This window comes from Azospirillum doebereinerae, assembly GCF_003989665.1.
Lineage (GTDB): Bacteria > Pseudomonadota > Alphaproteobacteria > Azospirillales > Azospirillaceae > Azospirillum > Azospirillum doebereinerae.
Genome location: NZ_RZIJ01000006.1, coordinates 113918 through 226527 on the forward strand (window position 1 = coordinate 113918; position 112610 = coordinate 226527).

Consider the following 112610-nt stretch of genomic DNA (forward strand, 5'->3'; position numbering starts at 1 on the left):
GACCGCTTCGTGGCCGATTTCCACGAGGGATGACGAATCTCCCTCTCCCGCCCCGGGAGAGGGAAGGGGCCCGCTGAAAGCGGGAAGGGTGAGGGGCTGTCGGGTGTGGTACGAATCCATGTTCCGATAGCCCCTCACCCTCCCCACGCCTATCGCCGTGGGTCCTCTCCCTCTCCCGGGGCGGGAGAGGGCTTTGCAAGCCGGTGCGCTCCATGACCGAAGTCCGTTTCTACCATCTGCAACGCCGCACGCTGGAGCAGGCGCTTCCCAAGATCCTCGAAAAGGTTCTGGAGCGGAACTGGCGCGCCGTGGTGCTGGCCGGCTCGGCGGAGCGGGTGGACGCGCTGAACCAGCATCTTTGGACCTACGACCCGAACTCCTTCCTGCCGCACGGCGCCGCGCGCGACGGGTTCGCCGACAAGCAGCCGGTCTGGCTGACCGCCGAGGACGAGAACCCCAACGGGGCCACCGTGCTGGTCACGGTCGACGGGTCGGTCAGCGACAAGATGGGCGGCTACGATCTGGTCTGCGACCTGTTCGACGGCAACGACGAGGAGGCGGTGTTCGCCGCGCGCGACCGCTGGAAGCTGTGCAAGGCCGCTGGCCACGCCCTGACATACTGGCAGCAGAACGAGCGGGGCGGCTGGGACAAGCGGGCCTGATTTCCGCAAGAGTAATTTCCGCGACCGATTGTCGGTCTCAGCGATAAAACGATTGCATTTGGGCTTTGTCCCGGCAAGGCTTGTGGTCTCGTCAGACGGTTCATGTCGAACGCGAAGGCCGCCTACCGATGATCCGAAGCCAGATCGACCCGTCGCTCGAACGCCGGATCAAGGACGCCGGCATTCTGATCGTGGACGACAACCTGTCCAACGTCGAACTGCTGCGCGAAATCCTGACCCACGACGGCTACACCCGCATCCGGGGGGAGACCGATCCGCGCAAGGTTCCGGCCCTCTGCGAGGCCGAGCCCTTCGACCTGCTGCTCATCGACATCCGCATGCCGCACATGAGCGGATTCGAGCTGATGGAGCGGCTGAAGCCGATCTTCGGCGCCGATTACGTGCCGATCCTGGTGCTGACCGCCCAGACCGACCAGGAAACCCGGCGCAAGTCGCTGGAACTCGGCGCCAACGACTTCCTGACCAAGCCCTTCATCGCCTGGGAACTGCTGCACCGAGTCCGCAACATGGTGGAGATCCGCACGCTCTACCGGATCGCCGCCGAGCAGAACCGCGACCTGGAGCGCCGCGTCGCCGAACGCACGGTCGAGTTGACCGGCGCGCTGCACGCCGCCCGGCAGGCCGACCGCGCCAAGCTGGACTTCCTGTCGGTGATGAGCCACGAGCTGCGCACGCCGCTGAACTCGATCATCGGCTTCGCCGACGTGCTGGGCAGCGAGGGGATGGGCAAGCTCGGCCACCCCGAATACATCGAATACGCCAAGCTGATCGAGGAAAGCGGCAAGGCGCTGCTGACCATGGTCAACAACATCCTCGACTACACGCGCGGTTCCACCGGGGCCATCGAGCTGCAGGAATCCGACGTCAACCTGCCGCAGCTGCTGTCGGGCTGCGTCGACATGCTGGCGCCCAAGGCCGACCCCAAGCGGCTGACGATGGCCGTGCGGCCCTGCGCTCCGTTCCGGGTGCGCGCCGACCAGCGGCGGCTGCGCGAGATGATCCTGAACGTGCTCGACAACGCGGTGAAGTTCACGCCGTCCGACGGCCATGTCCTGGCCTCGGTCGAGCGGCGTCCGGACGGCGTGGCCGTCGTCGTCCGCGACGACGGGCCGGGGATTCCGCCCGACATTCTGGGCCTGATCTTCAACCCTTTCGTCCAGGCCGAACGCACGCTGGTGCGCCAGCACGAGGGGATTGGGCTGGGTCTGCCGATCGTCCGCCGATTCGCCGAACTGCACGGCGGCAGCGTGGAACTGGACAGCGTGCCAGGGCAGGGGACCTCCGTGACGATCCTGCTGCCCAGCGAGCGCCTGTCGCCTTGTCTCTGATGATGTCCGAGGTTAGTGGAAGGTGAAGCTTTCCGGCGCGCCGCCGACGCGGGCGACCAAGCCGCCGCCGGACGGAACCGGGCGCCACTGGTCGCGCTGGGCGTCGACCGGCTCCGACACCACGATCAGCCCGTCGCCGCTGGCCCGCCAGTAAAGGCTGGGCGGCTTGTTGTCGGAGGCCCAGCGCACCGCCCACACCCGCTCGCCGTCGGTCCAGGTCGCGGTGAAGCGCAGCGGCGCGGTGACTCCGGTGGCCGCCATCTCGTCGCGGATCGCGTGCAGGACCTTGCGGAAGGCGCCGACCGAATCCTCCTCCAGCCCCTGGCCCAGCGCCGCGAGGAAGATCGCCTCGCTGTCGGTGGTGCCGGTCCGGGTGGCGTAGAGGTGGTCGGGGATCATCGCCTCGACCTTGCGGCGCAGCCGGGTCCAGTCGCCGATCTGGCCGTTGTGCATGAACAGGAAGCGCCCGGCCTTGAAGGGGTGGCAGTTGGCCCGGCTGACCGCCGTCCCGGTCGCCGCCCGCACATGGGCGAAGAACAGGTGCGAGCGGACATGGCTGCAGATCGATTGCAGGTTCTCGTCCGACCAAGCCGGGCGGATCTCGCAGTAGCGGCCGGGCTCGGTGCGCTCGCTGTACCAGCCGACGCCGAACCCGTCGCCGTTGGTCTCGGTCTTCGCCTCGGCCGCGTGCATGGACTGCTCGATCAGCGAGTGGCAGGGCGTGCAGACCAGGGTCTCCAGCAGCACCGGCTCACCGCAATAGGCAAGGAAACGACACATCGGCGGACACACCATGGGAAGCCGCGCAGGGGTGCGTCACTTTGACCAGATCGGCGCTGTGAAACAAGACACCCTCTTCACGGAACCGTCATACGACCCCGGACCTGTTGCCTTTCCGCCTGCTTTGATTGGTGATACCAGCAGTCGGTGTCACCACGCGACGATCGGCATCGCCGCGATTTTCAGCGGGCCGAGGTAAAGTGCGCGGTTCTGCACGGTCACCGGCGCGGTGATCACCGGTTCGCCGCCCGGCCCGCTCGGGCGCGCCAGCATGGTCAGCACGGTGCGGGCCAGCGCCGCCTCGTTCGGGCGCATCATCGGCTTGAGGACGTCCAGCACGGCGTTCGCCCCACGGATTTCCGCCGTCAACGCGGCCTGCGGCTGAAGCTGGCCGTCCAGCGCCAGCGTGCCGTTCATCGCGACCGCCAGCGGACCCCAGTCCAGCCCCAGTCGGTCCAACTCCACCGTGCCGCCGTCGCGGCTCCAGGCGGACAGGCTGGCCGGCTCGGGACGCGGCGGGCGGCCCAGCACGCGCGCCGTCAGCTCGGCCTTGGTCACCGAGCGGCCCAGCGACGGCGGCGCGCTTTCCGGCAGCGTCACCCCGTTGGCGGTCATCGACACGGTGAGGCCGGTGGCGGTGTGGTCGGCCGGCGGCGCGCTCGGCTGGGCCGCGCTGATCTCCAGCGCGGCGATGGGAACCGGAAATTCCGCCGCCTGCGCGACCAGATCGGTGAAGGACAGGCGCATCTGCTCGACGCTGCCCACCAGCGTCCACACCGCCTGCCCGGTCCCGCCGCCGCGCGCGGTCACGTCCAGCGGCGGCTGGCCGGCCTGGACCAGAGTCAGCCGCTGCTCGCCCGGCAGGCTCAGCGCCACATGGGTGACTTTCCACGGCGCCGCCTCGGCGACCAGCCGGGGGCCACGCCACTCGGCACCGCGCAGCGCCAGATGGGGCTGCTCCAGCACCGCACGCAGGATCAGGGGGAAGCCGCCAACCGTGAGCCCGCCATGCTCGACCAGCGCGCCGTTGGTCCGCTGCTCCTCGATCCAGGCGAGGACGCCGCGTTCGACGGCGCGGGCGGCCTGCCACCACCAGACGGCGTAGCCGGCGAGCGGCAGCGCCACGACCAGAACCAGAATCAGGCCGAACCGGCCGCGCAGCTTGGGGAATCGCATCGGTGGGATCGTCCGTTCCGTGTCGGTCCCGTTATAGCGACCGGGACGGAGCCATGCTAGGCTTCCCCCTTCCCGGCGCAGCCGTCGCGCCGGTCGCGCCATCCGGATCATGCCGCCCGATTCGCACAGCGACACGCACAGCGCCCTCCGTCCCGTCTGGTCGTCCGACATCGCCGTCACGCCGGGCGCCGATCTCTGGGTCTTCGGCTACGGCTCCCTGATGTGGAATCCGGGCTTCCCCTTCGTCGAGCGCCACGCGGCGACGCTGGGCGGCTACCACCGGCGCTTCTGCGTCGCCTCGCACCGCTACCGGGGCACGCCGGAACGGCCGGGGCTGGTGCTGGGCCTCGACCGGGGCGGCTCCTGCCGGGGCATCGTCTTCCGCGTCGCGGCGGACCACGTACCCGACGCGCTGGACTATCTCTGGGAACGGGAGATGGACAACCGGGTCTACCGCCCGAAGATCCTGCGCGTTCGCCTGCGCGACGGGTTGTCGGCGGAGGGCGCCGGAGCGGTGGACGCCTGCTGCTTCATCGTGGACCGCGAGAGCCGGCAGTATTGCGGCTGTCTGGACGACGGCGTCGTCGTCGAACGGATCGCCGGCTGCTGCGGCGCGCGCGGGCCGAACATCGAGTACCTCGCCAACACCGTCGAGCATCTCGACGAACTGGGCATCCGTGACGTCGCGCTGCACCGGCTCTATCAGGCCGTCCGCCGCCACGGCGGTTGACGGGGCGCGTCAGCCTTCGAGCAACGCGCGCTCGGCGGTCACGATGTCGATCAGCGCGTCCATCACCGCCCGCACCCGCGCCGACCGCCGCAAATCGGGGTGGACCAGCAGCCACAGCTCGCGCGGCTCCGGCTCGGTCGCGGTGGGGATCGTCACCAGGGCCGGGTCGGGGCGGCCGAGGAAATGCGGGATGGCGGCGATCCCCACCTCCGTCCGCGCGGCGGCGAGCAGACTCACCAGATCGTTGGCGCGGAAGGCGAAGGGCCGCCCGTCCATCAGGCCCCGCAGCCAGCGCTGCTGCGGGACATGGTCCATGCTCTCGTCGTAGCCGATGAACTCCCAGTCGGCCGGGGCGCGGCCCTCCAGATAGCCGGGCGTGGTGTAGAGGCCGTAGCCCATGGCGCCGAGCCGCCGGGCGATCAGCCCCTCGTCCTCCGGCCGGCTGAGGCGGACGGCGAGGTCGGCCTCGCGCCGGGTCAGGCTGACGGCGCGGGCGTCGCCCACCAGCTCCACCACCAGCCTGGGCATGCGCCGCCGCAGCCCCGCCAGACGCGGCGTCAGGAAATGGCTGGCGAAGGCCGGCGGGGCGGACAGGCGGACGAGGCCGGCGGGCTCGCCCGGCTGGCCCTGCGCGTGGCGCTCCACCGCCAGCACGGCGTCTTCCACCCGGCCCGCCAGCCCGGCGACGGCGTCGCCCTCCGCCGTCGGGGCGTAGCCGCGCGGCAGGCGGTCGAACAGCCGGACGCCCAGCGCGGCCTCCAGCGCCGCGACCCGGCGGGCCACCGTGCTGTGGTCGACACCGAGATCCCGTGCCGTCGCCGACAGGCTGCCGCTGCGGGCGAGCGCCAGGAACACGCGGAGGTCATCCCAGTTCATGCCACCCTCTGCGCAAAAATCCCCGGAACCTGGGCGATCATGCCGAATGTCCGGGCGCGAAGCCACGGGATACCGTCCGCTCCTCGCAACCGATGACGGAAAGGCCTTTCCATGATCCGCTCCATTCGCCTGCACCGGCCCGGCGGTCCCGACGCTCTGACGATCGACCGGATCGACTTGCCGCCGCCCGGCGCCGGGGAACTGCGCATCCGCCACGCGGCGGCGGGCGTCAACTATGTGGACGTCTACCACCGCACCGGGCTGTACCCGTTGCCGGCGCTTCCCGCCGTGCTCGGGGTGGAGGCGGCCGGCACCGTCGAGGCGGTCGGGCCGGGGGTGTCCGGCTTCGCCGTCGGCGACCGGGTCGCCTGGGCCGGGCTGCCGGCGGGCGGCTACGCCGAGGCGCGCCTGCTGCCGGCCGAGCGCGCGGTCCGCCTGCCCGATGGCGTGGAGCCGGTCGCGGCGGCCTCCCTGCTGCTGCGCGGCATCACCGCCCACATGCTGCTGACCCGCGTCCATCCGGTCGGGCCGGGCAGCGTCCTGCTGGTCCACTCGGCGGCGGGCGGGCTGGGTTTGGTCCTGACCCAATGGGCCAAGAGCCTGGGCGCCACCGTGATCGGCACGGTCGGCAGCCCCGACAAGGGGGCCATCGCCCGCGACCACGGGCTGGACCACGCCATCCTCTACCGCGACACCGACTTCGTCGCGGAGGTCCGCGCGCTGACTGGCGGGCGCGGGGTCGATTTCGCCGTGGATGGCATCGGCGGCAACACGCTCAAGCGGACGCTCGACGCCGTGCGCCCCTTCGGCACGGTCGCCAGCGTCGGGCAGGCCGCCGGACCGATCCCGGCGCTGGAGGTGACGGAGATCGGGCCGCGCCGCTCGCTCAGCCTGTCGCGGCCCAGCGTGTTCGGCTACATGGCCGATCCCGCCACCTACCGCGCGGCGGCGACCGAGGTGCTGGGCCGGGTGGCCGGCGGCCTGCGCGCCGGACCGGTGACGGTCCTGCCCCTGGAGCGCGCCGCCGAGGCCCACCGCACGCTGGAAGGGCGGGGATCCGGCGGCGTTCTGGTGCTGGTGCCGTAGGGCGGAAGCCGCCTATGCTGGGGGCATGCCGATCCTGCGCTTCGCCCCCGTCCTGATGGTCGTGGCCCTGGTCCTGGGCGTGATCGCCCCGGTCCGGGCGGCGGCCGTCCACCACGACCTCGACGTGACCCTCGATCCCGCCGCCGGGACTTTGGAGGTGTCGGACCGCCTGCGCCTGCCGCCCGGCGCGCGGGAGTTCCGGCTGGCCCCGGAACTGGCGGTGCGCGAGGCCAGCGTCGCCGGCCGTTCCTTGCCGGTGCGGCGCGACGGCGACCGCCTGCGGTTGACCGTGCCGGACGGAGCGGACGACGTGCTGATCCGCTACGGCGGCACCCTGCCGGCCTTCGCCGCGAGGACTGACCGCGCCGCCGGGGCCGAGGGCGCCTTCCTACCGGGGCTGTCGGGCTGGCTGCCCTCCACCGGCCTGGAGCCGCCGAGCTGGCGCCTGTCGGTGCGGGTGCCGGCGCCCTTCCTCGCCGTGGCGACCGGCCGGCTGGTGGAGGAGACTCGTGGGGCCGATTTCTACCGCGCCGTCTTCGAGGAGACCCGCAGCGTCGAGGAGCCCTCGCTGTTCGCCGGGGCCTGGACGGTCGCGGAGCGGATGCACGGCACGCTCCGCCTGCGCGTCTACGGCCATCCGGAGCACGCGCCGGTGGCCGAGGAGTATCTCGACCTGACCGCTCGGAGCATCGACGGCTACGCGGCGCGGATCGGTCCCTATCCCTTCGACGGGCTCTCCATCGTCTCGGTGCCGCCGCCGGTCGGGCTGGGCTTTCCGGGGCTGACGGCGCTGGGCCGCGCGGTGCTGCCGCTGCCCTTCGTGCGGAGCCAGTCGCTGACCCACGAGATCCTCCACAACTGGTGGGGCAACGGCGTCCGGGTGGGCGAGGGCGGCAACTGGTCGGAGGGGCTGACCAACTATCTGGCCGACCACGCCGCCGCCCAGGCGCGCGACCCCGCCGCCGGGCGGGCGATGCGGCTGGACTGGCTGCGCGACTACGCGGCGCTGCCGCCCGAGCGCGACAGCCGATTGACCGAGTTTCGCGTGAAGAGCCACGACGCCTCGCAGATCGTCGGCTACGGCAAGGTGGCGCTGCTGTTCCACATGCTGCGCGACGAGATCGGATCCGAGGCCTTCGACGGGGGCCTGCGCGGGTTCTGGGCGGGCCACGCCTTCCAGGACGCCGGCTGGAGCGACCTGCGCAAGGCCTTCGAGGGGGCCGCCAAGCGCGACCTCGAAGGCTTCTTCGCGCAATGGCTCGACCGGCGGGGGGCGCCGTCGCTCACCCTGGTCGGCGCGCGGATGGAGGGCGACTCCGTCGCGCTGACCCTGCGGCAGGAGGCCGATCCACCCTACGCCCTGTCGGTTCCGGTGGAAGTCGAGACCGCGAACGGCGTCGAGCGGCACCGCGTGCGGCTGGACGGCCGCGAGACCACCGCGACCCTACGCGTCGCCGCCCGCCCGCTGGCGGTGGCGGTCGATCCCGGCATGGATCTGTTCCGCCGGCTCGATCCCGGCGAGACGGCCACGATCCTGCGCGACGTGACCCTGCATCCGGGCACCGCCATGGTGCTCGCGGCGCCGGAGGGGGAGGCCAGGGCTGCGGCCCAGACGCTCGCCGCCCGCCTGCTGGACGGCAAGGCGGGGAAGGGGGTGGAGGGTCCGGGCGTTCCGCTGCTGCTGGTCGGCACCGACGAGGGGGTCGCGTCGGCGCTGGCCGCGCGTGGCCTGCCGCCGGTTCCAGCCTCGTTGACTGGCCGGGGAAGCGCGCGGGTGTGGACCATCCGCTCGCCGGAACGCGCCCCGGTGCTGGCCGTGTCCGGCGCGGACGCCGCCGCCTTGCAGGCCCTGCTGCGGCCCCTGCCGCATTACGGGCGGCAGAGCTGGCTGGTCTTCGACGGTGGCAAGGCGACGGACCGGGGCGTCTGGCCGGTGGGTGACAGCCCGCTGCGGCGCTTCGTGGAGAGCCCGTGACCCGCGCGGCGTCCCCTTTCGAGGCCGCGACACTTCGCCGCATCTTCGATAGGCTTGCTGCGCATACACATGATGGCACCATGAAACAATCACCGGCCCGGCGATCCCCATCAAGGGCTTAGGGCCGGATCAAGACAGCGGGAGAAGCGCCATGCCCTACAAACACATCCTGGTCCATCTGGATTCCAGCCCGCATGTCGGGACGCGGCTCGACGCCGCCGTCGCGCTGGCGACCAAGCACGGCGCCTTCCTGCGCGGCCTGTTCGCGCAAGGCGACCGCAACGCCACCAGCATCATCGCCCGCCGCCCCAGCGAGCATCTGACCGAAGCGGCGGCGGCCAGCGAGGCGCTGTTCAAGGAAAAGCTCGCCGCGTCGGGCCTGCAAGGCCAGTGGCACGGGCTGACCCACGGCGAGCACAACCACGTGATCCGCGAGGTCATCATCTGGTCGCGCTTCGCCGACCTCACGATTCTCGGCCAATACGACCGCGAGATCGGTTCGCTCGGCGCGCCGGAGGAACTGAACGAGCAGGTGGTGCTGAACTCCGGCCGCCCGGTTCTGGTGATCCCCTACGCCGGGACCTTCCCGGTGATCGGCAAGCGCGTCGCCGTCGCCTGGAACGCCGAGCGCGAGGCCGCCCGCGCCCTGTCCGACGCCCTACCGCTGCTGGAGGGGGCCGCCGAGGTGACGGTCATCACCGTGCTGACCCAGGCGGCGTCCAGTCAGGCCGAAACCCCGCGCGTCGGCGTGCTCGACCATCTGGCGCTGCACGGGATCAAGGCGGAGCAGACGCATTTCACCGTGACCGACATCGGCGCGATGGACGCGCTGTTGGCCCGCAGCATGGACACCGGCGCCGACCTGCTGGTGATGGGCGCGCACGGCCATTACGGCTTCCCGTTCCTGCACCGCGGCAGCGGGACGCGGCACGTGCTGCGGACCTGCCCGGTGCCGCTGCTGCTTTCGCATTGAGGTTTTCCCTCTCCCGCCCCGGGAGAGGGTGGCCCGCAGGGCCGGGTGAGGGGCTATCGGGTGTGGTACGAAATCCATGTCCCGATAGCCCCTCACCCTCCCCGCTTCGCGGGTCCCCTCCCTCTCCCGGGGCGGGAGAGGGCGTTTTACCCCGCGCCCAATCTGCGGCGGAGCAGGGACAGCGGTTGCGTGTCGTCCAGGCTGGGCTGGAAGGCGACGGTGATCTCCGTCAGGGCGTCGGCCCAGCTCTCGACGTTGGTGCCTTCCGGCGCCTCGACCGAGGTGAAGCCGGTCCGCATCAGGAACTGGTACTGGTCGGGAATCACATGGCCGACCGCGCGGATCTCGCCGGTGTAGCCATAGCGCTCCCGCAGCTCGCGCGCCGTGGAGAAACCGCGCCCGTCGCGGAACTTCGGGAACTCCACCGCGACCAGCGCGAAGCGGTCGAGGTCGGCCGCGACGGCGCCGGCCAGCGTGCCGCCCTTCAGACGCACGCCCAGCTTGGCGTTGCGGCCGTCGAAGCTGGCGCGCTCGGCCTGCCAGCGCTCGAAGCTGATGATGGCCGGGCGGTCGTTGGGCACCGGCTCCCCGTCGGGGATGAGGCTCCAGGAATCCTCGGCGACGCGGCCCTGCTCAATCAGCGGCATAGATTCTCTCCTTGAACGGGGCGTGGCCGACGCGCTTGAGGGTGTCGACGAAGCGTTCGTCCTCTCCGGTCCGGTTGGCCAGATAGACCTCGACGATGGCCTCGATGGCGTCCACCGCCTCGGTCTCGGTCACCGCCGGGCCGAGGATGTCGCCGATGGCGGTCGTCAGGGTCGGGTCGCCGCCCACCGTGATCTGGTAGAATTCGGTGCCCTTCTTGTCGACGCCCAGGATGCCGATGGCGGCGATGTGATGGTGGCCGCAGGCGTTGATGCAGCCGCTGATCTTGATGCCCAGCTCGCCGATGGTGCGCTGGCGGATCGGGTCGGCGAAGCGGGCCGAGATCGCCTGCGCCAGCGGGATGGAGCGGGCGTTGGCCAGCGCGCAATAATCCAGGCCGGGGCATGCGATGATGTCGCCGATCAGCCCGGCGTTGGCGGTGCCCAGCCCGGCGGCGTCGAGTTGCTGCCACAGGTCGTACAGCTCGTCCTGCTTGACGTGGGCCAGCACGATGTTCTGCACATGGCTGACGCGCAGCTCGCCGAAGCTGTGGCGCTCGGCCAGATCGGCGATCAGGTCCATCTGGTCGCAGGTGGCGTCGCCGGGGATGCCGCCGGGCGGCTTCAACGAGATGGTGGCGATGGCGTAGCCGGGAGCCCGGTGCTCCGCGACGTTCACCGCCACCCAGTTGGCGAAGGCCGGGTCGGTGGCCTTGGCGCGCTCCAGGATGTCGGAGCGTTCCGCCAGCTCCTCGAAGGGCGGCGGGGCGAAATGCTTGCGGATCTCGGCGACGATCTCCGGGGCCATGCGGTATTTCGGGCCGCGCAGCCGCTCGAACTCCTCCTCGACCTCCTGGCGGAACGTGTCGAGGCCCAACTCGTGGACCAGGATCTTGATGCGCGCCTTGTAGATGTTGTCGCGCCGGCCGTACTGGTTGTAGACGCGCAGGATCGCTTCGAGATAGGCGACGAAGTCCTCCTCGGCGACCCACTCGCGCACCAGCTTGCCGATGAAGGGCGAGCGCCCCAGACCGCCGCCGACGTAGAAGGTGAAGCCGGCCTCGCCCGCCTCGTTGCGCCGGGCCAGCAGGCCGACGTCGTGGACGCGCACGGCGGCGCGGTCGCTCGACGCGCCCGAGATGGCGATCTTGAACTTGCGCGGCAGATAGGTGAACTCGGGGTGCAGCGTCGTCCACTGCCGCAGGATCTCGGCGTAGACGCGGCCGTCCACGACCTCGTCCGCGGCGGCGCCGACGAACTGGTCGGTGGTGACGTTGCGCACGCAGTTGCCGCTGGTTTGCAGCGCGTGCATGTCCACGTCGGCCAGCTCGTTCAGGATCGCCGGGGTGTCCTCCAGCTTGATCCAGTTGTATTGCAGGTTCTGGCGCGTGGTGAAATGGCCGTAGCCCCGGTCGTATTTCCGCCCGATCTCCGACAGCTTGCGGAGCTGGACCGCGCTCATCACCCCGTAGGGCACGGCGATGCGCAGCATGTAGGCGTGGAGCTGGAGGTAGAGGCCGTTCATCAGCCGGATCGGCTTGAACTCCTCCTCCGTCAGCTCGCCGGCCAGACGGCGCTCGACCTGTTTGCGGAACTGCTCGACGCGTTCGCCGACGAAGCGGCGGTCGATCTCGTCGTAATGGTAGATCCCGGCGCGGGCGCCGGGCGCGATGTGGTTCATGTCACTGTTCCCAAGGCCGGGGGGACGGAAGGTCAGGCCGCGGCCTGCTTGCCGAGGTCGAGACGGACGGAGGGGCCGAGCGCGCGGATGCGCTCGCGCATCTTGACCGGAACGGGGACGCCGTTCTCCGTCTCGACGTCGAAGGCGTAGACGTCCACGCCGAACTGCTCGCCCTCGGCCTGCGCCTTGGCGGCGGCGAGCGCCGCGTCGGCGTCGGCGGCGGCGAACAGGGCGGCGTCGGCGAAGGCTTCGACCCACGCCGCGTCCGCGCCCAGGAACACCACGACGCCGTCGCGCAGGCGGTTGGCGGTGATGGCTTTCAACGATCCATCTTGCGACGGCATCTGGCTCTCCTCGCTGCTCTACTACATGGGCTGCCTGCGGTCAGGCGGCCCGCACTCATGCGGACAGGACGGCGTTCGGCGCGGGTGCCGCCACGCCTTGCTGGAACCGGGTGATCCAACCGCGCAGCCGCACCACCTCGCCGATGGCGACGATGGCTGGACGCCTGGGCTGTAGCCGGACGGCGTCCGCGCCGCAATGGGCAAGATTGGTCTCGATCACCGACTGGGCACTGGTCGAGGCGCTCGACACGATGGCGACCGGCGTCATCGGCGGCTTGCCGGCGGCGATCAGGCGGCGCGCGATCTCGTCCAGCGTGCCGAGCGCCATGTAGAACACCAGCGCGCCCGGCAAAGCCGCCAGCACCGTAAAATCCAGGTTGTCCGGCAGGGCGCCGGATTTGTCGTGGCCGGTGACGAAGGTGGCGGTGGTCGCCAGCCCGCGATGGGTCACCGGGATGCCGGCATAGGCCAGCCCGCCGATCCCCGCGGTGACGCCCGGCACGACGCGGAAGGCGATGCCGGCCTCGGCCAGCGCCAGGCACTCCTCGCCGCCGCGCCCGAAGACGAAGGGATCGCCGCCCTTCAGCCGCAACACCCGCAAGCCCTCCCGCGCCAGCTCCACCAGCCGCGCGTTGATGGCGCCCTGGGTGGGGGAGGGGCGGCCGGCCCGCTTGCCGAGGTCGATCATCCGCGCCGCCGGGTTGGCGAGGTCGAGGATGGCCCGGTCCACCAGCGCGTCGTGGACGATGGCGTCGGCCTCGCCCAGCGCCTTGGCGGCCAGCAGGGTCAGCAGGCCCGGATCGCCCGGACCGGCGCCGGCCAGCCAGACGGTTCCCGGATCGAAGCCGGGCAGGGCGGGGACGCGCGGCGGGGTCATGGCAGCCATCCTTCCCGTGTCACGAGGCTCTTGGTCGCCTTGGCGATGGCGGCCATCGAGGCGCCGTCCTTGCGCAGCTGGTCGCGCAGACCCGCGATCTGGCGCAGGCGGTCGCCCCAGATCTCCGGAAACAGCGTCTCCAGCCGTTGCCGCAGCAGGCTCGCCAGGGTCGGGCTGCGCCCGCCGGTGGACACCGTCAGCAAAAGGTCACCGCGCCGGACCACGGAGGGCGAATGGAAATCGCACAAGGGGATCACGTCCTCGACGTTCACCAGCACCCCACACGAGCGCGCCAGCTTGGCGAGAGTGGTTTCCACCGCCGGATCCAGCCCCATGACGAACAACACCCGGACGGCGTCGAGATCACGGTCGAAGGGCAGGGCACGGACCAGCCGCTCCCCGGCGAGCGCCGCGAACTCCGCGTCCGGCTCCGGCGAATAGACCACCGGATCGGCCCCGCCCTCGCGCAGCTGGGTCAGGCGGCGCACCGCCAGCGGGCCGTTTCCGGCCAGCGCAATGGGCACGCGCGCCGGATCGATCGCCAGCGGGATCACCGGCGGTCTCCAGCGCTGCGGGCGTGCGAAAACACACCGGAAATAGCGGGGAAAACGAGCATGGCGGTATTTAGCCGACAGGTCGGGCGACAATCAACACATTTCACACAAGGGGTAGAAACCTATTAAACAAGTAGATAATGTATTTGCGTTGCACCCAAGTCTGACGGGTGTTAATGTGCAAACAACGCAGCCAATTCTACTTAATGAGTAGACAAAAGCCATGTCGGACAGCACAGCAACAATGGATGCGGCGACGCGGGTCGAAGAGTTGACCGCCCTCCATGGAACGCTCGAAGGCGCGCCCTTGCTGGCGGCGGTCCACCGGGCGTTCGGCGGGCGCGTCGCGCTGGTGTCGTCCTTCGGCACCGAATCCGCCGTGCTGCTGGCGCTCGCGGCCGAGGCGACGCCGGATTTCCCCGTGATCTTTGTCAACACCGGCAAGCTGTTCGGCGAGACCCTGCGCTACCGCGACCAGCTTGTGACAACGCTGGGGCTGACCGACGTGCGCGAGGTCGGACCGACCGAGGACGACTTGGCGGCCGGTGATCCGAAGGGCATGCTGTTCACTCAAAATTACGATGCTTGCTGTCATCTTCGCAAGACGGTGCCGCTGGACCGCGCGCTGGTGGGCCTGGACGCCTGGGTGACCGGGCGCAAGCGCTTCCAGGCCGCGACCCGCGCCGCCCTGCCGCTGTTCGAGGCGGAGGGGGAGCGCATCAAGATCAACCCGCTGGCCGCCTGGGACAAGGACCGGCTGGAGACGGAGTTCACCCGGCGCGGCCTGCCGCGCCACCCGCTGGAGGCCGACGGGTATCTGTCCATCGGCTGTTTCACCTGCACCGAGCGCGTGGCGCCCGGCGCCGATCCGCGTTCCGGCCGTTGGGCCGGCAGCGCCAAAACCGAATGCGGCATACACATGACCACGATTGGAACCGCCCGATGAGCGCCGATCTCGACCAGCTTGAGAACCAGAGCATCTACATCCTGCGCGAAGCCTACAACCGCATCGACAAGCTGGCGCTGCTGTGGTCGATCGGCAAGGACAGCAACGCGCTGCTCTGGCTCTGCCGCAAGGCGTTCTTCGGCCGGATTCCCTTCCCCGTGGTGCAGCTCGACACCGCCATGGAGCTGCCGGAGGTCTACGCGTTCCGCGACCGCATCGCCAAGGAATGGGACCTGAACCTCGTCGTCGAGCAATGCCCGCCCGAAGAGGAGATGGACCAGACCCTGCCACCGCTCACCCGCGCCGCCGCGCGCAAGACGGAAGGGCTGAAGAACCTGCTGCGCAACGACGCCTACCAGGGCGTCATGGTCGGCATCCGCCGCGACGAGCAGGCGACTCGCGCCAAGGAGCGCGTCTTCTCCCCCCGCTCGCTGGAAGGCGACTGGGACGTGAAGGACCAGCCGGCGGAGTTCTGGGACCATTACAAGACCCGCTTCCCCGAGGGCGTCCACGTCCGCATCCACCCGCTGCTGGCCTGGACCGAGCTGGACATCTGGCGCTATTCGCAGCGCGAGGGGATTCCCATCGTCCCGCTGTACTTCGCGAAGGACGGCAAGCGCTATCGCTCGCTGGGCGAGAAGAACATCACCTTCCCGGTGGATTCGACCGCTTCGACCATCGACGAGATCATCGCCGAACTCCAGGTGACCCGCGTGCCGGAACGCGCCGGCCGGGCCATGGACAACGAATCCGAAGACAGCTTCGAGCGCCTGCGCAGCGTGGGGTACATGTAATGCCGCAATCTCAACTCCGCATCGTCATCGTCGGCCACGTCGACCACGGCAAGTCCACCCTGATCGGCCGTCTGCTGAACGACACCGGCAGCCTGCCCGACGGCAAGGTCGAGCAGGTCCAGGAGATGAGCCGCAAGCGCGGCATGCCCTTCGAATGGGCCTTCGTGATGGACGCGCTCCAGGCCGAGCGCGACCAGGGCATCACCATCGACACCACGCAGATCCACTTCAAGACCAAGCAGCGCCCCTACGTCATCATCGACGCGCCGGGCCACACCGAGTTCCTCAAGAACATGGTGACCGGCGCCTCCCAGGCCGACGCCGCGCTGCTGGTGATCGACGCCGGCGAGGGCGCGCTGGAGCAGTCGCGCCGCCACGCCTACCTGCTGCACCTGCTGGGGGTGCGTCAGGTCGCGGTGGTCATCAACAAGATGGACCGGGTCGAGTTCGCGCAGGCGCGCTACGAGACCGTCGCCCACGAGATCAAGGAGTATCTGGCGGAACTCGGCCTGTTCCCCAAGGCGGTGATCCCGGTCTCCGCGCGGAACGGCGACAACATCGTCACCCGCAACGAGGACCAGGGGGGCTGGTACCTCGGCCCCACGGTGATCGAGCAACTCGACGCCTTCCGGCCGCAGCAGACCTCGCCCGACCAGCCGCTGCGCTTTCCCCTCCAGGACGTCTACAAGCCCGACGACCGCCGCATCCTGGCCGGCCGGGTCGAGAGCGGGCGCCTGCGCGTCGGCGACACGCTGCGCTTTGCCCCCACCGGGGCCAGCGCCAGGATCGTCAGCATCGAGGCGTGGAATCACCCGGAGACCGTGCTGTCGGCCCAGGCCGGGCAGAGCATCGGCATCACGCTCGACAAGCGCATCTTCGCCGAGCGCGGCCACGTCGCCCATCATGAGGACGCCGCTCCGGTCCTGACCCACCGGCTGGGCGTCCGCTTGTTCTGGCTGGTGTCGGAGCCGATGCAGGTCGGCCGGACCTACACGCTGAAGATCGCGACGGCCGAGCACCGGGTGACGGTGGAGCAGGTCACGGCGGTCATCAACGTCGAGGATCTGACCAGCACCCCCGGCAAGGCGGTCCACCGCAACGAGGTCGCGGAGGTGACGCTGCGCTCGCGCTCGCCCATCGCGGTGGATCTGGCGGCGGAGCTGCCGCGCACCGGGCGCGGCGTGCTGCTCGACGGCAACGACGTGGTTGGCGGCTGCCTCGTGGTCGAGGCCGAGGATGCGGCGACGGCCAACCTCACCGAAGTCTCGCACACCGTCTCCGGCGAGGAGCGCGCGGCGGCCAACGGCCACAGGGGCGGCATCCTGTGGTTGACCGGCCTGTCGGGCGCCGGAAAGTCCACCCTGGCGATGGCGCTGGAACGCGCGCTGTTCGACCGTGGCTGGCAGACCTTCGTGCTGGACGGCGACAACGTCCGCAACGGTCTGAACGCGGGCCTGGGCTTCTCGCCCGACGACCGGGCGGAGAACATTCGCCGCGTCGCCGAGACGGCCAAGCTGTTCGCCGACGCCGGCATGGTGGTCATCGCCTCGCTGATCTCGCCGTTGCAGGCGGACCGGGAGCGGGCTCGGGTGATCGGCGGCGACCGCTTCCATGAGGTGCATGTGGCGGCCGACCTCGCGACCTGCGAGGAGCGTGATCCGAAGGGGCTCTATAAGAAGGCGCGAGCAGGGGAGATCGCCGAGTTCACCGGTGTTTCGGCGCCCTACGAGGCTCCGGAGCAGCCGGAACTGGTGATCGACACGTCGGTCCTCGGCCGCAGTGAGGCGCTGGCCCATCTGCTCGACTACGTGGACGAGACACTGGGCAAGGCCAGTTTAAAGAGCGGGCGGGAGCTGACCTACGTGATCTGAGGGTAAACAGGATGGTGGGGGCGGCCCCTCTTGCCCCCTCCCTAACCCTCCCCCGCTTCGCGGGAGAGGGGACTGCCGCCGGATTCTTGCAAGGATCCGGCCCCCTCTCCCGCCGAAGGCGGGGGAGGGATGGGGTGGGGGCAACCGCGGCTGACGCCTACGCCGCCACCGGTGGCTTCACGAAATGCTGGTGGCCGTGGTCGCATTGGCCGCGCGCGTGCTTGTCGTCGCAGCTTTCCGCCGAGGTCAGGCCGATCCAGCCGTGCAGCGTGGTCGGGTCGAAACCGGCCTCGCGGCGGTCGCCCGACTGGATCAGCGGCCGCCGGATCAGCTCGCGGTCGGCCAGCAGGAGGGCGAGCGCCCCGGCCTCGTCCAACTCGTCCGGCTTGACCGCGCCGGTCTTCACCGCCGCCGCCCGGCGGTTGAACCACTGCTCCACCTCCTTGTCGCCGAAGAAGGCGCGGAGATCCTCCGCCGTGAAGCTCGCGGTCGCCAGATCGCGCTCGATCAGGCTGTGGCCTGCCGCCGTCAGCTGCTGCTTCTGCTTGGCGTTCGCCGTGCAACCGGCCAACCCGTAGAAAATCACCTCGGCCATGGGATGCGCTCCGCGTCGTGAAACAGGACCAATTTCGTCCAATCCGACGACAGCGTGCCATCAAAAAAGGCGTGGCACAAGGCCACGCCCACATTTTTTATAAGGTTATTCGAGGCGCCTCGCGTGACCGTCTTACTTGGCGAGCCGCTTCAGCGCGTCCTCGACATACTGGTTGGTGTAGGTCTTGGACAGGTCGATGGTCGCCCCGGCGACAGCCGGATCGAAGGCCTTCAGCACCTTGAGAGCCGCTTCCGCGCCCTCCTGGGTAAAGCGGCCGTCCGGCGAGTAGGTCGGCTTGGAATGCTCGAACGCCTGGGCGTAGAGCGTCTTGTTGCCGAGGAAGAACTCCTCCGGCAGCACCTTCAGCACGTCCTCGGTCGACGCCTTGTTCAGCCACAGCATCGTCTTCACGAAGACGTCGGCCAGCGCCTGGGTGGTCTTCGGGTTGGCCTGGATGAAGGCCGGGGTGGTGTAGAGCACCGCCGCCGGGTAAGGCCCGCCGTAGACGTCCAGCGTGCCCTTCTCGGTCCGCGTGTCGGCCATGACGACGATGTCGCCTTCGGACTCCGCCTGGCTGATGACCGGGTCGAGGTTGACGATGGCGTCGATGTCGCCGCGCTTGATCGCTGCCACCGCGCTGGGGCCGCCGCCGACACCGATGATCGACACATCCTCCGGCTTCATGCCCTCCTTGGCCAGGACGTAGTTGATCATGAAGTTGGTCGAGGAGCCGGGGGCGGTGACGCCGACCTTCTTGCCCTTCAGATCCTTGAAGGACTTGATCTCGCCGGCCTTCTTGACCGACGCCAGCACGATGCCGGGGTAGCGGCCGAGCTGGGTCACCGCGACGATGGGCTGGTTCTTGGCCTGCATCTGCACCGTGTGGTCGAAGGCGCCGGTGACCACGTCGGCCGAGCCGCCGATCAGCGCCTGGAGGCTCTTGGCGCCGCCGCCGAAATCGTTGATCTCGACGTTGAGCCCGGCCTCCTTGAAGTAGCCGAGCCGTTCGGCCAGCGTCAGCGGCAGGTAGTACAGCAGCGGCTTGCCGCCGACCGCGATCTTCAGGTCCTTCTTCTCCACCGCCTGGGCGGCGGCCTGGGTGGCGGCGGTGCCGAGCGTCAGCGCGACCGCCGCGGCGGCGACCAGGGTCTTCATGCTCGTCTTCAAGCTCATGGGTCTAGTTCCCTCCCGGTGTGTCAGTGGGTCTGGGCCTCTTGCGGGCGCCAGTGCAGCAGGCGTTTCTCGATGACGGTGACGGCCGAATCGATGGCGACGACGAAGATGGTCAGCACCAGCATGCCGGAGAAGACTCCGACCGTGTCGAACACGCCCTCCGCCTGATGGATGCGGTAGCCGAGCCCGGCGGCCGATCCCAGATACTCGCCGACCACGGCGCCGACCATGGCGAAGCCCACGGCGGTGTGCAGCGACGAGAACACCCAGGACAGCGCCGATGGCAGGTAGACGTGGCGGAACAGGTCGCGCGAGTTCGCCCCCAGCATGCGGGCGTTGGCGAGCACGACCGGGCTGACCTCCTTGACGCCCTGGTAGACGTTGAAGAAGACGATGAAGAAGACCAGCGTGACGCCCAGCGCCACCTTGGACCAGATGCCCAGACCCAGCCACAGCGCGAAGATCGGCGCCAGCACCACGCGGGGCAGGGCGTTGGCCGCCTTGATGTAGGGGTCGAAGACGACCGAGACCAACGGCGCGCGGGCGAACCAGAAGCCGAAGGCGATGCCGGCCACCGTGCCGATGGCGAAGGCCAGCGCGGTCTCCAGCAGCGTGATGCCCAGATGGTACCAGATCGCCCCGGACGCGAAGTCGTTGAAGGTCCGCATCAGCACCGCCCCCGGCGTGCCGAAGAAGAAGGGGCTGAGCAGGTTGGTGGTCACGGTCAGGACATGCCAGAGCCCGAAGAAGGCGATCAGCACGACCACCTGCAACAGCAGGATGACGGGGCGGCTCGGCAGGCGTTTGGCGTGGGAACTCATGATGTCGTCACCGCAGCTTGGTCTGGGCGTAGCCCTTGAGCACTTCGTCGCGCAGCTGGTCCCAAATCTCCTTGTGGAGCGTCAGGAAGCGCGGGGTCATGCGGATTTCCGCCACGTCGCGCGGGCGGTCCAGGTCGATTTTGTACTCGCCGATCAGCCGCGATCCCGGCCCGGCCGACAGCACCAGCACCCGGTCGGACAGGGCGATGGCCTCCTCCAGGTCGTGGGTGATGAAGACCACCGACTTGCGGTCGGACGCCCACAGGTCGAGAAGCTCGTTCTCCATCATCTGCCGGGTCTGGATGTCGAGCGCCGAGAAGGGCTCGTCCATCAGCACGATCTTGGGATCGACGATCAGCGTCTGGGCCAGCGCCACCCGCTTGCGCATGCCGCCCGACAGCTGGTGCGGGTGGCGGTCGCCGAAGCCGTCCAGCCCGACCCGCGCCAGCCAGGGCCGCGCCTGGTCCAACGCCTCGCGCTTGGCCACGCCACGGAACTCCAGCCCGGCGGCGACGTTCTCCAGCGCCGATTTCCAGGGCATCAGAGCCTCGGCCTGGAACATGTAGCCGGCCTTCGGATTGATCCCGCTCACCGGCGTGCCGAAGGACAGCGCGCGCCCCGCGCTGGGGCGCAGCAGCCCGGCGGCGACGTTCAGCAGCGTGGACTTGCCGCTGCCGGTCGGGCCGACGATGGACACGAACTCGCCGTCCGCCACCCTGAAGCTGGCGTCCTGAACCGCTGTGTAACCGCTTGACCGGCCGTCGGGGGATGGAAAGGTGCAGGTCACGCCCTCCAGGGAGAGGGCGGGCGCCGTCGCGGCGACCTCGGCCATGTGCGTGTCGTCCTTGTTCTTTTCCGTTTTCGGCCCGCCATACTGGAGGAACGGAAGCTTAGGGGCAAGATCGTCTGGTCTACGCACAATCCGCAATGGACGGGCCGCAATGGACGGGCCGCAATGGACGGGCCGCAACGGATGGTGGCGCTCCGGCGGGGAAGGGCCGGTGTCAAAGAAGGGACCGCGCCCGATATCATTTGCCGTACGGCGCATCGCTCCCGCATCAATGGCATAGGCCGAAAGCCAGCATCCTCTCCCCTGTTGCGGAACCCGCCATGCCCCCGATGCCGAAACGCCTGATGGCCGCGCTCGCCGCCGCCGCCGCCCTGTTCGCCGCGTGGTTCGGCTTCGCCGCCTGGAGCGACTACGCCGAGCGGCGCGACGAGCAGACCGCGACCTACAGCGCGTTGATCGATCTGGCCGGGCGCGGCGAGATCGCCTCGATCACGCTGGGTGCCGGGATGGGGCACGCGACCGCCGCCGACGGCACGCGCTACAGCGTGGTGATGCCGGTCACCGACGACCTGCTGAAGGAGCTTCGGAACCGCAAGGTCGCGATCACCTTCGACGACGGTCCCGGCGGGCTGGTGCCGCAGACCATGGGCGCGCTGGAGGCGGCGGCTCCTTTCCTCATCCTGGGGCTGCTGGTCGGCGGGATGGCGCTGGGCGGTGGGCAGTTCTTCGGCATGGGCCGCGCCACCCGCATCCGCCCGCAGGACACCAAGACCGCCTTCGCCGACGTGGCCGGGGTGGACGAGGCCAAGGAGGAGCTGCGCGAGACGGTAGAGTTCCTGAAGGATCCGCGCCGCTTCGCCATGGCCGGCGCGCGGGTGCCCAAGGGCATCCTGCTGGTCGGCCCGCCCGGCACCGGCAAGACCATGCTGGCCAAGGCGGCGGCGGGCGAGGCCGGGGTTCCCTTCTTCGCGGCGTCGGGGTCGGACTTCGTCGAGATGTTCGTGGGGCTGGGCGCCGCCCGTGTCCGCAACCTGTTCAAGACCGCCCGCGCCAACGCCCCCTGCCTGCTGTTCATCGACGAGATCGACGCGCTGGCCGGCAAGCGCGGCGAGTCCAACTCCCATTCCGAGCGCGAGCAGACGCTGAACCAGCTGCTGGTCGAGATGGACGGCATCGTCGGCACCGGCGACGTGGTGGTGATCGCCGCAACCAACCGGTCGGAGATGCTGGATCCCGCCATCCTCCGCCCCGGCCGCTTCGACCGCCACATCCACGTCAACCTGCCCGACATCGCCGGGCGCGAGGCGATCCTCGGCGCCCACACCGGCCGGCTGACCCTGGCGCCCGACGTCTGCCCCCGCACGGTGGCGCGCGGCGTGCCGGGCTTCTCCGGCGCCGAACTCGCCAACCTGACCAACGAAGCGGCGCTGTCCGCCGCGCGCCAGGGCCGCATCACCATCACCATGGCCGATTTCGAGGCCGCCAAGGACCGCGTCCTGATGGGCACCGAGCGGCGCAGCCTCGCGCTCTCCGCCCAGGAGCGCCGCCTGACCGCCGTCCACGAGGCCGGCCACGCCCTGGTCTCGCTGCGCTTTCCGGAGGCCGACCCGATCCACAAGGCGACGATCATCCCGCGCGGCCGCGCGCTGGGCATGGTGGTGCGGCTGCCCGAAGGAGACCGGGTGTCGGTGTCGCGCGCCAAGCTGCTGACCGACATCGCCGTCGCCATGGCCGGACGCGCCGCCGAGGAGATCGTCTTCGGTCCCGATCTGGTGACCACCGGCGCCGAGGCCGATTTCCGCGCCGCGACCGACCTCGCCCGCCGCATGGTGGCCTCCTGGGGGATGAGCGAGGCCATCGGCTTCGTCGCCCACGCCGGCAACGACCCGGCGGCGGTACGTTCGGAGCGGACCGCGTGGCGCATCGACGAGGAGATCCGCCGCATCACCGACGAGGGCATGGAACAGGCCCGCCGCATGCTGCGCGCCGACCGCGCCGCGCTGGACCGCATCGCCCAGGCCCTGCTGGAGCGCGAGACCCTGACCGGGGCCGACATCGCCGAACTGGCCGCAGTCGAGGAGCGCCAGACCGAAGCGGCGTGAGTGGTTCCACACCCGGTGTTGCTGGATTAGGAAGGGAAGGGCGCAACGCTGACCGGCGTTGCGCCCTTCCTATTTCCTACATTATAAATGGGATTACAAAATATTTCACAGGACCCACATCCGAGGGAGTTCGTCATGACCGTCACCACCGCTCAACCGCCAACGGACGGGGGCGAGGCGCTTGCCCGTTCGCTGGCGGTCAACCTGCGTCGCTTCCGTATGGGCCAAGGGCTGTCGGTGGAGCGCCTCGCCGCGCTGTCCGGAATCGACCGCAGCGACCTCGACGCCATCGAGCAGGGCGGCGGCGTGCCGACCATTCCCTTGTTGTGGAAGGTGTCCCACGCTCTGGAGGTGCCCTTTTCCAGCCTGTTCAGCGCCGGACATTCCAGCGGGATCACTGTGCTGCGCCGCGCCGATTCGAAGCTTCTGACCGCCCAGGACGGCCAGTTCACCTCCCGCGCGCTGTTCCCCTTCGAAGGCGAACGGCGGGTGGAGTTTTACGAACTGCGCCTCGCCCCCGGAACGCTGGAGCTGACGGACGCTCATGCGCCAGGAACGACCGAGAACATCGCGGTGGCCGCGGGATCGGTCGAAATCCTCACCGGAGACGGCGATCACCGTCTGGAGGAGGGCGATTCCATTCTGTTCGAGGCCGACGTGCCGCACGGCTACCGCAACGCCGGGACGGAAACCGCCGTGCTCTACCTCGTCATGAGCTACGCGGAACCCCTTTTTGCATAAAGGTTCTTCGGTCGGCCGGCGTCGAGCCTCATTGCGGGAATTCCGCATACCGGGCTACACTGAATAGATAAAAGGCAATCAATTGCGAGAGGGCAGCATGACGGCAATCGTCGCCCGCCGGACGGCGCTGTCGGTGGCGTTGTCGCTCGTCCTGCTGCCGTTTCTGTCCGCCTTTCCGGCCACTGCGGCCACGACCGTGAAGGTAGGCGCCTATGAATTCCCCCCCTACGTCACCGAAGGCGGCGCCGGCGTCACCCAGGGGCTGCTCGACTTGTTGAACGCGGCGCAGAACGATCTGCGCTTCGAGTTGGTCCTGACCTCGCCGCAGCGGCGTTACGAGGACCTGGAGCAGGGCCGCTTCGACGCCATCGCCTTCGAAAGCGTGGCGTGGGGCTGGAAGGAGCGCCCGGTGGACGCGACCCGCGTCTTCCTGCAGGACGCCGAGGTGTTCGTCGCCAAGGCCGGTCCCGGTGTCGACCAGTCGATCTTCGACAGCCTGGACGGCAAGACGATCCTGGGGCGGCTCGGCTACCATTACGCCTTCGCCGGTTACAACTCCGATCCGAAGACGTTGGAATCGGTTTACCGCACGCGGGTGACGGTCACGCATGAGGGCAACGTGCGCAACGTCATTGCCGGACGGGCGACCTTCGCCATCGTCACGCGGTCCTTCCTGAACCAATTCCTGAAGGGTGAGCCGGACCTCGCCAAGCGCATCCTGGTGTCCGGCCGCACCGACCAGATCTACCAGCACACCATCCTGGTCCGCCGGGGCGGCCCGGTGACGGCGGCGGCGCTGGACGCGCTGCTCGACCGGCTGGAGGCCGACGGGCGCCTGGGCGCCCTGTGGGCGCGGAGCGGGATCGCGCCATGAGCGGTCGCCGCTCCACCGCCTCCATCTGGCGCGGCGGATCCCTGCTGGCCCGCGTTGGTGCTGTGATCCTCGTCACCACCACGGCGGTCGGGCTGGTCGCCGTCGGAGTGTCGGAACGCATCGTCGAGGGGCAGCGCCATCAGGAGTTGCTGCGCCGGGCCGAGCTGGTGGCCGCGACCCAGGCCGACGCGCTCAGCGGACCGGTGTGGGAACTGGACGACCGCGCCGCTCAGGGCATGATCGACGCGTTGCTGGCCCGTGATCCGGCGATCCGTTCCATCACCGTGCACGAGGCCAGCCGCGACACGCCGCTGGCGCGAGCCGAGGCTGGCGGCACGGACGATCAGGCGGAGCGGGTGACCGTCGAGCGCCCCATCGTTCTCCAGGGCCGCAACGGCGGCCGGACGGAAACCGTCGGGCGGCTGAGCATCGTCTACTCGACCGCCGAGGTGGTGCAGGCGACCATGGACGCGCTGTTTCCGGTGGTCGGGATGCTGCTGCTGTCGCTGCTGGGATCCATCGTCCTGCTGGGCGTCCAGATGAACCGGATCGTCCTGAGTCCGCTGCGCCGGCTGACGCAGCTCTCCCGCGCCATGGCGCGCGGCGATTACGGCGCCCGCATGGACACCGACCGCGCCGACGAGATCGGCGTGCTGGCCGACAGCTTCAACCGCATGGCCGAAACCGTGCAGGAGCACACCACGACCCTGGAAACCCGCGTGCAGGAGCGGACGGAGGCGCTGGCCGCCACCAACCGCGCCATCATGGACAGCATCAACTACGCCCAATTGATCCAATCCTCGATCCTGCCGGCCGCCGACACGCTGAACGCCGGGCTGACCGAGCATTTTGTCCTGTGGCGTCCGCGCGACGTGGTCAGTGGCGATTTCTACCTGTGCCGCGAGGTGGTGGACGGCTTCGTCATCGCCGTCGCCGACTGCACCGGCCACGGCGTGCCGGGCGCCTTCATGACGATGACCGCCAGCGCCATGCTGAACAACGCGCTGGACCAGATGGGCGCGCGGGATCCGGCGGCGATCCTGTCGGCGGTCGACCGCAAGGTGCGCGCCGCCCTGCACCAGGACGGCGCGGCGCGGACCCTGGCCGAGCAGTTCGACAACGGCCTCGACCTCGCGCTCTGCCACGTCGTTCCGGCGGAGGGACGGATGGTCTACGCCGGCGCCCGCATCCCCCTGCTGGTGGTCACCGCCGAGGGCGTGACCGAACTGCGCGGCGACCGCGCCAGCCTGGGCTACCGACGCGAGCCGGGCGCGCCGGAGCCGGCCTTCACGAACCACGGCGTTCCGCTGCGTCCTGGCCAGACCTTCTGCCTGGGAACCGACGGCATGACCGATCAGAACGGTGGGGAGCGCGGTCGCAGCTTCGGCAAGAAGCGCTTGCGCGACGCGTTTCTGCGCGGGGAGGGTCAACCGCTCGACCGTCTTCGCGCCGCCCTGGAGCAGGACCTCGACCAGTATCAGGCGGGGCGCGAGCAACGCGACGACATCACGCTGTTCGGATTCCGCGTGCGTCTGGCGCGGACCCTCCAACAGCCGGTGCCCGGCGGTGCCCGGCACGCCGCGTGACAAACTTTTTATGTTGTCACTGGACTGTTGTTCAGGCACGACACGAAATGCGACGTTTTGTATCGACCTTTCGAGGCGGCGCGTTTATTTTCCAGGGACGCATTCTTGGGTATGTTTCACCCGGTTCGGTGGTGGAGGGAGCGGCAGAGCATGGCGGCACCGGCGATCGTTGTTGTCGAGGACGAGAATTCCTTGCGATCCGACATGGTCGAGTATCTGAGGAATTGCGGTTTTGAGGCCATGGGGGCCCGTACAGGCGCCGAACTCGACGAGCTTCTCACCAACCGGCCGGCGTCCGTCATCATCCTGGACGTCAACCTGCCCGACGAGGACGGCTTCAAGATCGCGGCACGGCTGCGCGACACGCATGGCGTTGGCATCATCATGGTGACGGCGCGCTCGTCCTCGGTGGACCGGATCGTTGGGCTGGAGATCGGTGCCGACGCCTATCTGATCAAGCCGGTGGAACTGCGTGAACTGGAAGCCCAGGTCAAATCCCTGCTGCGCCGCCTGAGCGAGCGCGCCGCCGAAGCGCCGTCGGCCCTGGCACCGTCCTCCGAGCTGTCGGGCGGGGAGAGCAACGACGAAGGCCGCTGGACGCTCGATTCCACCGAGTGGGCGCTGACCAGCCCCACGGGAGTCCGGATCGGTTTGACCAGCATGGAAATGAAGCTGACCGGCCTGCTGGCCGGGCAGGCCCGCAAACCGGCCACGCGCGATCAAATCTCCCAGGCGCTCTACAGCCGGCGCTGGAATCCGGAGGACCGCTCCATCGACACGGTGGTTGGCCGCCTGCGCCACAAGGTCGAGGCGTCCATCGGCGCCGCCGCGCCGCTGAAGTCGGTCCATGGCGTCGGCTATGTCTTTTCCGCCCCGATCCGTGTGCTGGGCGGTCAAGTGGGCTGAGTCCGCTCACCGCCGCGCGGCTCGTCCGGCGGGGTGACGCGGGGGAACAGCAGGGTGAAGGCCGTGCCGCGATCCACCGCGCTGTCCACGGCGATGCTTCCCTTCAACGCGCCCACCACCAGATTGTGGACGATGTGCAGGCCGAGCCCGCTGCCGCCCTGGCCCCGGCGCGTCGTGAAGAATGGTTCGAAGACCCGCGCGCGGTGTTCCTCCGTCATGCCCCGGCCGTTGTCGGCGAAGGTCAGGCGGACCGTGTCGGCGTCGGGCGTCTCGACCAGAATCGTCATGCTGCCCGGCTGCCCCTCGGTGAAGGCGTGGGTCAGCGCGTTCATCACCAGATTCGCCAGGATCTGCGACAGCACGCCGGGATGGCTGTCCAGTTCGAGGTCGGCCGGGCAGGACACCGACACGCCATGCCCGACCGGGCGCAACTTCGGCTGGAGGCTGACCAGCGTTTCCTGGATGTAGGCGCCGAGGTTGACCCGCCGCCGCTCCGCGCTGGCCCGGTCCACGGCGACCTGCTTGAAGCCGGCGATCAACTGCGCGGCGCGCTGGCAGTTGTCCAGGATCAGCCCGGTCGTGTCGCTTGCCGTGGCGAGGTAGCGCGCGAAGTCGCCCCGGCTGAGGCCGCCGCCCTCGTTTGCCCGCTTCAGCCGGTCGGTCGCATCGGACAGATGCGAGGCGCAGGACACCGCGATGCCGACCGGTGTGTTGATTTCATGCGCCACCCCGGCGACCAGCGCGCCCAACGACGCCAGCTTTTCCGCCTGGAGCATGGCCTCCTGCGCCTCGCGCAGACGGGCCAAGGCGATCTCGGCCTCCTGACGGCGGCGTTCCAGCTCCTGGTTGACGGCGCCGAGCTGCGCCTGGAGTCGGTCGCTGACCCGCACCAGCCGGCGCTGCTCGCGCGTGCTGCGCTGGAACGCCTCGATCACCGCCTCGAAATCGGCCGCGCACTCCGGCGCGACCGCGTTCAGCCTCTCCCCCAGCGAGCGGGCCTGCTCAATGGCCTGTTCCTCGGCGGCGAAGAGGTTGAAGTTCATTCGATGCCGCCCGCCGGAACGTTTCGCAGAGAAAAGGCGACGTGGCGCAGATCCTCGGAGAAATCCTCGCCCAGCTCGCGCATCGACTCGTCATTCTCCTCGTGGCACCAGTTGATGGTCACCGGCCGCCCGGCCTTGGCCGCAGCCTCCAGCATCTGGAACAGGTTCATCAGCGCCTTGGCGCTGGAGCTGTTGAAGTACAGAAGCTCCATGTCGAAGGTGATCGGGTCGTCGCCGGGCTCGGCCAGCCAAGCGCGCAGCGCGGTGAAGACCGGGCCGAAGAACGCCGCCACGTCGTCGGGGTAGGATTCGCCGGTCAGGCGCAGATGCCCGGCCGCGAAGTCGAAGGCGACGCCCGGCGTGCGTCCGGTGGCGGGGATGTTCAGGGAGTCCATGGGTGTTCGCTGTTTCCGGCTGCGGTCGTCAGATGCGGACCTTGAGGCAGAAGAAGCTCCGCTCGTCGTCCATGGGATCGAAATCGTAGTCGATGGGTTCGCTGGCACGCCGGGCGATCTCGATCAGGCCGATGGTGGCGCCCCGGCTGCCGTCCTCGGGCTCCTCGCGCAGCTGCTCGCGGTAATAGGTCTTGATGCCGTCGCGGTCCAGGCTGCGGAGATGGTCGAGCCGGTCGCGCAGGCGCGGCACGTCGGCGTTGAGCACCGTGTTGCCGCAGACGATGAAGACCTTGCCCCGCTCCATGCCGATGGTGACCATGCCGGCGCTCAACTCCACCGCGCGGGTGGTGGCGCCGGTGACCTTTTCGGCGGAGTAGCGGATGATGTTCTGCATCTGCTCGACGAACACCGAGAAGACCCGGCGGACGGTCGGCGCGTCGGTGTCCTCCAGCGTCATCTTCTCCCGTAGGGCCTCGCCCAGCGAATAGAGAATCCCCTCGGACAAATAGCCGCTGAACGAGAAGACGATTCCCTTGCCGTCGAGGTCGCGTTTGATGGCGGCGTATTGCTGGGCAAGCATGGACGGTCGCTTTCCGGGGCGGACACGAGGGCGGGCTCAGGGGCGGGCGCGGCTCCGGCTCCGGCATGCGTCGCGCCTGCCCGGAATTATCTCACCATAGCCGGGAAAGGGCCATACCCCATTGCTCCCCAGGACGCTCCGGGCCGGGTCCTCCCGGTCCCGGTGGCAGGGTCACAGCGGCAGGACGACGCGGAAGGTCGATCCTTGACCCACCACGCTGTCCACCGCCACGGCCCCACCGTGCAGCAGGACGATCTGCTGGACGGTGTGCAGCCCGATGCCGGTGCCGGGCACGCCGTCGGCGCCCGATCCGCGGAAGAAGCGGTCGAACAGACGGGGGATTTCCACCTCCGGAACGCCGCGCCCCTGGTCGGTCACCTCGATGATCGCCATCGGGCCATCGGCGATGGCGCGCAGCCGGATCGGGCAGTCGGGGGGCGAGTATTTCACCGCGTTGTTGAGGAGGTTGGCGAGGACCAGCCCGACCAGATGCGCGTCCAACTCCGCTCGGCGCGGCGCCTCGTCCAACTCGAGTCGGAATTCGCGGCCCGGATAGGCGACGCGGAACGGCGCGGTGGCGTCGCGGATCAGGCCCGGCAGGTCAACCAAGGCGCGTTCCAGCACCAGGGCGTTGCTTTCCAGCCGCTCGTCGGTCAGATGCGCGTCGATCAGCCCGGTCAGGCGCAGCACGCTGCCGCGAATGACCGACAGCCGCTCCAGCATCTCCGGCTCGACCTCCTCGGCCCGCATGGCGAGCAGTTGGGCGGCGCTGTCGATGATCGCCAGCGGCGTGCGGAACTCGTGGCTGACCATGCCGAGGAACTGGCGTTGGTTGTTGCGGGCGGACAGCTCGCGCTCCAGGGCGCGTTCCACCCGGTCCTTGGCGAGGATCAGCGCGCGCTGGTTGGCGGCGAGTTCGGTCGTCCTCTCCTCCACCCGCTGCTCCAGGGAGCGGTTCAGCGTGATCAGTTCCTCGTACAGGCAGACGTTGTCGAAACCGATGGCGACGCGGTTGCAGAACAGCTCCAGCAGCCGATGCTCGTCGGGGGTGTAGGGCTCCGTCCGCTCCAGTGTCAGCACCGTCACGCCGTGCTCGCGCGTGCGGAAGACCAGCACGCAGAAGCCGTCGTCGTAGAGGTTGCGCTGGAAGCGGAACCCATCCTCCACCGCCTCGGCCAGCGCCGGGGGCAGGGCCTCGGCCACCGGAAGGCCGATCTTCGGGGCGTGGCGGCCGAGCGCGGCCACCAACGCGGTCTGCGCCCGCCCGTCGCCGCGTTCCATCCGGCGGCAGGCCAGGATCGCCGGGTCGCTGCCGGCGTCGACGACACGGGACAACTGCTCCACCAGCCGTTCGACGAAGGCCCGCATCGACCGAGTCTCGAACAGGGAGGCCGAGGCGCTGAGGATGCGCTCCAGCCCCTGGCGGTTCCGCTCGATGGTGACGATGTCGCGCCACGCCCGCAGGGCGCTGACCAGCGTGGTGAACAGGCGCTGGGCGGTCAGCTCGCTCTTGGCCTTGTAGTCGTTGATGTCGTAGCCGACGATGACGTCGCGTTCCGGCGCCTGTCCCGGCTGGCCGGTGCGCAGGATGATCCGCATGCGCCGGTTGCCCAGCTCGTCGCGGATGTGGCGGACCAGGCGCAGCCCGGCGTCCTCCGTCTCCATCACCACGTCGAGCAGCGCCACCGGCAGGTCCGGCCGTTCGGCCAGCACGGCCTTCGCCTCGGCCGCCGACAGGGCGCCGACCACCTCGAAGGGGCGCCCGTCGAAATCGAAGTCGCGCAGCAGCACCGCCGTCATGGCGTGGACCTGCGGGTCGTCGTCCACCACCAGGATCGGCCAGGGCTCGCCGCTTGGCCGGCTCGGCCGCGCCGTCACCGGATCGTCGCTTTCCGGCCCGAACAGAGGTTCGTCGTCCCACCCAGTCATGACCCGTCCCCGTTGCCGACCCCGATGCCCACCTCAGGCGTCCGCGACAGGCTGCGGACGCAAGCAGCGAATGGAAGCACCCTCCAACGATGGTTCCAAGCCCGATCAGACAATCAACGGTGGGTTCGTTGCAATTTGTTGAAAATCACTGAAGCTCGTTTCTCAATTGCCGCTCATCCTGGCCATCGAAACCTGTCTTCGCGCCGCCACCCGCCGTATAGTACGAAAGGAAACGGTGGATGGTGGAGTCCGTGATGAGCGCGAACGATTCGCAGGATTTTTCTCGTTCACACCGCTTTGTCTTGGGACGCTGACGCCATGCCTTCGGCCATCGACGTGTTTGGCGGCGCTGTGCTTGTCCTTGGGCTGACGGCGTTGGGGCTGTCGGTGATCTTCGAGGCGACGCGGCTCAGCGCCACCGCCGGCCGGCAGGCGTTGGTGCGCCGCCGCATCCAGGACCGCGAGCGCGAAAAGATCGATCAGAAGCGCAGCCTCGACGAGGCGCTGACGGAAGAGGCGGCCAGGCAGGCGACGCTGGACGGGTTGCTGACCGAGCGCTCGCGCGTGCTGGCGGCGACCAACTCCCTGAAGATGTCCAAGATCGAGATGGTCCACGAGGTGGGCGACCCGGTGCCCGGCGCCGTGCTGTATCAGGCCGAACTGCGCACCGGCGGCGACTCCGTCCGTCCGGAGCAGCGCCGAATCGTCTTCGCCCGCGAGATCTGGGAGCGTGGCAACATCGCCCATGTCTGGGCCGAAACCCCGGAGGCGGCGATGGCCGCCATCCAGCGCGCCTTCAACGCGAAGTCGGGGATCGTCGCCACGCGGCTCCAGCGGGCGGCCTCGGCGTCCCGTCCGGCCGAGCAAGCCGATGGGGCGCCCCCGCCCAAGCGCACGCCCGACCGGCCGCCCCTGCGCGTGGCCGGCTCGTCGAGGGCGGCATGACCGCGCTTTTCCTGTACGGGGCCGTCTTGTTGATGGTGGCCAGCGTGATCGTCAACCGCGTCGGTCAGCGCCGGATGGCCAAGGCCCGCAAGACGCTGACGACGGAGGAGACCGCGCTCCGCGATCTCGACAGCGGCATCATCGAGAGCGCCCGCGCCGTGAATCAATCGAGACAGCGGACGGTGGAACTCGACGATCAGATTCAGGACATGCGGCTGGCGGTCGAGCATTTGACGGAGAAGCTCGATCAGGCGCGCGCCGCGCCGATGGAGCGGTATTTCATCTTCGACCGTCTCGACGCCCGTCCCGGCACCATCTGGTCGTTGGACGTCCGGCGCGCGCAGGATGCGCCGAACGAACCGCGCCTTGCCGCCGCTTGGCCGGTGCCGCGCACCTATCTGATGGTGGCGTCCAACCCGCGCGAGGCGATGGACCGTGCTGCCCAGCGCTTTCCCCGCAACCAGGGCTTCGAGGTCGGCAGCGCCGCGTCCTGCCACCTGTTCAAGAGCCGACGCGACGATGGGGAGGGCGGGGCCGGGGTTTTCAAGAGGGGTGGCGGGGCGGCGTAGCGGCGGGTTGCCCCCTCCCTGACCCTCCCCCGCTTCGCGGGAGAGGGAACTCCGCTGATCGCCCGCAAAAGTACGGCCCCCTCTCCCGCGAAGCGGGGGAGGGATGGGGAGGGGGCAAGCGCGCCCTTACAGCGTGATGAGCGCCAGCAGCACGAGGACGGCGCCGACGGCGACCGAACTGAGCTTCACGAACTTCGTGAAGGCGATCCAGTTCTGCATGTGGGTGCGGACCAGCTCGTCGCTGACCGGGTTGGAACCAACAGCCGCCATCTCAAGAACCCTCCTTTTGTTTGTTCGTCTCTCCCTCGATTGTGCCGAGGGATTTGGGAAGCGCAACAGAAACCGGCAAGCTCCCGCCGTCAAAACGGCGGATTGATCACCGACTCCAACACCGTGGCCCCGCTTTCGATCCGCACCACGTCGCCGTCGACGCGGGCGCGTCCCTCGGCGATCAGGCGGACGGCGTGGGGGTACAGGGCGTGTTCCGACTCCAGGACCCGGTCGCCCAGCGCGTGCGCGTCGTCGCTGGGCAGCACCGGAACGGCGGCCTGGGCGACGATCGGCCCGTCGTCCATTTCCGGACGGACGAAATGCACGGTGCAGCCGTGGAACCGCACGCCGGTCGCCAGCGCCCGCGCGTGCGTGTCCAGACCCTTGAAGGAGGGCAGCAGCGACGGGTGGATGTTGATCAGCTTGTCCCGCCAGCTTTCCACGAAGCCTTCGGAGAGGATCCGCATGAAGCCGGCGAGGCAGACCAGCTCGACGCCGGCCCCACGCAGGGCGGCGTCCATCGCCGCCTCGAAGCCCGGCTTGTCGCCGGGGTGGTCGCGGTGGCTGACGACGGCGGTCGGGAGGCCGGCTTGAGCCGCGCGCTCCAGACCGAAGGCGTCGGCCTTGTTCGACAGGACCAGCGCGATCTCCGCCGGGAAGTCCGGGGCGGCGCAGGCGTCGATCAACGCCTGCAAATTGCTGCCCCGGCCTGAGATCAGAACACCGAGCTTGAGCTTCCCAGAGGTCACGGAGCCGCCCACGCCGCGTCCATGCCGGTGACGGTGACGCGGGCGTCGCCGTCCTTCAGCGCGGTGACGGTGCCGACGGTGTAGACCGTCTCGCCGCCTTCGGTGAGGATGTCGATGGCTTGGCTCGCCTTGTCGGCCGGAACCACGACGGCCATGCCGAGGCCGACGTTGAAGGTGCGGGCCATCTCGTAGGGCGCGATGCCGCCGGTCTTCATCAGCCAGCCGAACACCGGGGGCAGGGACCAGGAGGAGGCATCCAGCGTCACGCCCAGCCCGTCGGGCAGGACGCGCGGGATGTTCTCGATCAGGCCGCCGCCGGTGATGTGGGCCATCGCCCGCACCGTGCCGGCGCGCACGGCCTTCAGCGTGCTCTTCACATAGATGCGCGTCGGGGTCAGCAGCGCCTCGCCCAGCGTCTTGGAGGAGTCCCACGGGCAGGCGGCGTCGTAGCCGAGGCCGGATTTCTCCACCAGCTTGCGGACCAGCGAATAGCCGTTGGAATGCACGCCGGTCGAGGCCAGCCCCAGCACCACGTCGCCCGCCTGCACGGTCGAGCCGGTCAGCGCGTGCTCGCGCTCGACGGCGCCGACCGAGAAGCCGGCGAGGTCGTAGTCGCCTTCGGAATACATGCCCGGCATCTCGGCGGTCTCGCCGCCGACCAGCGCGCAGCCGGCTTGGCGGCAGCCTTCGGCGATGCCCGACACGATGGCGCGGCCGGCGGCCACGTCGAGCTTGCCGGTGGCGTAGTAATCCAGGAAGAGAAGCGGTTCCGCCCCTTGAACGACGAGATCGTTGACGCACATCGCCACAAGGTCGATGCCGACCGTGTCGTGACGGTTCGCCAGGATCGCGACCTTCAGCTTGGTGCCGACGCCGTCGGTGGTGGCGACCAGCAGCGGATCCTGGTAGCCGGCGGCGCGCAGGTCGAACAGGGCGCCGAAGCCGCCCAGGCCGGCGTCGGAGCCGGAACGCGCGGTGGATCGGGCAAGGGGCTTGATCGCTTCGACAAGCGCGTTGCCCGCGTCGATGTCCACACCGGCCTGCTTGTAGGCGTCGGACATGTTATAGGACTGGGTGCTGATGGTATCCTCGCTTGGGCTGAGCTATATACCGGGCCTTGGGATCGGGCCGAACATACTCGAATCGGAAGGCTTTGCAATGCTCCACCGCCGCCGCGCGCCGCTGTTCGCGGGTCTCGCCGCCTTGTCCGTCGCTTGCGTCCTGTCGGGAGGGCCGGTCTGGGCGCAGGCGTCGGGCGCGTCCGCCCTGCCGTCCACGGCGCCGACCGCGAACACCGCCGCCGACGCCTTCGCCGTTTCGGGCGTCAAGGTGGACATCAACGCGGCCAACGCGAACACCGCCCGCGACCAGGCGATCCGCGAGGCCCAGGCCAAGGCCTGGAGCGAGCTCTACCGGCGTCTCGTGCCCGGCGGTGGCAACCCGCCCCGCATGTCGGAGAACGACATCGCCCGGCTGGTCCAGGGCTTCGAGATCGACGAGGAGAAGGTGTCGGCCACCCGTTACGTCGGCTCGATCACCGTGCGCTTCCGTCCCAACGCCGTGCGTGACGCCATCGGCGGCACCGGCAGCGCCCAATACGTGGAGCCGCCGGCCAAGCCCTTCGTCGTGCTGCCGCTGACCGTCACCGACGGGCGCACCCTGCTGTGGGAGGACCGCACCCCCTGGCGCGCCGCGTGGGAGGAGCGCCCCGCCACCTCCTCGCTGGTGCCGCTGGTGGTGCCGGACGGCGAGTTGACCGACGCCCAGGCCATCGGCACGGAGGAGGCGGTCGCCGGCAACGCCGATGCGCTCGCCCGCATCGCCCAGCGCTACAACGCCGGCGGCGTCATCGTTGCGCGGACCGACCTGCCGGCCGGCGGACCCGATGCGGCGCGCGGCCTGACGGTGGACGTCACCCGCTACGGGCTCGACGGCTCGCGCGACACCCAGACGGTCAACGTCAAGGCCGACGCCGCCGACCGCCCCACCGACGTGCTGAACCGCGCGGTGACCGCCGTCGGCGCCCAGCTGGACGAATCGTGGCGCCGCAGCAACGTGACGGCGACCGGGCCGGAGCAGACCACGCTGGTCCGCGTGCCGCTGTCGGCCGTCGCCGACTGGGTGGAGACCCGCAAGCGCCTGACCGGCATCGGCGCGGTGACCCGCAGCGATCTGGTGTCGATGAGCCGGGCCGAGGCTTTGGTCAACCTGACCCATCGCGGCGCCCCCGACCAGTTGGCCCAAGTGTTGAGCAAGCGCGACCTCGGCCTGACCCGCGCCGCGCCGCCCATCGTGCCGGCCAATGTCGGCGCGCCGGTCCCGGTGCAGAGCGCCGAATGGCAGCTGACGCTGCTGCCGCATGGCGGGGGCGCCGCCGTGGCCGCGCCGACCAACCCCGGCGCCGTCCCGCTGGCGCCCAGTTCGCCGATGGGGGCGGCCCCCGCCTCCAGCGGCTTGGGCGCGCCGCCGCGCAATCTGGGAACGCTGCCGGTGAGATCCGCCCCGTGAGCATTCCCAACATCATCACCTTCCTGCGCATCCTGGCGGTTCCGCTGGCGATGTACATGATCCTGACGGGCAACATGGCCTGGGCTTTCGGCCTGTTCGTCGCCGCCGGCCTGTCCGACGCGCTGGACGGCGCCGTCGCCCGCATGTGCCGAGCGCGCACCGTTCTGGGCGGCTACCTCGATCCGCTGGCCGACAAGGCGCTGATCGTCGGCGTCTATCTGGCGTTGGGCTACGTCGCGCAGATCCCGCTGTGGCTGGTTATGCTGGTCGTCTTCCGCGACGTGATGATCATCGCCGGGGTCATCCTGCTGCTGACGCTGAAGGAGACGCTGGTCATGCAGCCGCTCTACCTCAGCAAGGTGAACACGGTAGTGCAGATCGCGCTGGCCGCCGCCGTGCTGGCGCCGCCCGCGCTGGGGCTGCCGGACTTCCATCTGTTCGGGCTGGAGCTGGTGGAAGCGCTGGTCTACGCCTGCGCGGCGACCACGGTGGCCTCGGGCCTGCTCTACGCCCGACGCGCGTCGCTGCTGTTCCACCGCTACGGCGGTGTGAGGTGAATGACGTGACGACCTCGCGCCAGCAGCTCCGCTTCTGGCTGATCGGGCTGGGCTTCCTGGTCGTCGCGCTGTGGCTGCTCTCCAGCATCCTGCTGCCCTTCGTCGCCGGCATGGCCATCGCCTATCTGCTCGATCCCATGGTGGACCGTCTGGAGAGGCTGCGGCTGCCGCGCTGGGCCGGCACGACGCTGGTGCTGCTGTTCTTCCTGCTGATGCTGGTGCTGTTCGTCCTGCTGCTGGTGCCGCTGGTCCAGGGGCAGGTGACGCATCTGGTGGAGGTGCTGCCGCAATACGCCACCATCGTGCGGGAACGCACGCTGCCGGCGCTCGACCGGCTGCTGCACCGCCTGCCGCCCGCCGACGTGGAACGGCTGCGCGCCGCCGCCGGCAACTACGCGGGCGACATGGCCGGCTGGATCGCCACGCTGGTCACCCGCATCCTGTCGAGCGGGATGGCCATCTTCGACGTGCTGACCCTGGTGTTCATCACCCCCATCGTCGCCTTCTACCTGATGCGCGACTGGGACGTGATGGTCGCCAAGGTCGATTCCTGGCTGCCCCGCCGCAACATCGCGACCATCCGCGAGCAGGCGCGCGAGGTCGACGCCACCCTGTCCGGCTTCGTGCGCGGGCAGGCGACGGTCTGCGTCGTGCTGGGGCTGTTCTACGCGCTGGCCCTGTCGGCGGCGGGGTTGGATTTCGGTCTGGTCATCGGTCTGGTCTCCGGACTGCTGTCCTTCGTGCCCTATGTCGGGACGCTGTTTGGATTCGTCGCCAGCACCGGGTTGGCCCTGTTGCAGTTCGACGAGTTCTGGCGAGTCGGTCTCGTCGTCGGCATCTTCCTGTTCGGGCAGGCGGTCGAAGGCAACGTCCTGACGCCCAAGCTGGTTGGCGACAAGGTGGGGCTGCACGCGGTCTGGGTGATGTTCGCCCTGCTGGCGGGCGGCAGCCTGTTCGGTTTCGTCGGTGTGCTGCTGGCCGTTCCGGTGGCTGCGGTGATCGGCGTGTTGACCCGCTTCGCGTTGGGCCGGTATCTCTCAAGCGGCTACTACCAGGGCCAGACGCCGGAACCTTGACCCGAGAGTCCGTCCGCATGAGTTTGCCGGCACAGCTTCCGCTCGACCTCGGGCACCGGACGGCGATGGGCTGCGAGGATTTCCTCGTGGCGCCCAGCAACGCCGACGCGGTGGCGTGGCTCGACCGCTGGCCGTCCTGGCCGGCGCCGGCCCTGACCGTCTACGGCCCCGCCGGCTGCGGCAAGAGCCACCTCGGCCATGTCTGGCGGGCGCGCAGCCAGGCCCCCATCGCCAACGGCGCGACGCTGGACGCCGTCGACCTGCCGGAGCTTCTCGCCATCGCCAACGCCGTGGTGGTCGAGGACGCCGACAAGGTCGCCGGCAAGCCGGCGCGCGAGGAGGCGCTGTTCCACCTCTACAACCTCGCCCGCGAGCAGGGCGGCCATCTGCTGCTGCTGTCGCGCAAGGCGCCGTCGCGCTGGCGGGCGAAGCTGGCCGACCTGCGCTCCCGCATCAAGGGCGCGCCGGCCGTGGAGGTCCACGCCCCCGACGACGCGCTGCTCGCCGCCGTGCTGGTGAAGCTGTTCGCCGACCGGCAACTGCGGCCGGGGCTGGAGGTGATCAGCTACCTGCTGACGCGGATGGAGCGCTCGCTGGACGCGGCGCGCAGCGTGGTGGCGGCGCTGGACCACGCCTCGCTGGCGGCGCACCGCCGGGTGACGGTCCCGCTCGCCCGCGAGGTGCTGGCCGGGTTTGAACGCCATAAGGAGGAAGAGCATGGATCTGGGAATCGCCGGCCGCCGCGCGCTCGTCTGCGCGGCTAGCAAGGGGTTGGGCAAGGCCTGCGCGCTGGCGCTGGCGAAGGAGGGCGTCCACGTCACCCTGACCGCCCGCAGCGCCGACGCGCTGGAGGCCGCCGCCGCCGAAATTCGCGCGGCCACCGGCGTCACCGTGACCACCGCCGTCGGCGACATCGCGACGGAGGAGGGCAGGGCCGCCGCGCTGGCCGCCTGCCCGGAGCCCGACATCCTGGTCAACAACGCGGGCGGCCCGCCGCCGGGCGACTTCCGCGACTGGGAGCGCGAGGACTGGATCCGCGCGCTCGACGCCAACATGCTGGCGCCGATCGCCCTGATCAAGGCGACGGTGGACGGCATGATCGGCCGCCGCTTCGGCCGCATCGTCAACATCACCTCGGGCGCGGTGAAGGCGCCGATCCCGATCCTCGGCCTGTCCAACGGCGCGCGCGCCGGGCTGACCGGTTTCGTCGCCGGGCTGTCGCGCCAGACGGTGAAGCACAACGTCACCATCAACAACCTGCTGCCCGGTCCCTTCGAGACCGACCGCCTGCGCAAGACCATGGAGGGCGGCGCCAAGGCGTCGGGCCGCAGCGTGGACGAGGAGATGGCCCTGCGCCGCCAGGGCAACCCGGCCGGGCGCTTCGGCGATCCCGACGAGTTCGGCGCGGCCTGCGCCTTCCTGTGCTCGGCCAGTGCCGGCTTCATGACCGGACAGAACGTGCTGCTCGACGGCGGGGCCTATTCGGGCACGCTGTAGCTCAGCAGCGTTTGCCCCCTCCCTAACCCTCCCCCGCGTTGCGGGAGAGGGAACTCCGCCGAACGCCGACAAGCATCCTGCCCCCTCTCCCGCGCCAGCGGGGGAGGGATGGGGAGGGGAAAGCGGGCCGGGACTTCCCCAACCCTGCCTGATCTCGGCAAGCGGGCCGGGTGCGTCCCAAGTTTATCCCCCCAATTCGTGACAAAAACCGCCCATCTTCCCGAACGGGAAGGGCGCTCTTGCCGTCCGGCCCGCATCCCGGTCCTTTCGATCGGACCACGGCAACAGGAAGCACGAGCATGCAGAGTGCGGCGACCCCGGCGGTCTACACCGACCTCGGCCGCGTCATGGAGAGCATCACGCGGCGGTTTCTCGACGTTCTGCGGATGGAACTGGCGCGCATCGGCGTGACCGATCTCAGCCCGACCCAGGCATTGATGCTGCTCCACATCGGCGGCGAGGAGCTGTCGGTCCGCGATCTTCTGGAGCGCGGCTACTACCTCGGCTCCAACGCCTCCTACAACCTCAAGCATCTGGTCGAGGCCGGCTACGTCGACCGCGCCGCGTCGCAGCGCGACCGCCGGGCGGCCCGCCTGCGCCTGTCCGAACGCGGTCTGGCGACCTGCGAGGGGCTGCGGCGCCTGGAGGCCGTGCGTGCCGACAGCCTGCTGCGCTCGGAAGCCGACGGGGCCGATTTCGAAACCACCTACCGGACGCTGCGGCGGCTGGAACGCGCCTGGACCGACCTGATCCGCTACGACGACGCGCCGAAGCCGTCCTGACGGGTCCACCCCCCTTCCCGATCCCGTCCCTTGGCCCGACTCCTTTCCTCATTCGAAACGAACCAGAGTCCGTCTCATTTCCGTCCTAAAACAGAACAAACGCGCTCATAGAGGGAACATATTAGGAACTTAATCATTGCTGTTCGCTGTCCGTTCTGATACCAAACAGGAACACCACGCGAACATTGGAGGTTGCCATGACGGTTCTGGCTTTCGTGCGTGAATGCGTGACGCTCGCGGTTCTGCTGGCAACGCTCTACGGCTGGACCATGGTCGGCCCCCTCCTGGCCGGTTGAGGGCAGGGGGGCCTCCCTCATCCGAAAGGAGTCGCCGAAAGGGTGATGTTGCGTCGGTATGATATCCGAAATCCCAACCCACCCCGGCGGCGGCATCGCTTACATCGGGTAGACACAGGACCGGTTCCCCACGCTTGAACAAGCGTTTGAGGGAGCCGGTGCCGGAACGCCGACAAGCGTGGGGACTGGGACGGATGCGGAATTTCTTTCGGAAACGGCGGACGGCCGCAGCGACGGATGAGCGGGTGCCGGCGACGGGCACGGCCAACGGCGGAGTCGGCATAACGGGCGGCGGTGCCGGATTGGGGAGCGGTCTGGGCGGTGGCTTGGGCAACGCTCCGGGAATCGGCGCTCCCCAGGGCTTCTCCCGTCCAGCCGGTCCCGCCCATCTCCGGCCCATTGACGGGATGCGCGGCGCCGACGCCATGCGCGGCCCGGCGCCGCCCCGGCAGCCGGACATCCTGGGCCAGGACGCGACGGGCGACCATCGCGGCCGCATGTTCCCGTCGCCCGGCAACCCCACCGACGCCAACGCCGACATGGAACTGCCGCGCTTTACCATGAGCGTCAATGGCGGCTTCCGTGGCGGCATGGGCGTGAACGCGCCGGCCATGCTGAAGGGGCTGACGCCGGAGCTGAACGGCCTGCTGCGCGAGGCGTTCACCCCGACCCGCCCCAAGCAGCAGTTGAACGGCCTCTTCATCGGCCGCAGCGACACGCTGCGCCGCATCATCTCGGCCATCGAGGAGGAACGGGCGCACGTCATCCTGTACGGCGACCGTGGGCGCGGCAAGACCTCCGTCGCCAACGGCATCGAGAAGATCGCCGCCCAGGCCGGCTACCTGTCGCTGAAGCTGACCTGCAGCGCCGAGCTGAGCTTCGAGGACATCTTCCGGCACTTCCTGAAGAAGATCCCCTCGACCTACTACCGCTCCGGCGCGGACAACCCCTTTGCGGCGCGGCGCAACTTCAACAGCTTCAACGAGCTTCTGCCGGACGGAACCTTCAGCGTCACCGAGCTGAACGAGGTGCTCTCGGGCATCCACGCCACCCATGTGCTGCTGATCCTCGACGAGTACGACCGCGTCACCGACGAGGATTTCCGCAACAAGCTGGCGGAGCTGTTCAAGAACCTGACCGACAGCTCGATCCCGGTGACCCTGCTGGTGGTCGGCGTCGCCGAGAACCTCGATCAGCTGCTCGGCAAGCACCCGTCGATCCAGCGCTCGCTGGTGCCGGTGCATCTGCCGCTGATGACCGACCAAGAGATTGGCCGGCTGATCCAGGCCGGCGCCCAGAACGCCAACATCAGCTTCGCCCCCGACGTGGTGCAGCGGGTGGCCGAGTTCGTGCGCGGGCTGCCTTACTACGCCCAGCTTCTGGGATTGCACGCCGCGCGCAGCGCGGTCAGCCGGGGCAACACCGTGGTGGAGCGGCCGGACCTCGCCTACGCCGTGGCCCGCTGCCTCCAGGAGGCCGAACGCGGGATCGTCGACAGCTACGCCCGCGCGCTGGCCGCCGAACGCCGGGGCGAGCTGGAGGACGCGCTGCTCGCCGCCGCGCTGTGCCCGGCCGACGCCTACGGCGCCTTCGACCCGGCCGATCTGGCGGGGGAGGGCGGCACGCCGCCGAACCAGGAGACGCTGGAACTACTCAAGCGCCTGACCCGTGAGGACCACGGCGCGGTGCTGGCGCCGGTCGTCGAGCCGGGTCGCGAGCGCTATCGCTTCCGCAACCAGATGATGCGCCAGTATGTGCTGATGCGTCAGGCGAACGAGCGCGGCCAGATCTGATCCATCCCGGATCCGGCCGAACCTGCAAGGCCCTTCCCCGACATCGGGGGAGGGCCTTTTCTTATGCGCGGGTCCGTCATTGCGAATCGAGCGCCATGGCCGCCGCGACCGCCCCGGCAACGACGCCGCACAGCGCCGCGACGATGGCGAGGCTGCGCAGGTATTGCCGGAACTCCCCCTGCTTCCAGGCGCTGCGCGCCAGCAGCAGGAGATACGCGACAATGGCCGCTCCGGTGATCTGCCAACCCGTCATACTGTCCCCATCCGATTCGAGGACGCAGCACCGCATGGACGCTGCGATTCGTCAAGACCCCGCTGCGACCGTTCCAGCCCGCCCTAAGCCGAAAGGCTATGTCCGGAGGTATGGGAAAAGAACGGCGCGATGGACGGAAAGTCACATTTCTTGCAATTCAGAGCGACATTTTCGCCATCCTTCTCACCCAATACGGGCCATATTCTGCAAATAAGTAGTGGTTAACATATCAATTAAACTTTTATATAGAGTAAGCAGATGGTGGTTAATGGGAATGGATAGACCTCCACCAAGGAGCGGCTTTGCGCATATGTCCAATGCGTTCTTCTCTTAACTCCGGAGAGTGGTAACGTTGGACGCGACACGGGGGTAAGCTCATCCTAAATATCGGTAGCCCGATGACTTCGAAGGGGCGGTTCCGGACAAGGTTGGATAGCCGGACGCCCACAAGATCAGGGCCCTTTTGGTCCAAACGTGTCGTGAAGATTGATCCAAAATCGCGGGAGCTGACCATGGACACAGTGCGTGCTTTTCTGATCGACTCCAACAAGCTGTTCCGCGAGGGATTGAAGCGGTTGCTCGACGACTCGCCGTTTCAGATCGTGGCGGAGGCCGGCAATCTGCGCGAGGCGCTCAACACGGTCGAGAACGGCACGCGCCCGCAACTCGTCCTTCTCGACCTTCAAAACGGGGGTGATGAAGAGGCCGAGGGCATGCGCCGCCTGCGCGGCATGCTTCCGGACACCCGCATGGTCATCCTGACCAGCGACCTCTGCACCCGCCGTCTGGCCAATGCGTTGGAGGCTGGGGCCGACGGCTATCTGATGAAGGATCTGTCGTCCGACGCGCTGGCCCAGTCGCTGAAGCTGGTGATGATGGGCGAGAAGGTGTTCCCGACCCATCTGGCGGCCTTGCTGATCTCCGGCCGCGTCAACGGCAACGGCACCGAGATGCCGGTGTCGCGCAAAGGGTTGTCGCAGCGCGAGGTGCAGATCCTGCGCTGCCTCCTGAACGGCGACAGCAACAAGATGATCGCCAATCACCTCAGCATCACCGAAGCGACGGTGAAGGTCCACCTCAAGAGCCTTTTGCGCAAGATCAACGCCTCCAACCGCACCCAGGCGGCGATCTGGGCACTGAACAACGGCATCGGCGGCGAATTGGCGGGGGCCGGTACGGTGGCTGCGGCAGCGGCGGTCGCGCACCAGTAAACGCTCCGCTTCTAAGGCGGCCTTACGAAAAAAGCCCCTCTTCCTCACGGACGAGGGGCTTTTCGCGTGCCCGTCTTTTTCTGCTGGCCTGTTTACGCACGCGAGTTTCCGCTCAAGAGGCCATGAACACGCCGACGCCCCCGGATATGGTGTCCGGGGACGTCGGGGAACTTGGCTGACCCTTGCTGGAGACGGGGAGCCCGAGCCCCGCCTTTCCTACGCTCCCGCCGCGCGCTGCTGAGGGGCGGGGTGCATGTGCGGCGGCACGACTCCGTCGCGCGCCGGCTGAAGGGCGCCCTGCTGGCGGGCGGCGAAGACACCCGCCTCTGTGCGGTTGCGGAAGTGCAGCTTGGACAGAACGCTGCGCACCATCGACTTGATGACCGCCTCGGACAGGTCCAGCGCGTTGGCGATGGTCCGGTTGTTCAGTCCCTCGCCCAGCAGGCGCAGGGTCTCGAACTCCGGATCCGACAGGCGGGGAAGCAGGCTGAGGCGGATCTCGTCGACGCCCAGCCGCGACAGGAACTGCTTGGGCATCAGGCAATGGCCCTCCAGCCCCAGGTCCAGCAACTCGTTGATGCGATCGACGTTGAGATCCTCGAACACCCAGGCGTCGGCGAAAGCAAGGATATGAGCGGCGTCCAGCAGCTCGCGCGACGATAGAACCACCACGATCCGCGACCGCCGGGACAGGCGCAGATAGACCATCGGCTCGTTCTCGCGCAGCGCCGTGAACTGTTGCAGACCGATCAGGATGGCGTCCGGGGTGAGGGCGCTCTGCGTCAGGTCGGTCACGTCGTGCAGCACCGTCACCCGATGCCGCCCGCCGCGGTCGAGTGCCTGCACCACGGTTTCGGTCAGGGCGTTGTTGTCGAGAATCAGGCAGACATGCATGGGAGTCACCGCGTTGCGGGTCTGGTGTGATGCTTTCTCGTGGGCGTACTCATGATGTGTGTGCATGGGTCAGCTCTGTCTGGAGGAGGCATCCACGGCCGCCCCGAACCGGGCAATGCCGCCTGTGCTTGGTTGAATGGAGAACCGGTCGGACCAGGGCCGGTCGGCTCAAGGCACGTGCAATCGAAAATCGCTGTCTCGAAAATCTTTGATCGAATATTCCGAGCATCTCTGTAAAACTGGAAAGAAACTTGACAACGTTGGAATAATTTTAGAAATTTGACAGGCGGTTCGTAAATCAAACGATAGATTATCAACCGAGATCGTCAAGCGCACCCTTGAAGGTGCTTTCTTGTTTCCGGACGGTAACACCTCTGGAATGTTGTGTGCTGAACGGGTCACAGCCGAATGCGCGTTGGTACAGGGATCCTTCCGGGCCATTCGATCGGCTCATCCTCACCCTCCGCGCACCCGATTCGGGGTTAGTGTATGTCATGCCTCACGAACGGCACTCACTCGCAAATGTTCCAAGTGAAGCCGGAGCGCGAATGGAGGCGCGTTCTCTCTTTTCGAGTGATTCTGTTGCGCCGTCCCTGTAACGAATCGGCGCTTTCCTCACGCATCTATGACTTTCGGCGTGGTCGATGCTTGGGATGCCTCTGACGAAGGGGGCTGCAACGACCCAGTTCGGCGGCGAATGACCTATGGCCCTTGTCGATATACAGCCACCCTTCCGATCGTGGTATCTATCATCCAAGCCAGTTACGGCGGGATAGTTGATCCGGGTGCCGCGGGGGTGCCAGGGCACACGACGCGAAGTCCGAACAGGGCCGGCGAATGAAGGTGACGGGGACCATGAAAATTCTGATCGGTGACGACCATCTGCTGTTCCGTGAAGGCCTGCGGCGGTTGCTCGAACAGTTGCAGGGCGACTCCACCTTCATCGAAGCGGGAACCTTCAACGAGGTTCTCGACCAGTGCCGCACGGGCGAGACCTACGACATCGTCCTGATGGACCTGCACATGCCGAACTGGCCGGGCTTCGACGGCCTGCGCGAGATCCAGGCGTTGCAGCCGGGTGTTCCCATCGTCGTCATCTCCGCCTCCGAAGCGCTGGGCGACATCCGTGGCGCGCTCGACCACGGCGCCACTGGCTACATCCCGAAATCCAGCAGCGTCAAGGTCATGATGGGCGCGCTGAACCTCGTCTTCTCCGGTGGGATCTACGTGCCGCCGGGCGCCCTGACCGCCAGCATGGACGCCGCGCCGCGCCGCCGCTCGCCGCTGGACGTCACCGACCGCAACAGCGGTTACGGCCTGACCCAGCGTCAGCGCGAAGTCCTGGAATGCCTGCGCCTGGGCAAGTCCAACAAACAGATCGCCTATGAGTTGGGCTTGTCGGAAGGCACGGTCAAGATCCACGTCACCGCGATCTTCAAGTCGCTGGGCGTCAAGAACCGCACCCAGGCGGTCATCGCCGCCGCCGCCATGTCGGCCTGATCGCCCGTCCGATCCGGCAGTCGATGTTTCGCTGAAAGGCCGTGGGGACATGTTCCCCACGGCCTTTTGCGTGACACTGGCGCCGTCTCTATGGTGTTCCGCGTGGCTTGCGCACTTGACCGGACGTGGTAGCCGATGCTATCCGGCCCTGTGATGGTGCGGAACTGCCCCTCCGACCAACCGGGGGGAGCCGTTCCGCCTGACCCGACCGACCCGCGCCGCCGTTGGGGCCGCGCGCACAAGGACCGCACAGCCGCGCCATGAGCGATATTTTCCGCGAAGTCGACGAGGATCTGCGCCGGGACCGCGCGGAGCATGTGTTCAAGACCTATGGCGCCTATATGATCGCCGCCGCCGTGGTGCTGGTCGCCGGCACCGGCGGTTACACGGCGTGGCGCAGCTGGCAGCAGAGCAAGCAGCAGCAGACCACCTTCGCGCTCGTCACCGCCATCGCGCAGACCGCGCAAGGGCCGGAAAAGGGCGTCGAGGCGCTGGCCGCCTACGCCGGTACGGCCGACGCCCGCATGGCGGCGCTGGCCCAGTTCAACGCCGCGGCCCTGCTGTTGCGCCAGAACAAGCCGGACGAGGCGGCGACCGTCTATGACGGCATCGCCGGCAACGGGGCCGTCGATCCGGTCTATCGCGATCTCGCCACCCTGCTGGGGGCGATGCAGCGCGTGGAGAGCGGCGACCCGGCCCAGTTGACCGCGAAGCTGCAGCCCTTGACCGCCGAGACCAGCCCCTGGCGCTTCACCGCCCGCGAGTTGACCGCCCTCCTGGCCGCCCGCGCCGGTGACAAGGACAAGGCGCGCGGCCTGTTCCAGCAATTGGCCGACGATCAGCAGGCGCCCGGCGGCGTCCGGTCGCGCGCCGCCGACCTCGCTTCCCTTTACGGCAAGACCTGACGAATGACCACGGCCCGCTCCACCCGCCGTTCGGCGCTCCTGTCCGCATCGATGCTCGCCGTCTTCCTGGGCGGCTGCGACACCGTCGGCGACTGGTTCGGCAAGACGTCCGACCCGCCGCTGCCGGGCCAGCGCGTGTCCATCCTGACCCGCGAGCGCAAGGTGGAACCGGACGTCCGTCTGGCCGACACCGCGGTCACCGTGCCGCCGCCGGTCGCCAACGCCGCCTGGGCACAGGCGGGCGGGCAGCCGGACCATTCGATGGGTCACTTGGCCCTGTCGGCCAACCCGGCCGAGGCGTGGCGTGGCGACGTCGGCACCGGGGGAAGCAGCTCGCGCGCTCTGCTGGGCGTGCCGGTGATCGCGGACGGCCGCATCTTCGCGATGGACGCCGACGCCCATGTCGCGGCGCTCGACGAGAAGACCGGCCGGTCGCTGTGGCGCATCGACACCAAGCCCGAGCATGAGCGCGGTGGCGCCACCGGCGGCGGCGTGTCCTATGCCGACGGCCGTTTGTTCGCAGCGACGGGCTTCGCCGAGGTGGTGGCGCTCGATCCGGCCAGCGGCTCGGTCATATGGCGCAAGCGCGTGGCCGGTCCGGTGCGCGGCGCACCGACCGTGCAGGGCGGGCGCGTCCTGGTGCTGACCCTGGACAATCAACTGGTCGCGCTGTCGGCCAGCGATGGGACCCTGCAATGGTCGCACCAGGGCATCCTGGAAACCGCCGGCCTGCTGGGCGCCGCCAGCCCGGCCGCCACCGGCACGCTGGTCGTCGCTCCCTATTCCTCGGGCGAGCTGTTCGGGCTGCGGCCCGAGAACGGCCGCGTCGCGTGGCAGGAGAGCCTCGCCAACATCCGCCGCACCGGCGCGCTCAGCAACCTCGCCGACATCCGTGGCCTGCCGGTGGTCGATCGCGGCACCGTCTACGCCATCGGCCATTCCGGCCGCATGGTCGCCATCGACGAGCGCATCGGCAACCGCGTGTGGGAGGCCGAGATCGGTGGCGTCCAGACTCCGTGGTTGGCCGGCGACTACTTGTTCACCGTGACCAACGACGCCGAGCTGGTGGCCGTCACCCGTCAGGGCGGCCGCGCCCGTTGGGTGGCGCCGCTCGACCGCTACGAGGATCCCAAGGACAAGTCCGGCCCCATCGTCTGGGCGGGTCCGGTCCTGGCTGGCGGCCGGCTGTGGGTCGCCGGGTCGAACGGCAAGCTGCTCGGCCTGTCGCCGAACGACGGCGCGGTCGAGGTCACGCGCACGCTGCCGAAGGCGGCCTACTTGCCGCCGGTCGTCGCCAACAACACTCTCTATGTCCTCTGCGACAACGGGACGCTCGTCGCGTTCCGTTGACGGTTCTTGTCTGTTTTTAGGAAGCTCCTGGCGCCATGTCGTTCACAGTCGTTCTCGTCGGTCGGCCGAATGTCGGCAAATCGACCCTGTTCAACCGCTTGGCCGGCAAGAAGCTGGCGCTTGTGGACGACACGCCGGGCGTGACCCGCGATTGGCGCTCGGCCCCCGGCTGGGTTGGCGGCCTCTCTTTCACGGTGGTCGACACCGCCGGGCTTGAGGACGTCACCGACGACAGCATGGAGGCGCGGATGCGCCGCCAGACCGAAATGGCGCTGGAGCGCGCCGACGTCGCGCTGTTCATCATCGACGCGCGGGCCGGCGTGACTCCGCTCGACCGCCATTTCGCCTCGATCCTGCGCAAGAGCAAGACCCCGGTCCTGCTCGTCGCCAACAAGAGCGAAGGCAAGGCGTCGAAGTCGGGTCTCTACGAATCCTACGAGCTGGGGCTGGGCGACCCGATCCCGCTCTCCGCCGAGCACGGCGAGGGCATGGCCGATCTGGTCGAGGCCCTGCTGCCTTACGCTCCCAAGGAGGATGACGAGGCGGAAGTGGATGCGGTCGCCGTCGAAGCGTCCGATGAGGGGCCGGTTCCGATCGGCGACCAGCCGGAGACCGAAGCGGACCGCAGCAAGCCGATCCAGATCGCCATCGTCGGCCGTCCCAACGTCGGCAAGTCGACCCTGCTGAACAGCCTGGTCGGCGAGGAGCGGGTTCTGACCGGGCCGGAAGCCGGCATGACGCGCGACGCGATCAGCGTCGATTGGCAATGGCGCGACCGCCGGTTCAAGCTGGTCGACACCGCCGGCATGCGCCGCCGCGCCCGCGTCGACGAGAAGGTCGAGAAGCTGGCCGTCGCCGACACACTGCGCGTCATCCGCATGGCCAACGTCGTGATGCTGGTGGTCGACGCCGAGGCGATTCTCGACAAGCAGGATCTGAACATCGCCCGCATGGTGATCTCGGAAGGCCGCTCGCTGGTCATCGTCGTCAACAAGTGGGACATCGTCGAAGACCGCGCCATGGCCCTGCGGCAGGTCGAGGACAAGCTGGAAGCGGCGCTCGGCTACATCAAGGGCGTGAAGGTTGTCACCATCTCGGCGTTGAAGGGGCACAAGCTCGACACGCTGCTGGACGCCGTGGTCGACACCTACACGGTGTGGAACCGTCGCATCCCGACCTCTCAACTGAACCGCTGGATCGAGGGCGTGCTCGACCACCACCCGCCGCCCCTGATCGAGGGCCGCCGGGTGAAGATCCGCTACGTCACCCAGGTGAAGAGCCGCCCGCCGACCTTCGCGCTGTTCGTCAACAAGCCGCTGGAGCTGCCGGAAAGCTATCAGCGCTACCTGACCGGCCATCTGCGCGACAGCTTCGACCTGCCGGGCGTGCCGTTGCGGCTGCTGCTGCGCAAGGGCAAGAACCCCTTCGCGGACGAGTGATCGGGGGAGGGGTGGGGGCGAGGCTTACCTTGGCGGCTCCCACCCCGACGGGGCCATGGTGAACCCAGCGAATTCGAAGGCCGGCGCCACCGTGCAACTCACCAGCGACCAGCCTTCCAGGCCGCGCGCCGCTTGCCACGCGCCGACCGGCACCACAGCTTGCGGCCGCTCCCCGGCGGCGATGTCCATGCCGAGCCGATGAGTGCGGGTTTCCGCCTCGACCTCGTCGTAAATCAGAAGCTCCAGCGGCGCGCCGCCGTGCCACAGCCAGACCTCCACGGCGTCCACGCGGTGCCAGTGGGACCGCTCCCCGGCTTTCAGCAGAAAATAGATCGCGGTCACCGCCCCGCGCCCCTCGGCCGGCGCGCGGTAGGTCTCGACGTAATGCCCGCCTTCGGGATGCGGCTGGAGGCCGAGCAGAGCGATCAGCCGCTCGGCGTCGAGCGCGCCGGTCATCGGTCGTCCTCGTCGCTTTTCAGAACGTCGAGGTCGAAGGACACGTCGGTGTCCTCGTCGATCGTCGACAGAGCCAACTCCACGCCAAGCATCGGAACGCGCAACACACCCATGTCCGTCTCCTTTCGTCCGAAGAACGATCAGCGTAACACCGTCGCCTCCCGCGCCGCCGTGCCCAGCCCCTCACGCAGTCCAGGCAGCAACACGGCGCCCAACATGGCGATCACCGGCAGGAAGGCGTAGTCACCGCGCGCCGCTGCGTCGATCAGGTCGTTCGGGCTGTGCAGCTCGATCCGCATCTCCTCCAGGTCGCCGCTGTCGGGTTCGGCGACCTTGCGGGCGTTGCGGGCGTGGAACATGTGGCAGGCGCAGCCACGGTGATTGCCTTGCACCACGAAAGCGCCCAAGCCCGTCCAGTCATCGGATTCGTAGCCGGTCTCTTCCAGAAGCTCGCGTTTGGCGGCGGCCAGCGGATCCTCGCCAGGGGCAAGAGCGCCCGCCGGGAAGGTCAGGCTGACGCGCCGGGCGCCATGCTTGTAGGTGCGCAGCATGACAACATGGCCGTCTTCGGTCTCCACGAACATCAGCGCGTAGTCGGGCTGGTCCACCTGATAGAAGCTGTCGACCCGGCGGCCGTCGGGAAGCTCCACCGTCTCGGCGCGCACCTTCAGATAGGGGCTGGCGTCGAGAAGGTCCCGGCTGCCCAGCACCGTCCAGGGTTTCAGTTCGTCCGCATCCTTACCGGAGTCGCTCACGCGGCGGCTCCGTAGGGCGGCTGGGTGAAGCCGGCGGGGGAAAGGGTGAAGATCTCGCAACCGTCCTCGGTGATGCCGATCTGATGCTCGAACTGCGCCGACAGCGAGCGGTCGCGCGTCACCGTCGTCCAGCCGTCCGACAGGATCTTCACCTCGGGGCGGCCGGCGTTGATCATCGGCTCCACCGTGAAGACCATGCCGGGTTGCAGCAGCACGCCGGTGCCGGGCTTGCCGAAATGATCGACGTGCGGGGCGTCGTGGAAGACCTGCCCGATGCCGTGCCCGCCGAAATCGCGCACCACCGAGCAGCGGTTCGCCTCGGCCAGGGTCTGGATGGCGTGGCCGATGTCGCCCAGATGATTGCCGGGCCTGGCCTGGGCGATGCCGGCCATCATGCAGCGGTAGGTCAGGTCGACCAGCTTGCGCGCCTTCACGCCGATCTTGTCGCCGACGAAATACATGCGGCTGTTGTCGCCGTACCAGCCGTCCACGATCGTCGTCACGTCGATGTTGACGATGTCGCCTTCGGCCAGACGCTTGTCGTCGCTGGGGATGCCGTGGTTCACGACGTGGTTGGGCGAGATGCAACTGGCCTTTGGGTAGCCGTGGTAACCGATGGTGGCGGGGATGCCGCCGCGTTCGCGCTGGAACGTCTCGATCAACTGGTCGAGATGGCCGGTGCTGACGCCCGGCACCACGAAGGGGCCGATGTAGTCCAGGATCTCCGCCGCCAGCCGGCACGCCTTGCGAATCGCCTCGAACCCTTCCGGTCCGTGCAGGACGATGCGTTTGCCTTCCTTGTCCGCCACAAATTCCCCGCTGTTCGCTGTCGCAATGATTTGTCGATGTCGCGCCGTAAACTATCACCTCGGCGGACCGAAAAAAGCCCCCGCTTTTTCATGGCTGGAATCGTAGGATTCCGGGCGGTCCCTTGCTATATGTTGCCCGCCTTACCCCCATCGGACTACCAGACCTTTGGCCAAGCCCACCACCCGTTACGTCTGCCAAGCCTGCGGCGCGTCCTTTCCCAAATGGGCCGGGCGCTGCGACGCCTGCGGCGAATGGAACAGCCTGGTCGAGGAGGCCGCGCCCGACGCGGCGCCCAAGAGCATGGGCGGCGCGCGCGGCCGGCGGCTGGAGTTCGTCGGTTTGGATGGGCTGAGCAGCGCGCCGCCCCGCCGGATGACCGGCATCGCCGAGTTCGACCGGGTGTGCGGCGGCGGGCTGGTGCCCGGCTCGGCCATCCTGATCGGCGGCGACCCCGGCATTGGCAAATCGACCCTGTTGCTCCAGGCGATGGCGCGGCTGGCCCAGACCCACCGCTGCGCCTACGTCTCGGGCGAGGAGGCGGTGGATCAGGTGCGGCTGCGGGCGCAGCGGCTGGGCTGCGCGGCGGCCCCGGTCGATCTGGCCTCGGCGACCAGCGTGCGCGACATCGTCGCCTCGCTGGACGAGACGAACGGCCCCGAGATCATCGTCATCGATTCGATCCAGACCATGTATGTGGACAATCTGGACAGCGCCCCCGGCACCGTGGCCCAGGTCCGCGCCAGCGCGCAGGAGTTGATCCGCGTCGCCAAGCGGCGCGGCGTCGTGCTGCTGCTGGTCGGTCACGTCACCAAGGAAGGCATGATCGCCGGCCCCCGCGTGCTGGAGCACATGGTGGACACGGTGCTGTATTTCGAGGGCGAGCGCGGCCACCAGTTCCGCATCCTCCGCGCGGTGAAGAACCGCTTCGGCCCGACCGACGAGATCGGCGTCTTCGAGATGAGCGACGGCGGTCTGGGGGAGGTCGCCAACCCGTCCGCCCTGTTCCTGGCCGAGCGGCGCGGCGACGTGTCGGGCGCCGCCGTCTTCGCCGGAATGGAGGGCACGCGCCCCGTGCTGGTCGAGGTGCAGGCGCTGGTCGCGCCCTCGCCGCTGGGCACGCCGCGCCGGGCGGTGGTCGGTTGGGATTCGGCGCGGCTCGCCATGGTGCTGGCGGTGCTGGAGGCGCGCTGCGGCGTGCAGATCGGCGCCAACGACGTGTATCTGAGCGTGGCCGGCGGCCTGCGCATCACCGAGCCGGCGGCCGATCTGGCGGTCGCCGCCGCGCTGGTGTCCTCGCTGACCGGGGAGCCGGTGCCGGCCGACGCGGTGGTGTTCGGCGAACTCGGCCTGTCGGGCGAGGTCCGCGCCGTGAGCCAGACCGACACCCGCCTCAAGGAAGCCGCCAAGCTTGGTTTCGCCTCCGCGATCTTCCCGGCCCGGCGGGCGGGGGGACGCGGCAAGAGCAACGACAACGGATTGAAGACGGTGGAACTCCAGCATCTGGGCGAACTGATGCCGCTGTTCCAGCCCAACGCGCGGCCCTCCCGGCCGCGCCGCCGCGACGACGAGTGAAGGCACAAGAGGTCATGGAGAATTTTCCCGTCAACCCGGCGGATCTCGCCGTCATCGTCGTGCTGCTGCTGGCGGCGCTGCTGGCCTTCAGCCGGGGCATGGTGGCGGAGGTGCTGTCCGTCGCCGCCTGGGCCGGGGCGGCGGTGGTCACGCTCTACGCGCTGCCTCACGCGCTGCCGCTGGTGCAGACCTACATCAAGTTCGAGATGGTGGCCTACGCCGTCGCCGCCGTCGGACTTTACGTCGTGGCGCTGGTCGTGCTGACCCTGCTGGGACGGTCGGTGTCGCGCGGCGTGCAGAATTCCGGGCTGTCGGCGCTCGACCGCTCGCTGGGCTTCGTTTTCGGGCTGGCCAAGGGTGCCATTCTGGTCTCGGTGGCCTATCTCTTCTTTATCTGGCTGGTTCCGAACACGGCGGAGCATCCCGTCTGGTTGCAGACCGCCAAGACCCGTCCGTTCCTGGCGAGCGGCGCGGCGGCGATCTACGATTTCGTGCCCGAGAACCTGCGCAAGGAAGGGTTGGGACAACTGAACGTGGCAAGCGAGCGCGCCCGGCAGGCGATCGAGGCCAAGGAGGCGCTGGACCGCCTGTCCACACCGGTGCCCAGCCTCCCGAAGACCGGGGGTGCGTCCTCGCCGGATACCGGTTATAAGGACCGGGACCGCGCCGAAATTGAACGGTTGATGCAGAACGCGAAGTGAAAAGCGCGATTTCTGCTCTTTTTCGTTGTGTGTTCACCGCGTTGACGGCGCCCGCGACAGGCGCTTTTTACGAAGGACCTTGAGATGCTGACGACGCATCCGTTCGACGACGACAAGCTGCGCGAGGAGTGCGGCGTGTTCGGCATCTACGGCAACCCGCAGGCGGGCGCCATCACCGCGCTGGGGCTCCACGCCCTCCAGCACCGTGGTCAGGAGGCGGCGGGCATCGTCAGCTTCGACAACGGCCGCTTCCATCTTCAGCACACGCTGGGCCTCGTCGGCGACCATTTCAGCTCCGAGGCGGTGATCGCCAAGCTGAAGGGCGGCACCGCCATCGGCCACGTCCGCTACGCCACCACCGGCGACACCTCGATCCGCAACGTCCAGCCGCTCTACGCCGATTTCGAGTTCGGCGGCTTCGCGCTGGCCCACAACGGCAACCTGACCAACGCGCAGACCCTGCGCCGCCAGCTGGTCCGCCGCGGCTGCCTGTTCCAGTCCTCCACCGACACCGAGGTCATCGTCCACCTGATGGCGACGGCGCGCGGCGGTTCGCCGGTCGACCGGCTGATCGAGGCGGTGCGGCAGGTCGAGGGCGCCTTCTCGCTGGTGGCGCTGACCGCCAACGAGGTGATCGGCGTGCGCGACCCGCTGGGCGTGCGCCCGCTGGTGCTGGGGCGTCTGGGCGACACCCACATCCTGACCAGCGAGACCTGCGCGCTTGACATCGTCGGCGCCGAGCTGGTGCGCGACGTCGAGCCGGGCGAGATGATCGTCATCGACGGCAGCGGCGTCCACAGCATGCGGCCGTTCCAGCCGCGCGGCCGCCGCTTCTGCATCTTCGAATACATCTACTTCGCGCGGCCCGACAGCGTGATGGAGGGCACCTCCGTCTATCAGGCCCGCCAGCGCATCGGCGCCGAGCTGGCGCGCGAGGCCGGGGTTGCCGCCGACGTGATCGTTCCGGTGCCGGACAGCGGCGTGCCGGCGGCGCTGGGCTACGCGGTGGAGAGCGGGATTCCCTTCGACCTGGGCATCATCCGCAACCACTACGTCGGCCGCACCTTCATCGAGCCGACCGACCAGATCCGCCACCTCGGCGTGAAGCTGAAGCACAACGCCAACCGCGCGATGATCGAGGGCAAGCGGGTCGTGCTGGTGGACGATTCCATCGTGCGCGGCACGACGTCGAAGAAGATCGTCGAGATGGTGCGCGCCGCCGGGGCCGCCGAGGTTCACATGCGGATCTCCAGCCCGCCGACCTCGCACCCCTGCTTCTACGGCATCGATACGCCCGAGCAGAGCAAGCTGCTGGCCCACCGCATGACGGTCGAGCAGATGCGCGACTTCATCCAGGCCGACAGCCTCGCTTTCATCTCGCTGGATGGTCTGTACCGGGCGATGGGCGAGGAGAAGCGCGATCCGAAGACGATCAGCTACTGCGATGCCTGCTTCACCGGCGACTACCCCATCGCGTTGACCGACACGCTGGACCAGCCGCAGGTCGAGATCAACGTCGCCGTGCGGGCGTAATGTCAGAACTCCCTCTCCCGCTCCGGGAGAGGGAAGGGGCCCGCTGAAAGCGGGAAGGGTGAGGGGCTATCGGGCGTGGTACGCAATCCATGTTCCGATAGCCCCTCACCCTCCCACCGCTCCGCGGCGGGTCCCCTCCCTCTCCCGGGGCGGGAGAGGGCAAACACCCTCCCGAACCCGAAGAGCCTCCCATGTCACGTTTGTCCGGCCGCATCGCTCTCGTCACCGGCGCGTCGCGCGGCATTGGCGCCGCCGTCGCCAAGCGGTTCGCCGCCGAGGGCGCGCACGTCATCCTGACCGCCCGCACCGTCGGCGGGCTGGAGGAGGTGGACGACGCCATCCTCAAGGCCACCGGCCGCAACGCGACTCTGGTGCCGTTGGATCTGCGCGACTACGACAAGATCGACCAGTTGGGCTTCTCGGTCTACGAGCGCTTCGGCAAGCTCGACATCCTGGTCAGCAACGCCGGCGCCCTGGAGGCGCTCGGCCCCATCGCCCAATACGATCCCAAGCTGTGGTCGCGGGTGATGGACCTGAACGTCACGTCGAACTACCGGCTGATCCGCTCCTTCGACCGGCTGCTGCGCACGTCGGAGGCCGGCCGCGCGGTCTTCGTGACCTCGTCGGCGGCCAAGGCGCCCTATCCCTACTGGAGCCCCTACGGCGCCAGCAAGGCGGCGCTGGAAATGGTCGTGAAGACCTACGCGATGGAGATCGCGGCGTCGCCGCTGCGGGTCAACCTGATCGACCCCGGCGTGGTCGCGACCAAGATGCGCACCCAGGCCTTCCCCGGCGAGGACCCGAAGTCGATCACCCAGCCCGATCAGGTCACCGACCGTTTCGTCGATCTGGCCGAGACCGCCTGCACCCTGCATGGCGAGATCGTGTCGGCCCAGTAAGGCCATCCGTCAGGCTAAAACACCGAAAGGCGGAGAAACGGGCGTCGGCCGCGTTTCTCCGCCGTGCGGGGTTCGGGCATCTGAAAAACTCAACGGATCTGCTTAGCGGACCTGAGGCGTCAAGGTTGTGCCCTGGGCGTCGGGGCTGAACAGGGCGGCGCGCAGCTTGCGGTACAGTTTGCGAATGTACTCGGCGCGCATCTGGCGGGCGGCGAGCATGATTTCGTCGTGGCTGCGCGGGTCGCGTTGGTAGACGATGGTCTTGGACATGGCAGGGAAATCTCCTCGTTGAGAGAGACGTCCCCTCCCCGGACTTTCTTGTTTCGCCTTGGAAGTTAGGGCAACAGGACTGTCCTAAGAAGCGCTATGCGCGCATTGCCGACCAACGCTCCCCGTATCAGCTTGACCAATCAATATGAGTGCGAATTGTTCCGGCTTGCCGCCATGAGGCCTTTGGCTTAACGGTCCTTGTCATCCCGGCCGCCGTCCACCGCCACGTTGCGGTCGTCGACGATCCGGTCGTCCCGGACCTGTTCCGGCTGCGACCGGTCGCGGCCGTCCTCACGGCGCTGGGGCAGGGGGCCGGTGCCGAGCGCGCGGGCCTCCTCGCTGCCGGGAATGCCGTAATCTTCCTCGGCGCCGGGGCCTTCGACGTTCTGGAAGCCCATCTCGCGCTCGTCCACGTCCGGCTGTTCGCGGGTGTCACGGATGTCGAGCGGGACCTTGCGCTGGTCGGTGGCCATGATGGTGTCTCCTTGTTGTGGCGATTCCCGCAGCATCAACAGAAGGAGAGCGCACTCGTCACCGTGCGGACGTCGAACCAGGCGCCGACGCTGTGGCGCAGGTCGTTGCGGCGGTGCTGCTCCGGGGCCGGGGCGATGTCCCACAGCCACGACACGTCGGGGGCGGGCAGGGCGAGGCCCCAGGCCGAGTCCTCGCGCTCCAGCACGGCCCCGCCGCGCAGCCACAGGTTCTCCGTGTCGGTGAACAGCGCGGCGCTGTCGGCGGCGCCCGCCAGCCACTCCAAATGGTCGCGGGCGAGGCGCTGGGCGAAGGCCAGCCGGTCGGCGTCGGGGAGGGCCGGGACGCGGCGCTCGACGGCCTCCAGCGGCATCAGCGGCAGTTGGGAGAACAGGTTGCACGACACCGCAAAGGCGAAGCGTCCGCCGGGCGCGGGGGGCGGCGTGAAATCCGTGGGCAGCGCCCGTCCCGCGTCCAGTGCGGCGGCCAGGGGAACCAGCGCCCCGGTCACGTCCATCGCCACCAGCCGGACGTTGGGAAGCCGCGCCACCCGTCGCCGCACCGAGCGGGCGTGCAGGATGTCGACCAGCACCAACTCGTCGAAGCGGGTGGCCAGTTCCTCCAGCGGCAGCTCGATCAGCAGCCCCGACCCGGCGACCATCGCCCGCCCGCCGGTCTTCTCCCCTTGCAGAGCCCGCTCCATCGCCTGGGTCACGAAACGCCGGCAGGCGGCGACGTGCGGCGCCCAGGCACGGCTCTGGCGCCGGTAGCGCGCGCCAAGCGCCACCGTCTCGCCCAGATAGCCCAGCCGGCGCGCCAGCGGGTCGCAGGGGGTGGTCAGATATTCGAACGCTTCGCGCAGCATCGGCGGTTTGCCCTCCGTCCCCCCTTGACCCGCGACGGTGGCAAGGTACCTATGGCGGCATGGTCGAGATCAAGAGGAAAACGGCTCTCGTCACCGGAGCCGGCAAGCGCATCGGGCGTGCCATCGCGCTCGATCTGGCGTCCCAGGGCTGGGGCGTCGCCGTTCATTACCACCGTTCCCGCGCCGACGCCGACGCTGTCGTCGCGCAGATCGAGGGGATCGGCGGCCGCGCCGCCGCCTTCCCCGCCGATCTGGGACGGGAGGAGGAGGTGAGGGCGCTTGTCCCCACCGTGGCGGAACGGCTGGGCGGCCTGACCCTTCTGGTCAACAACGCCTCCCGCTTCGAGCGCGACGAGGTCGCCGACGCGACCCGCGAGTCCTGGGACACGCACATGGAGGCCAACCTGCGCGCGCCCTTCGTGTTGTCGCAGGAGTTCGCGTCCCGGTTGCCGGACGGGCAGGGCGGGCTGATCGTCAACCTGCTGGACCAGCGGGTGTGGAATCCGACCCCGCACTTCGTGTCCTATACGGTGTCGAAGATGGGGCTGTGGGCGCTGACCCGCACGCTGGCCCAGGCGCTGGCCCCGCGCATCCGCGTCAACGGCATCGGCCCCGGCCCGACCCTGCGCAACGAGCGCCAGTCCGAGGCGGAGTTCGCCGCCCAATGGGACTCGACCCCGCTGCGCCGTGGCGCGACGCCGGAGGAGATCTGCGCGGCCATCCGCTTCCTGATTTCCGCCCCGGCGGTGACCGGCCAGATGATCGCCCTGGACGGGGGCGAGCATCTCGGCTGGGCGCAGCCGACGCATGGTTTCGTGCCCGTCGAATGAGCGGGGACGGAGGCCGGGCGCGGACGGCGGCGGTGGGTCTTTTCGGGCCGGCGGCGGGCACCCGGCCGAAAAGGAACGCGCCTTTTACACAGGTGCCCAAGCCGGCGCAAGAGGCCGTTTGCGGGCCATGGCATTTTTGTGCCACTGCGACATTTGGCGCTTCCACTTTCGTTCCTTGTAAATGAAATCAACGAGTTAGCATAATTGCCTATTTTTTAGGCATATGTGGGCGAGCCGTTGCGGCGCTTGGCTCCGAACGTGATAGCACCTTCGTTATCGACAAACTTATCCACAGGAACGGTGGATAGTCTTTTCGGCTGGTGGGTTGGTGCGGTCGCGCCTTTCGTGTGGGGGATGGTTGACCCCGCGCGCCGGCTCGACGACATTCGGCCCATGTCCGAAACGCATTCTTCCGACCCGGTGTCCAGCCCGCCTTCCGACCCTGTTCCGGATGCCGCGCCGCAGCGCGCCCGCCGCCGCCCGGCCGACCTCGCGCGCGGGGTCGAGATCATCCGCGAGCATCTGAAGACCCTGCCGCAGACCCCCGGCGTCTACCGCATGCTGGCGGGCGACGGGGCGGTGCTCTACGTCGGCAAGGCGCGCAACCTGAAGCGCCGGGTGACCAACTACACCCAGGTCGCCAAGCTGCCGGTCCGTCTCCAGCGCATGGTGTCGGAAACCGAGACGATGGAGTTCGTCAACACCCACACCGAGGTGGAGGCGCTGCTTCTCGAATCGAATCTGATCAAGCGGCTGATGCCGCGCTACAACGTGCTGTTGCGGGACGACAAGACCTTTCCGCACATCATGATCACCAAGGACCACGACTACCCGCAGTTGACCAAGCATCGCGGCGCGCGCGGCCGGGACGCCGACTATTTCGGTCCCTTCGCCTCGGCCGGCGCGGTCAACCGGACGATCACCGCGTTGCAGCGCGCCTTCCTGCTGCGCAACTGCGCCGACACGGTGTTCGCCGCGCGCTCGCGCCCTTGCCTGCAATACCAAATCAAGCGCTGCACCGCGCCCTGCGTCGGCCGCGTCACCCCGGCCGAGTATCAGGCCCAGGTGGGGCTGGCCCGCGCCTTCCTGTCCGGCAAGAGCCGCGACATCCAGACCGAGTTCGTGGCGAAGATGACGGAAGCCTCCGACGCCATGGATTTCGAGGCGGCGGCGCGCTACCGAGACCGAATCCGCGCGCTGACCGCGATCCAGGCCCACCAGGACATCAACGTCGAGGGGGTGGTGGAGGACGCCGACGTGGTCGCCGCCCACGCCGAGGGCGGGGTGACCTGCGTGCAGGTGTTCTTCTTCCGGGGCGGGCGCAACTACGGCAACCGCGCCTATTTCCCCAGCCACGACAAGGCGGCGGAAACCGAGGATGTGCTGGCCGCCTTCATCGCCCAATTCTACGAGAACAAGGCCGCGCCGCCGCTGGTGTTGGTCAGCCACGCTCTGCCCGAACTGGACCTGCTGACCGAGGCGCTGTCCCTGCGCGCCGGCCACAAGGTCGAGCTGACCGAGCCCAAGCGTGGCGAGAAGCGTCGGATCGTCGAGCATGCCCTGACCAACGCGCGGGAGGCCCATGGCCGCCGGCTGGCCGAAAGCTCGTCGCAGGCGCGGTTGCTGGAGGGGGTGGCCGGGGTGTTCGGCATGGATTCCCCGCCGGAGCGGGTGGAGGTCTACGACAACTCCCACATCCAGGGCGCCCACGCCATCGGCGCCATGATCGTCGCCGGGCCGGAGGGGTTCATCAAGAACGCCTACCGCAAGTTCAACATCCGCAGCGAGGCGGCGGCCGGCGACGACTTCGCCATGATGCGCGAGGTGCTGACCCGCCGATTCGGCCGCGCCCTGAAGGAGGATCCGGAGCGCACGCTCGGCACGTGGCCCGATCTGGTGCTGATCGACGGCGGCGTCGGGCAGTTGAACGTGGCGCTGGAGGTCTTCGCCGAACTGGGGATCGACGACGTGACGCTGGTCGGCATCGCCAAGGGTCCCGACCGCGACGCCGGGCGCGAGCATTTCCTGATGGAGAACCGGCCGCCTTTCCAGATGGAGATGCGCGACCCGGTGCTGTATTTCCTGCAACGGCTGCGCGACGAGGCCCACCGCTTCGCCATCGGCACCCACCGGGCCAAGCGCACCAAGGCCATCAGCAAATCCCCCATCGACGAGATCGCCGGCATCGGCCCGTCGCGCAAGAAGGCGCTGCTGCACCATTTCGGCAGCGGGGCGGCGGTGGCGCGCGCCGGGCTGGCCGATCTGGAATCCGTGGAGGGGATCAATCGGACAGTGGCGAAAAAGATATACGATCACTTCCATCCCGACGGTTAGAATGGGGATGCGCGTATCAATCGTGTCCTCCAGCGGTTCGAGCTTCCGATCATGTTGACCAGCCTGCCCAACCTGCTGACCCTCTCGCGCATCGCGGTGATCCCGCTGGTCGTCGGGTTGTTCTACATTCCGGAGGCCTGGGCGGCCTACACCGCCTGCGGGTTGTACGCCGCCGCCTGCATCACCGACTGGTTCGACGGCTACCTCGCCCGCGCCTGGGCGCAGGAGAGCGTGATCGGCAAGTTCCTCGACCCCATCGCCGACAAGCTGCTGGTGGCGGCGACGCTGATCATGCTGGCCGGGTTCGGACGTCTGGGCGGTCTGTCGATTCTCCCGGCGGTGACCATCCTGCTGCGCGAGGTGCTGGTGTCGGGCCTGCGCGAGTATCTGGCGGGGCTGCACGTCGGCGTCCCGGTGACGTGGCTGGCGAAGTGGAAGACCGCGATCCAGATGGTGGCGCTGGGCTTCCTGATCGTCGGCGACTACAGCCCGCCGGAGGTGCCCTCGACGATCATCGGCACGGTGGGCCTGTGGATCGCGGCGGCGCTGACCTTCTACACCGGCTGGGACTACATGCGCGCCGGCCTCACCCACATGATGGCCGAGCAGCCGTCCAAGCGCGGCGCCGCCGCCCGCTCGGCCGGTTGACGGGGGCGCGGCCATGGAGATTTTCGGCCTGACCGGCTGGAGCGGCAGCGGGAAGACCGCGCTGATGGTCCGTCTGCTCCCGGCACTGACCCGCCGGGGCCTGCGCGTGTCCACCGTGAAGCACGCTCACAAGGGTTTCGACATCGACCATCCCGGCAAGGACAGCCACGATCATCGTCTGGCCGGCGCCACCGAGGTGCTGGTCAGCTCGCCCTACCGCTGGGCGCTGATGCACGAGCTGCGCGACGAGCCGGAGCCGGCCTTGGCCGACCTGCTGCCCAAGCTGGCGCCGGTCGACCTGCTGCTGATCGAGGGCTTCAAGCGCGACGCGCACGCGAAGATCGAGGTGTGGCGCTCGGCGGTTGGCAAGCCGCTGATCGCGCGCGACGATCCCAGCATCGTCGCGGTGGCGAGCGACGGCGCGGTGCCGGGCTGCCCGGTGCCGGTGCTCGACCTCAACGACGCGGAGGCGGTCGCCGCCTTCGTGGTGGAGCGCTGCGGTCTTGAGGGCGCGTCGGCCCGCTAGCCGGCGCTTTACAAGCCGCGCGCGTTCGGCTAAGACACTCGCATGATCCGCATGGCCATCACCACCACGACTACGAAAAAAGCGACTCGCTGCGGCGGGCCGTCTCGTGGCGTGTGCTGATCGGACCGACCAGCGTTTCTTCCACGAGGCAGGCCCCGCCGGACACGGACGGGGCCTCGTCGTATCCGGGGTCTGCGGTTCGGTCCGATCACCAGGACTAGACAAGGACGGAACCCCGACAATGAGCATCGATCAAGCCAGCCGCCCCGCCCCCCGCCGCGTCGCCGTCGTCGGCGCCACCGGCGCCGTCGGGCGCGAAATGGTCAGCGTTCTCCACGCCCGCAACTTCCCGGTCTCCGAGATCGGCCTCTTCGCGTCGGAACGCAGCGCCGGCAAGGTGCAGGAAGGCCCCTACGGCGCGCTGACCCTCCAGGCGTTCGACGCCGAGGTGGTCAAGGGCTACGACGTCGTCCTGCTGGCCGTGTCGGGCGATTTCGCCAAGGAGCACGCCAAGAACCTCGCCTCGGCCGGCGCCTTGGTGATCGACAACAGCTCCGCCTTCCGCTACGACGCCGACATCCCGCTGATCGTGCCCGAGATCAACGCCCACGCCTTCCAGGGAGGCGGCCGTCTGATCGCCAACCCGAACTGCACGACGGCCATCGCCGTGGTGGCGCTCGGCCCCCTGCACAAGGCCTTCGGCCTGAAGCGCGTGATCGTCTCGACCTATCAGGCGACCAGCGGCGCCGGGGCCGAGGGCATGGCGGAGCTTGAGGAGCAGACGCGCAACCAGCTGGACGGCAAGCCGGTCACCAACAGCGTGTTCCGTCACCCGATCCCGTTCAACCTGATCCCGCAGATCGACGCCTTCCAGGAGAACGGCTACACCAAGGAAGAGATGAAGGTCACCTGGGAGACGCGGAAGATCCTGGAGATCGCCGATCTGCCGCTGAGCTGCACGGCCGTGCGCATCCCGACCTACCGGGCGCATTCGGAAGCCATCACCATCGAGACGATCCAGCCGGTCACGCCCGCCGCCGCCCGCGCGGTGCTGGCCGACGCCGCCGGCGTCAAGCTGACCGACGACCCGGCCAACGGCGTCTACCCGATGCCGCTGAACGCCGCCGGCCAGTACGACGTCGAGGTCGGCCGCATCCGCACCAATTTGGTGTTCGGCGACCATGGCCTCGACCTGTTCGTCTGCGGCGACCAGCTTCTGAAGGGCGCCGCCCTGAACGCAGTGCAGATCGCAGAACTGGATCTGTAAAAATTCAATCAAAGGTGGAAGCGATGATTCATTTCATCGCTTTCATTTTTTCTGCGGTATTCCGCCGCTATTTGTCGCTTATGCTTTCTTGCACAAGGCCGCCTTTCAGAACTTAATGCACCGCAAGGCACAACCGAAAATCGGTGAAAGTTGCCTTCATGCATTACAATTGAAAGAAAGAGGGCGGAAAATGGAAGGCTTTTTCATCGGTCAGATCATTCTGGTTTCCTTCAACAACATTCCCCAGGGTTTCGTGCCGTGCGAAGGGCAGTCGGTGAGCCCGCGGAATGAAGGCGGTCATCGTTGGGACGCCGTCTATTCCCTGCTCGGCGACAAGTTCGGCTACGACTTTGCCAAGAACGAGTTCAAGCTGCCCGATCTGCGCGGGAAGTCTCCTGATCCCAGCCTGCGCTATCTGATCTGCGTCGACGGCGTCTACCCCACTCCCCAGTGATCTCTCGACGGCAAAAAGCCGCAAGGTTCTGGAAAGCGGAACCGCCGGCTGCTATGTAGTGCCGTAAGGGCCGATGGGCGCGTGTCGTCTGTCGGCCCTTTTCGCCGTTTGCATCCTTTTGTCGCTTCAGTCACGGGAACCGCGCATGTCCGAGCTTCAGGACGCCGTCTCCCGGCGTCGGACCTTCGCCATCATCGCGCACCCCGACGCCGGCAAGACCACCCTCACGGAAAAGCTGCTGCTGTTCGGCGGCGCCATCCAGATGGCGGGCGCCGTCAAGGCGCGCGGCGAGCAGCGCCGCGCCAAGTCCGACTGGATGAAGGTGGAGCGCGAGCGCGGCATTTCCGTGACCGCTTCGGTGATGACCTTCGATTACGACGGGCGCACCTTCAACCTGCTCGACACGCCGGGCCACGAGGATTTCTCGGAGGACACCTACCGGACGTTGACCGCCGTGGACAGCGCGGTGATGGTGATCGACGGCGCCAAGGGCATCGAGGCGCAGACCCTGAAGCTGTTCGAGGTCTGCCGTCTGCGCGACGTGCCGATCATCACCTTCTGCAACAAGATGGACCGCGAGGCCCGCGACCCCTTCGACCTCATCTCGGAGATCGAAAGCTCGCTGGCGCTGGAGGTCACCCCGGCCAGCTGGCCGATCGGCATGGGCCGCGACTTTCTGGGCTGCTACGACCTGCTCCGCGACCGGCTGATCCTGATGGACCGCAGCAAGGGCGACGAGATCGACGAGGGCATTGAGTGCAACGGCCTCGACGATCCTAAGCTGGACGAGCTGTTGCCCACCCACGCCGCCGCCAAGCTGCGGGAAGAGGTGGAGATGGCGCGTGGCCTGATGCCGCCCTTCGACCTGGACTCCTACCGCGCCGGCCATCTGACGCCGATCTATTTCGGCTCCGCCATCAACAACTTCGGGGTCCGTGAGCTGCTGGCCGGTCTGGCCGAGGTCGCGCCGCCGCCGCGCCCGCAGCCGGCCGACCCTCGCACCGTCCAGCCCGACGAGGAGAAGGTCACCGGCTTCGTGTTCAAGGTCCAGGCCAATATGGATCCGAACCACCGCGACCGCATCGCCTTCGTCCGCCTCTGCTCCGGCCGCTACCGGCGCGGCGCGAAGCTGAAGCACATCCGCTCGGGCAAGCTGATGGCGGTGAACAACGCCGTCCTCTTCCTGGCCCGCGACCGCGAGGTGGCGGAAGAGGCGTGGCCGGGCGACATCATGGGCATCCCCAACCACGGCAGCTTGCGCATCGGCGACACGTTGACCGAGGGCGAGGAGCTGCGCTTCACCGGCGTGCCGAGCTTCGCCCCGGAGCTGCTGCAGCGCGTCCGCCCGGACGATCCCATGCGCGTCAAGCATCTGCGCAAGGCGTTGGAGCATTTCGCGGAGGAGGGGGCTTCCCAGGTGTTCAAGCCGCTGACCGGGGCCGACTGGGTCGTCGGCGTCGTCGGTCCGCTCCAGTTCGAGGTCCTGGCGTCGCGCATCGAGGCGGAATACGGGCTTCAGGCTCGTTTCGAGGGGGCCGGGCTCGACGCAGCGCGCTGGATCGAGACCGACGACAAGGTCCAGTTGGAGAAGTTCATCGACCTCAACCGGTCGGCGATCGCGGAAGACCATGACGGCGCGCTGGTGTTCCTGGCCCGCAACGCGTGGCATCTCAACCGCTCGCAAGAGGATTACCCGAGCTTGCGTTTCCTCAAGACCCGCGAACAGAACCGCAAAGTCCAAACCATCATCTGAAAGCAGCAGGGCGGTTCGATTTTGTGTCGAACCGCCCGTGCTCCAGAAAAATTACCGCGATTGTGTGTGTTTCGCGGGCAACGGACGTTTCTTCTATCTCTTTCGATTGGTGGATGGACGGATTGGTGGCTTGACGGCGCTCAATCCTTGGACAAGCGTGTCACTCTTTCGAGGCAGTGCCGGTGCGGTCCGGCTCCCTTGGCACCGGTGCCGCCGTGCCGGCGATGCCGGATCACATGGAAGAGGCCCGGCATGGCGATGGGACTGGAATCGGGCTGGGATGCGAGCGACTTCGTGCCGCACGGCGTCTGTCTGCTGTGGAGAACCGACATCCTGGCGCTCCACGTCGCCGCCGACGTGCTGACCGGCCTGTCCTATTTCTCCATCCCGCTCGCCTTGCTCTATTTTGTCCATCGTCGGCGCGATATCGAACTCGGCTGGGTCGCGTTGCTGTTCGCCCTGTTCATCGTCGCTTGCGGGTCCACGCATTTCTTCAGCGTCTGGACCCTGTGGAACGCGGATTACGTCACCGAGGGCGTGGTCAAGGCCTTCACGGCGCTGGTCTCGCTGCTGACCGCGGCCACGCTGTGGGTGCTGATGCCGCGCCTGCTGGCTCTCCCCAGCCCGCGCCAACTGGCCGAGGCCAACGCCGCCCTGCACCGCGAGATCGAGATCCGGAAGCAGGCCGAGCAGCGCTACGCAGGTTTCTTCAACAATCTGGACGAGGCGCTCTTCATCGTCTCGATCCAGCCGGACGGGCAGTTCGTCTTCGACGCGATCAACCCGGCCCTGGCGCGGGCAACCGGTCTGGATCCGGAGCAGTTGCGGGGCCGTCCGGTCACCGAGGCGCTGGGGCATGAACTGGCCGGCAGCGTCATGGCGCACTACGCCGAATGCCGCGACGGTGGCGTCCCTGTCGATTACGAAGAGGTCCTGGACCTTCCGGCCGGTCGGCGGGACTTCCACACGGTGCTGGTGCCGGTGCGCGACGCCGACGGGCGGGTCGTCCAGATTCTCGGCAGCGGACGCGACATCACGGACCGCAAGCGCTTTCAGGAGGACGCCGTCCAGACCACCAAAATGGCGACACTGGGCACGCTGGCGGCGGGTATGGCGCATGAGATGAGCCAGCCCCTGAACGTCATCCGCCTGTGGACCGAGAACATGCTGACCCGCCTTAGGGACGGCGCGGTCGATTCGGACCGGATCGAACGGGCGATGACGCTGGTGATCAACCAGACCGAGCGCATGGGCAAGCTGATCGACCATGTCCGCATGTTCGGACGGCGCGACGACGGCGGATACTGCGGCTTCGCGCCGGGCGAAACCGTGCGTAACGCCCTCGATCTGGTTCGTCACCAGTACGAACTGGAGAACATCGCGCTGTTCGAGGACGTCGCCCCGGTGTCGGGCGAGGTGCGGGGCCGGCCGCTTCAACTGGAACAGGTGGTGCTGAACCTGCTGTCCAACGCGCGCGACGCCATCCAGGCGCGGCGCGCGGCCGGCGGGGATGCCGGGCGCATCGACGTCGTGGTGCAGGGCGACGCGACCTTGGATTTTGCCGTCATCCAGGTGACGGACGATGGTGGCGGGATCGATTCCGCCATTCTGCCGCGCATTTTCGATCCTTTTTTCACCACCAAGGACGTGGGAAGCGGAACGGGGCTTGGCTTGTCCATCGGTTATGGCATCATCGACTCGATGAACGGTCGCATCGAGGCCGTCAACGTCGAATTGGATGGCGGACGCCGGGGCGTGTGCTTCACCATCACGCTTCCGGTTCAGCCGTTATCCCTTCAGGACAGGGAACTGTCGCATGCCTGAACCCTTCCACATACTGGTTGCGGAGGACGAGGCCCTAGCTGCCCTGGCGCTGGAGGATTTCCTGTCGATCAAGGGCTTCCGGGTGACGCTGGCCGGTGACGGAATCGAGGCGCTGGAACGTTTCGCCGAGGATCCCGCCGATTTGCTGATCACCGACCTGCGCATGCCGCGCATGGACGGTCACGCCCTGATCCGCGCGATGCGGGAGCGCTGCGCAAACCTGCCGGTCCTGGTGATGACCGGCTTCTTGACCCACGACAGCGATCTGACCCACGAACGTTGGAAGCCTTTGGAAATCCTCAGTAAGCCGGTCAACCCGCAGACAATCGTCAGCACGTTGAAACGCATGCTGGAATCGCCGCAGGGTCAGTCGCGGGAAGCTTGAGAGGAAAGAACGGGGCCGTCAGGCGAAGCTGTCGGTCAGGCCGAGATTCTTCAGGGAGAACCCGGCGTCCTTGCAGATCTGCTGGATCTTATGGATCTCGGCGGACACTTGGGGGCTGAGGCTCGTGACCGGGGGCGTCGCTATGATCTGGCGGAACAGGCCCTGATGCGCCGACCGCATCATGTGATCCTGCGATGAACCGAACAGATGCAGCCGAAACATGTCGTCGAAAATATTGCTGTCGACGGTGCGGCTGCTCGAGGTGGACACACGCTTCAGCCAGCTCATGCTTTTCGCCATGTCCGAATTTTGCCGGACCGTTTCCATGCGTTCCCGCAATGTCTTATGGACGTCGTTCTTGCCGTCGTCGTTGCCCAGATACATATCGAAAATGCAGAGCGCCTTGGTCTTGGTCGGTTTTGCCCGGAAATCCAGAACCATCCAGGGAAACAGCACCTTCTTGAGTTGGTTGATCGTCAACTGCAAGGGGGCGGTGTTGAAATAGAGCTGGCGGTCCATCTGGGAAATCTGCGGGCCGAGATTCGCCCCCACGCGCGAGGACAAGGCCGCATAGACGATGGCCCGCCGTACGCCTGGGGCCGCGAAGGCGATTGTTTCGGAGTCGGTCGGCAAGCGAACACCACCTTGCAGGAAGCCAAGGGGAAGCGGGCCGTTGTGCCCATGGTGTTCAGTCTACCACCAAATCCCAGCGGCTTTCTCGGAGAAACCCATCGTGTACAAATCAAAAATCCAAGCAATCCCGCCGGTTGGCAGGCGTTTTCACAAGCAATCGAGCTTTTCAATCCCGACAAATCGGAGGTAAAACCCCAACTCTCAGTCGTCCAGGGGCTCCACATCGACGCTCACCGTCAGGCCGTGGCCAGCGCCGCCGACCAGCACGCCGCGCGCCGGGCTGACGTCGTCGTAATCCCGGCCCCAGGCCACGGTGATGAAATCGCGGTTGGCGACGCAGGCGTTGGTCGGGCAGACGTCGAGCCAGCCGGCGGCGGCTCCGCACCAGACCGAGGCCCAGGCGTGGCTGACGTCGGCCCCGACCAGCCGGGGCTTGCCCGGCGGCGGCAGGGTGCGCAGATAGCCCGACACGTAGCGGGCCGGAAGGCCGACCGCGCGGACGCAGCCTGCGACGACATGCGCGAAATCCTGGCACACGCCGCGCCGGTTCTTCATCACCTCGGCCATCGGCGTGGCGACCGTCGTCGCCGTGGGATCGAAGGCGAAATCCTCGTTCACCCGTTCCATCAGGTCGATGACGGCGGCGGCCACCGGCCGGCCGGGGGTGAAGGAGCCGCGCGCATAGTCCAGCAGCTCCGGGCTGGATTTGACCAGCGCGCTGTCGAAGCAGTATTGCGTGATCTCAGCCCCGTCGTCCGGCCCGGACAACCCGCGCAGGCTGTCGCGGACATGTTCCCAGCCGGGGGTCGTCGCGGGATCCAGTGGCGGGAGGTCGGAGACCTCGACCTCGCTCTCGGCGATGACGGAAAAGGTCCGGTGCGGCTCCTGCACCGCCACATAGGTGACGGTGTTGCCGAAGTAATCGACGCGGTCGCCACGCACGGCCGGCACCGGGTCCACCGTCAGCAGGCAGCGGCGGACCCGCTGGCGCGGGTGGGCACGGGCCGTCAGGTGCAGCAGATGGTGTGACACCGGCACGTCCTCGCCGTAGTCGTAGGCCGTTTCATGGCGCACGCGATAGCGCATCGGCCCCAGGGGCGCCGCTTCCGGAACGGGCTCGGCGTCCGGCGTTGCGGATTCGAGGTCAGGCTGATCGGGCGAAGGCATGGCTGAAATACGCGTGTGCGAGGAAGTTGGATATGTCCGGCAGCGACATCGCCAGCGTGTCGAGCAAGGTCTCCAGGGCCTCGCTCGACCGCAGGGCTTCCGCCCGCCGCAGGCTGCCGCGCGCGGCGGCCACGATGGACAGGGCGCCGCCGGTCGGGTCTCCGGTGCTGCCGGCGCCATGGTTGGGCAGGGCGGTGAGATGCCGCTCCAGCGCCGCCAGTTGGAAGGCCAGCGCGCGTGGGTTGGTCTCGTCGGCCAGCAGCAGTTCCAGCACTGGGGTGCGCTGCACGGTGGTGAGGTAGCGGGCGCGGTAGGTCATCACGCTCTCGCCGAGTTCGAGCAGCACGGCAAGCGAGGCTGACTGCATCGATTCGTCCTGGCGGTCGAGGGCGGAGATCCGAATGCCGCGCATCACCGCCACCGTGTGCAGCGCCCGTTCCATGCGCCGTCCGATGTCCAGGAAACGCCAGCCCGGCCCGCGCGTCATGCTTTCCTGCTCCAGCCCGGCGACGGCGGCGAGGCTGGTCATCAGATCGTCCATGCGCAGCAGCAAGGCGGCGGCGTCCAGGCGGATGCGCGGCTGCTGGCTCTGCCGGTCGATGGTGGTGACGACGCGCCACATGTCCATCGACAGCCGGTCGCGCACCGAATAGGCGGTGCGGTGCAGCCGCAGGATTTGCGAGCGCAGGCTGTTCGGGTGTTCGGGATCGACCACGGCGGAATAGAGCGCGTCGCGCAGGCCGCGCCCGCCGGCCTCGGTCACGCGGGTCATGTCCCAGGGGATCATGCCGACCGAAGCCAGCAGGGTCAGCAGCGGGCGAAGCTGCGCCCCGGCGCCCGGCGTGTTGCCGTCGGTCAGGCGGCTCTGCGAGGCGCGCAGCAGGCGCACCGCGCTTTCCGAGCGTTCGGCGTAGCGGCCCAGCCAATAGAGCCCGTCGGCGACGCGGCTCGGCAGGTCGTTGGCGGCGGGGCGGGCAACGGCGGGGGTCGGTTCGGTCGCGATGGCCGGGCGGGCCTGGGCGGGCGCCACCTCGGCCCGGCGGGCGGCGAGGATCCAGGTGTCCTTGCTGCCGCCGCCGCGCTGCATCGACACGACCAGTCGGCCCGGCTCGCTCGACACGCGGGTCAGGCCGCCGGGCATCACCATGTAGCCGCCGCTGGGGGTCGCGCAGAGGAAGACGCGCAGCACCAGCGGGCGCGGCTGGAGCTTGCCGTCCTGCCAGACCGGGGCGGTGGACAGCGCCATCTGCTCCTGCGCCACATAGTACCAGGGCCGGCGCTTGATCTTGTCGACCAGGGCGGACTTCTCACCGGCCGACAACAGGGCGCCGAAGATCGGCTCGAAGGACAGCGACGGGAAGGCCGGCTTGATCACCAGCCCGCCGAGGTGGTCCAGCACATAGGCGCGCTCGGCGTCGTTGCCGCACCACCAACTCGCCACGCCGGGCAGCCGCAGCTCCTCGCCCAGCAGATGGCGGCAGAGCGTCGGCAGCGATGACTTGATCGCCATCGATTCCATCAGGCCGGAGCCCAGCGCGTTCGCCACCACCACCGTGCCGGCGCGCACCGCCTCGATCAGACCGGCGACGCCCAGCGAGCTGTCGGCGCGCAGCTCCAGCGGGTCGGCGAAATCGGCGTCGAGGCGCCGCAGGATCACGTCCACCGGCTCAAGGCCCGACAGGGTCTTCATGAACACCTGCCGGTCGCGCACCGTCAGGTCGGCGCCTTCCACCAGTGTGATGCCGAGGTAGCGGGCGATGTAGACGTGTTCGAAATAGGTCTCGTTGTAGGGACCGGGCGTCAGCAGCACCACGCGCGTGCGGTCGCGGCGCGGGCTGATCGACAGCAGCGTGTCCTTGAAGGTGTCGAAGAAGGGGGCCAGCCGCTCCACCTGGCAATGGCGGAAGCTGTCGGGCAGCACCTTCGCCATCACCGCGCGGTTTTCCAGCGCGTAGCCGCTGCCGCTCGGCGCCTGGGTGCGGTCGGACAGCACCCACCAGCGCCCGTCCGGGGCGCGGGCGAGGTCGGCGGCGTAGTAATGCAGATGAACGTCGTTCGGCACGCGGATGCCGTGGACCGCGCGGCGGAACCCCGGATCGGCGTGGATCACCGCCGGGGGCAGGCGCCCGTAGCGGGTCAGGGTCTGCGGGCCGTAGAGGTCCGTCAGGATGGCGTTCAGCAGCGAGGCGCGCTGGATCAGCCCCGATTCGATGGCCTTCCACTCATGCGCCGGCAACAGCAGCGGCATCATGTCGAGCGGCCAGGGCCGCTCCATCCCCTTGGGGTCGCCGTAGATGTTGTAGGTGACGCCGTTCTGGTGCAGCAGCCGTCGCGCCTCCTCCCAACGCACCGCCATCAGGTCGGCGTCGAGCGGGCCAAGCGTGCTCATGAAGGTCTGCCAGTGCGGGCGCAGGCGGCCCTGGCCGGTCACCATTTCGTCATAGACCTGGCCGGCGCCGTAGCCGATGGCGTCGGCCTCGCCGAACAGCGATCCCTGGGCGAAGGGCACCGGCTGCGTTCCCATCAAGGGCGCGTTGGCCGGGGCGGAAGAGGAGGGATCATACTGGGACAAGGTCGTTTTTGTGCGTCTGCCTAGGAAGAGAGCAACACTGTGAACGTCCCCGGACGCGGATGCAACAACGGTGACCTGTCAAACATGTTGGGTTCGCAATATTCCATCCGGATCATGCCGATAGGTCACTCGTTCAGGAAAAACGGGGCTGCGGCGATGCGCCGCTCTTGACCTACGCGGATATGCCCCTGTTCGGCCGGAGGCACCCCTCCCGTTTGGCACGGAAGGGGTGGGACGAGGATGGTCAGAGGGTCTTGAGATACTCCAGCAATTCCCAGCGCTGGGTGTCGGTCAGGCCGGCGCCGAACTCGTGTCCGGTGTTGCGGTTGCCCGGTTTGGTGGTGTCGAACAGGAAGGTCGAGGTCGCCGCCGCCGAATCCACACCGACCTTGACCGGGTCGAGCGCGCCGCCGCCCATCTTGAAGGCCACCGACCGCTGCGAGACCGGCAGCAGCATCTCGTACAGGTTCGGTACCGAGCCGTTGTGCATGTAGGGCGCGCTTGCCCAGACGCCGTCGAGCGGACGGGCCTTGTAGGCGAGCAACGACTTGATGGTCTCGGCCAGCGCTTCCTCGTCCTTGGTGGCCTGACCGCCGGTCGCCGCCCGGCCGGACGGAGCGGCCTTGGACGCGGCGGCGGCGGCCTTGGCCGGGGCGGGCACCGGGCCTTGCGGTTTCTCCTGCTGGCTCAGCGCGGCGATGACCCGCTTGTGGTCTTCGCTCAGGGGTTGGCCCGGCTTGACGAGCGGCGTGGTGTCGAGCGTTCCCTCCGGTGTCACCGCCGATGCCGACCACGTGGCGGCGGTCCGGGGCGCCAGCCAGGGAGCCGGGGCCTTGTCGCCCATCAGCAGATCACCGGCCAGCTTGGGTTCGCGCGCCAGATCGCCGATGATGGCCCCGATCACGGCGTTCGAAAGCAGGCTCGCTGCCAGATCGGGGTTCGCCAGCGGCGTCCCGCCCAGAAGCTTCGGCGGCATGGCGATGCCGGCGATGGCGCCGGTGTCCATCTTGCGGCACAGCGCGTCCACCGCCATCTTCGGGTCGGCGGCGTAGTTGACGGTGATCATCTTCGCCGCGACCGCGGCGTCGACGCCCTTGGTGCAGATCGTGCCGAAGGCGGCGATGACCGCCTTGGCGTTGCTTGGCTGGGCCCAATTGAACAGCGGCACCATGATGATGGGCGCCGTCGTGTAGGTCTCGCCGCGTGGCAGGGGGCTGTGGCAGCTCACGCAGTTCTGCTGGTAGATCGTCTCGCCGGCGGCGGCCTTGATGGTGTTGACGGGACCGGCGAGGCTGTCGGGCCACACGGGCGACCGCAGCGTGCGGAGCAGATTCTCCATCGCCACCAGTTCCCGACCGCGCACGGTCGAATCGTAATAGTAGTGCGCGATGTCCTTTGGGGGCTTCAGCGCGATCTTGCCGAACACGCCCAGCACCTCGCCGGAGTTGCGGCCCAGCGCGTCGATCGCGGTCGCGTTGCTCAGGAGGCCGTTCCACTGCACGCGCGGCTGATGCGGTGCGTCCCACAGGACCGGGTAGCTGACCGGCGCGTCGGGGTGGCGGCTGTTGGCGGGCAGGTTGAGATCGATCGCCCCCACGCGGTTGAAGATCATGCCGAAGGCGTCGGTGCGCATCGGACCCCAGGGGGTTCCCGGCGTGCTCTGCGCCACGAAGAGGGCGAAGCTGGCGTCGAACGCCTTGACCGCGTCGAACAGGGCGAGCCTCTGCTCCGGCGTGGCGTTGGGGCCGAGCACCCGGCCGGCGAAGGGTTCGAACACGCCGTCCACGGTGACGGTGGTGTGGACGGCTTGGCTCAGCGCGGCGATGAAGCCGTAGAGATCGCCGGTGGTCACGGCGCCGTCCAGGCGGATGGTCTTGCCGTTGACCGTCACGTCGCCGGTGTGGCAGGCGGCGCAGCCCATGCCGAACCATTCGGTCTTGTCCGGGTCGGTGTCCTTGACGAAGCCCAGCGGCAGTCGGTCCGGGTTCCACGGCCCGGCGGTGCCGACGGGATAGCCGTAGCGGGTCAGGCTCTTGACGAAGGGAGCCTTGGTCTGCGGATCCTCCAGCGCCATGAACCAGTCATAGCGCATGATCTGCGAGCCCTGGCTGGTGTTGTAGTACCACTGACGCGCGTCCTGCGACCAGCTCTGGTCGAGGTACCAGAGACCGTCGATCTCGGTCGGCGGCTTGACCGGAACCGGGCGCTGCGGTGGCGGCGGTTCGGCGCAGGCGCTCAGCAGCAGGCTCGCCGCCGCAGCGGTCGCAAAAATGGTGGCTTTCATCCTGTTGTTCCCCCAGCAGGTTGATGGCGTTGTCGCTTTCAACGGGGGAGGGTATTTCGGATAATCGTATCGCGTGTAGCTCTATCAACTTTTGTCGAGGAAAAAGTCCTTTCCGCATACAGGGATAGTGCGGAGGGCGAGCAATCAGAGCTTGCCGCCCACAAAGGAATGAAAAAAGGGGAACGCGCGGGACCGCCAATTGCCGTCCCGCGCGCGATCTCCGCTCAAACCGTCCGAATCACCCGCGACGCAGATCCAGCGTCATCGGGAATTGCGGGTTGCGCTCCTCGTTCGGCACGTCCATCGGGCCGGGGGTGTGGCCGAAGGGGAAGAAGCGGGCGAGCCGGCGGCCCTCCGCCTCGTTGGCGTTGACGGGGAAGGTGTCGTAATTGCGCCCGCCCGGATGCATCACATGGTAGGTGCTGCCACCGATCGACCGGCCGGCCCAGGTGTCCACGATGTCGAAGATCAGCGGCGTGTGCACCGGGATGGTCGGGTGCAGGCAGGACGGCGGCTGCCACGCGCGGTACCGCACGCCGCCGACGAAATCGCCCTCCGTCCCGGTGGGGATCAGCGGCACCCGCCGCCCGTTGCATGTGATGGCGTAGCGCGCGTCGATCAGTCCGCTGACCCGCACCTGCACCCGCTCCACCGAGCTGTCGACGAAGCGGACCGTGCCGCCGCCGCCCGGCTCCTCGCCCAGCACGTGCCACGGCTCCAGCGCCATGCGCAGCTCCATGGTGATGCCGCGCTGGTTGACCTGCCCGTAGGTCGGGAAGCGGAAGTTCATGTGCGGCGCGAACCAGCTGTCCTCCATCGGATAGCCGTGGTCGCGCATGTCCTGGAGCACGTCGGCCAGATCCTGCTGGATGAAATGGGGCAGCATGAAGCGGTCGTGCAGCTCGTTGCCCCAGCGCACCAGCTTGCCCTTGTAGGGCGTCTTCCAGAAGCGTGCGACCAGCGCCCGCATCAGAAGCTGCTGGGTCAGGCTCATCTCGGCGTGGGGCGGCATCTCGAAGGCGCGGAATTCCACCAGCCCCAGCCGCCCGGTCGAGCTGTCGGGCGAATAGAGCTTGTCGATGCAGAACTCGGCCCGGTGGGTGTTGCCCTGCACGTCGACCAGCAGGTTGCGCAGGATGCGGTCCACCATCCAGGGCGGGCATTGGCCGAAGATGGCCGTCTGCTCCTCGATCTGGTGGAAGGCGATCTCCAGCTCGTAGAGCTGGTCGTCGCGCGCCTCGTCCACGCGCGGGGCTTGGCTGGTCGGCCCGATGAACAGGCCGGAGAAGACGTAGGACAGCGCCGGATGGTTCTGCCAGTAGGTGATCAGGCTGCGCAGCAGGTCGGGACGGCGGAGGAAGGGGCTGTCCGCCGCCGTGGCGCCGCCCATCACCACATGGTTTCCGCCGCCGGTCCCGGTGTGGCGCCCATCGATCATGAACTTCTCGGCCCCCAGCCGCGACTGGCGGGCGTCCTCGTACAGGTCGATGGTGTTGCGCACCAGCTCGTCCCAACTGTGGGCCGGGTGGATGTTGACCTCGATCACGCCGGGGTCCGGGGTGACGGCCAGAGAGTTCAGGCGCGGGTCCTTGGGCGGTTGGTAGCCCTCGATCACGACGGGCATGTCGAGTTCGACGGCGGTCGCCTCGATCTCCGCCAGCATGGCGAGGTAGTCCTCCAGCGTGCTCATCGGCGGCATGAACATGTGCAGCCGGCCGTTGCGCGCCTCGCAGGTCAGCGCGGTGCGAACGATCCACCACGCCGATTTGCCTTCCTCGGGGATCTCGGCGCGGACCTCGGCCATCACGCGCTGGCGCTGGGCCTCGCGCGCCTCGCCATGGACGCCGCGGTCGGACTCGCGGGCTGTGCGGCGGGCGTCGACGCTGCGCTGGAGCGGGTGCGGGGGCAGCGGCTCGCGCGGCTCGAACGGGTCGGTCTCCCAGGCGTAGGGGTAGTCGCTCTTCGACGCCCAGGGCAGGGAGCCCAGGGGCAGACGGTAGCCGACCGGGCTGTCGCCGGGGATCAGCACCAGCTTCTCCTGGCGCAGCGGCCAGGTGCTCGACAGCCAGACCGGACCCTTCTGGGTCATGCGGCGGTTGATCGGCATGGCGAAGCCGACCGGCTCGTTCAGGCCCTTGGTGAAGACGCGCGACAGGCGCGCGCGCTCCTCCTTGTCGTCCAGCTTGCTTTCCAGCGGGTCGACGTTGACGGGGAGCTTGGCCTCCTTGTTCAGGTAGTGCCACGCGTCCTCATAGGCGGCGAGCACCACTGTGGGGTCGAGGCCCAGCCGCTTGGCCAGAGTCACCAGGAAGACGCCGGCGTCCTGCGCGGTGTGGCCGTAATCGACGTTCTCGCGGGCCAGCAGGTCGGTGTTGGCCCACATCGCCTCGCCGTCGCGGCGCCAGTAGACCGTCATCGCCCAGCGCGGCAGCGATTCGCCGGGGTACCATTTGCCCTGGCCGAAATGCAGCAGCCCACCGGGGGCAAAGCGCTTCATCATGCGGTGGATCAGGTCGGCGGCCAGACGGCGCTTGTTGGGGCCGACGGCGGCGGTGTTCCACTCGGCCCCCTCCATGTCGTCGATCGACACGAAGGTCGGCTCGCCGCCCATGGTCAGGCGCACGTCGCCGGCCTTCAGATCCTCGTCGACGCGATGGCCGAGCGCCTCGATGGAAGACCATTGCTGGGGCGTGTAGGGTTTGGTGACGCGAGGCGCCTCGTAGATGCGGGTGACCGACATCGCGTGCTCGAACTCGACCTCCGCCTCGTCGACGAGGCCGGAGATCGGCGCGGCGGACGACGCGTCGGGGGTGCAGGCGAGCGGGATGTGCCCCTCGCCGGCCAGCAGGCCGGAGGTGGGGTCGAGGCCGACCCAGCCGGCGCCGGGCAGGAACACCTCGGTCCAGGCGTGCAGGTCGGTGAAGTCGGTCTCGGTGCCGGACGGGCCGTCCAGCGACTTCTGGTCGGCGGTGAGCTGGATCAGATAGCCCGACACGAAGCGGGCGGCGAGGCCGAGATGCCGGAAGATCTGCACCAGCAGCCACGCCGAATCGCGGCACGACCCGGTGCGCTTGGTCAGCGTCTCGTCGCAGGTCTGGATGCCCGGCTCCATGCGGATGACGTAGCCGATCTCGCCCTGGAGCCGCTGGTTGATGCCGATCAGGAAATCGATGGTCGGGGTCTTGTCGCGCGGAATGGTCTTCAGATACTCGGCCAGCGCCGGCTCGACCGCCTCCGTCTCCAGATAGGGGCGCAGTTCCTTTTGCAGCCAGTCCTCGTAGGCGAAGGGATAATGCCCGGCCTTGTCCTCGAGGAAGAAATCGAAGGGGTTGATCGACGCGATCTCGGCGACGAGGTCGACCTCGACGATGAACTCGCGGGTCTTTTCCGGGAAGACGAAACGGGCTTGGTAGTTGGACTGCGGATCCTGCTGCCAGTTCAGGAAGTGGTGCTTGGGCGTCACGCGCAGCGAGTAGCTGAGGATCGGCGTTCGACAATGCGGCGCGGGACGAAGACGGACGATCTGGGGACCGAGCGACACCGGGCGGTCGTAACGGTAGATGGTCTTGTGGTTCAGCGCGACATGGATCGCCATGTATAACCCCGCCTCATTCCTGTTCGAACTGGTTCACCCGCCGGTTTTTCCGGCGCTTCACCCGCAACCGTATCACCGTTGAATCCAGCCCAACAAGACGCCGCGCGCGCCCGTTACCGCAGTTGCGAAAAAACCACGCTCTTTTCCAACCACCGGCTCCGATCTTCGGGCTGTGGCTTTCATCCGTTCGCGTTCCCTATTATATCGAAAGGGACGGTCGACGAACCGGCGCGGCGGGGTGGGGGAACGATGGTGTCGCTGGCGACGCCCTCCAAGGGAGGCGAAACCCGTCCGGCCTCCGGGGCGGGCGGGTCCGGGCGCGGCGTCATCACGGGCAAGTATTTCAACTTCAGGCCCCTGCCGCCCCCCATCGACGTCCTCGGCAACCCGCTGGTGGTTCCCAATCTGCCGACCCACAAGCTTCCCCGGCAGAGCTTCGGCGACCGCCTCGCGCGGACCCTGTCGCGCTTCGGGCTGGGCAGCCAGTCGGCGGACACCAAGCTGCGCTGGAAGCTGCACGACACCATCCAGGCGACCATGGCCTCGCTGTCCCCGGCGGTGACGGCGCTGGCGGAACGGCGCGCCCCGCTCAAGCGCAAGTCGCTGCCGGTTCCGGTTGTCGTGGTGCGCCATCCCTACCACCTGCGCCATGTGTTCGAACTGCTGCCGCAGATTCCCGCCACGCTGGCGTTGGAGCGACGGTTCCTGGAACTGCTGATGACCCGCGCGCTGAAGCGCTACGGCGAACAGATGAGCCTGACGAAGGGCAGCCCCTTTTCCTTCGAGCACGAGGCGCGGGAGTATTTTTTCGCCGGGTTCCGCCTGGAAAAGCAGCTCAAGAAGGTCAACAGCCCGGACGAGCGTTTCGCCACGTTGCAGGCGATCCACACCCACTACTTCCATGGGCGCAATTACTATTATTACGCGCTGCTGCGACGGGAACGGCTGGATCCCGACAACAAGCTGTTCATGCTGTTCGCCCGCGCCATCTATTTCATGGCGCGGGTCGACTGGAACGGCGAACTGCTCGACAAGCCCAGCCCGCGCGGGATGCCCAACCGGGACGAACTGTTGTTCTTCGTGGAGCGTGACAAGTCGGTCATGACGCGCTATCGCAGCGACCAGGATTTCCAGCGTCAGGTCAAGGCCGTGCTGGAGGCGTTCCCGGCGGCTTGAAGGGTCTCATGATGCGCGTTCTCAATGTTTTCGCCGGGGTTTTCGCCGGATCGCTTGCCGGGCTTCTGTTGAGCGGCTCCGTTCTGGCCGCGGATTGTGCCGCCATCGAGAACCCTACCGCCGAACTGGCGTGCCGTGACGCCGGACTGACCGCCGCGAACGAAGCGTTGGACGGCGCGCTGGCGGCGCTGGGCGAGACCACCGACGCCTTGGGCCGCACCGCCATCGAGGCCGGGCAGACGCTGTGGCGTTCCCGCCGGGACGAGGCCTGCCCGGTCGCCGCCGCCGATCTGGCCGAGCCGAAGACGGCGAAGGCGCGGACAGACTGCCTGCTGCGGGCGACCAACGCGCGGGTCTTGGCGCTGGAGGCTCAGCGGACGGCACGGAGCAAGCCTGTGGCCGATACGCCGCTGACGATCACCGACGCCGCCGCCCCCCGTCTGGCTCCGGTGCCAGCCCGTTCGCTCGCCCAGACCCGCCCGGTGTCTGCGACGGCGCTGGTCGGGCGTTGGGCCAAGGCCGATCCGGTCAACCGCGCGCCAGTGGACGATTGCCGGACCTCCTACCTCGACGTGACACGGGAGCATGGTGTCAGCCTGATCGACCCGCGCGTTCCAGGCTTTCCCATCGAGGCGGGCTTGACCGCCGACTCCGATCCGGGGCAGGGCGCCACGCTGACCACCGCAAATGGTCCGGTCGGCGGCCTACGGCTGGAGGCGGCGGACACCCCCCGGCGCGACCGTCTGGTGCTGACCTTGGCGCCGCCCGCGACCTTCGCGGCGACCTTCGTGCGCTGCCGTTGAGGGCAAGGGTGGGGGGCTCAGAGCTCTCCGATCTCGAAATGCACGACGCCGGTCAGCCGTTCGCCCGGCGGCAAAGCGATGACCCCGGCGTCGGGCTCGTCCGGCCGGTTGAGCGCGTCGGTCATGTGGCTGACCGGCTCGAGGCATAGATAATTCTCGCCGGCCGGCGCGTAGACGATCAGGTGGCCGAACGGCCCTTCCGCCCGTAGCGTCAGCGACAACCCGAGCCCCGGCCATTCCAGCGCCGCCCTGCCGTTCCAGCCGGTGAAGCCGTTGTCCAGCGCGACCCCATCCATCATCACGCCGCACGGGAAGTCCCAAGCCGGCGGCAGTGCGTGGCGACGGTAGGGCAGGATCGTCGCGTCATTTTCCCAAAACGTGCGGAGCGGCGCGGTTACGCGGGTTCCCGGCGGCTTCGGGAAATAGGGGTGCAGCCCGAAACCGGTGGGCATGTCGCTGTCGGACTCGTTCACCACGGCCAGCGCCACCGTCAGTCCGACGTCGTCCAATGTGATGGTCTGGGTGGCGCTGTAGCTCCAGGGCCACGCGTCGGCCCGATGACGAAAACCCAGCCGGGTGGAGGAGCGCGTCTGCTCCTCCACCCGCCAGGGCCTTGCCCAGCCGTGGCCGTGGATGCGGTGCGGGGATCCGAAATCGGTCGGCATCTCCACAAGGCGCCCCTGGAAGGCGAAGCGACCGCCGGCGATCCGGTTGGAGAAGGGAATCAGGGGAAAACAGGCCATGTCGGGCGCGAAATCGCCGGCCAGCGCCGCCTCGCTCGCCGGGCGGAGCAGGTTGACCGGCCCGGCGCGCCGAGTCAGCGTCCAAGACGCGATGGAGCCGCCACAGGCGGGGGCGAGACGGCAATCCATCGCGCCGTGGCGCAACACCAACGTGTCGCGGATATCGATCATGCGCAGTCCCCGCTTTCAGCCCCCCGTTGTTATCGCACATGCGAAGAACGAAGGGAAACGCCCGTCGCGGCTGTCGCACCATCACCACAACTCGTGGGTTTTCGACGAAAAATGTCGCTATCATACACCGGTCCTTTACCGGCACGGCGCGACACTGCCCCGGACCGGCTTCCGCTCCGCCAGTATTCCCCACCGTCGAAAGGTCCGAGTGTCCAAGCCGCTGCCCAGCCGTCCGGCGGTCCCCCCGCCCTCCGCCAGCGTCGGAACGCTCGACGAGGCGGAGTTGTGCACGAGCCTCGCCGACTATCACGGCTGGCCGGCGCGCATGACGATGGGCATCGCGCTGCGCTCCCACCTCGACCCGCTGGCGCTGACGCCGACCGAGCTGATCCACCATGCCAAGCCGCTGAAGGCGTTGCTGGAGCAGGGCCAACTGGTCGAAAACGCGGCGGCCCGGATCGCCACCGTCCAGTCCCGCACCCCCGGCCAGGAGCAGCGCGCCCGCCGGGTGGCGCTGCAATGCGCCATCGACGAGACCTGGACCAAGGCCCGTTTCGCGCAGCTTGCCTTCGCCGACCTGCCCAAAGGGCGCTCGGCCCTTGATTCGGTGCTGGCGGCGGGGCCGGGGAAGTCGCCGACCGGCGACGCAGCCTACGACCTGCGGGTCGCGCTGAGCGTGGAGCTTTGCGAGATCAAGAGTTGGGCGTCCAAGCTCGACCGATTGCTGGAGCTTCACCAGTGGGACCGGGACGACAGGCTGTCCGACGCAGTGGACGGCGTGATCGGCGATTTGCTGTCGTCGGTCGCCGCCGGTTATGAGCTGTTCGGCAACGGGCTGACGCCCGGCGCGCTGCTGATCACGCTGTGCGACCTGCTGTTCGGCCGAATCGGCGTGGAGGCGATGGGGCCGAACCGGCTCGGCGTGCTGAACGCGCTGTTCCGGCAAGGCAAGCTGCCGATGGCGCGGCTAATGGTGCTCGACCGTATCCGGCGCCAGTTGAAGGCGCCGCAGCCGCTGGGCCGGGGCGCCTTGGATCAGGACACCGATTGCCTGAAGACGCTGGTCGGCCATCTGCTGACCCGAAAGGGACTGACCGGCGGCCCCTTGATGGCCGACGCGCTGACCGTCCGCTATTCCCGCCGGCTGCAGCAGGGCGGGGCCAGCGCCTACCGCCACTCCATCGTCGGGCTGGGGGAGGGGCAAGCCGACCTGATCTGCCGGATCCATTACCTGACCGCCGTCGCCGCCGCCCCCCCGGCGGAGCGGCACATGGGCGAGATCGTGGCCTCGCTCGACGCCGCCGTCGGCAACGAGCTGCTGATCGAGAACACACTGGTCCAAAGCCCCGACACGGCGTTGCTGGAGCGGGGGCTGGCCGACGCCATGGCCGCCATCGCCGTATCCGTGCTTCCGGAGGAGGCGCGCGAGCGCATCGTCGCGCGGGCCAAGCGGTCAATCGACGATTACGTGAAGTCCGGCAAGCTCGCCGCCCGGCTGCGGCAGATCGAGCCGCTGGCGCGCCGCCGCACGATCCGGCTGGCGGAGATCGCCTGCTCCGGCCTAATCCGCGAGGACGGCGCGCTGCCGCTGATGCGCCAGCACATCCTGGAGGTCGTTCGCCAGCCGCAGTTCCAAGCCGACCTCGCCGCCCAGCCCAACAACGAGATGGCGCAGGCCGAGGTGCGGCGTCTGCTGGAACTGCTGGACCGCCTGCGCCAGATGGCGACCGCGCCGGCTCCGGCGCCTCAAGCGGTTCCCCAGACTCCGGCGCCCCGCGCGCTCTCCGCCGATTCCGCCGACACCGTAGCGATACCGGCTGCTCCGGCGCGGGGGGCTGTCACGGTGATGGCTGGCGCCAATCAGACGGTGACGATCACGGCGCCGCAGACGGACGGCCTCTGCCCGAGCTGCTTCGCCCACCGGCCGACGCGCGACACCTGCCGGGAGTGCGGCTATCCCGTGACTTCCGACAACCGGCCGGGCGTGCATCTGATGCCGGGCACGCTGCTGCTCGGCCGCTACAAGGTCGGGCGGGTGTTGGGGCAGGGCGGGTTCGGCGCCACCTATCTGGGCTGGGACGACCGGCTGCGGGTGCGGGTGGCGATCAAGGAGTTCTACCCGGCGAACCTGATCGCGCGAGTTCCCGGATCCTGCGGGGTCATCGCCTTTTCCGACGAGCACGCGCGCGGATTCGCCGCCGGCATGGCCAAGTTCCTCGACGAGGCGCGCCTGCTCGCCCGGCTGCGCGACGTGAAGGAGATCGTCGGCGTCCAGGACTTCTTCGAGGAGAACAGCACCGCCTATCTGGTCATGGAATTGCTGGAGGGCCGCACCATGAAGAAATACCTCGCCGACAGCGGCGGGCGGATCGACGTGCGGCGGACGCTGGGGGTGCTGACGCCGATCATGAAGGCGCTCCAGACCATTCACGAGCAGGGGCTGATCCACCGCGACATCAGCCCGGACAACATCTTCCTGACCAACGGCGGGGAACGGAAGCTGCTGGATTTCGGCGCCGCTCGGCAGGCGGCGGGGCAAGGGGCCGGGCTGACCGTGATCCTGAAGCCCGGCTACGCCCCGCCGGAGCAGTATTCCAACGAGGGCCGGCAGGGGCCGTGGTCCGACGTGTACGCGCTCTGCGCGACGATGTATCTGGCGCTGACCGGCAAGACCCCGCCCGACGCCACCGCCCGTTTCATGAACGACCGCATCCCCAAGCCCAACGCCCTCGGCGCCGGTCTGGCTCCCGCCTTCGAAAAGGTGCTGCTGTCGGGCCTCGCCATGCGCTGGCAGGATCGGCCGCAGAGCATGCGCGATCTGCTGCGCGCGATGACCGGCAGTTTCGGGGCGGGTTGAATCCAAATGAAAAAGGGGACCGGCGCGAACCGGTCCCCTGTCTCTCAAGCCTGATCGGCGGACGGCAACGTCACTTGACGTCGGCGGCAACCTGCATCTTGACGATCTTGTCGGGATCCTTGACCGAGCCGTTGGCCGACTGGCTGCCCTTCTTGATCTGGTCGACGAACTCCATGCCCTCGACGACGCGGCCCCAGACCGTGTACTGGCGGTCGAGGAAGGAGGACGGCGCGAAGCAGATGAAGAACTGGCTGTCGGCGCTGTCCGGATCGGGCGTGCGGGCCATCGACAGCGTGCCGCGGATGTGCGGTGCGCTGGAGAATTCGGCCTTCAGCTTCTTGCCCGAGCCGCCCGAACCGGTGCCGGTCGGGTCACCCGTCTGGGCCATGAAGCCGTCGATCACGCGGTGGAAGACGACGCCGTTGTAGAAGCCTTGGCGGGTCAGTTCCTTGATGCGGGCGACGTGGTTGGGCGCCAGGTCTGGGCGCATTTCGATCACCACGCGACCGTCCTTGAGGTCGAGGTAAAGGGTGTTTTCCGGATCCAAGGCCTTGGCCTCCCCCTGAGAGATTAGAAACATGGCGAGCAGGGCCGCCAACAAGACGCGGGTCCACCGCAACATGCGAAACACTCCGATGGTGCCGAATTCCGCGCCGGGGACCATAGGGGAAAAGCCGCCCAAAGCAAAGCCGCCCGGCGGCACGAACTCTATCCTCCAATGGTCACGGACGATAGGGTCGTAAGTGGGTGTTGATGACGATGGATCCGACGTTGGTCGAGGACGGGAATATGGCGTTGCGCAAGAGGAGACGGAGGGTTGTGGCGGTGGCGGCGCTGCTGCTGGGCGCCTGGACGGTGACGGCCGGGCTGTTCGCCGCCGCCGGTCTCGGCGCCGCCGCGACCATGGCCCTGCGCCGCGCCGGCTTCGACGAGGCCGTCGCCACCGTCGATTCCCTTGGGCTGGCGGAGGGTTGGCGGGGTTTGCGCATAGGCGTCGCCGTGGATTTCAACGGGCTGGCCGGGGCCGGTGCCGTGCTGGGCGTGCTGCTCGACGGGCGGGCACGGCTGTCCGGGGACTTGGTGGTCGGGCTGGCGGGCTGGGCGGTGACGGTCACCCCGCTGGGCTGCCTGAACGCGAAGGTGGAAGGCTTGGCCCTGCACGGCGAGGCCGTCCTTCTGCCGGAGGGTGCCATGCTGTGCGCGGCGAAGGACGCGCCCGTCCTGCGCTGGTCCGGCGACGGCGCCGTGGTGGTGGCCGAGATTCTCGTGCCGCGCCTGGATTTGCCGGCGCATGCTCTGCGGGTGGAGGGCTTGACGACGCTGCTGACGCAAACGCCACTCTCCCAGGCGGTGGAGAGCCACGCTGCCACCCTGCGCCGCACCGTCACCCCCGCCGAGATCGCGCCGCTGGCCGTCACCGCCAAGGCGGAGCAGAGGACGGGGGAACCGTGGCGCTTCACCGGAACCGCGATTGCGGCGCAAGGGTTGCTCACCGCTGCCCTGACCGGCACCCACGACCCGAACACGGGCGAGGGATACGCCGATCTGGCGACCAAACCAATGAAGCTGACCGCCAAGGGACCAGGGCTGAAGACGGTGTCACCGCTGCTGGCGGGCCTCGCCGGCCCCTCCACCGGCACCCTGACCGCCAAGGCCAAGGTCGCTTGGGGACCGTCCGGGCTGCGGTCGGGCGGTCAGGTCCGGATTCAGGACGGAGCTGGGAAATTCGGTCCGGTCGCGGTCGGCGGCGTCAACGGCGTGGTGGCGCTGTCCAGCTTGTCGCCGCCGGTCGTCCCCGACGGCCAGACGCTGTCGGTGGCCCTGCTTGATGTCGGCGTTCCGTTGACCGATGGAACGATCCGATTCGGCTACGGGCGCGACCGGAAGCTCGACGTGGACGAGGCGGTGTGGCGTTGGGCCGGCGGCAGCGTGCGCGCCGACCCGTTCGAGCTGTCGCCCACCGCGCCCAAAGGGCTTGTCACCTTGCACGCCGACCGGGTGGATCTTGCCCAAATCCTGACCCTGGTCGCCGTAGAGGGGATGGACGCGACCGGCACCCTGTCCGGCACCCTGCCAGTGCGGCTGTCCGGCGACCGTGTCGTCCTCGACGGCGGCGTGCTGGAGGCGGCCGGTAACGGCACCCTGCGCTACGACCCGGCCCATCCGCCGCCGGCCCTGCAAGGGGAGGACGGCAGCCCCGGCGCCCTGCTGCTGGGGGCGCTGACCGATTTCCGATACGACACGCTGCGCCTGACCATCGACGGCGAAGCCGGAGGAGAGTTGAGCGCGGGCTTGTCGGTGCGCGGGGCCAACCCCTCATTCTACGATGGCTATCCGGTCTCGCTTAACCTTAAGCTGTCGGGCGCGCTCGACCGGATCCTGCGCCAGAGCCTCGACGCCGTCCGCATTCCCGACATGGTGCGCGAGCGTATGACCGGTTTCGACCAGAAGGACCCTTGACCGCCATCATGACGACCAAGCCGCTCCCCCCCTATCTCGCGCCGCCGCTGCTGGCGTTGGCGTTGGCCGCCTGCTCCCCGACCGTGAAGATCGAGGCGCCGGACAAGCCCATCGAGATCAACCTGAACGTCCGCATCGAACAGGAGGTCCGCGTCAAGCTGGAGCGCGACGTGGACAGCGCCATTCGCAATGATCCGGCCCTGTTCGGCCTGCCGCCTGCCTCCGTGTCCAAAAGCGAAAAAGGGAAGACGCCGTGATGCGCCGCTTTTTCCGCAGCCTGACCGCCGCCCTGTTTCTGCTGGGTGCTCCCGTCCTCACCGCCGTTCCGGCGTTGGCGCAGGATGCCCTGGCCGCTGCCAAGACGGCGGGTCAGATCGGCGAGCGGCCGGATGGGTTGGTCGGCGCCGTTGCCGGCGCCCCGCCCCTCGTCGAGACCTTGGTCGCGGAGGTCAACGCCCAGCGCCTCGCCCGCTACAAGGAGATCGCGAAGAGCAACGGCACCGCATTGGACAAAGTGCAGGCCGTCGCTGGCCAGCAACTGGTGGAACGCACCCCCGCCGGCCAGTTCGTGATGACGCCGGCCGGCCAGTGGCAGCGCAAGTGACGTGACCGCCGCCGACGATCCGGGCGCGGCTCTTGTCAGTTGCCGCCACCGCCTGTCCGAACGGCCGGGCGACGGTGCCGCGCTGGCCGGGCTGTTCGCGGCGCTCGACGCGCTGGGGCAGGCCGGCACCCCGGAGGAGGCGGTCGCCCGCTCCAACTTCGGCGAGGCGTTGCGACGGCAGGGCCGCGTGGCTGAGGCGGAGGCGCACCACCGCCAAGCGCTGGCGTGGCTGCCTGGATTCGGCGGCAACCATTTCAATCTTGGCGTGACGCTGCAAGCGCAAGGACGTGTCCATGAGGCGGTGGACGCCTATGGCGAGGCGGCCCGGCTGATGCCCGGTTTCGCCGGAGCCGCCTGCAACCAAGGCGCCATGCTGCGCGAGCTTGGCCGGCTGGAGGAGGCCGAAGCCTCCTTGCGCCGGGCGCTGGCGACCGATGCCGGTCTGGCGGCGGGCTGGCTGAACTTCGCATCGGTCCGGCGCGATCGGGGGGACGGGGAGGGGGCCGTCCGGGGCTTTCGCAACACGCTGGTCCTGCGCCCCGATCTGGCCGAGGCCCACGCCAATCTGGCGCTCGCCCTCAAGGAGACCGGCCGCCTGCCGGAGAGCTTGCCAAGCTTCGAGCGCGCTTTGCGCATCGGCCTGCCCGATGCCGGGGGCGCTTTGGCGCAGCTGGTGCAGCAGCGCCGCCACCTCGCGCGCTGGGACGGTCTGCCGGCCCTTTCGGAGTGGCTGGTCACGGCGGTGCGCGACGGCGTCACGCAGCAGGTTCATCCCTGGATTTTCCTTGGCGAGGGCGCCGGCCCGACGCTGGAGCGTGTCTGCGCGGAGCGTTACAGCGCATGGCGCGCGCGCGGCATCGTCCCGGCTTTCCCCAAGCGGACGGAGCGAAATGGGCGGCTTCGTGTCGGTTACCTCTCGGCCGATTACCACGAGCACGCCACCGCCATCCTGATCGCCGAACTGATCGAGCGGCACGACCGCGAGCGGTTCGAGATCGTCGCCTGCTCCCACGGTCCCGGCGACGGCGGCGCGATGCGGGCGCGTTTGCTTCGCGGCTTCGACCGTTTCCTCGATCTGTCGGCCCTGTCCGACGAGGATGCCGCCCGCCGAATCCACGCCGAGGGCGTCGACCTGTTGGTCGATCTGAAGGGGCACACCCAGCTTGCCCGGCCGGGCATCGCGGCGCATCGCCCGGCGCCGGTGCAGGCGCAATGGCTGGGTTATCCGGGAACGACGGGGGCGCCCTGGATCGACTACGTCATCGCCGACGCCACCGTCGCCCCCTTCACCCGGCAATCGGCCTTCACCGAGCGGATCGTCCATCTGCCGGAAGTCTACCAGCCCAACGACCGTAGCCGCCCCATCGGCCCCCCACCCGGCCGCGCGGCCTGCGGGCTGCCGAACGAGGGCTTCGTGTTCTGCTGCTTCAACGCCGCCTACAAGATCGGGCCGGCGCTGTTCGACCGCTGGTGCGGAATCCTGGCCGCCGTCCCCGGCTCGGTCCTGTGGTTGCTCGCCAGCCACCCGGAGGTGCCGGGCAACCTGTGGCGCCAAGCGGCTGCGCGGGGGATCGAGCCGGAGCGGCTGGTCTTCTCGCCGCGCCTGCCGGGCCCCGAGTATCTGGCGCGCTACCGGCTGGCCGATCTGTTCCTCGATACCGGGCCGGTCGGTGCCCACACCACCGCCGCCGACGCGCTGTGGGCCGGGCTGCCGGTTCTGACGGTGCTGGGGGAGTCCTTCGCATCCCGCGTCGGCGCCAGCCTGTTGCGGGCGGTGGGGCTACCGGAACTGGTGGTCGAATCCTGGGATGCCTACGAAACCGCCGCCCAACGCCTCGCGCGCCGGCCGGACGAACTGTCGGCCTTCAAGGAGCGGCTGGCGGCGAACCGCTCGACGGCACCGCTGTTCGACACCGACCGCTTCGCTCGCGCCCTGGAAAGCGCCTTCGAAACGATGTGGGCGATCCACGCGCGCGGCGAGGCGCCACGCTCCTTTGCCGTGGACGCCGAGGATCAGGGATAGGCGCAGCGGTCGGCGGTGACGTCCACGAAGGAGCGCTGGCCGGCGGCGAAGGTGAATCGGTACTCGTTGTTGTCCACCACCAGGGACTGGTGCAGCGGCAGCACGCCGGTGGCCGTCGCGGTCTTGCCGCCGATGCCGGTGATCTTGATCGTCACCGGCTGGCTCGGGTCGAACCAGCTTTCCTGGTTGCCCTGGGCGTTGTGCGAGGGCTGCCCCTCGCCAGCCACCGTGACGGCGCCGTTGCCGAAGGTCGCCCCGCGCGTGCCGCCTTTCAGCAGGGGGGTGGTCAGGGTGAAACGCTTGCTGTCGGCCGGCTGGCAGTTGCGCGGCGTCTGCGCCTGGGAGATCACGAAGGCCAAGCGATTCGCGTCCAGCCCGCCCTTGATCCGCTCCGCCACCAGCTGCGACAGCCGGGCCAGATCGCCGGTCGGCACCTCGCGCTGGAGCCGGGCCTCAAGCTCGGCGCTGCGCGCTTCGGCCGTGCGGGCCGCCGTCTGCATCTGCGAGGCCAGCAATTCGAACTCGGCCTTCTGGCGCGACAGGGTGGCGATCTCCTCCCGCAGGGTGACGTCGCGCCCCTTCAACTGCTCGATGCCCATCTGGTAGGCGAACAGCCCGACCCCCAGCAGCAGCGCCGCCAGAATGCCGAACTTGCCGAAACCGGCCCAGACACGGCGGCGGTAGCGTCGTTCGTAGTCGTAGCGTCCCAGGGTCATGATGCGTCGCGGATGGGTGGCTGAGGAAGGCGCCTATGGCTAGCGGCAACGCCGGTGCGATGCAACCCCTTGACAGGCGGCGGTCCGGACATTGTTTCCCCGGCGGCGGCGCCATGCTACCAAAGCCCGAACTTTGTCATCGGGGTTCGCGCCTTGTCCTGTCCCGCCCTCCTCCTCGACCGCGACGGCGTCATCAACGTCGATCACGGCTATGTCGTCACCCACGACCGCTTCCAATTCATGGACGGCATCTTCGATCTGGCGCGGGCGGCGGTGGACCAGGGCTACCGCCTCGCCGTCATCACCAACCAGTCGGGCATCGCGCGCGGCTATTTCACCGAGGCCGAGTTCCTGGCTTTCACCGCCTGGATGGCGGATGAGTTCCGGAGGCGGGGCGTCGAACTGGCCGGGGTCTTCCATTGTCCTTATCACCGGAGCGGCCCGGTGGAGCGCTTCGCCCGCGAGAGCTTCTGGCGCAAGCCCGCCCCCGGCATGATCCTGGAGGCGTCGCGGCGCCTTGACCTCGACCTTGCCCGTTCGGTCTTCGTCGGCGACCAGCCGACCGACATGCAGGCGGCGCAGGCGGCCGGGGTGGGCTTGCGCGTGCGGATCGACACGGAAAGGGATGGAGCCGAAACGCAGACGGCCGACCATACGGTCGGCCGTCTGGCGGAAATCCTTCCGCTGCTGACTAGTTGGACGAGGACGAAGAGCCGCCAAGGAAGCCGGCGCTGATGCCCGGTGTCTTGAACTCGCCGACGTTCTTGAAGACAAGGCGGAAGAAAATGGTGTTGCCATCCTTCACACCGCCGGCCGTCGTGGTGTAGTCGCGCTGGGCGATGGTCTGGAAGACCAGGCATTCGTCGGCGTAGGTGAGCGTCGCCAAGCTGGTGCGGGCGCCCGGCTGCGGTTCCATTGCCTGGACATGGGCGACGCTGAGCGCCCAGTTGTCGGTGAAGTTGGAGGAGAGGATGAAGGTCGCCTGTTCCACCCGGTCCTGCGACACCGCGTTGCGCGAGGCGGTCTGGTCGACGAAGGTGTAGGCGGTGGACACACGCAGCAGCGGCACGCCGGCCGAGGCGTTCAGCGAATGACGGCGTGGCCGCAGGGTCTCGTGATCGATGCGGAAGCCGTAGTTCACGTCCAGCCAGTCGGCCGGTTGCAGATCCAACTTTCCAACGTAATCCGAAGTCCGGTCTTCCAGACCCGATCCGACCTGGAAATCGCTGGAGGCGTTGGTCAGGCGGCGGCTCTGGCCGAGGAAAAGGCTGGCGGACCCCTGGGTGTTGCCGTAGATCGCGCCGCGCAGGCCGTAGGTCACCCGCACGCCGTCGTCCAGCCGGTCGATGCCGGTGAAGCGGTTGGGCGTCAGCAGGTTGGATTCGTCGAACTCGACGTCGAGGCTGTCCTCGTTCGGGAAAAGCTTGTTGGTGCGCAGCTTCGGCGCGGCGGTCAACTGCCCGATCGGTTCGATCAACTGTTGGGAGGATTCGCCGTAGCGGACGAAGGGATAGCGCACCGTCATCTGCCCTTGGGGGAAGAAGCGGAAACGGCTGACGTCCTCGCTGCCGCGCGCCGTCGGGTCGGCCGAGCTGAAGCGGTCGGCGTTGTAGCCCGCGACCAGAACGCTGGCCGACAGGGTGGTGACGAAGCCGACGCTCGACACGATCTCACGCTGCCACCCCGGCTGCGCCGTGACGCGCTGGGTGTTCGGCCCGCCGTTGCTGGGTCGGGTGACGCCCAGCAGGCCGCCGTCGAAGGACCAGCGCCCGCCCAGGAAGCTGCCCGGCTCGCCCAGCGCGTTGTAGCGCGCCACCGGGACCGCGACGGGTTCGGGTATCGTGTTCCCGTAGCGCAGATCCTGGAAGCCGTAGGCGGCGAGCGAGGCGTAGTTGCGCCCCTGGAAGCCCTCCACATAGGCCTTGCTGGTCAGGTAGTCCTCGCGGAAATCGTAGTAGCGGCGCAGGAAGGTCGCCTCGCTCGCCCGCTTCACGTCGAAGCCGGCCCTCCACGTCTCGTCGATGTCGAACAGGCCCTTGGCGCCGATGTAGCCGCGGGTGCGGCGGTCCTTGGGGCTGTCCTCCGACGGGCCGTTGGTCAACTCGCCCTTGGTGATCGCGCCTTCGATCTCGAAGCGGCCGTTCTCGAAGCGCTTGCGGTACTGGCCGCCCAGCAGCAGGCCCTGCTTGGAATAGCCCTGCAGGTCGAAGGTCGCGTCCTGGTTCTCCCCGATGTCCCAGTAGTAATGATTCTTCAGGATGAAGCCGAGGTCGGAGCTGTTGCCGAAGGACGGCGTCAGGAAGCCGCTCTTACGGTCCACCGAAGGATCGGGGTGCGACAGGTAGGGCGTGTAGCCGACGGGGATCCCGAAGATCTCCATCGTCGCGTCCTTGTAGCGGACCTCGTGCTCCTGGTTGTCGTGGACGATGCGGACGGCTCGGATCTGCCAGAGCGGTGCCCGAGTCGGGTCGGTCTTGCACAGGTCGCAAGGGCTGTAGACGCCACGGTTGACACGGGTCAGCCGGCCTTCGCGCCGTTCACCCTCGTTGCCGGCGACGCGGCCGTTGTCGGTCATCAGGACGCGGATGTTCTCGATGAACACGTCCTTCAGATCGTCGGTCAGCTCGGCGTAATCGGCGAAGATGATGTCGCCCGACGGTTCCACCAGCCGGATGGCGCCGGTCGCGGTGACGACCTTGGTCTTCTGGTTGTAGGTGATCGTGTCGGCGCGGACGCTGCGCGGGCCCTGCGCCAGCTCCACGTTGCCGGTCGCGGTGACGATGCCGTTCGGCTCGTCGAAGGTCACTTGGTCGGCGGTCAGCAGGACCGGCGGTTGCGGTTCCCTGGCGGGCGACTGCGCGCCGGCCAGGTCGGCGGTGGCCACCCCGCACGCGATCATCAGCCCGACGATGCCGGAGCGCAGGATCGTGGAGGAAACGGACTTGGCGGTGGCGCGGGCGCGCCGGGAGACGGGCTTGGGCATGGCTGGAACGATTGGGGGAAGCGCCCGGCCAAGTCAACGGTTTCGCTTCGCGGCCCGGACGGTGGCGCGGCGGTTGTCACCGCCGCGCCACCGATGCCCTCGGCAAGCGCCGGTCAGACCACGCGGAAGTTCTTGAACTGCCACGGATCGCTCTCGTCGATGTCCTCCGGGAACAGCAGGTTGCGGTCCTGGAGCGGGGTCCAGTCGCCATACGCCCCGACCAGTTCGCCGAGATACGGGGTGGCGACCTCCAGCACCCGGCGGAAGTCGACCTCGTCGGGTTCGACGACGCCCCGATTCGGGTTCTCCAGCGCCCAGACGATGCCGCCCAGGATGGTCGAGGTCACCTGGATCGAGGTGGCGTTGTTGTAGGGCGCCAACTCCCGCGCCTCCTCGATGGTCATGCGCGAGCCGTACCAGTAGGCACCCTTGGGGTTGCCCATCAGCAGCACGCCCAGCTCGTCCATGCCGCTGACGATCTCGTCCATCATCAGGCGTTGGCTGGCCTGGATCGCCCAGTTCTTGCCGGCCAGTTCGTGGATCGACTTCACCGCGTCGTCGCAGGGGTGGTAGGCGTAGTGGCAGGTCGGCCGGTAGACCACTTCGTCGCCCTCGCGCACCGTGAAGTAGTCGGCGATGGAGATCGATTCGCTGTGGGTGATGAGGAAGCCGTGGAACGGCCCCTCCAGCGGGGTCCAGGTCCGCACCTTGGTCGAGGCGCCCGGCCGCATCAGGTAGATGGCGGCGTCGCTGCCGAAGTCGTGGCGGCGTCCGTCCTCGGGGAAATGCTTCTCGTGGGTGCCCCAGCCCAGTTCGGCCGGCTGGCAGCCCTCGCCGACGAAGCCGTCGATCGACCAGGTGTTGACGAACTCGCCGATCTGCTTGGGCTGGTTCGACACCTGGGTGTCGCGCTCGGCCACATGGATCGTCTTGATGCCCAGGCGCTGCGCCAGCCGTCCCCAGCCGTCGCGGTCGGTCGGGACCTCGGTCGCCACGCCGGTGTCGGCGGCGACGTTCAGCAGGGCCTGCTTGACGAAGTGGGACACGAGGCCCGGATTCGCCCCATGGGTGATGACGGCGGTCGGGCCGCCGGCCAGCTTGTCGCGCGTGGCCAGCGCGGTCTCGCGCAGGGCGTAGTTCGAGCGCAGCGAGGGCGACAGCGTCGGGTCGGTGTAGCCGCCGGCCCAGGGCTCGATGCAGGTGTCGATGTAGTTGGCGCCGATGCGATGGCAGAACTCGATCAAGGCGATCGACGACACGTCGACCGACACGTTGACGAGGAAATCGCCCTTGTCGAGCAGCGGCTTCAGGACCTGGAAGAAATTGTCGTTGTTCAGCGGGTTGTTGTGGAAGGCGACGCCGTACAGCTCCGCCTCCTCGCGCCCGCGCTCCTCGGCCGTGACGATGGTGATCCGGTCGGCCGTAAGACCGTCCAGATGGCGCAGAAGCAGAGGCAAAACACCCTGGCCAATCGATCCGAAACCAACGATGACCATACGGCCTGTGAACGTCTGGAACTTCGTGTCCAGGGCCATGATTGCTTGCTCCTCCGAGGTAGTTTAGGCGACGGCACAGACCGGCGCCCCCGTCTCTTCCCTGAGGAAGCGACGGGACGGCGCCGGATTGTTGAATGGTACGGGTGTCTTTAAACTTTATCCACAGTTTCCGGCGAACCGCTCACGCGGCGCAGGACCGCAGAAGGTAGCCGGGGGTCTCCAGCAGCGGCGCGTCGGAGACCTCGACCACCCGCGCCTGGTCGAAGCCGTTGAAGGCGGTCCGCAGGCAGGAGCCGTAGGCGCCGAGCTGTCCCAGCTCGATCCAGTCGCCGGCCTTGATGTCGGCCGGCAGCAGGAAGGGGCCGTTCATCTTGTCGGCGCTGTCGCAGGTCGGGCCGTAGAAGCTGAACGCCACGTCGGCCGCGTCGGTCATCGCCTCGAACGGCCGGATCAGCCGCGCGGGGAAGCGGAAGCCGGGCACGCCGGCGTCCGACAGGGCGCCGTAGACGCCGTCGTTGATGAACAGCTCGTCGCCCCGGCGCTTGACCACCTGGACCACCAGCGAGACGCCCGGCGCCACCAGCGCGCGGCCCGGCTCGCACCACAGGCGGCAGCTCTCCGGCAGGTCGAGCGCCGCGACGCCGCGCGCGATCTCGGCCATGAAGTCGCCCAGCGGCGGCGGGGTGACGCCCGGATAGGACACCGGGAAGCCGCCGCCGACGTCGAGCACGTCAAGATCCACGCCGGCCTCCGCGATCACGCGGCCGGCCAGCTCCAGCGCCCGCCCGTAGGCGGTCGGGTCGAGCATCTGCGAGCCGACGTGGAAGGACACGCCGAGCTTGGGGGCTGCGGCGCGGGCGGCGCGCAGCAGCGCCACCGCGTCGGCCATGGCGGCGCCGAACTTGCCCGACAGGTCGTAGACCGCGTTGCCCTTGGGCAGACCGAGGCGCACGACGAGGCCGAGATCGGCGGCGAAGCCGGTCTCCTCCAGGATCTTGTCCAGCTCCTCGCGGCTGTCGAGCACGAAGTCGCGGACGCCGTATTGCTGGTAGGCGGCACGGATCGCCTGACGGCCCTTGACCGGGTGCATGTAGTGCAGCACCGCGTCCGGGAACATCTGGCGGACGAGGCGGATCTCGCCGGGCGAGGCCACGTCGAAATGGCGCACGCCGCCGGCCCACAGGGCGCGCAGCACGGCGGGCTCCGGGTTGCACTTGACGGCGTAGAGCACGTCGCCGCCGCGCCCGATGGAGGCGGTGGCGTCGGCGAAGGCCGCGACGAAGCTCTCGGCGGTGTCGGCCAGCACGCCCGGACGGATGCAGTGCATCGGGTCTTCCGGACGGTGCAGGGCGACCGCCTGGACGACCGAGGAGCGGCGGCCCGAGGACAGGGACACCGACGCCGTGGCGGCGTTGCGGCGCAGCGGGGTGACGGCGGAACGGGAACGAATGAAGCCCATGGCGCACTCCATACCCTGGGCACGGCGGCGGCCGGCCCAGTGAGCAAAAGACGGCGACCCGTTGCGGCCAAAGCTGGCGCGCGGAACGGAATCATCGAATTGTTCGGATAGGGGAGGGTGGAGACGGAAAGCCGGATCGGGCCAGCGGCCCCGGGCTGTGAAGCTCCGGGCAACAGCGCGTCGAATCCCGGCTACAGGGCTACCGTCTCAAAACCTTACCGTGGGCAGCAAACATACTGACCTCCCTCTCGGGACCGACCCACTGTATGGTCGGTTCTGCCAAAAAGGACGCGGTACGTCGTAGCATAACCACAGAGGGCCATAGGCACGTGCGGGTGCGTCGTTCGCATTGAATTACGCTCTTTTGCCCGCAATTCAAGTGAATTTTTTGAGACCGGGGTTTGCCCGGAGGCCGTGCCGCATCGGGGGGACGGGCGCCGGCTTTCGGCGGCGAGGCGGGGAATGGAACGTTTGGAACGTTTGAAACACCGTGAAACGTTTTTCCGGCCCTGTTCCATGTTCCATGGATGCGTCCGTTGCGAGCGCACCCCTATGGCGGAGGATGGCGGGCTGGATGGCGGCATGGCGGGGCTCCGTGGGCAACAGGCGGTCACCACCATGTTATAGGAAAATTTTCCGATCCGTAAGGTTTCGGTGATGCCCTGCCGCTCAGGCGTTTACCACCCCCTCATAGCCGGGAAAGCGCGCGGAAATGGGATCGCCGGTCGATTCCGCAACCCAGCCGTCGGGGCGGGTGAAGAAGCGGATCGCCGTGAGATGCGGTTCCGGACCCATGTCGAACCAATGGCGGGTGCCCGCAGGAACGCTCAGCAGGTCGCCGGCCTCGCAGACGACGCGAAAGACGCGGCCGTCCATGTGCAGATAGAAGGCGCCGCTCCCCTCCACGAAGAAGCGGGCCTCGTCCTCCGTGTGGGTGTGCTCGTCGAGGAACTTGGCGCGCAACGCCGCGGCGTCGGGCGTGCCGCGCGGCATCCGCACCACGTCGACCGACTGGTAGCCGCGCACCCGTTGCAACCGCTGGATGGGGGCGGCGTAGGCCGACAGGACGGCGGCGGTGTCCGCGTCGGCGGGCAGCACCGGCTCCGCCGTCCAGCGTTCCAGCAGGATCCCGGCCATCGCCAGATGCCCGGCCAGCACCGCCGGGTCGCCGGTGATCACCTCGGGCCGCACGGCGTCGTGCTCGCGGTAGACGGTCAGATGGGGCATGGCGCAACCTCCGCTTCCGCCGGATTCTCCGGGGTCGCCGCCAAATTGTGGCAGGAGGCGCCGCCGGGCAATCCCTTTCGCGGCGCTGCGACCCATGGTCGCCCCGCGACGCTTGGCGGTCAGCGGCGGACCAGCAGCCCGAACGACACCGTGGCGCCGGCCAGCAGCATTCCGCCGATGAAGAGGGCGACCCCCGTCCAGCCGAAGCCGTGCCAGAACAGCCCGCCCAGCGTGCCGGCCATCGTCGAGCCCATGTAGTAGCAGAACAGGTAGATCGACGACGCCTGCCCCCGGTTGACGGTGGCGCGCTGCCCGATCCAGGCCGACACGGTGGAATGGGCGCCGAAGAAGGCGAAGGTGAACAGCGCGATGCCGGGGGCGATGGACCACAGGCTGTCCGGCTCCATCAGGGCCAGCCCCGCCAGCATCAGCAGCACCGCGGCCACCAGAGTGCGGTCGTTGCCGTAGCGCCCGGCCAGCGAGCCCAACAGCGGCGAGCTGACCACGCCGAAGCTGTAGACCAGGAAGATCGCGCCGACCACCGCCGGACGCAGGTCGAAGGGCGCCTCGCTCAGCCGGAAGCCGATGTAGTTGAAGACGGTGACGAAGCCGCCCATCAGGAGGAAGCCCATGGAGAACAGAGCCAACAATCCCCGGTCGCTCAGCAGCCCCCGCCATGCCCGCGTCAGCGCGCCCAGCCCCGCCGGGCGCTTCACGAAATGGCGCGACGACGGCAATCCGGCCCAGACCGTCAGTGCCGCCGCGATGCCCAGCGCGCCGACCACGCCGACCGCCATCCGCCATGTCCCCAGATCGGTGACCACGGCGGTCAGCACCCGCCCCGACATGCCGCCGATGGCGGTCCCGCCGATGTACAGCCCCATCGCCATCCCGGCCGAGCGCGGGTCGACCTCTTCCGACACATAGGCCATGGCGACGGCGGGCAGGCCGCTGAGCGCAATGCCCTCCAGCGCGCGGACGATCAGGAAGCCGTGCCAGTCCGGCATCAGGGCGCCGACGATGCCCAGCAGTCCGACCGCCAGCAGCGACGCCACCATGATCGGCTTGCGTCCGATCCCGTCCGACAGAACCCCCGCGATCAGCAAGGACCCGGCGAGCAGCCCGGTGGTCAGCGACAGGGCGAGGCTCGATTCCGCCGGGGTCACGCCGAACTCGCGCACAAAGTCGGGCATCAGCGGCTGCACGCAGTAGAGCGTCGCGAAGGTGGAGAAGCCCGCCACGAACAGGATGCGGCTTGCCAGCCGGTAGGCGGCGCTTCCCGCCGTCAGATAGCCCACCTCGTCTCCGTCCCGCACCGCTGGTTCCTCTCGCTTCCGCCACGCTCATGCTGCGATGCGGTATGATGACAGTGGCGCGCGGGTCCGCCGCTGTCCAAGGCTGCGTCGGCGTGTCGGCCATGCCGGGAGCGCAGAACCGGGGCTGGATCATCCGCTTGGCTCCCTCTCCCGCCCCGGGAGAGGGAAGGGGCCCATGCGCAGCATGGGAAGGTTGAGGGGCTATCGGAACATGGATTTCGTACCACGCCCGATAGCCCCTCACCCTCCCCACGCCTGCGGCGCGGGTCCCCTCCCTCTCCCGGGGCGGGAGAGGGCTGTCCGATCGCCCTCAGCAAAACCGGCCTCGCTCTGGACCTTCGGCGGGGCGCGCCGTATAAACAGCGTCCCAATCAATTCGAAATCCGTTCGAGCCATGCACGACCTTCGCGCCATCCGTGAAAATCCCGAAGCCTTCGACCGTGGCCTCGGCCGCCGGGGATTGGCGGCGCTGTCGTCCTCCGTGATCGAACTCGACGCCCGCCGCCGCGCCGTGCAGACCCAGTTGCAGGAGATGCAGGCCCGTCGCAACGAGGCGGCCAAGGAGATCGGCCTCGCCAAGCGCGAGGGCCGCGACGCCCAGCCCATCCTCGACGAGATGGCGCAGCTCAAGGAGCGCGTGCCCGAGGTCGAGGAGGAGGAGCGCCGTCTCGGCGCCGAACTCGATGGGCTGCTGGCCGGCATCCCCAACCTGCCGGACGACGACGTTCCCGACGGGCCGGACGAGAGCGGCAACGTCGAGGTCCGCCGCTGGGGCACGCCGCCCGAGATCGCCGCGCCCAAGCAGCATTACGAGCTGGGCGAGGCGCTGGGCCTGATGGACTTCGAGGCGGCGGCCCGCATGTCGGGCGCCCGCTTCACGGTGCTGAAGGGCGGGCTGGCGCGGCTGGAACGCGCGCTCGCCGACTTCATGCTGGACATCCACACCGGCGAGCACGGGTACACCGAGATCGCGCCGCCGCTGATGGTGCGCGACACCGCGCTCTTCGGCACCGGCCAGTTGCCGAAGTTCGAGGAGGATCTGTTCAAGGCCGGCGACCATTACCTGATCCCGACCTCGGAAGTCCCGCTGACCAACCTCGTCAGCGACCAGATCGTCGCGACGGAGGAGCTGCCTTACCGCTACACCGCGCTGACCCCCTGCTTCCGGGCCGAGGCCGGGTCGGCCGGGCGCGACACGCGCGGCATGATCCGCCAGCACCAGTTCTGGAAGGTCGAGATGGTCGGCATCGCCGCCCCCGACCAGTCGGAAGCCGAGCATCAGCGGATGACCCGCTGCGCCGAGACGATTCTGGAGCGGCTGGGCCTGCCCTACCGCACCATCGTGCTGTGCACGGGGGACATGGGCTTCTCCTCGCGCAAGACCTATGACGTCGAGGTGTGGCTGCCGGGCCAGAACGCCTACCGCGAGATCTCCAGCATCTCCAATTGCGGCGATTTCCAGGCCCGCCGCATGAAAGCCCGTTGCAGAGCCAAGGGGGAGAAGCAAACTCAATTCCTCCACACCCTCAACGGATCGGGTGTGGCGGTCGGGCGCTGCCTGATCGCGGTGCTGGAGAACTACCAGCAGCCCGATGGTTCGATCCTGATTCCCGAGGCCCTCCGCCCCTACATGCGCGGAGCGGAAAGGATTACCGCCTGATGTTCGATTTGCCGCTCGACCTGTCCCGTACCCGCATCCTCGTCACCAACGACGACGGCATCCACGCCCAGGGGCTGAAGGTGCTGGAGGCGATCGCCCATTCCCTGTCCGACGACGTGTGGGTGGTCGCCCCGGAGATGGAGCAGTCGGCCGCCAGCCATTCGCTGACGATCAACCGCCCCCTGCGCCTGCGCAAGCTGGACGAGCGGCGCTTCACCGTGGACGGCACGCCGACCGACTGCGTGCTGCTGGCGATCAACCACGTGATGAAGGACAGCCGGCCGACGCTGGTGCTGTCCGGGGTCAACCAAGGCTCCAACATCGGCGAGGACGTGACCTATTCCGGCACCATAGCCGCCGCGATGGAGGCGACGCTGCTCGGCGTCCCCGCCATCGCGATGAGCCAGCATTACGAGCCGGGCCAGCCCATCGACTGGTCGGCGGCGGAGGCCCACGGGGTCGACGTGGTGCGCAAGGCGGTGACGGTGGCGTGGCCGAGGAACGTGCTGCTGAACGTGAACTTCCCGGCGCGGCCCGCCGCCGAGGTCACCGGCATCCAGGTGGTCCGCCACGGCAAGCGCAAAATCGGCGACGAGCTGTTCGAGCGGGTCGATCCGCGCGGCAAGCCCTACATCTGGATCGGCACCCTGCGCGGCGACGCCGACACGACCCCGGACACCGACATCCACGTCGTCCTGCACGGCGGAATCTCGGTGACCCCGGTGTTCCTCGACCTCACCCACACCCCCACCCTCCAGACCTTGAGGCAGGCGTTCGTGTGAGCACGGACGCGCGCCGAATCCGGTTGCTGATGGCGTTGCGCCAGGCCGGCGTGACCGACACCACGGTGTTGTCCGCCATCGAACGGACCCCGCGCGAGCTGTTCGTTCCCGACGCCTTCCAGGACCAGGCCTGGGAGAACATCGCCCTGCCCATCGATCTGGGGCAGACGATCAGCCAGCCGCTGATCGTCGGGCTGATGACCCAGGCGCTGGAGCTGAACCCCCGGCATCTGGTGCTGGAGGTCGGCACAGGCTCCGGCTATCAGGCGGCGATTTTGTCGCGGCTGTGCCGCCGGGTCTTCACCATCGAGCGGCTGAAGCCCCTGCTGGCCGAGGCGGAGGGCCGTTTCCGCGCGCTGAGGCTGGACAACGTCACGACCCGCCACGGCGACGGGACGCGCGGCTGGCCGGAGCAGGCGCCCTTCGCGCGCGTGTTGGTCACAGCCGCCGGGGGCGCGGATCCGCCAAAAGACTTGACGGATCAACTCGCCGTTGGTGGTGTCATGATCATCCCGCTGGGCGGGGACCACCGCGATCAGAAGGTGGTCCGCTTCCGGCGCACCGACTCCGGTCTCACTCGGGAGGACCTGTGGCCCGTCCGTTTCGTTCCGCTGCTGTCCGACCCGCCGCAACAGGTCCGTCCCGCATGAAGTCCGCCGTTTCGCCGCGTTCCTCCGCCCTGCGCCTTGCCGCCGTCTCGCTGGCCGTGCTGGCGCTGGTGGGCTGCGAGCGCATCGGCGGTCTGGCGCCCTTCACCAACATGGCGGGCGGGGTGCCGGACTCGGCGGCCGGCGCCATCACGGTGCAGAAGGGCGACAACGCCTACTCCCTCTCCCGCCGCTACAACGTGCCGCTGCGCGACCTGATCGAGGTCAACCGGCTGTCGCCGCCCTACAAGCTGGAGGTCGGGCAGCGCCTCGCCCTGCCGACGGCGCGGCAGTACATCGTGCAGAAGGGGGACACGCTCTACGGCATCTCCCGCATGCACAACGTGGACGTCAGCGAGCTGACCCAGTTGAACAATCTGACGCCGCCCTACGCGGTGCAGGCCGGGCAGCCCCTGCGCCTGCCGGGCGCCGGCGGCGGCGCGGCTCCCGGATCGGCCCCTGGATCGGTTGCCGGGCCGGTCGTTCTGGCCGAAGCCTCCCCGCCGCCGGGCCGCAGCGCCGGGCGCGGCTCGATCCAGGCGACCGAACTGCCGGCGTCGGGCGCGTCCGTTCCTCCGAATGCGCCTGCGTCGGGCGGCGTCGTCGCGACGCCCCTGCCGGCGGGCGGTGTCCCCGCCGCCGGGGAGCCGGAGGTGGCCTATCAGCCGGGCCAGGCCCCGGTTTCGCTGCGTCCGCCCGACCGCAAGCCCGGCGTGACGGCGGAGCCGCTGCCGGCCAACCCGGCGGCGTCGGAGCCCGCGCCGGCCGCCGTCGCCTCGCCGGTGCCGCCCGGCCTGCCGGCCGGCCGCACCGCGCCGGCCCAGCAGGAGGTCGCGGCGGCGGCCCCGCCCAAGCCGGAACCGAAGGCGGAGGCCGGGGCGCCGCCACCGCGCGGCGGGGCCCGCTTCCTGTGGCCGGTCAAGGGCAAGCTGATCTCGGGCTACGGCCCCAAGCCCGACGGCCTGCACAATGACGGTCTGAACATCGCCGCCTCCAAGGGCACGGCGGTGGTCGCCGCCGACAATGGCGTCGTCGCCTACGCCGGCAACGAGCTGCGCGGCTTCGGCAACCTGCTGCTGCTCAAGCACGCGGACGGCTGGATCACCGCCTACGCCCATCTCGACCGCATCGACGTGGAGCGCGGGGCCACCGTGAAGCGTGGGCAGGCGGTGGGGAAGGTCGGGCAGACCGGCTCCGTCAGCAGCCCGCAGCTTCACTTCGAACTGCGCAAGGGCAGCCAGGCGGTGGACCCGACCGACCAGATGGACCGCAAGTCTATCGAAGGGGCTTTTCGAGACGGCCCGCTAGGTCCTGGATGAACTGCCACGCGACGCGGCCCGACCGGCTGCCGCGCGTGACCGACCATTCGACCGCCTCGGCGTGGAGCCGGTCCGCCGGGACCTCCAGGCCGAAATGGCGGGCGTAGCCCTCGACCATCGCGAAGTAGGTGGTCTGGTCGCAGTTGTGGAAGCCCAGCCACAGGCCGAAGCGGTCGGACAACGACACCTTCTCCTCGACGGCTTCGGCCGGGTTGATGGCGGTCGAGCGCTCGTTCTCGATCATGTCGCGCGGCATCAGGTGGCGGCGGTTGGAGGTGGCGTAGAACACGACGTTCTCCGGCCGCCCCTCGATCCCGCCGTCCAGCACCGCCTTCAATGACTTGTAATGCGCGTCGTCGTGGTCGAAGGACAGGTCGTCGCAGAACAGCACGAAGCGCCGCGCCTCGCCCTTCAGCCGGGCCAGCAGCCGGGGCAGGCTGGGGATGTCGTCGCGCTGGATCTCGACCAGCGCCAGCTCGCCCGGCCGTTCCTGCACGATCACCGCGTGGATCGACTTGACCAGCGAGCTCTTGCCGGTGCCGCGCGCGCCCCACAGCAGGGCGTTGTTGGCCGGATGACCGGCGGCGAAGCGCCGGGTGTTGTCGAGCAGGATGTCGCGCTGCCGCTCGATCCCTTGGAGCAGCGCGATCTCCACCCGGTTGACGGCGGGCACCGGCTCCAGCCGGTCGGGCTCGGTGTGCCAGACGAAGGCGTCGGCCGCCCTCAGGTCGAAGGGCGCGGGCGGGGGAGGGGCCAGACGGTCGAGCGCGTCGGCGATGCGGGTCAGCAGGGGAAGCAGGGAGTCGGAAGACATCGTTTTCCAGGCACCTTTTTCACAAAATTTCATGGAAACCGGGCGTCGGCGCAGCCATCTTTCCGACGCGTTCGCACGGTATCACAGCGATGCGGGCGCACAAGCCGTCGCCATTCCCCGCTTCGCGCCGCATCACCGTTGCATCCGGGGCATGGGCGGCTATAGTCGCGGCGTCCCGGCGGTCAAGCCGATTCCGCGCGAGATCAACTTATTCAGGAGCTCCCAAGATGTTCGTTTCGACGGCTTATGCACAGACCGCGGCGCCGGCTGGCGGCAGCGATATGCTCGTGCAATTCCTGCCGCTGATTCTGATCTTCGTCGTCTTCTACTTCCTGCTGATCCGCCCGCAGCAGAAGAAGATGAAGGAGCACAAGGCGATGCTCGGCAACATCCGTCGCGGCGACCGGGTCGTCACCGGCGGCGGCATCATCGGCGTCGTCACCAAGGTCGGCACCGACGACGAGCTGACGGTCGAGATCGCCGAGAACGTCCGCGTCCGCTGCGTGCGCTCCACCGTGAACCTCGTGCTCGCCAAGACCGAGCCGGCCAAGCCCGGCGACGGCACCGCCGCCACCACCGAAGGCCAGGCCAAGCCCGGCGAGACCCCGGCCGCCGGCGGCATCGGCAAGCTGTTCGGCCGCAAGTAAACCGGCCACGTAGAACCGGCGCGAGCACACTGGCGAACGCCGGCCGTCGAATCGGATTCGAGTGACGCATGCTCTATTTTTCGCGTTGGAAGATTTACACGATCGTGGCGATCTGCGTCGCCGGCTTCATCGTGATGCTGCCGAACTTCCTCGGCCGCGAGACGTTGGCGAGCCTGCCCAGCTGGTACGCCCACAGCAAGGTCTCGCTGGGTCTCGACCTGCGCGGCGGATCGCATCTGTTGCTCGAAGTCGACATGAGCGCGGTGATCCGCGACCGCGTCGAGGGGCTGGTGGACGGCGCGCGCCAACAGCTGCGCACGGCCAACGTCGGCTACACCGCGATCAACGCCGGTGACCGCGCGGTGACCGTCCAGCTCCGCGACCCGGCCCAGTCCGAGGACGCGGTGAAGGCGCTGCGCGGCCTCGCCAGCCCGGTGGGCGGCGGCGCGCTGGGCGGCGGCCAGCCGGACGTGACGGTGGCCGCCAGCGGCAACACCGTGACGGTGACGCTGAGCGAGGTGGCCTTGCGCGACCGCGCGACCCAGGCCATCGAGCAGTCCATCGAGATCGTCCGTCGCCGCATCGACGAGACCGGCGTGAACGAGCCGACCATCGCCCGCCAGGGCACCGACCGCATCCTGGTCCAGCTTCCCGGCGTCGAGGATCCCGACCGCGTCAAGCGGCTGCTCGGCACCACGGCCAAGATGACCTTCCGTCTGGTCGACACCAACGCCGACGCCTCGACCGGCCGCGCCCCTCCGGGCTCGGAGATCCTGCCGTCCGCCGAGGGCGAGCGGTTCCAGACCAATTACGTCATCCGCAAGAAGGTCGAGGTCGACGGCGCCACGCTGAAGAACGCCTCGGCCTCCACCAACTCGCAGAGCGGCGAGTGGGTGGTGAACTTCGAGTTCAACAGCGCCGGCGCCAACCGCTTCGCCGAGATCACCCGCGCGAACGTCGGGCGTCCCTTCGCCATCGTGCTCGACAACAAGGTCATCAGCGCGCCGGTCATCCGCGAGCCGATCACCGGCGGGCGCGGCCAGATCAGCGGCAACTTCTCCGCCGCGACGGCCAACGACCTGTCCGTGCTGCTGCGCGCGGGCGCCCTGCCGGCCCCGCTGAAGGTGATCGAGGAGCGCACGGTCGGCCCCGACCTCGGCGCCGATTCGATCCGCGCCGGGCTGACGGCGGTGGCGGTCGGCTTCGTCATGGTCTGCGTCTACATGATTGCGTCCTACGGGCTGTTCGGCTCCTTCGCCTGCTTCGCCCTGCTGATCAACCTGGTGCTGACGCTGGCGGCGCTGTCGCTGCTCCAGGCCACCCTGACGCTGCCCGGCATCGCCGGCGTGCTGCTGTCGCTGGGGCTGGCGGTCGACGCCAACATCCTGATCAACGAGCGCATCCGGGAAGAGACGAAGAAGGGCCGGGGCGTCTTCGCCTCGATGGAGGCCGGGTTCAGCCGCGCCTACAGCACCATCGTCGATTCGAACCTGACGACGGCGATCAAGATGGCGCTGCTGTTCATCTTCGGCACCGGCGCCATCAAGGGCTTCGCCGTCACCATCACCTTCGGCATCCTGATTTCCATGTTCACCGCGACGGTGCTGGTGCGCCTGATGATGGTGACGTGGTTGCGCCGCACGCGGCCCGCCGCGCTGCCGGTTTGAGAGGACGATCCATGTTCCACCTCCGCCTCGTCCCCGACAACACCAAGATCCCCTTCATGAACGGCCGGTTCGCCGGCCTGATCACGTCGGCGTTCCTGTCCATCGCGTCGATCATCCTGTTCTTCCACCCCGGCCTGAACTACGGCATCGACTTCCAGGGCGGCATCGTCATCGAGGCCCGCACCCCGCAGGCCGCCGATTTCGTGTCCCTCCGCCACTCGCTGGGCGGGCTCGGCATGGGGCAGGTGGCGTTGCAGGAGTTCGGATCGCCCCAGGACGTGCTGATCCGGCTGGAGCGCCAGCCCGGCGACGACGCCGCCCAGCAGGTCGCGGCCGACAAGGTGCGCGCCACGCTGGCCGAGACCCTGCCCGGCACCCAGGTCCGCCGCGTCGAAGCGGTCGGCGCCTCGGTCAGCGCCGAGCTGTTCGCCAACGGCATGCTGGCGATGGGCCTCGCGATGGTGGCGATGCTGCTCTACATCTGGTTCCGCTTCGAATGGCAGTTCGGGCTGGGCGCGGTGGTGACGCTGCTGCTGGACATCACCAAGATCATCGGCTTCTACGCCGTGACCGGCATGCAGTTCAACCTGACCGCCATCGCGGCGATCCTGACCATCATGGGCTATTCGATCAACGACAAGGTCGTGGTCTATGACCGGATGCGCGAGAACCTGCGCATCTACAAGAAGATGCCGCTGCGCGACCTGATCGACCTGTCGATCAACGAGACGTTGAACCGCACGCTCGGCACGTCCATGTGCACCTTCCTGTCGGTCATCCCGCTGGCGCTGATCGGCGGCGAGGCCTTGCAGGATTTCGGCATCGTGCTGCTGCTCGGCGTGTTCATCGCCACCACCTCGTCGATCTTCATCGCCGCGCCCATCTTGCTGTTCCTGGGCGAGAACCGGCTGCGCCGGGGAACGCCGGAAGCGGCCGGTCCCGGCAACCCGGCGACGACGCCGTAACGCAACGGGAAACGGGGCAGCACAAGCATGGCCGACATCACGCCGATGATCCCGTCCGACCGTCAGGTCATCGACGGCTATGGCAAGGGGCAGTTCTGCGTGTCCGGGCAGTGGCGGGTCGGCGCGGTGATCGTGCTGCCCGACCGGACGCTGCCCTGGTCCGCCACCGAGGTGGCGTCGCTGACCGCCGCCGACTTCGCGGCGGTCAGGGAGGCGGTGCCGAAGGTGGAGCTTCTGCTGCTCGGCACCGGCCCGACCATGAAGCTGGTGCCCAAGGCCCTGCGCCAGGAGCTGCGCGCGGATGGCATCGTGGTGGAGTTCATGGACAGCGGAGCCGCCTGCCGCACCTACAACGTGCTGCTGGCCGAAGGTCGGCGGGTGGCGGCGGCGCTGCTGCCGGTGTAAAGCTCAGCGGTTCTCCGTCACACGGCACAAACGACAAAGGCGTCCCGGTCGGGACGCCTTTGTCGTTTGTGCCTAAACCCCGGGTCGCATAGGCACGAGTAAGCCCTTCTCCCCTTGCGGGAGAAGGGTTGGGATGAGGGGTATTCCGCCTGCAAAGGCGGAAAGAACAAGAAGCCTCTTGGCCGGCTGACGCCGGCTCCCCCCTCACCCCAACCCCTCTCCCGCGAGGGGAGAGGGGCTTGTTCGCGCCTATGATCCGGATCAGACGCCGAGCTGCTCGGCGGCGAAATCCCAGTTCGCCAGATTGTCGATGACGGCCTTCACGAAATCCGCGCGGCGGTTCTGGAAGTCGACGTAGTAGGCGTGCTCCCACACGTCGATGGTGAAGAGCGGCTTCTGGCCGTGGGCCAGGGGGGTGTCGGCGTTGCCGGTCTTGCCGACCTTCAGCTTGCCGCCATCCTCGTACAGCCACGCCCAGCCCGAGCCGAACTGGGTCAGGGCGGCCTGGGTCAGCTCCTGCTTGAACGCCTCCACGCTGCCGAAGTCGGCGACGATGCGCGCCTCCAGGGCGGCCGGGATGGTGCCGCCGTCCTTCTTCAGGCACTGCCAGAAGAAGGTGTGGTTCCAGACCTGCGCGGCGTTGTTGAAGATGCCGACCTTGGCGGCGTCGCCCGCCGATTGCTTGATCACGTCCTCGAGGCTGGCGTCCGCCAGGGCCGAGTCCTTGGTCAGGTTGTTCAGGTTGGTGACGTAGGTCTGGTGGTGCTTGTCGTGGTGCAGGTGCAGCGTCTCGGAGGAGATGTACGGCTCCAGCGCGTCGTACGCGTAGGGGAGCGGCGGCAGTTCGAACGCCATGTGGGTTGCCCTCTCTTCTTGGGTTGCCTGACCGGGCTTGGCCTTGACGGCACACGGTCTTCGCCCGACCCAATAGGCCGATGCCGGAACAAAGTGAAGTCTGGAATCGGTCTAGAGTGAGCGAAGACGCTCTGAACGTTGGCAAAAAACGGCCTCGGCCGCCCGGTTTCCGGAGCGTACAGCAGCCTCGAGCGTGGCTGGAAGCCCCGTTTCCGTCCAGTCGCCGGCCAGCGCCAGATTCGACCAGCGGGTTTGAGCGGGCGGGCGGCGCGACACCGAGTCGGGGGCCTGATCGGGCGTCGCCCGGCGCTCCTTGACGACCCGGAAGGGCCGAATCGGGCCATCGAGTCGCAGCGCCGCCGCCACGTCGCGCCACAGCAGGGTGGCGATCTCGTCGGCCGGGCGGGCGGCCAGCGCGTCGGCGTCGCTGACGGTGACCGACACCACGTCGTCGCGGGCGAACAGCCACTCGGCCACGCCGCCGACCAGCCCCAGGAAGGGAAGCCCGCCCGGCAGGGGCACGGGGGCCTCAATGCGGTAATGGACGCCGACGATGGCCGGGCCGGGCGGCGGGACGCGCAAGCCCGGCACCAGCCGTTCCACCACCCAGGCCGGCGCCGCCAGCACGACGGAATCGCGCGCGCCCAGATCAAGCGAGGCGCCGCCGACCGACAGCCCGGCGACCCGTCGGTCCGCGAACCGCAACCCGTCCAGCCGCGCGCCGAACCGGATGGTGCCGCCCAACGCCTCCAGCCGGCGCAACGCCGGATCGACGAAGGCGGCGGCGAGGCCACGGCTTGCGATCACCGGCCGGCAGGCGGCCTCGCCGCGCAGCAGGGTTTCCCGGATCACCGCACCGAACAGCCGGGCCGACACCCGCGCGGTCGGTCCGTTCATCGCGGAGATCGCCAGGGGCCGCCACAGACGCTCGTGGAGCGGCCCACCCGGCGGCAGCGCCTCGTCCAGCGTCGCCGGGGCCGGGGCGGTCACGGCCCGCAGCGCGGCGAGGTAGTGCCAGGGCCGGCTGCCCGGCACCCGCCGCGTCTCGTCGAACAGCCACAGCCCGCCGGGCCGCAAGGTCCAGGCGGCGCCGTCGCGAAGATCGAGGAAGGGAAAGGCGGCCGGGCGGATTTCCGTCAGCGCGTCCGAACCGCCAGTCCGGGCGGCGTAGTCCATCAGCGCCCGGTTGCCGCCGAGCACCATGTGGCTGCCGTTGTCGAGGCGGCGGTCGAGCGTCGAATCGTGGAAGGAGCGGCAGCGTCCTCCAGCCTGGGGCGCCTGTTCGTAGAGCCGGACGGGAACGCCCCGTTCGGCCAGGCGCAGCGCGGCGGCGAGCCCGGCCAAGCCGGCGCCGATCACATGCACCGTGCCGCCGGAGGAGGACGAATCGGGGATCGTCACGCGGAGGGCGGGGCGCCGAATCGGCAGCGCAGCGCCACCCAGGCGCTTTCCCGCCGGCCGACGCGGACGCGTAGGGCGGGATCGCTCCAGCCGCGCGCCCGCAGGCGCCGCAGCAGGCGGTGGTACAGCACCATCATCGCGGTCGCCGCCCACAGCGAGCCGCATTTCCTGCCGGCGATGGCCTGCCGCGCCTCGGCGAAGCGGGTCTCCGCCAGATCGGCCAGGGCCTCGCAGGCCTGGGGAAGGCCGGGATGGGCCAGCACCCTGTCCGGCACCGAGGTGCCGATCCCGGCGGCAAGCAGCAGCTCGTGCGGCAGGTACATCCGGCCGAGCGTCGCGTCCTCCGTCAGGTCGCGCAGGATGTTGGTCAGTTGCAGCGCCTCGCCGAGCGCGAGGGCGAAGGCCTCGTTGGCCGGGTCGGCGCGGTCGAAGACGCGGATCGCCAACATCCCCACGGCACCGGCGACCCGACGGCAATAGACCCGCAGCGTCGCCAGCTCCGGCGCCCGCAGTCCCTCGCCGACGTCCATCGCCATGCCGTCGATCAGGGCTTCCAGCTCGCCGCGCGGCAGGCCGTAGCGGTCGATGGCGCCCTTCAGCGCCGCCGCCAGCGGGCTGGTCGGGGCGCCGCCGGCGTAGAGGCTGCGGATCTCCCGCCGCCACGCGTCGAGCGCGGCGCGCTTCTCCTCCGGGTCGCCCGGCTCGTCGGCGATGTCGTCGATTCGCCGGCAGAAGGCGTAGATTGCGAACATCGCCGCGCGCTTGGACGCCGGCAGCAGCCGCATCGGCCAGTAGAAGGTGCTCCCCGACCGCTCCGCCACCGCCGAGGGCGTGTCGGTCGTCAGCGGCGGCGCCGAGTCGGTCGGTGGGGTGGTCATGGAGGGGCGAATCCTGGGCCGGGCGTTCGGGCGGGAACGCGGCCCAGGAGTTTAGGAGGCGGAGAAGCTTCGCGCCAGCCCCCGCGCCACCGCGACCAGCTTGTGATGCGCGCCCAGCGTCACCCGCGCCTTCATCGGGTCGCGCGCCTTGAGCCGTTGCGACAGGGATTGCGCGACGCTGAGGATCACCGACGCCTCCATCCGCAGGCCGCGATGCTGGATCAGGCCGGGCAGGGGGGCGGCGCGCTCCAGCAGGCGGTCGGTGTGCTCCAGCGCCTGGTCGAAGATCGCGCGCAGGCGGGGGTCGGTTTCGCCCTCCACCAACCGCTCGACGCTGATGCCGGCCTCCTCGAACCACGCCAGCGGGATGTAGCAGCGGCCGAGCTGGGACCAGTCGTCGCGCGCGTCCTGGAGGTGGTTGAGCACCTGGAGGGCCGAGCACAGCGCGTCCGAGGCCGGACCGGCGGCCACGCCCTCGCCGTGCAGTTCCAGCAGGTAGCGCCCGACCGGGTTGGCCGAGAAGCGGCAGTAGAGCAGCAGGTCGCTCCAGCTGTGGCAGCGGGCGCCGACGGCGTCGCGGCGGAAGGCGCGCAGCACCTGACGGGCGTGGCGGTCGCTGACGCCGGTGGCGTTCAGGCTCTCGCGCAGGTCCAGCGCCGGCTTGAGGTAGGCGTGCTTGGCCTGGCCGGAGGTCAGCGCCCGTTCGAGCGCCTCCAGATAGGCCAGCTTGGTCTCCGGTTCGAGATCGGCGTCGTCGGCGATGTCGTCGGCCAGCCGCAGGAAGCGGTAGAACGACATCACGTGGGGGCGCAGGTGCTTGGGCAGCAGCCGCGACGCCACGGGGAAATTCTCCGTGCTTTCGTCCTTGCGGGCGATGGGGTTGGGCTTGCGGGGCTTGGTCGGGGCGATGTTGAAATCGGTCATGGGTTCCGTGCCTGCTGCGCGTCGGGGCTGGCGGTGCGACCTTCTCTGCTTCATATAGGCCGGGACTTGGGGTTTGCCTTCTGTCCCAAATCGCTCCACCCCTCTTTTTCCATTCAAGGTTCACATGGCGAAGTCGACCACCGACCTGTCCTATTGCGGACGGGAGGTCCGGAAATATGACAACGACCACTTTCTGGCAGGTCTCTTCGCTCCGGCCGACCGGCGCGAGCCCCTGTTCGCCCTTCACGCCTTCAACCTGGAGATCGCCAAGACCCGCGAGGTCGTCAGCGAACCGATCCTGGGCCAGATGCGTCTCCAATTCTGGCGCGACGGCATCGAGGCTGTCTATGGGGATGGACCCGTACCACGCCATGAAGTGATGGATCCGCTGGCGCAAGCCGCGAAATCGCTGGGTTTGAGCCGCGCCCTGTTCGACCGGCTGATCGACGCGCGCGAGGCCGACCTCGACGACACCCCGCCGGCCGACCTGACCTGTCTGGTCAACTACGCCGAGGTGACGGGGGCGCCGCTGGTGCAGCTGGCCCTGGAGATCCTCGGCGTGCGGGACGAGGCGGCGCACGCCGCCGGGCGCCATGTGGGGATCGCCTACGCCCTGACCGGCATCCTGCGGGCGGTGCCCTTCCTGGCGCGCCAGCACCGGCAGCTGCTGCCGGCCGACCTGATGGCCAAGCACGGGGCGCGGTCGGAGGATTTGTTCGAGCTGCGCTCGACGCCGGAGCTGCGGCCGGTGATCGGGGATGTGGCACTGGTGGTGCGGAAGCATCTGCGCGAGGCGCGGGCCTTGCGCCGGTCGGTGCCGAGGGCGGCGCTGCCGGCGCTGCTGCCGGCGGTGCTGGCCGAGCTGCATCTGGCGGTCGTCGCGCGGGAGGGCAACGACGTGTTCGCGCCGCGCGTGCTGTTGCCCAACCCGTTCCGGCAGTTGCGGCTGGGCTGGGCGGCGTTGCGGGGGCGGTATTGAGAGGGGCTTTGCCCCCTCCCTAACCCTCCCCCGCTTCGCGGGAGAGGGAACCGCCACCGGACTTTTGCAAGGAGCCGGCTCCCTCTCCCGCCGGAGGCGGGGGAGGGATGGGGAGGGGGCAACCGTGGCCGCCACCCATCAATCGGCCGCCAGCCACCCTTCCAGATCGGCCAACGCGCGGCGGGTGTAGGCCAGCTTGCGGTCGCGGCCTCGGATCTTCTCGTCCACCGGGGGGAACAGGCCGAAGTTCACGTTCATCGGCTGGAAGGTCTCGGCCTCCGCTCCGCCGGTGATGTGGCCGAGGATGGCGCCCAGAGCGGTGGTGACCGGCGGGTTGACGATCTCCCGGCCCAGCCGCTCGGCCGAGGCGAAGCGGCCGGCGAGCAGGCCGACGGCGGCGCTCTCCACGTACCCCTCGCAGCCGGTGACCTGACCGGCGAAGCGCAGGCGGGGCAGGGACTTCAGCCGCAGGGCGCCGTCGAGCAGGCGCGGGCTGTTCAGGAAGGTGTTGCGGTGCAGGCCGCCCAGCCGGGCGAACTCGGCCTTCTCCAGGCCGGGGATCGTGCGGAAGACCCGGGCCTG

105 protein-coding genes (2 of these 105 running past the window's edge) are annotated in these 112610 nt (G+C 68.6%); 59 read left to right on the plus strand and 46 right to left on the minus strand.

The window, feature by feature from the left end:
* The 3 genes from EJ913_RS09985 to EJ913_RS09995 all read left to right on the plus strand — a co-directional run.
* Window positions 1-33: the 3' portion of a leucyl aminopeptidase gene (locus tag EJ913_RS09985; RefSeq protein WP_126997309.1), read on the plus strand. The gene continues 1476 nt to the left of window position 1, outside the view; the window shows 33 of its 1509 coding nt (coding positions 1477-1509); its start codon lies off the left edge, out of view; the stop codon is at window positions 31-33.
* A 179-nt stretch (window positions 34-212) separates the two neighbouring features.
* Window positions 213-662: a DNA polymerase III subunit chi gene (locus tag EJ913_RS09990; RefSeq protein ID WP_126997311.1), complete on the plus strand. Its 450-nt coding sequence runs from the start codon at window positions 213-215 to the stop codon at window positions 660-662.
* 128 nt (window positions 663-790) lie between these two features.
* Window positions 791-2011, plus strand: a complete 1221-nt coding sequence (locus EJ913_RS09995; protein ID WP_126997313.1) for an ATP-binding response regulator — start codon at window positions 791-793, stop codon at window positions 2009-2011.
* Between the two features lie 12 nt (window positions 2012-2023).
* Here EJ913_RS09995 and EJ913_RS10000 read toward each other — a convergent pair whose 3' ends face one another.
* Both EJ913_RS10000 and EJ913_RS10005 read right to left on the minus strand, forming a co-directional pair.
* A complete protein-coding gene (locus EJ913_RS10000) occupies window positions 2024-2791 on the minus strand; it encodes a class II glutamine amidotransferase (protein ID WP_126997315.1) in 768 nt (255 codons plus the stop codon).
* Window positions 2792-2941: 150 nt separating this feature from the next.
* Window positions 2942-3967: a DUF2125 domain-containing protein gene (locus EJ913_RS10005; RefSeq protein WP_126997317.1), complete on the minus strand. Its 1026-nt coding sequence runs from the start codon at window positions 3965-3967 to the stop codon at window positions 2942-2944.
* A gap of 109 nt (window positions 3968-4076) precedes the next feature.
* Here EJ913_RS10005 and EJ913_RS10010 point away from each other — a divergent pair, with 109 nt between their 5' ends.
* A complete protein-coding gene (locus EJ913_RS10010) occupies window positions 4077-4697 on the plus strand; it encodes a gamma-glutamylcyclotransferase (RefSeq protein ID WP_126997319.1) in 621 nt (206 codons plus the stop codon).
* A gap of 9 nt (window positions 4698-4706) precedes the next feature.
* Here the strand turns inward: EJ913_RS10010 and EJ913_RS10015 are convergent, their stop codons facing one another.
* A complete protein-coding gene (locus tag EJ913_RS10015) occupies window positions 4707-5573 on the minus strand; it encodes a LysR family transcriptional regulator (protein WP_126997321.1) in 867 nt (288 codons plus the stop codon).
* A gap of 111 nt (window positions 5574-5684) precedes the next feature.
* Between EJ913_RS10015 and EJ913_RS10020 the strand changes: the two genes are divergently transcribed.
* From EJ913_RS10020 to EJ913_RS10030, 3 genes are all read left to right on the plus strand, one after another.
* The gene (locus tag EJ913_RS10020) at window positions 5685-6659 is read left to right on the plus strand and encodes a quinone oxidoreductase family protein (RefSeq protein ID WP_126997323.1); all 975 of its coding nucleotides are present in this window, start codon (window positions 5685-5687) and stop codon (window positions 6657-6659) included.
* Between the two features lie 25 nt (window positions 6660-6684).
* Complete coding sequence (locus tag EJ913_RS10025) at window positions 6685-8634, plus strand: M1 family metallopeptidase (RefSeq protein WP_126997325.1); 1950 nt, start codon at window positions 6685-6687, stop codon at window positions 8632-8634.
* Window positions 8635-8785: 151 nt separating this feature from the next.
* Complete coding sequence (locus EJ913_RS10030) at window positions 8786-9607, plus strand: universal stress protein (protein WP_126997327.1); 822 nt, start codon at window positions 8786-8788, stop codon at window positions 9605-9607.
* A 146-nt stretch (window positions 9608-9753) separates the two neighbouring features.
* On the opposite strand, the gene EJ913_RS10035 is transcribed toward EJ913_RS10030, so the two are convergent.
* From EJ913_RS10035 to EJ913_RS10055, 5 genes are read right to left on the minus strand one after another with little or no spacing between them, the layout of a single operon-like run.
* Window positions 9754-10254, minus strand: coding sequence for a DUF934 domain-containing protein (locus EJ913_RS10035; RefSeq protein ID WP_126997329.1), 501 nt, complete (start codon window positions 10252-10254; stop codon window positions 9754-9756).
* Complete coding sequence (locus EJ913_RS10040; protein WP_126997331.1) at window positions 10241-11932, minus strand: nitrite/sulfite reductase; 1692 nt, start codon at window positions 11930-11932, stop codon at window positions 10241-10243. Before EJ913_RS10040 ends, EJ913_RS10035 begins: the two co-directional genes overlap by 14 nt.
* Window positions 11933-11964: 32 nt before the next feature.
* Window positions 11965-12276: a DUF2849 domain-containing protein gene (locus EJ913_RS10045; RefSeq protein ID WP_211098917.1), complete on the minus strand. Its 312-nt coding sequence runs from the start codon at window positions 12274-12276 to the stop codon at window positions 11965-11967.
* 55 nt (window positions 12277-12331) lie between these two features.
* Window positions 12332-13153: a uroporphyrinogen-III C-methyltransferase gene (gene cobA, locus EJ913_RS10050; RefSeq protein ID WP_126997333.1), complete on the minus strand. Its 822-nt coding sequence runs from the start codon at window positions 13151-13153 to the stop codon at window positions 12332-12334.
* Window positions 13150-13707, minus strand: coding sequence for a precorrin-2 dehydrogenase/sirohydrochlorin ferrochelatase family protein (locus EJ913_RS10055; protein ID WP_126997335.1), 558 nt, complete (start codon window positions 13705-13707; stop codon window positions 13150-13152). The genes cobA and EJ913_RS10055 overlap by 4 nt, the downstream gene beginning before the upstream one ends.
* A 223-nt stretch (window positions 13708-13930) precedes the next feature.
* On the opposite strand from EJ913_RS10055, the gene EJ913_RS10060 reads away from it, so the two are divergent.
* From EJ913_RS10060 to cysC, 3 genes are read left to right on the plus strand one after another with little or no spacing between them, the layout of a single operon-like run.
* A complete protein-coding gene (locus EJ913_RS10060; RefSeq protein ID WP_404323098.1) occupies window positions 13931-14653 on the plus strand; it encodes a phosphoadenylyl-sulfate reductase in 723 nt (240 codons plus the stop codon).
* A complete protein-coding gene (cysD, locus tag EJ913_RS10065) occupies window positions 14650-15447 on the plus strand; it encodes a sulfate adenylyltransferase subunit CysD (RefSeq protein WP_126997337.1) in 798 nt (265 codons plus the stop codon). Before EJ913_RS10060 ends, cysD begins: the two co-directional genes overlap by 4 nt.
* On the plus strand, window positions 15447-17318 hold the full coding sequence (cysC, locus tag EJ913_RS10070; protein ID WP_126997339.1) for an adenylyl-sulfate kinase: 1872 nt from the start codon (window positions 15447-15449) through the stop codon (window positions 17316-17318). Before cysD ends, cysC begins: the two co-directional genes overlap by 1 nt.
* A 157-nt stretch (window positions 17319-17475) precedes the next feature.
* Here cysC and EJ913_RS10075 read toward each other — a convergent pair whose 3' ends face one another.
* The 4 genes from EJ913_RS10075 to EJ913_RS10090 all read right to left on the minus strand — a co-directional run bounded on the left by EJ913_RS10075 (window position 17476) and on the right by EJ913_RS10090 (window position 20739).
* A complete protein-coding gene (locus EJ913_RS10075) occupies window positions 17476-17913 on the minus strand; it encodes an ArsC/Spx/MgsR family protein (RefSeq protein ID WP_126997341.1) in 438 nt (145 codons plus the stop codon).
* 132 nt (window positions 17914-18045) lie between these two features.
* On the minus strand, window positions 18046-19086 hold the full coding sequence (locus EJ913_RS10080) for an ABC transporter substrate-binding protein (RefSeq protein WP_211098919.1): 1041 nt from the start codon (window positions 19084-19086) through the stop codon (window positions 18046-18048).
* A 23-nt stretch (window positions 19087-19109) separates the two neighbouring features.
* Window positions 19110-19907 carry an ABC transporter permease gene (locus EJ913_RS10085; protein ID WP_126997343.1) on the minus strand — a complete coding sequence of 266 codons (798 nt, stop codon included), beginning with the start codon at window positions 19905-19907 and terminating at the stop codon, window positions 19110-19112.
* Between the two features lie 7 nt (window positions 19908-19914).
* The gene (locus EJ913_RS10090) at window positions 19915-20739 is read right to left on the minus strand and encodes an ABC transporter ATP-binding protein (protein ID WP_126997345.1); all 825 of its coding nucleotides are present in this window, start codon (window positions 20737-20739) and stop codon (window positions 19915-19917) included.
* Between the two features lie 278 nt (window positions 20740-21017).
* On the opposite strand from EJ913_RS10090, the gene ftsH reads away from it, so the two are divergent.
* The 5 genes from ftsH (at window position 21018) to EJ913_RS10115 (ending at window position 26906) form a co-directional block, all read left to right on the plus strand.
* Window positions 21018-22799, plus strand: a complete 1782-nt coding sequence (gene ftsH / locus EJ913_RS10095) for an ATP-dependent zinc metalloprotease FtsH (protein ID WP_126997347.1) — start codon at window positions 21018-21020, stop codon at window positions 22797-22799.
* Between the two features lie 135 nt (window positions 22800-22934).
* On the plus strand, window positions 22935-23540 hold the full coding sequence (locus EJ913_RS10100; RefSeq protein ID WP_126997349.1) for a helix-turn-helix domain-containing protein: 606 nt from the start codon (window positions 22935-22937) through the stop codon (window positions 23538-23540).
* Window positions 23541-23637: 97 nt separating this feature from the next.
* The gene (locus EJ913_RS10105; RefSeq protein ID WP_126997351.1) at window positions 23638-24414 is read left to right on the plus strand and encodes a substrate-binding periplasmic protein; all 777 of its coding nucleotides are present in this window, start codon (window positions 23638-23640) and stop codon (window positions 24412-24414) included.
* Window positions 24411-26000: a SpoIIE family protein phosphatase gene (locus EJ913_RS10110; RefSeq protein ID WP_126997353.1), complete on the plus strand. Its 1590-nt coding sequence runs from the start codon at window positions 24411-24413 to the stop codon at window positions 25998-26000. The genes EJ913_RS10105 and EJ913_RS10110 overlap by 4 nt, the downstream gene beginning before the upstream one ends.
* Before the next feature lie 150 nt (window positions 26001-26150).
* Complete coding sequence (locus EJ913_RS10115) at window positions 26151-26906, plus strand: response regulator (RefSeq protein WP_126997355.1); 756 nt, start codon at window positions 26151-26153, stop codon at window positions 26904-26906.
* Here the strand turns inward: EJ913_RS10115 and EJ913_RS10120 are convergent.
* The 4 genes from EJ913_RS10120 to EJ913_RS10135 all read right to left on the minus strand — a co-directional run bounded on the left by EJ913_RS10120 (window position 26894) and on the right by EJ913_RS10135 (window position 30853).
* Entirely contained in the window at window positions 26894-27949 is a 1056-nt protein-coding gene (locus tag EJ913_RS10120) for a sensor histidine kinase (RefSeq protein WP_126997357.1), read from the minus strand. The genes EJ913_RS10115 and EJ913_RS10120 overlap by 13 nt on opposite strands.
* Window positions 27946-28344, minus strand: a complete 399-nt coding sequence (locus EJ913_RS10125) for a DUF1987 domain-containing protein (RefSeq protein ID WP_126997359.1) — start codon at window positions 28342-28344, stop codon at window positions 27946-27948. Before EJ913_RS10125 ends, EJ913_RS10120 begins: the two co-directional genes overlap by 4 nt.
* A gap of 28 nt (window positions 28345-28372) precedes the next feature.
* Complete coding sequence (locus EJ913_RS10130; RefSeq protein ID WP_126997361.1) at window positions 28373-28924, minus strand: SiaB family protein kinase; 552 nt, start codon at window positions 28922-28924, stop codon at window positions 28373-28375.
* Window positions 28925-29095: 171 nt separating this feature from the next.
* A complete protein-coding gene (locus EJ913_RS10135; protein WP_126997363.1) occupies window positions 29096-30853 on the minus strand; it encodes an ATP-binding response regulator in 1758 nt (585 codons plus the stop codon).
* Window positions 30854-31171: 318 nt separating this feature from the next.
* Here EJ913_RS10135 and EJ913_RS10140 point away from each other — a divergent pair, with 318 nt between their 5' ends.
* The gene (locus EJ913_RS10140; RefSeq protein WP_126997365.1) at window positions 31172-31798 is read left to right on the plus strand and encodes a hypothetical protein; all 627 of its coding nucleotides are present in this window, start codon (window positions 31172-31174) and stop codon (window positions 31796-31798) included.
* Window positions 31795-32367, plus strand: a complete 573-nt coding sequence (locus EJ913_RS10145) for a hypothetical protein (protein WP_126997367.1) — start codon at window positions 31795-31797, stop codon at window positions 32365-32367. The genes EJ913_RS10140 and EJ913_RS10145 overlap by 4 nt, the downstream gene beginning before the upstream one ends.
* Before the next feature lie 126 nt (window positions 32368-32493).
* Here the strand turns inward: EJ913_RS10145 and EJ913_RS31580 are convergent, their stop codons facing one another.
* The 3 genes from EJ913_RS31580 to purM all read right to left on the minus strand — a co-directional run bounded on the left by EJ913_RS31580 (window position 32494) and on the right by purM (window position 34447).
* On the minus strand, window positions 32494-32637 hold the full coding sequence (locus tag EJ913_RS31580; RefSeq protein WP_185909737.1) for a hypothetical protein: 144 nt from the start codon (window positions 32635-32637) through the stop codon (window positions 32494-32496).
* 89 nt (window positions 32638-32726) lie between these two features.
* Window positions 32727-33386: a phosphoribosylglycinamide formyltransferase gene (gene purN, locus EJ913_RS10150; protein ID WP_126997369.1), complete on the minus strand. Its 660-nt coding sequence runs from the start codon at window positions 33384-33386 to the stop codon at window positions 32727-32729.
* Complete coding sequence (purM, locus tag EJ913_RS10155; RefSeq protein ID WP_126997371.1) at window positions 33383-34447, minus strand: phosphoribosylformylglycinamidine cyclo-ligase; 1065 nt, start codon at window positions 34445-34447, stop codon at window positions 33383-33385. The genes purN and purM overlap by 4 nt, the downstream gene beginning before the upstream one ends.
* A gap of 97 nt (window positions 34448-34544) precedes the next feature.
* On the opposite strand from purM, the gene EJ913_RS10160 reads away from it, so the two are divergent.
* The 7 genes from EJ913_RS10160 to EJ913_RS10190 all read left to right on the plus strand — a co-directional run bounded on the left by EJ913_RS10160 (window position 34545) and on the right by EJ913_RS10190 (window position 41895).
* Complete coding sequence (locus EJ913_RS10160) at window positions 34545-35894, plus strand: DUF2066 domain-containing protein (protein ID WP_126997373.1); 1350 nt, start codon at window positions 34545-34547, stop codon at window positions 35892-35894.
* Entirely contained in the window at window positions 35891-36451 is a 561-nt protein-coding gene (locus EJ913_RS10165; protein ID WP_126997375.1) for a CDP-alcohol phosphatidyltransferase family protein, read from the plus strand. The genes EJ913_RS10160 and EJ913_RS10165 overlap by 4 nt, the downstream gene beginning before the upstream one ends.
* Window positions 36452-36456: 5 nt before the next feature.
* On the plus strand, window positions 36457-37527 hold the full coding sequence (locus EJ913_RS10170; RefSeq protein WP_126997377.1) for an AI-2E family transporter: 1071 nt from the start codon (window positions 36457-36459) through the stop codon (window positions 37525-37527).
* A gap of 17 nt (window positions 37528-37544) precedes the next feature.
* The gene (locus tag EJ913_RS10175; protein WP_126997379.1) at window positions 37545-38291 is read left to right on the plus strand and encodes an HdaA/DnaA family protein; all 747 of its coding nucleotides are present in this window, start codon (window positions 37545-37547) and stop codon (window positions 38289-38291) included.
* Window positions 38245-39024: an SDR family oxidoreductase gene (locus tag EJ913_RS10180; protein WP_126997381.1), complete on the plus strand. Its 780-nt coding sequence runs from the start codon at window positions 38245-38247 to the stop codon at window positions 39022-39024. Before EJ913_RS10175 ends, EJ913_RS10180 begins: the two co-directional genes overlap by 47 nt.
* Before the next feature lie 299 nt (window positions 39025-39323).
* The gene (locus EJ913_RS10185) at window positions 39324-39806 is read left to right on the plus strand and encodes a MarR family transcriptional regulator (protein WP_126997383.1); all 483 of its coding nucleotides are present in this window, start codon (window positions 39324-39326) and stop codon (window positions 39804-39806) included.
* A 541-nt stretch (window positions 39807-40347) separates the two neighbouring features.
* Window positions 40348-41895, plus strand: a complete 1548-nt coding sequence (locus EJ913_RS10190) for an AAA family ATPase (RefSeq protein ID WP_238521189.1) — start codon at window positions 40348-40350, stop codon at window positions 41893-41895.
* A gap of 76 nt (window positions 41896-41971) precedes the next feature.
* Here EJ913_RS10190 and EJ913_RS31585 read toward each other — a convergent pair whose 3' ends face one another.
* Window positions 41972-42148: a hypothetical protein gene (locus EJ913_RS31585; RefSeq protein ID WP_185909738.1), complete on the minus strand. Its 177-nt coding sequence runs from the start codon at window positions 42146-42148 to the stop codon at window positions 41972-41974.
* Window positions 42149-42660: 512 nt separating this feature from the next.
* On the opposite strand from EJ913_RS31585, the gene EJ913_RS10195 reads away from it, so the two are divergent.
* A complete protein-coding gene (locus EJ913_RS10195) occupies window positions 42661-43359 on the plus strand; it encodes a LuxR C-terminal-related transcriptional regulator (RefSeq protein ID WP_126997385.1) in 699 nt (232 codons plus the stop codon).
* A gap of 216 nt (window positions 43360-43575) precedes the next feature.
* Here the strand turns inward: EJ913_RS10195 and EJ913_RS10200 are convergent, their stop codons facing one another.
* Window positions 43576-44319, minus strand: coding sequence for a response regulator transcription factor (locus EJ913_RS10200; protein ID WP_238521188.1), 744 nt, complete (start codon window positions 44317-44319; stop codon window positions 43576-43578).
* A 789-nt stretch (window positions 44320-45108) separates the two neighbouring features.
* Between EJ913_RS10200 and EJ913_RS10205 the strand changes: the two genes are divergently transcribed.
* The 4 genes from EJ913_RS10205 to der all read left to right on the plus strand — a co-directional run bounded on the left by EJ913_RS10205 (window position 45109) and on the right by der (window position 49447).
* The gene (locus tag EJ913_RS10205) at window positions 45109-45753 is read left to right on the plus strand and encodes a response regulator transcription factor (protein ID WP_126997387.1); all 645 of its coding nucleotides are present in this window, start codon (window positions 45109-45111) and stop codon (window positions 45751-45753) included.
* A 260-nt stretch (window positions 45754-46013) separates the two neighbouring features.
* Window positions 46014-46658 carry a tetratricopeptide repeat protein gene (locus EJ913_RS10210; protein WP_126997389.1) on the plus strand — a complete coding sequence of 215 codons (645 nt, stop codon included), beginning with the start codon at window positions 46014-46016 and terminating at the stop codon, window positions 46656-46658.
* 3 nt (window positions 46659-46661) lie between these two features.
* Window positions 46662-48008 (plus strand): PQQ-like beta-propeller repeat protein, encoded by a 1347-nt coding sequence (locus EJ913_RS10215; protein WP_126997391.1) that lies wholly within the window; start codon window positions 46662-46664, stop codon window positions 48006-48008.
* Window positions 48009-48043: 35 nt separating this feature from the next.
* Window positions 48044-49447 carry a ribosome biogenesis GTPase Der gene (gene der, locus EJ913_RS10220; RefSeq protein WP_126997393.1) on the plus strand — a complete coding sequence of 468 codons (1404 nt, stop codon included), beginning with the start codon at window positions 48044-48046 and terminating at the stop codon, window positions 49445-49447.
* A 24-nt stretch (window positions 49448-49471) separates the two neighbouring features.
* Here der and EJ913_RS10225 read toward each other — a convergent pair whose 3' ends face one another.
* From EJ913_RS10225 to map, 3 genes are all read right to left on the minus strand, one after another.
* Complete coding sequence (locus EJ913_RS10225) at window positions 49472-49903, minus strand: cupin domain-containing protein (protein WP_126997395.1); 432 nt, start codon at window positions 49901-49903, stop codon at window positions 49472-49474.
* A 140-nt stretch (window positions 49904-50043) separates the two neighbouring features.
* A complete protein-coding gene (locus tag EJ913_RS10230; protein ID WP_126997397.1) occupies window positions 50044-50658 on the minus strand; it encodes an NUDIX hydrolase in 615 nt (204 codons plus the stop codon).
* On the minus strand, window positions 50655-51467 hold the full coding sequence (map, locus tag EJ913_RS10235) for a type I methionyl aminopeptidase (protein ID WP_126997399.1): 813 nt from the start codon (window positions 51465-51467) through the stop codon (window positions 50655-50657). Before map ends, EJ913_RS10230 begins: the two co-directional genes overlap by 4 nt.
* A 166-nt stretch (window positions 51468-51633) precedes the next feature.
* On the opposite strand from map, the gene radA reads away from it, so the two are divergent.
* The 4 genes from radA (at window position 51634) to EJ913_RS10255 (ending at window position 56173) form a co-directional block, all read left to right on the plus strand.
* Window positions 51634-53040, plus strand: coding sequence for a DNA repair protein RadA (gene radA, locus EJ913_RS10240; RefSeq protein ID WP_126997401.1), 1407 nt, complete (start codon window positions 51634-51636; stop codon window positions 53038-53040).
* Window positions 53041-53054: 14 nt separating this feature from the next.
* On the plus strand, window positions 53055-53741 hold the full coding sequence (locus tag EJ913_RS10245) for a CvpA family protein (protein WP_126997403.1): 687 nt from the start codon (window positions 53055-53057) through the stop codon (window positions 53739-53741).
* A gap of 84 nt (window positions 53742-53825) precedes the next feature.
* A complete protein-coding gene (purF, locus tag EJ913_RS10250; RefSeq protein WP_126997405.1) occupies window positions 53826-55274 on the plus strand; it encodes an amidophosphoribosyltransferase in 1449 nt (482 codons plus the stop codon).
* Between the two features lie 191 nt (window positions 55275-55465).
* On the plus strand, window positions 55466-56173 hold the full coding sequence (locus EJ913_RS10255; protein ID WP_126997407.1) for an SDR family NAD(P)-dependent oxidoreductase: 708 nt from the start codon (window positions 55466-55468) through the stop codon (window positions 56171-56173).
* Window positions 56174-56275: 102 nt separating this feature from the next.
* On the opposite strand, the gene EJ913_RS31590 is transcribed toward EJ913_RS10255, so the two are convergent.
* The 3 genes from EJ913_RS31590 to EJ913_RS10265 all read right to left on the minus strand — a co-directional run bounded on the left by EJ913_RS31590 (window position 56276) and on the right by EJ913_RS10265 (window position 57779).
* Window positions 56276-56443: an RSP_7527 family protein gene (locus tag EJ913_RS31590; protein WP_185909739.1), complete on the minus strand. Its 168-nt coding sequence runs from the start codon at window positions 56441-56443 to the stop codon at window positions 56276-56278.
* Between the two features lie 188 nt (window positions 56444-56631).
* The gene (locus EJ913_RS10260; protein ID WP_126997409.1) at window positions 56632-56916 is read right to left on the minus strand and encodes a hypothetical protein; all 285 of its coding nucleotides are present in this window, start codon (window positions 56914-56916) and stop codon (window positions 56632-56634) included.
* A gap of 35 nt (window positions 56917-56951) precedes the next feature.
* Window positions 56952-57779 carry a hypothetical protein gene (locus tag EJ913_RS10265; RefSeq protein WP_126997411.1) on the minus strand — a complete coding sequence of 276 codons (828 nt, stop codon included), beginning with the start codon at window positions 57777-57779 and terminating at the stop codon, window positions 56952-56954.
* A 59-nt stretch (window positions 57780-57838) separates the two neighbouring features.
* Between EJ913_RS10265 and EJ913_RS10270 the strand changes: the two genes are divergently transcribed.
* The 9 genes from EJ913_RS10270 (at window position 57839) to EJ913_RS10310 (ending at window position 67800) form a co-directional block, all read left to right on the plus strand.
* A complete protein-coding gene (locus tag EJ913_RS10270) occupies window positions 57839-58609 on the plus strand; it encodes an SDR family oxidoreductase (protein ID WP_126997413.1) in 771 nt (256 codons plus the stop codon).
* A 393-nt stretch (window positions 58610-59002) separates the two neighbouring features.
* Entirely contained in the window at window positions 59003-60943 is a 1941-nt protein-coding gene (gene uvrC / locus EJ913_RS10275) for an excinuclease ABC subunit UvrC (RefSeq protein ID WP_126997415.1), read from the plus strand.
* Window positions 60944-60994: 51 nt separating this feature from the next.
* Window positions 60995-61591 (plus strand): CDP-diacylglycerol--glycerol-3-phosphate 3-phosphatidyltransferase, encoded by a 597-nt coding sequence (gene pgsA / locus EJ913_RS10280; protein ID WP_126997417.1) that lies wholly within the window; start codon window positions 60995-60997, stop codon window positions 61589-61591.
* A gap of 13 nt (window positions 61592-61604) precedes the next feature.
* On the plus strand, window positions 61605-62117 hold the full coding sequence (gene mobB / locus EJ913_RS10285; protein WP_126997419.1) for a molybdopterin-guanine dinucleotide biosynthesis protein B: 513 nt from the start codon (window positions 61605-61607) through the stop codon (window positions 62115-62117).
* 241 nt (window positions 62118-62358) lie between these two features.
* Window positions 62359-63384 (plus strand): aspartate-semialdehyde dehydrogenase, encoded by a 1026-nt coding sequence (locus tag EJ913_RS10290; RefSeq protein WP_126997421.1) that lies wholly within the window; start codon window positions 62359-62361, stop codon window positions 63382-63384.
* A 190-nt stretch (window positions 63385-63574) separates the two neighbouring features.
* Entirely contained in the window at window positions 63575-63838 is a 264-nt protein-coding gene (locus EJ913_RS10295; RefSeq protein ID WP_126997423.1) for a tail fiber protein, read from the plus strand.
* Between the two features lie 145 nt (window positions 63839-63983).
* On the plus strand, window positions 63984-65591 hold the full coding sequence (locus tag EJ913_RS10300; RefSeq protein WP_126997425.1) for a peptide chain release factor 3: 1608 nt from the start codon (window positions 63984-63986) through the stop codon (window positions 65589-65591).
* A gap of 252 nt (window positions 65592-65843) precedes the next feature.
* A complete protein-coding gene (locus EJ913_RS10305; protein ID WP_126997427.1) occupies window positions 65844-67415 on the plus strand; it encodes a sensor histidine kinase in 1572 nt (523 codons plus the stop codon).
* A complete protein-coding gene (locus EJ913_RS10310) occupies window positions 67408-67800 on the plus strand; it encodes a response regulator (protein WP_126997429.1) in 393 nt (130 codons plus the stop codon). The genes EJ913_RS10305 and EJ913_RS10310 overlap by 8 nt, the downstream gene beginning before the upstream one ends.
* Before the next feature lie 18 nt (window positions 67801-67818).
* Here the strand turns inward: EJ913_RS10310 and EJ913_RS10315 are convergent, their stop codons facing one another.
* The 5 genes from EJ913_RS10315 to EJ913_RS10335 all read right to left on the minus strand — a co-directional run bounded on the left by EJ913_RS10315 (window position 67819) and on the right by EJ913_RS10335 (window position 78051).
* Entirely contained in the window at window positions 67819-68433 is a 615-nt protein-coding gene (locus EJ913_RS10315; protein ID WP_126997431.1) for a hypothetical protein, read from the minus strand.
* A 201-nt stretch (window positions 68434-68634) separates the two neighbouring features.
* Window positions 68635-69600, minus strand: a complete 966-nt coding sequence (locus EJ913_RS10320) for a transglutaminase family protein (RefSeq protein WP_338019129.1) — start codon at window positions 69598-69600, stop codon at window positions 68635-68637.
* Window positions 69578-72124, minus strand: a complete 2547-nt coding sequence (locus EJ913_RS10325; RefSeq protein ID WP_126997433.1) for a circularly permuted type 2 ATP-grasp protein — start codon at window positions 72122-72124, stop codon at window positions 69578-69580. Before EJ913_RS10325 ends, EJ913_RS10320 begins: the two co-directional genes overlap by 23 nt.
* Before the next feature lie 292 nt (window positions 72125-72416).
* The gene (locus tag EJ913_RS10330) at window positions 72417-74456 is read right to left on the minus strand and encodes a di-heme-cytochrome C peroxidase (RefSeq protein WP_126997435.1); all 2040 of its coding nucleotides are present in this window, start codon (window positions 74454-74456) and stop codon (window positions 72417-72419) included.
* Between the two features lie 238 nt (window positions 74457-74694).
* A complete protein-coding gene (locus EJ913_RS10335; protein WP_126997437.1) occupies window positions 74695-78051 on the minus strand; it encodes a transglutaminase family protein in 3357 nt (1118 codons plus the stop codon).
* Between the two features lie 249 nt (window positions 78052-78300).
* Between EJ913_RS10335 and EJ913_RS10340 the strand changes: the two genes are divergently transcribed.
* Entirely contained in the window at window positions 78301-79227 is a 927-nt protein-coding gene (locus EJ913_RS10340) for a hypothetical protein (protein WP_185909740.1), read from the plus strand.
* 8 nt (window positions 79228-79235) lie between these two features.
* Window positions 79236-80030, plus strand: coding sequence for a lysozyme inhibitor LprI family protein (locus EJ913_RS10345; protein WP_238521176.1), 795 nt, complete (start codon window positions 79236-79238; stop codon window positions 80028-80030).
* A 17-nt stretch (window positions 80031-80047) separates the two neighbouring features.
* On the opposite strand, the gene EJ913_RS10350 is transcribed toward EJ913_RS10345, so the two are convergent.
* The gene (locus EJ913_RS10350; protein ID WP_126997439.1) at window positions 80048-80944 is read right to left on the minus strand and encodes an aldose 1-epimerase; all 897 of its coding nucleotides are present in this window, start codon (window positions 80942-80944) and stop codon (window positions 80048-80050) included.
* A gap of 208 nt (window positions 80945-81152) precedes the next feature.
* On the opposite strand from EJ913_RS10350, the gene EJ913_RS10355 reads away from it, so the two are divergent.
* Entirely contained in the window at window positions 81153-83801 is a 2649-nt protein-coding gene (locus tag EJ913_RS10355; protein ID WP_238521175.1) for a serine/threonine-protein kinase, read from the plus strand.
* 70 nt (window positions 83802-83871) lie between these two features.
* Here EJ913_RS10355 and EJ913_RS10360 read toward each other — a convergent pair whose 3' ends face one another.
* Complete coding sequence (locus EJ913_RS10360; protein WP_126997441.1) at window positions 83872-84423, minus strand: peptidylprolyl isomerase; 552 nt, start codon at window positions 84421-84423, stop codon at window positions 83872-83874.
* A 167-nt stretch (window positions 84424-84590) separates the two neighbouring features.
* On the opposite strand from EJ913_RS10360, the gene EJ913_RS10365 reads away from it, so the two are divergent.
* From EJ913_RS10365 to EJ913_RS10380, 4 genes are read left to right on the plus strand one after another with little or no spacing between them, the layout of a single operon-like run.
* On the plus strand, window positions 84591-86261 hold the full coding sequence (locus EJ913_RS10365; protein WP_244939311.1) for an intermembrane phospholipid transport protein YdbH family protein: 1671 nt from the start codon (window positions 84591-84593) through the stop codon (window positions 86259-86261).
* An 8-nt stretch (window positions 86262-86269) separates the two neighbouring features.
* Window positions 86270-86518: a YnbE family lipoprotein gene (locus EJ913_RS10370; RefSeq protein ID WP_126997443.1), complete on the plus strand. Its 249-nt coding sequence runs from the start codon at window positions 86270-86272 to the stop codon at window positions 86516-86518.
* The gene (locus EJ913_RS10375) at window positions 86518-86865 is read left to right on the plus strand and encodes a YdbL family probable chaperone protein (RefSeq protein WP_126997445.1); all 348 of its coding nucleotides are present in this window, start codon (window positions 86518-86520) and stop codon (window positions 86863-86865) included. The genes EJ913_RS10370 and EJ913_RS10375 overlap by 1 nt, the downstream gene beginning before the upstream one ends.
* 1 nt (window position 86866) lies before the next feature.
* The gene (locus tag EJ913_RS10380; RefSeq protein ID WP_126997447.1) at window positions 86867-88888 is read left to right on the plus strand and encodes an O-linked N-acetylglucosamine transferase, SPINDLY family protein; all 2022 of its coding nucleotides are present in this window, start codon (window positions 86867-86869) and stop codon (window positions 88886-88888) included.
* On the opposite strand, the gene EJ913_RS10385 is transcribed toward EJ913_RS10380, so the two are convergent.
* The gene (locus tag EJ913_RS10385; protein ID WP_126997449.1) at window positions 88879-89604 is read right to left on the minus strand and encodes a hypothetical protein; all 726 of its coding nucleotides are present in this window, start codon (window positions 89602-89604) and stop codon (window positions 88879-88881) included. The two genes, EJ913_RS10380 and EJ913_RS10385, sit on opposite strands and share 10 nt — an antisense overlap.
* A 153-nt stretch (window positions 89605-89757) precedes the next feature.
* Here EJ913_RS10385 and EJ913_RS10390 point away from each other — a divergent pair, with 153 nt between their 5' ends.
* Window positions 89758-90339, plus strand: a complete 582-nt coding sequence (locus EJ913_RS10390; RefSeq protein ID WP_126997451.1) for a D-glycero-alpha-D-manno-heptose-1,7-bisphosphate 7-phosphatase — start codon at window positions 89758-89760, stop codon at window positions 90337-90339.
* On the opposite strand, the gene EJ913_RS10395 is transcribed toward EJ913_RS10390, so the two are convergent.
* The 5 genes from EJ913_RS10395 to EJ913_RS10415 all read right to left on the minus strand — a co-directional run bounded on the left by EJ913_RS10395 (window position 90296) and on the right by EJ913_RS10415 (window position 98085).
* On the minus strand, window positions 90296-92587 hold the full coding sequence (locus tag EJ913_RS10395) for an LPS-assembly protein LptD (RefSeq protein ID WP_126997453.1): 2292 nt from the start codon (window positions 92585-92587) through the stop codon (window positions 90296-90298). The genes EJ913_RS10390 and EJ913_RS10395 overlap by 44 nt on opposite strands.
* A 113-nt stretch (window positions 92588-92700) precedes the next feature.
* Window positions 92701-94122, minus strand: coding sequence for a homospermidine synthase (locus tag EJ913_RS10400; RefSeq protein ID WP_126997455.1), 1422 nt, complete (start codon window positions 94120-94122; stop codon window positions 92701-92703).
* Window positions 94123-94264: 142 nt separating this feature from the next.
* Window positions 94265-95542: a type III PLP-dependent enzyme gene (locus EJ913_RS10405; RefSeq protein WP_126997457.1), complete on the minus strand. Its 1278-nt coding sequence runs from the start codon at window positions 95540-95542 to the stop codon at window positions 94265-94267.
* A gap of 669 nt (window positions 95543-96211) precedes the next feature.
* On the minus strand, window positions 96212-96769 hold the full coding sequence (locus EJ913_RS10410) for a 1,2-dihydroxy-3-keto-5-methylthiopentene dioxygenase (protein ID WP_126997459.1): 558 nt from the start codon (window positions 96767-96769) through the stop codon (window positions 96212-96214).
* 119 nt (window positions 96770-96888) lie between these two features.
* Window positions 96889-98085, minus strand: coding sequence for an MFS transporter (locus EJ913_RS10415; protein ID WP_126997461.1), 1197 nt, complete (start codon window positions 98083-98085; stop codon window positions 96889-96891).
* Between the two features lie 394 nt (window positions 98086-98479).
* On the opposite strand from EJ913_RS10415, the gene serS reads away from it, so the two are divergent.
* From serS to EJ913_RS10435, 4 genes are read left to right on the plus strand one after another with little or no spacing between them, the layout of a single operon-like run.
* Complete coding sequence (gene serS, locus EJ913_RS10420; protein ID WP_126997463.1) at window positions 98480-99745, plus strand: serine--tRNA ligase; 1266 nt, start codon at window positions 98480-98482, stop codon at window positions 99743-99745.
* Window positions 99745-100527 carry a 5'/3'-nucleotidase SurE gene (surE, locus tag EJ913_RS10425; RefSeq protein WP_126997465.1) on the plus strand — a complete coding sequence of 261 codons (783 nt, stop codon included), beginning with the start codon at window positions 99745-99747 and terminating at the stop codon, window positions 100525-100527. Before serS ends, surE begins: the two co-directional genes overlap by 1 nt.
* A 29-nt stretch (window positions 100528-100556) precedes the next feature.
* On the plus strand, window positions 100557-101177 hold the full coding sequence (locus tag EJ913_RS10430) for a protein-L-isoaspartate(D-aspartate) O-methyltransferase (protein WP_425321109.1): 621 nt from the start codon (window positions 100557-100559) through the stop codon (window positions 101175-101177).
* Entirely contained in the window at window positions 101174-102493 is a 1320-nt protein-coding gene (locus tag EJ913_RS10435; protein ID WP_244939312.1) for a peptidoglycan DD-metalloendopeptidase family protein, read from the plus strand. The genes EJ913_RS10430 and EJ913_RS10435 overlap by 4 nt, the downstream gene beginning before the upstream one ends.
* Here EJ913_RS10435 and EJ913_RS10440 read toward each other — a convergent pair.
* Window positions 102450-103307, minus strand: a complete 858-nt coding sequence (locus EJ913_RS10440; protein WP_126997469.1) for an ATP-binding protein — start codon at window positions 103305-103307, stop codon at window positions 102450-102452. The genes EJ913_RS10435 and EJ913_RS10440 overlap by 44 nt on opposite strands.
* Before the next feature lie 227 nt (window positions 103308-103534).
* On the opposite strand from EJ913_RS10440, the gene yajC reads away from it, so the two are divergent.
* The 4 genes from yajC (at window position 103535) to EJ913_RS10460 (ending at window position 106991) form a co-directional block, all read left to right on the plus strand.
* The gene (gene yajC / locus EJ913_RS10445) at window positions 103535-103954 is read left to right on the plus strand and encodes a preprotein translocase subunit YajC (RefSeq protein WP_126997471.1); all 420 of its coding nucleotides are present in this window, start codon (window positions 103535-103537) and stop codon (window positions 103952-103954) included.
* A 68-nt stretch (window positions 103955-104022) separates the two neighbouring features.
* Complete coding sequence (gene secD / locus EJ913_RS10450; protein ID WP_126997473.1) at window positions 104023-105621, plus strand: protein translocase subunit SecD; 1599 nt, start codon at window positions 104023-104025, stop codon at window positions 105619-105621.
* Between the two features lie 11 nt (window positions 105622-105632).
* Entirely contained in the window at window positions 105633-106586 is a 954-nt protein-coding gene (gene secF, locus EJ913_RS10455) for a protein translocase subunit SecF (RefSeq protein WP_126997475.1), read from the plus strand.
* Window positions 106587-106613: 27 nt separating this feature from the next.
* Window positions 106614-106991 (plus strand): Mth938-like domain-containing protein, encoded by a 378-nt coding sequence (locus tag EJ913_RS10460; protein ID WP_126997477.1) that lies wholly within the window; start codon window positions 106614-106616, stop codon window positions 106989-106991.
* Window positions 106992-107252: 261 nt separating this feature from the next.
* On the opposite strand, the gene EJ913_RS10465 is transcribed toward EJ913_RS10460, so the two are convergent.
* From EJ913_RS10465 to hpnC, 4 genes are all read right to left on the minus strand, one after another.
* Window positions 107253-107846, minus strand: coding sequence for a superoxide dismutase (locus tag EJ913_RS10465; protein ID WP_126997479.1), 594 nt, complete (start codon window positions 107844-107846; stop codon window positions 107253-107255).
* A gap of 111 nt (window positions 107847-107957) precedes the next feature.
* The gene (gene hpnE / locus EJ913_RS10470; protein ID WP_238521448.1) at window positions 107958-109247 is read right to left on the minus strand and encodes a hydroxysqualene dehydroxylase HpnE; all 1290 of its coding nucleotides are present in this window, start codon (window positions 109245-109247) and stop codon (window positions 107958-107960) included.
* On the minus strand, window positions 109244-110125 hold the full coding sequence (hpnD, locus tag EJ913_RS10475; protein WP_126997481.1) for a presqualene diphosphate synthase HpnD: 882 nt from the start codon (window positions 110123-110125) through the stop codon (window positions 109244-109246). Before hpnD ends, hpnE begins: the two co-directional genes overlap by 4 nt.
* 51 nt (window positions 110126-110176) lie before the next feature.
* A complete protein-coding gene (hpnC, locus tag EJ913_RS10480; protein ID WP_126997482.1) occupies window positions 110177-111049 on the minus strand; it encodes a squalene synthase HpnC in 873 nt (290 codons plus the stop codon).
* A 124-nt stretch (window positions 111050-111173) separates the two neighbouring features.
* Between hpnC and EJ913_RS10485 the strand changes: the two genes are divergently transcribed.
* The gene (locus EJ913_RS10485) at window positions 111174-112028 is read left to right on the plus strand and encodes a phytoene/squalene synthase family protein (RefSeq protein WP_126997484.1); all 855 of its coding nucleotides are present in this window, start codon (window positions 111174-111176) and stop codon (window positions 112026-112028) included.
* A 138-nt stretch (window positions 112029-112166) separates the two neighbouring features.
* On the opposite strand, the gene trmFO is transcribed toward EJ913_RS10485, so the two are convergent.
* Window positions 112167-112610 carry the 3' portion of a methylenetetrahydrofolate--tRNA-(uracil(54)-C(5))-methyltransferase (FADH(2)-oxidizing) TrmFO gene (trmFO, locus tag EJ913_RS10490; protein ID WP_126997486.1) on the minus strand. It continues 903 nt past the right edge of the window, so 444 of the gene's 1347 nt are visible here — the last part of the coding sequence; its start codon lies off the right edge, out of view; its stop codon occupies window positions 112167-112169.

Coding starts and splice junctions, on each gene's coding strand:
- EJ913_RS09990 (WP_126997311.1), top strand. CDS start 213: ATGACCGAAGTCCGTTTCTACCATCTGCAACGCCGCACGCTGGAGCAG.
- EJ913_RS09995 (WP_126997313.1), top strand. CDS start 791: ATGATCCGAAGCCAGATCGACCCGTCGCTCGAACGCCGGATCAAGGAC.
- EJ913_RS10000 (WP_126997315.1), bottom strand. CDS start 2,791: ATGTGTCGTTTCCTTGCCTATTGCGGTGAGCCGGTGCTGCTGGAGACC.
- EJ913_RS10005 (WP_126997317.1), bottom strand. CDS start 3,967: ATGCGATTCCCCAAGCTGCGCGGCCGGTTCGGCCTGATTCTGGTTCTG.
- EJ913_RS10010 (WP_126997319.1), top strand. CDS start 4,077: ATGCCGCCCGATTCGCACAGCGACACGCACAGCGCCCTCCGTCCCGTC.
- EJ913_RS10015 (WP_126997321.1), bottom strand. CDS start 5,573: ATGAACTGGGATGACCTCCGCGTGTTCCTGGCGCTCGCCCGCAGCGGC.
- EJ913_RS10020 (WP_126997323.1), top strand. CDS start 5,685: ATGATCCGCTCCATTCGCCTGCACCGGCCCGGCGGTCCCGACGCTCTG.
- EJ913_RS10025 (WP_126997325.1), top strand. CDS start 6,685: ATGCCGATCCTGCGCTTCGCCCCCGTCCTGATGGTCGTGGCCCTGGTC.
- EJ913_RS10030 (WP_126997327.1), top strand. CDS start 8,786: ATGCCCTACAAACACATCCTGGTCCATCTGGATTCCAGCCCGCATGTC.
- EJ913_RS10035 (WP_126997329.1), bottom strand. CDS start 10,254: ATGCCGCTGATTGAGCAGGGCCGCGTCGCCGAGGATTCCTGGAGCCTC.
- EJ913_RS10040 (WP_126997331.1), bottom strand. CDS start 11,932: ATGAACCACATCGCGCCCGGCGCCCGCGCCGGGATCTACCATTACGAC.
- EJ913_RS10045 (WP_211098917.1), bottom strand. CDS start 12,276: ATGCCGTCGCAAGATGGATCGTTGAAAGCCATCACCGCCAACCGCCTG.
- cobA (WP_126997333.1), bottom strand. CDS start 13,153: ATGACCCCGCCGCGCGTCCCCGCCCTGCCCGGCTTCGATCCGGGAACC.
- EJ913_RS10060 (WP_404323098.1), top strand. CDS start 13,931: ATGTCGGACAGCACAGCAACAATGGATGCGGCGACGCGGGTCGAAGAG.
- cysD (WP_126997337.1), top strand. CDS start 14,650: ATGAGCGCCGATCTCGACCAGCTTGAGAACCAGAGCATCTACATCCTG.
- cysC (WP_126997339.1), top strand. CDS start 15,447: ATGCCGCAATCTCAACTCCGCATCGTCATCGTCGGCCACGTCGACCAC.
- EJ913_RS10075 (WP_126997341.1), bottom strand. CDS start 17,913: ATGGCCGAGGTGATTTTCTACGGGTTGGCCGGTTGCACGGCGAACGCC.
- EJ913_RS10080 (WP_211098919.1), bottom strand. CDS start 19,086: ATGAGCTTGAAGACGAGCATGAAGACCCTGGTCGCCGCCGCGGCGGTC.
- EJ913_RS10085 (WP_126997343.1), bottom strand. CDS start 19,907: ATGAGTTCCCACGCCAAACGCCTGCCGAGCCGCCCCGTCATCCTGCTG.
- EJ913_RS10090 (WP_126997345.1), bottom strand. CDS start 20,739: ATGGCCGAGGTCGCCGCGACGGCGCCCGCCCTCTCCCTGGAGGGCGTG.
- ftsH (WP_126997347.1), top strand. CDS start 21,018: ATGCCCCCGATGCCGAAACGCCTGATGGCCGCGCTCGCCGCCGCCGCC.
- EJ913_RS10100 (WP_126997349.1), top strand. CDS start 22,935: ATGACCGTCACCACCGCTCAACCGCCAACGGACGGGGGCGAGGCGCTT.
- EJ913_RS10105 (WP_126997351.1), top strand. CDS start 23,638: ATGACGGCAATCGTCGCCCGCCGGACGGCGCTGTCGGTGGCGTTGTCG.
- EJ913_RS10110 (WP_126997353.1), top strand. CDS start 24,411: ATGAGCGGTCGCCGCTCCACCGCCTCCATCTGGCGCGGCGGATCCCTG.
- EJ913_RS10115 (WP_126997355.1), top strand. CDS start 26,151: ATGGCGGCACCGGCGATCGTTGTTGTCGAGGACGAGAATTCCTTGCGA.
- EJ913_RS10120 (WP_126997357.1), bottom strand. CDS start 27,949: ATGAACTTCAACCTCTTCGCCGCCGAGGAACAGGCCATTGAGCAGGCC.
- EJ913_RS10125 (WP_126997359.1), bottom strand. CDS start 28,344: ATGGACTCCCTGAACATCCCCGCCACCGGACGCACGCCGGGCGTCGCC.
- EJ913_RS10130 (WP_126997361.1), bottom strand. CDS start 28,924: ATGCTTGCCCAGCAATACGCCGCCATCAAACGCGACCTCGACGGCAAG.
- EJ913_RS10135 (WP_126997363.1), bottom strand. CDS start 30,853: ATGACTGGGTGGGACGACGAACCTCTGTTCGGGCCGGAAAGCGACGAT.
- EJ913_RS10140 (WP_126997365.1), top strand. CDS start 31,172: ATGCCTTCGGCCATCGACGTGTTTGGCGGCGCTGTGCTTGTCCTTGGG.
- EJ913_RS10145 (WP_126997367.1), top strand. CDS start 31,795: ATGACCGCGCTTTTCCTGTACGGGGCCGTCTTGTTGATGGTGGCCAGC.
- EJ913_RS31580 (WP_185909737.1), bottom strand. CDS start 32,637: ATGGCGGCTGTTGGTTCCAACCCGGTCAGCGACGAGCTGGTCCGCACC.
- purM (WP_126997371.1), bottom strand. CDS start 34,447: ATGTCCGACGCCTACAAGCAGGCCGGTGTGGACATCGACGCGGGCAAC.
- EJ913_RS10160 (WP_126997373.1), top strand. CDS start 34,545: ATGCTCCACCGCCGCCGCGCGCCGCTGTTCGCGGGTCTCGCCGCCTTG.
- EJ913_RS10175 (WP_126997379.1), top strand. CDS start 37,545: ATGAGTTTGCCGGCACAGCTTCCGCTCGACCTCGGGCACCGGACGGCG.
- EJ913_RS10180 (WP_126997381.1), top strand. CDS start 38,245: ATGGATCTGGGAATCGCCGGCCGCCGCGCGCTCGTCTGCGCGGCTAGC.
- EJ913_RS10185 (WP_126997383.1), top strand. CDS start 39,324: ATGCAGAGTGCGGCGACCCCGGCGGTCTACACCGACCTCGGCCGCGTC.
- EJ913_RS31585 (WP_185909738.1), bottom strand. CDS start 42,148: ATGACGGGTTGGCAGATCACCGGAGCGGCCATTGTCGCGTATCTCCTG.
- EJ913_RS10195 (WP_126997385.1), top strand. CDS start 42,661: ATGGACACAGTGCGTGCTTTTCTGATCGACTCCAACAAGCTGTTCCGC.
- EJ913_RS10200 (WP_238521188.1), bottom strand. CDS start 44,319: ATGCACACACATCATGAGTACGCCCACGAGAAAGCATCACACCAGACC.
- EJ913_RS10205 (WP_126997387.1), top strand. CDS start 45,109: ATGAAAATTCTGATCGGTGACGACCATCTGCTGTTCCGTGAAGGCCTG.
- EJ913_RS10210 (WP_126997389.1), top strand. CDS start 46,014: ATGAGCGATATTTTCCGCGAAGTCGACGAGGATCTGCGCCGGGACCGC.
- EJ913_RS10215 (WP_126997391.1), top strand. CDS start 46,662: ATGACCACGGCCCGCTCCACCCGCCGTTCGGCGCTCCTGTCCGCATCG.
- der (WP_126997393.1), top strand. CDS start 48,044: ATGTCGTTCACAGTCGTTCTCGTCGGTCGGCCGAATGTCGGCAAATCG.
- EJ913_RS10225 (WP_126997395.1), bottom strand. CDS start 49,903: ATGACCGGCGCGCTCGACGCCGAGCGGCTGATCGCTCTGCTCGGCCTC.
- EJ913_RS10245 (WP_126997403.1), top strand. CDS start 53,055: ATGGAGAATTTTCCCGTCAACCCGGCGGATCTCGCCGTCATCGTCGTG.
- purF (WP_126997405.1), top strand. CDS start 53,826: ATGCTGACGACGCATCCGTTCGACGACGACAAGCTGCGCGAGGAGTGC.
- EJ913_RS10255 (WP_126997407.1), top strand. CDS start 55,466: ATGTCACGTTTGTCCGGCCGCATCGCTCTCGTCACCGGCGCGTCGCGC.
- EJ913_RS31590 (WP_185909739.1), bottom strand. CDS start 56,443: ATGTCCAAGACCATCGTCTACCAACGCGACCCGCGCAGCCACGACGAA.
- EJ913_RS10260 (WP_126997409.1), bottom strand. CDS start 56,916: ATGGCCACCGACCAGCGCAAGGTCCCGCTCGACATCCGTGACACCCGC.
- EJ913_RS10265 (WP_126997411.1), bottom strand. CDS start 57,779: ATGCTGCGCGAAGCGTTCGAATATCTGACCACCCCCTGCGACCCGCTG.
- EJ913_RS10270 (WP_126997413.1), top strand. CDS start 57,839: ATGGTCGAGATCAAGAGGAAAACGGCTCTCGTCACCGGAGCCGGCAAG.
- uvrC (WP_126997415.1), top strand. CDS start 59,003: ATGTCCGAAACGCATTCTTCCGACCCGGTGTCCAGCCCGCCTTCCGAC.
- pgsA (WP_126997417.1), top strand. CDS start 60,995: ATGTTGACCAGCCTGCCCAACCTGCTGACCCTCTCGCGCATCGCGGTG.
- mobB (WP_126997419.1), top strand. CDS start 61,605: ATGGAGATTTTCGGCCTGACCGGCTGGAGCGGCAGCGGGAAGACCGCG.
- EJ913_RS10290 (WP_126997421.1), top strand. CDS start 62,359: ATGAGCATCGATCAAGCCAGCCGCCCCGCCCCCCGCCGCGTCGCCGTC.
- EJ913_RS10295 (WP_126997423.1), top strand. CDS start 63,575: ATGGAAGGCTTTTTCATCGGTCAGATCATTCTGGTTTCCTTCAACAAC.
- EJ913_RS10300 (WP_126997425.1), top strand. CDS start 63,984: ATGTCCGAGCTTCAGGACGCCGTCTCCCGGCGTCGGACCTTCGCCATC.
- EJ913_RS10305 (WP_126997427.1), top strand. CDS start 65,844: ATGGCGATGGGACTGGAATCGGGCTGGGATGCGAGCGACTTCGTGCCG.
- EJ913_RS10310 (WP_126997429.1), top strand. CDS start 67,408: ATGCCTGAACCCTTCCACATACTGGTTGCGGAGGACGAGGCCCTAGCT.
- EJ913_RS10320 (WP_338019129.1), bottom strand. CDS start 69,600: ATGCCTTCGCCCGATCAGCCTGACCTCGAATCCGCAACGCCGGACGCC.
- EJ913_RS10325 (WP_126997433.1), bottom strand. CDS start 72,124: ATGGGAACGCAGCCGGTGCCCTTCGCCCAGGGATCGCTGTTCGGCGAG.
- EJ913_RS10330 (WP_126997435.1), bottom strand. CDS start 74,456: ATGAAAGCCACCATTTTTGCGACCGCTGCGGCGGCGAGCCTGCTGCTG.
- EJ913_RS10335 (WP_126997437.1), bottom strand. CDS start 78,051: ATGGCGATCCATGTCGCGCTGAACCACAAGACCATCTACCGTTACGAC.
- EJ913_RS10340 (WP_185909740.1), top strand. CDS start 78,301: ATGGTGTCGCTGGCGACGCCCTCCAAGGGAGGCGAAACCCGTCCGGCC.
- EJ913_RS10345 (WP_238521176.1), top strand. CDS start 79,236: ATGATGCGCGTTCTCAATGTTTTCGCCGGGGTTTTCGCCGGATCGCTT.
- EJ913_RS10350 (WP_126997439.1), bottom strand. CDS start 80,944: ATGATCGATATCCGCGACACGTTGGTGTTGCGCCACGGCGCGATGGAT.
- EJ913_RS10360 (WP_126997441.1), bottom strand. CDS start 84,423: ATGTTGCGGTGGACCCGCGTCTTGTTGGCGGCCCTGCTCGCCATGTTT.
- EJ913_RS10365 (WP_244939311.1), top strand. CDS start 84,591: ATGGCGTTGCGCAAGAGGAGACGGAGGGTTGTGGCGGTGGCGGCGCTG.
- EJ913_RS10370 (WP_126997443.1), top strand. CDS start 86,270: ATGACGACCAAGCCGCTCCCCCCCTATCTCGCGCCGCCGCTGCTGGCG.
- EJ913_RS10375 (WP_126997445.1), top strand. CDS start 86,518: ATGCGCCGCTTTTTCCGCAGCCTGACCGCCGCCCTGTTTCTGCTGGGT.
- EJ913_RS10385 (WP_126997449.1), bottom strand. CDS start 89,604: ATGACCCTGGGACGCTACGACTACGAACGACGCTACCGCCGCCGTGTC.
- EJ913_RS10395 (WP_126997453.1), bottom strand. CDS start 92,587: ATGCCCAAGCCCGTCTCCCGGCGCGCCCGCGCCACCGCCAAGTCCGTT.
- EJ913_RS10400 (WP_126997455.1), bottom strand. CDS start 94,122: ATGGCCCTGGACACGAAGTTCCAGACGTTCACAGGCCGTATGGTCATC.
- EJ913_RS10405 (WP_126997457.1), bottom strand. CDS start 95,542: ATGGGCTTCATTCGTTCCCGTTCCGCCGTCACCCCGCTGCGCCGCAAC.
- EJ913_RS10410 (WP_126997459.1), bottom strand. CDS start 96,769: ATGCCCCATCTGACCGTCTACCGCGAGCACGACGCCGTGCGGCCCGAG.
- serS (WP_126997463.1), top strand. CDS start 98,480: ATGCACGACCTTCGCGCCATCCGTGAAAATCCCGAAGCCTTCGACCGT.
- surE (WP_126997465.1), top strand. CDS start 99,745: ATGTTCGATTTGCCGCTCGACCTGTCCCGTACCCGCATCCTCGTCACC.
- EJ913_RS10430 (WP_425321109.1), top strand. CDS start 100,557: ATGGCGTTGCGCCAGGCCGGCGTGACCGACACCACGGTGTTGTCCGCC.
- EJ913_RS10435 (WP_244939312.1), top strand. CDS start 101,174: ATGAAGTCCGCCGTTTCGCCGCGTTCCTCCGCCCTGCGCCTTGCCGCC.
- EJ913_RS10440 (WP_126997469.1), bottom strand. CDS start 103,307: ATGTCTTCCGACTCCCTGCTTCCCCTGCTGACCCGCATCGCCGACGCG.
- yajC (WP_126997471.1), top strand. CDS start 103,535: ATGTTCGTTTCGACGGCTTATGCACAGACCGCGGCGCCGGCTGGCGGC.
- secD (WP_126997473.1), top strand. CDS start 104,023: ATGCTCTATTTTTCGCGTTGGAAGATTTACACGATCGTGGCGATCTGC.
- secF (WP_126997475.1), top strand. CDS start 105,633: ATGTTCCACCTCCGCCTCGTCCCCGACAACACCAAGATCCCCTTCATG.
- EJ913_RS10460 (WP_126997477.1), top strand. CDS start 106,614: ATGGCCGACATCACGCCGATGATCCCGTCCGACCGTCAGGTCATCGAC.
- EJ913_RS10465 (WP_126997479.1), bottom strand. CDS start 107,846: ATGGCGTTCGAACTGCCGCCGCTCCCCTACGCGTACGACGCGCTGGAG.
- hpnD (WP_126997481.1), bottom strand. CDS start 110,125: ATGACCACCCCACCGACCGACTCGGCGCCGCCGCTGACGACCGACACG.
- hpnC (WP_126997482.1), bottom strand. CDS start 111,049: ATGACCGATTTCAACATCGCCCCGACCAAGCCCCGCAAGCCCAACCCC.
- EJ913_RS10485 (WP_126997484.1), top strand. CDS start 111,174: ATGGCGAAGTCGACCACCGACCTGTCCTATTGCGGACGGGAGGTCCGG.